Genomic DNA, 82,185 nt, shown 5'->3' with positions numbered 1-82,185 from the left:
AAAGCGAGCTATTCCCCGCAGCCCCACCCACCCAATAAAAGTCTCGAAACTGAGTCTTCAAGTATCCTGCCATATTGTTTAAGAGATAAAACCCGGCGTCCATATATAGGTGGACGCCGGGTTTTTGTTATTGTTCTTTTTGGTATCTTAAGACAGGTTTACGTGCTGCCTGCGTTTCATCCATACGGCTCACAATCGTTGTATGAGGAGCCTCCTGGACTTTTTCAGGATCGTTCTTCGCTTCGTGTGCGATTTGGATCATACGATCAATGAAATCGTCCAGCGTTTCTTTTGATTCCGTTTCTGTCGGTTCGATCATCAGTGCTTCTTCCACATTAATCGGGAAATAGATCGTTGGCGGGTGATAGCCGAAATCAAGGAGACGTTTCGCCATATCCAATGTGCGCACCCCGAGTTTTTTCTGCCGCTTCCCTGACAAAATGAATTCGTGTTTGCAATGACGATCGAACGGAAGATCGAATTCCTCTTGAAGACGTCTCATCATGTAATTCGCATTAATGACGGCGTATTCACTCACTTTTTTCAACCCTTCTGGTCCCATCGTCCGGATGTACGTATAGGCACGGACATTGATTCCAAAGTTTCCGTAATACGGTTTCACCCTTCCGATAGATTGAGGACGATCATAATCAAACACATACAAATCATTTTCCTTCGTCAAAATCGGTGTTGGTAAGTATTCAGCGAATTCTGCGGTTACTCCCACTGGTCCTGACCCTGGGCCTCCTCCTCCGTGAGGACCTGTGAACGTCTTATGGAGGTTCAAGTGTACAACATCAAAGCCCATGTCGCCTGGGCGTGCATAGCCAAGAATGGCATTAAGGTTCGCTCCATCATAGTAAAGCTTACCACCAGCTTCATGTACAATGGCTGCCATTTCTTCAATATCCTCTTCAAACAAACCGAGAGTATTCGGGTTCGTGAGCATTAAAGCTGCCGTTTGCTCATCGACTACACGTTTCAAGTCTTCCAAATCCACAAGACCTCTCTCATCCGATTTAACCGTTACCGCTTCAAAACCTGCGACTGTTGCTGAAGCTGGGTTTGTACCGTGAGCCGAGTCTGGGACGATTACTTTCGTTCGGTTCGTTTCTCCTCTTGCTTCATGGTATGCACGGATCATCATCAATCCCGTCCATTCGCCGTGAGCACCTGCAGCTGGCTGTAGAGTTACGGTATCCATTCCAGTAATCGCTGCCAGGGATTCTTGCAAATCATACATCAAATGCAGAGCGCCCTGGACACTTTCCACCGGCTGGTAAGGGTGGATATGACTGAAACCAGTCAGCCGTGCTACATCCTCATTCATTTTCGGGTTGTATTTCATTGTACAAGATCCAAGAGGGTAAAATCCTGAGTCCACGCCATGATTTCTTTTAGAAAGAGCGGTGTAATGGCGCATAATTTGTAGTTCACTTACTTCCGGAAGATCCGGTTCACTTTTTCTGACATAGGCTTCTCCGATCACATCATCAACATCCGTTTCCGGCACATCGAACGCTGGTAAACTGTAACCCGTTCGGCTTTCCTGGCTCAATTCAAAAATTAAAGGAAAATCCTGATTAGACATGAAGATCCCCCACTTTCTCTACAAACGTATCGATTTCTTCTTTCGTCCTGATTTCTGTCACGGCTACTAACATACAGTTCTTCAGTCCTGCATCGACCTCGCCAAGGTCATATCCTCCAATGATCCCTTGATTAAGAAGCATGTGGTTGACCTCTTTTACTTCTTTGTTGAATTTGACAACAACTTCGTTGAAAAATGCCCCATCAAAAACGATCTCCATGCCTTTTTCCTCGAGTTGTTTCTTCATGTAAGCAGCTTTCTGAATGTTCATCCAGGACATCTTTTTCAGTCCTTGTTTACCAAGCGAAGACATCGCTACGGATGAAGCGAGAGCATTTAAAGCCTGATTGGAACATATGTTTGATGTAGCTTTATCACGACGGATGTGCTGCTCTCTTGCCTGCAGGGTCAACACGAAGCCACGACGTCCTTCCTCATCAACCGTCTGTCCAACGAGTCTCCCTGGTACTTTTCTCATCAATTTCTTTGTCGTTGCAAAATATCCACAATGCGGGCCACCATATTGTGCTGGTATTCCGAACACTTGCGCATCACCAACAACGATATCAGCTCCGAATTCACCCGGAGGCGTTAAGTATCCTAAGGCTAGGGGGTTGCTTGATGTAATCATCATCGCTTTTTTCTGTGTATCCACAATGGCTCTCACCTGGTCCAGGGGTTCGATTTGACCGAAAAAGTTCGGGTACTGGACAACAACACTCGCTGTGTCCTCATCGATTTCTCTTTCTAATTGCTCAAGGTCTGTTCTACCATTCTTGTGGTCAATCTCTATTACTTCAACACCTGGACCTTTGACATAAGAATGGATAACAGCTAATGATTCAGGGTGAATGGCTTTCGATACGAGCACTTTCTTTTTCTTTGTTTGGCCGGCAGACAAGTTGACCGCTTCAGCTAAAGCCGTTCCGCCATCATACATAGAGGAGTTCGCCACATCCATCCCAGTTAATTCACAAATCATCGTTTGGAATTCAAAGATTGCCTGAAGTTCCCCTTGAGAAATTTCAGGCTGATAAGGAGTATAAGCCGTGTAGAATTCTGACCTTGAAATCACATGATCTACAATAGAAGGAATGTAATGGTCATAAACACCCGCTCCAAGAAAAGAGGTATGAGATTTCAAATTGACGTTTCTCTCAGCGATTTCCGTCAATTCTTTCATCAATTGAAATTCATTTTTTGGTTCTTTAATATCCAAATCGCCTTTAAAACGGATCGTTTCCGGTATATCAGAAAAAAGTTCATCGGAGTGCTGAACACCGATCACATCCAGCATTTCTTTTTTATCTGTTTCTGTCATGGGCAAATAACGAAACTCCATGCTTCCATCCCCCTCAAATTATCTTTTATAAAAAGGTGTTTTGACGACTTTCGCCTTTAGCTTCCTCTTGCGCACTTGAACCGTCACTTCTGTACCCTCGTCCGTATATTCACTATTAATTAGTGCCAGGCCAACGTTTTTCCCAAGGGTCGGTGACTGTGTCCCTGTAGTAACGAATCCGATGACTTCTTCTCCGTTCAGTACATCGTAATGTGTACGAGGAATCCCTTTATCAATCATCTCAATACCGACGAGCTTTCGGCCGGGGCCCTCTTCTTTTTGTCTTTTCAAAACTTCTTTACCAATAAAGTCTGATTCTTTATTCACTTTCACGGCAAAATTCAATCCTGCTTCAATCGGAGTAATTTCTTTGCTAAGCTCCTGGCCATACAGGGCAAGGTTCGCTTCAAATCGCAGCGTGTCACGAGCTCCGAGTCCAACTGGTTTCAAGCCAAACGGTTCACCAGCCTCAAGGATGGCTTGCCAAAGCTGGGCGCCGGATTCTGCATGCAAATAAATTTCAAAGCCGTCTTCCCCTGTATATCCTGTGCGGGATACAAGAGCCTCTCCATCGACGCCCTTCAATGTTACGCCTTGTTCAAACCGAAAAAATTTAATAGCCGAAAGGTCCGTTTCCGTGATGGTTTGAAGCGCTTCTTCCGCTTTCGGTCCCTGGACTGCCAGCTGTACATATTCATCAGAGACATCTTCCACCGTTACATCGCCTTCTTGATGCTCTTTCAACCATTCATAGTCCTTATGTCGGTTCGCTGCATTAACGACAAGGAGGTATTGATCTTGAGCAAGGTGGTAGACAATTAAATCATCAACCGTTCCTCCATCTTCATAGCACATGATCGTGTATTGAGCTTTCCCTGGTTCCAGCTTTGACACGTCATTTGTCAGCATTTTTTGCAGGAATGGAAGACTATCCGGTCCTTCCACCATCACTTCTGCCATGTGAGAGACATCAAACAACCCTGCGGCTGTTCGTGTAGCCTGGTGTTCCTCTTTGATACTGGAGAACTGTACAGGTAAATCCCATCCACCAAAATCAATGGTTTTCGCGCCGAGTTTCTTGTATTCAGAGTATAGCGGTGTTCGTTTCAAATCTGCCATTAGAACCACTCCTTGTTCCTGATTTCGCCCATAAAAAAAGAGACTCCGCCGCTTGCACGGGAGTCTCTGTCCGTTTCACCAGAAAGTTTCACAACAGGAAGACCTGATGCTTGCTTCTTGGGTGGTTTGCACACAAAATGCAAACACTCTCCAGAGTTGCGTCCTATAGAGGTCTTTTTGCCTGAGAGATTCACAAATGAATGCTTGCTCCTTCGGCGCCACGTGGTGGTCTCTCCCTCTACAGTCATTCGCTTTCGTATTTTTCTAGATTTTACCGGGCATACTATTGTGTAACGTTCACACAATGTTTTGTGTATTTTCAGCATCATTATATCACGCGTCTTTCACAAAAGACATGATAATTCTACAATAATTCGCAATCTTTTATCATTCCTATTGATGGAGGGCTACTACTATGATCGAAATTCACTCAGACCAGTCATTTATTGGATTATTGAGCGAGAACCTGGAGCATCCCGAAAAACTCACAACTTGGGATGGTTTTAAGCTTGCATATCAAGCAGCTCAATTTCAAACTGTACCTAAATTCGATGGCCTTCTTGCTCTCGAACACCTTCCTCATGTAGATTTTATGGAACACCAGATTGAAGCCGCAGAAACCGCGGTCCATCAGATGAATGGACGTGCCATACTAGCTGATGAAGTGGGACTAGGAAAGACCTTGGAAGCAGGGCTGATATTAAAAGAATATATGATAAGGGGAAGAGCAAAAAAAGTCCTTATCTTGACCCCGGCCTCACTGGTAAACCAATGGATCCAGGAGTTAAATGAAAAATTTTATATCCAGGCTGCCTCCCCAAGAAAGAAAAACGCCTCCTGGAATGAATGGGATGTGACCGTTACTTCCATAGACATGGCTAAACGAGATAACCATAGAGAAATCATTTTGGATATCGACTATGATCTTATTATTATTGATGAAGCACATAAACTAAAGAACCATCAAACGAAAAATTATCAATTCGTACAATCCTTGAAGAAAACTTATTGCCTTTTATTAACAGCCACGCCCATCCAAAATAAATTGAGTGATTTATTTAATTTAGTATCCATTCTTAAACCCGGTTACCTCGGGAACTTGACTGATTTTAAGAAAAAGTATAAAGAGAATGCTGATGATAAGGATAATATCCAACACATCCATTCCCTCGTCGGACATTTAATGATCCGGAACCGGAGAAAAGACACCGGCCTTGACTCTTCCAAGCGCAAAGTCGTTAATGAGCGACTCTCGTTTTCGGATGAAGAAATGGAGATGTACAAAAAACTAGAACAATTAAAAGCAAATCACCCATCTTTTACTTGGCTGACGCTTGCAAAAGAATTATGTTCATCGAGAGAAGCTTGTTATATGTCCCTGAACCAGTTGAAGAAGAATGCCTCTGAGGAAAAAGCTTCCATCTATGATGAATATATAGAAGCCATCGGACAGGTTCCTCATCATGTGAAGGCAAAACGGATGACGGAACTCATAGAGAAAACGGGCGAAAAATTCATTGTATTTACAGAATACCGAGCGACCCAATTTTATTTACAGTGGTATCTTCAGCAGAACGGAATCACCTCTGTACCATTCAGCGGAAAATTTAATAAAAGTAAACGGGACTGGATGAAACAATTGTTTAAGAACAAAGCCCAAGTGATGGTGGCGACAGAAGCAGGGGGAGAAGGAATCAACCTTCAATTCTGCCATCACATGATCAACTACGATCTTCCATGGAACCCGATGCGTCTTGAACAAAGAATCGGACGCATTCACCGCTTCGGACAGGAGCACGATGTTAAGATTTTTAACTTTGCAATCAAAGATACGATTGAAGATCATATCATGAAGATGCTGTACGAGAAAATCGAAATGTTTAAAAATGCGGTCGGTGACCTCGATCATATCCTTGAGCAAATCCCAGGTGGTTCATTCGAGCATCAAATCCAGTCCATTCTCAAACAATCGGAAAGTCAAGGAGAGATCGACATTAAGCTCGACAATTTGGTCAGTTATGTCGAACATACGGTGAATGAAAGGAGAGAATCGAGTTGAACGCTCCAAACCCATACAAATCATTCGTCAAGCAGTTCTTTATATCCCATGGTTGTTCGATCATAAACGATGCTCCTTCCCATTTCACTGTACAACTTACAAACGAGATGGATGAGGAAATCATGAACCGGCCTTTCTACTGGCATTACATGAAGAAAATGAATCGAGAAGGCACCCCTATGAAGCTGACCTTCAGCGATACGGATGAGAAACAGGCAGGCGGCATTTACCTTCATGCAGGAACACCTAAACTTCACCGTTTATACAATACAGCGATTTCAAAAGCACGGACAGCTAGACTTTATGAAGTGGTCCATCAAACAACTGGGCAAAACCGAGCCATGAGCCCCTGGCTGGTCGTAAATGGTCTTCTGCATTACCGTGGGAAACATACCAAGGACGAACCCGTTTCTATAGGGATCAACCTCATCCACGGGACCATGATGCTTGGAATGATGGACAAAATGATGGACATGAATTTTGAAACAACCGTTTCAGACTACACATTTCCTATGAGGCCTCTCATTTCTTTATCTCATGCTTATAAACGCATGGAACGCCATATTGAAACCTATGTAGGTTCGCTCGACCATCAATGGGCAAAGGACTCTCTCCATCATCTTGAAAAAGAAACCCACTTGTTGGAATCTTTTTATGAGTCTGAAGACATCGGTTTGGATTCGTTCACGAAAGAAAGAGAACAGCTCGACAATCGGTACAAGCCCTATATAGAAATGGAAGTTATTAATGGGGGATTATTTTACATTTCCCAGGAAACCAGCAAATCTTGGTTGAACAATGAAGGCGCAAACATTTAAACTGACTGCTTTCTGAAAAGACGAAAAAAAGCCGCTAACACTTTCAGCGGCTTTTCTTATACTTTCAATGATTGTTAATTCGTTTCCTTTTGAACATTTTCAAAGCGAAAGGAAGCAATCCGAACCAGTAAAAGGAAGATTTCTTTGAGGGCTTGGATTCTTTTCGTTGCTGTTTCTCATCCTTAGACATGTGCATATACTTGACAACTTCTTCTGTCAAAAACTTTACATAATCATTCTGATTCATGAGAACCCCTCTTTTTCCATTGTTGCCTTTAGTATGCTCAAAACCCTTCTATTTTAGACATTCGATCACTTCTTCACTGATCTCCTCAGGAGTTTTCCCATCCACATTAATGACTACATCTGCCGCTTCTTCATATAGACGCAGACGTTCATCAAACCGTTTTTTCTTCTCCGTGTTATCGCCTTTCCACAACGGTCTGTCGGTGTCACCAGTCAGCCTTTCCACAATCGTCGCCCATTCTGCTTTTAAATATACTACGGTACCCTCTTCCATCAGCACTCGATTCTCTTCCCGGAGGATGACTCCTCCCCCCGTAGACAGGACGACATCATGCTTTAAGTTCCTCAAGAATTCTGTTTCTTTATCACGGAAGTACTCTTCTCCTTTTAAAGCAAACATATCTCTGATCTTCATACCTTCATCTTCTTCTATGGCCTGGTCCATTTCTATGTATGGATCATTCGTTTTTTCACTGACCATTTTGGCTATTGTAGACTTGCCACTTCCCATAAATCCTATTAAGAAAATCACTATAATTCTCCCCCTTAAAAATTCAATGCAGGAATTAAGCCCTTTATGTCGAATACTATAAAAGACCAAATATTAACGAAAGAGGTGGTAAATGATTGAAATCCATCGCTCACTATGCCCATGACCTTCTCGTTTCCGCTATCCAGCAAACCGCTACGGACATCCACTTTTCCCCCTATGAAGAAACAGCGTCCATCCACTTTCGCATTCACGGCAACCGGATTTTCCACTCGACCACTCCAATTCCCCTATACAAGAAGCTTCTTTCCTACTTCAAGTTCACTTCAGGAATGGATATAGGAGAACACAAACGGCCTCAGAATGGAACCCTTCAGCACCGCTCGAACCAGAGCACGTTTGACCTACGCCTATCCACGCTCCCCATAACCGGCACGGAAAGTTTGGCTATACGAATTCTAAGACCGATGGATCACACCCCGCTTGAACAACTTTTCCTTTTTCCTTACCAATTGAGTAAAATCCGGCGTTGGTTGCATCACCGAAGTGGCATGATCCTCTTCACCGGACCGACGGGAAGTGGAAAAACCACCACCCTTTATGCCCTGCTCCAATCTCTAAACTCCACCAGTTCTTTTCAAGCCATTACTCTCGAAGACCCCATCGAGAAGAGTTTAAACAACATCATTCAAGTACAAGTAAATGAGCGTGCAGGTGTGACTTATGATACCGGATTAAAGGCAGCCTTAAGACATGACCCGGATCTCTTAATGGTCGGGGAAATTCGGGACAAATCAACGGCACAATTCGCATTTCGTGCTGCACTAAGCGGCCACCTCGTCATCAGTACCATCCACGCCCGTGATTCCCATGGGACCATTCACCGTCTTAAAGAAATGAGTATCAAACAAACCGATATCGATCAAACCATGATCGCTATCGCCTCCCAACAGCTTGTTTCTCTCGAGGGAGCCAAGCATTTACCAAAGAGAGCAGCTATTCTCGAACTATTGGAAGGAAACCAATTAAAAAGAGCCATTGATGGGCAGACCAACCACCCGCAGAATTTCCAATCGTTCAGTCAATTGAGGAGGAAAGCCTATGCACTTGGCTTCGTTGCCAAAGATGAAATGGACTCGTTTTCGTGAACCGCCTCTACCTATCACTCAGCAAATTTTGTTTTTCAAAAGATGCAGTCATATTTTGAACAAGGGCTATCCGCTTCTTGATGCTCTTCAAATGACAGGGTGGGATACAAAACTGAAATTCACATGTGACGTATTGACACAGCACCTCAGCGCCGGACATCCCATCCATGAAGCTTTCATTAAAGCCCGCTTCTCCCTTTCCGTTACCAACTTCCTCTACTTCAGTCAGGTACATCATAACTTGTCCAGAAGTTTTCAACAGTGTAGAGATATGTTGCAGTTAAAGAAAGATTACAAAGAGAAATTTTTAAAGATTATACGCTACCCCGTTTTTTTATTTGTCTTCCTCATCATTGCCTTCACAATCCTACAAAGGACCGTGATTCCAAGTTTCTTACATCTGTTTGAAGGTGAGAAAGGCGGAACATTCCGCCTGATGATCATCATTATGCACGCCATGAATGGGATAGCCATCCTCGTCCTTCTGACCGGACTCCTGCTTATAGGTATTGTGATTATCTTACCGCGTATGACATTAAAAAAAAAGCTGTCCTTATATGAAAGAGTCTCTCTCCTAAAGTTGTACCACTCCTATTCCGTCTCTTTGCTTTTTACCACTCACCTCCACTCTTTACTTCAGGCAGGCCTTCCACTTAAGAATGCGATTGAGATGATCCAAAGCCACAAAAAGTACGAATTGCTCTCTCATTACTGTAAGGAATTACTACATGAACTCTCCAACGGCAAAACTTTTGCTCAGGCCGTCTACAGCTGCCCGTTATTTAGACCGGAACTCACCAATATATTCCACCATACCAACGACATAGAAGCATTGAAGGATGAACTTGAACTTCTTACCGAATTCTTCATGGAATACCTCAATCAAAAAATAACCACATGGCTCCATGTCATTCAACCTGCTTTCTTCATCATCATCGCCACGGTTATCATTTTGATTTACGCATCCATCATGCTGCCTCTATATCAATGGATGAACCAAATTTAAACGAGGAGGAACCGTCGTGATAAAAAACGAAAAAGGGTTTACGTTAATTGAGATGCTTATCGTTTTGCTTGTCATCTCTGTGCTACTGATCATCACAATCCCCAACTTGTCTAAGAACAGTGATTCTGTGAAATCAAAAGGGTGTGAAGCACTACAAAAAACTGTAGAGGCTCAAGCTCAGGCGTACTTTATTGAAACAGGGGGATTCCCGGCCTCTATGCAAACATTGGTGGATGAAGGTTATGTATCTCAGGACACATGTCCAGACGGTACGAAGTTGGTCATAAGTGCAGAAGGAAAAGTAAGTGAACAAGTCCAAGCAGAAGGAACATAACGGGTACACGTTTACAGAAATAGTTATCGTTTTATTATGCTGGTCCATTCTCCTTTCCTGTTTTATTCCACTGCAGTACCGTACCTACCAGGAACTTGAAGCCAACATGACCCTTCAACAATTAAAGGAAGACCTTCTCCTTACACAACACCTTTCCATGAATGAACATGTTTACTATTCATTAAATTTCGACCAAGAATCAGGAGGATATATTCTATATGACGCTAAAGAAAGAAAACCAATTTTCACCAGGGATTTCCCTGATCATTGGGTGGTCCGTTTGACTACTCTACACCCAACGGTGCGATTCAATCAAAAGGGAATGATCCAAAGAGCAGGAACGATGTACCTGTACACTCCAAATAAAACGTATAAAATCATTCTCCCTTTCGGATCAAGCAGGTTACGTATTGAAGAAATCTGAGGGTTTCACGATGCTTGAGACCCTAAGTGCTTTTATCCTTCTGATGGTCATCACATTATTTACGCTTCCTTTGCTCACTGAATTAAGGATCGCGCAGAAAGACCTTCAAATAGAAAGAGAAGCCACTAAATTGATTCAAAATGAATTCTTCGAACACAGGATGAGAAATGGTCCACTTCCTTATACATCCAAACATCAATGGACACATGAAATTACTCTAGTCATCACACAAGAAGAAGAATGGATAAGAGGCTGTGTGTCGTGGAAAAACCAGAGAAAAGAAAACAAGGAGTTCTGTTTGCATGATAAACGGGAATAGGTCAAGTGAAAGAGCATTCACTTTAGCGGAAGTATTGATCACCCTCATGACGACTTTGATCCTATTTACGATCTCCGTCCCCTTATTCACTTTAATGAAAGGAAATGACTATTACTCCGAGTTATCCATTGATCAGTTGAGCGCGGTCATCCAATGGGAAATAAACCAGGGCCGTTCCTATACCGTCTTAGATCATTCCCTCTCCATCATTGATAAACAAGATCGACATATCGTCATGGAGAAATATGAGGGTACATTCAGGCGAACCGTTGACGGATCGGGGCATGAAACACTTATTCAAAATATAGAAGCCATTTCGTTTGAATATAAATCTCCTTCAATTCTTATGGAGGTAGAAATTCATGACCAACACTACACGAGAAAAATCCATCTTCCATAATGCCCACGGGGTGATCTTCCCCTGGGTGCTTATCATTTGCTTTTTACTACTCATTGTCACATTTACAACCATCAATCAGTATAAAAACCACCTTCTTCTAGTCAGTAGTCATCAATCTTCTGTTGTAAAACAACACATCCTAGACTTTTCACGAATGAGATTGGATACAGCATTAGAGACCGTTTCAATAAATCAAATACAATACTCTACTGCCTATTCTACACCTGATGGTGAAAGCACAACAGAATGCACACGGGAAGAAACTCAGTGGGTATGCCTCTCGGATATAGTAGTAGGCGATCATCGTTCTCAAGTTAGAACTTTCCACACCCCTTAAAAAAATCGCCCCTCTTAAGAGGGACGATTCTTCAAGAAATGTTTTGTTTATATTCCATCCGTTTATCAGTGATCCCGCGAAGTCCATCCAAATCATAACCGATAACTAATTTGTCTCCATTTGTCAGAATCGGACGTCTTAACAGCTTAGGCTTCTCGATAACCAACTCTAGAAATTCATTCAATGTCAAGTCTTCTACATCAAGGTCAAGCGTTTTAAATTCTTTACTTCTTTTCGCTAATATTTCATCTATTCCGTGGGTGGTCAGTGATAGGATCCTTCTTAATTCATCAGCGGTAGGAGTCTCACGAAACAGGTGCTGTTCGTTAAAATCCACCCCTTGACTCTTTAACCATGATTTCGTACGCCGACAGGATGTACAACTTGGGTATGTGTAGAATTTTAACTTTTCCATGTTTAACGCTCCTCGCTTTTTTTGTATAACTTTATTGTATATTGATTGTATAACCTTTGTACAATATTTTAAACTCCTTTTTATCATTAGACAAATAATTTTCACAACTTGAAAGGTTAAGGAATAAGGACATGTGGGAATACAAATACTGAGGAATGAAAGATGAATACGTTTTATTTACAATTGTATCCGGGTCGTTTATAATATGAATGATAGTTTAACGATAGAAAAGGAGGGGGAAAAAGCATGGATCGAATGTTTCGAGTACTGGCCTTTTGGACAGGTATCTTCGCTGTCATGTTCTATACAGGCGATATGATGGAAGCTTCCTTATTATCACTAGTTCAAACGGCTTTTTTCCTTACTATTGGTTACCTTAAGCTGTCAGAACGTATGTATGTGTACATATTCTTCTCATACTTGACAGTCTTCATGATTGGATTCACGTATTATTGTTCCTTTATCTTAGTACCAGGATTTGGCGGACACTAAAAAAGAACCTGTCACCCTTCATAAGGGTGACAGGTTCTTTTTTTAGCGTTTTTCATTTGTAAGAGCCCCATTAATTAAGGAAAGGGTTCTCTTCCCGCTCTTCGCCTATTGTGGTCGGCTGACCATGCCCCGGAAAGATACGCATATCATTACGTAATGAGAAGAGCTGTTCCCTAATGCTTTTCTCAAGCTCTTCGCGGCTGCCACCAGGCAGGTCAGTACGTCCGATACCTCTTTGAAACAAAGTGTCTCCAGCGATCGTCAGACGCTGGTTCCTAAAGACAAAGGAAACACTTCCCGGAGAATGTCCCGGAGTATGACGAACTTCAAATGGGAAGTCTCCAATTTGCATTTGACCTGTTTCAAAGTAGTGATCGGCTGGCCTGGCAATAATTTCACCTAAACCGAATAATGCAGAGCCGTTCTTTTCGGGGTCCCCCAACCATTCCGCTTCTTTTTCATGTATGTACACTGGAGCGTCATAGGCATCTCTTACTGCGTCAACAGCTCCAATGTGATCGAAGTGTGCATGGGTTAGCAGCACAGCAATGACCTCAAGTTTTCTTTCCTTTAAGTAGTTCTGTAACTTTTCAAAATCCCCACCCGGATCGATGACCAGCGCTTTGTGATCTTCATGGATGACATAAGCATTCGTCGCTATCGGACCGAGCGGTAACCTGGTTATTTTCTTCATTCTTTACACCTCATTTATTTATTTCCTTATCAAATTACAAACTTAATCGTGCAATAGGTAAAAAAGATGTAGATAACTCGACAATTTTTTGTTTATACTATAGAATAGATAAGTACCAATAATAACTACATATAGTATAACATCTATCCTTTATGGATGATAATAATGAAAAGAGACTTAGGGGGTGCTGAATTTGGTAACAGCTATTCTTCTTTTACTCGTAACAATCCTATGTGTTTGGGCAATTTTCCGTGAACTTAAAACAAAAAACTTCTTTGCTGTTCTTTTTGCAGGTGCATCAGCATTGATTTTCGGATGGTTCTCAGTCATGACCATCTGGTACAACTTATTCGGTTAAACAGTGAAAGCAAGCAGACCTATTAGGTCTGCTTGCTTTTTTTACTCGGCTCCTATTATGAACGAGAACTTCTAATCTCTTCGTCCGTTTGCAACAACTGCTTGTTTTTGTTGAAAAAGTACCTGTACATACATAATGTGATGAACATAGCACTTAATGAAACGGAAGAAAAAATACTGAGAGAGATGACTAACTGATACTTGATCGCCATAACTGGGGAGACACCGCCAAGTATCAAACCAGTCATCATTCCCGGAAGCTGAACAAGGCCGATGGTTTTCAGCCTGTCGACGTTTGGTATCAAAGAAGCATGCAACGTATTTTGAACGATCAGGTGAGAGGCCTGTTTCGGTTCTGCCCCTAAGGATAAGGAAGCGAGCAACCGTCCGTTGTTTTCTTTGAACTCAGTCTTCATCCGTTCAAGAGCCAGCCCCATAGCAGTCATACTATTACCAATGACCATGCCACTCATGGGGATGACCTCAGAAGGTCTAAACTGAATCATGTCAAACAAGAGCCACAAACTTAGTACCCCAACCTCTATAGCTAAAAGTCCTCCAAAAAGTATAAACCCAACATAAGGCAAGTCCTTCCCTTTTTGCCTGGCATGAAAAGTCGCAATGATAATCATGACTGTCAACATAAAAGGAATCCCATAACGGGCGGGTAGATCAAAAAGGAATGTTAATATGTACCCGATGGCAAACAATTGGACCGTTCCTCTTACCGTGGACCAAATAACATTTTTGCTTACACCAAGCTGATAATAATAAGACAAAGCTAAAGGAACAATGACGAATATAATTAAAAAGAATAACGACTGATTCGATATTTCTGGTTCCAAACCTTCTTCCTCCCTACTGCTCTAAAAACTTCGCAAGTTCTTCTGTCTTCGGCTGATCAAACATATCTGGTATCTTTCCGTCTTCTACAATTTTCCCATCACTAATAAACAACCCACGGGTACCAAGTCTACGTGCTTGATTCAAGTTATGAGTAACCATGAGCATAGTGAGCTGATGTTCTTCCATCAAGCACTCCAGTACCTCTTCAATTTCTTCTGCCGTACGATAATCCAAAGCACTGGTCGGCTCATCGAGTAATAAAACTTCAGGTGAATTGGCCAATGTCCTCGCTAAGGATACCCGTTGTCTCTCTCCCCCCGAGAGCTGATCTACGTCTCTTTCTAAATAGTCGGAAGGAAGTTGAACGTAATCCAATAATTTTTTCCCTTGATGGTCTTCCCATTCACCAAACAAGGATGGGCCGTATTTAATGTTATCCAACACGGTTCCCGGAAATAAATTAGGTGCCTGGAGGACGAGACCCACTTGTTTTCTCAGAGCAGTGATTGAATGCTCCTCAATCGGTTTCCCGTTAAAAAAAATGTCCCCCTTCTCCGGGTCATTCAGCCGATTCAATAAGAATAATAATGTACTCTTGCCGGCGCCTGAAGGGCCGAAGAGAATGACTTTATCCTGCTTTTCAATTGTAAAATTAATATCTTGTAGAACCCCTTGGTACACATGCTCAAAACGAAACATACTTTTCCCACTCTCCATAAAACGTTGTTTGTAAATATCATTACCCTTATATGTATGAATTTATGTGAATAGCGCAGTAAAAGCTGGTAAGGGATTTTAATATTTTCCCCTGTAAAGCTTACCAGTTTTTTCAGATTTCTAAGTACGAGATGATTTGAACTTCTAATGCCGCTTGCCAAACCATTCACTTTTCAATCTCACACCAAAAAAGCCGCTAAGATGGTCTCCTAGCGGCCTTTCTTTATTTTCCTGTTTGGTTAAAATCGTAGAACCTGAACAAGTCACCATAAATGATATTATCTGAGTAATTCATTTCTTTACTCACTTCTTCTTTAATGGGCTGGCAGGCTTCTGCATTCTCTTCAGGAAGTGGTTCTCCTGTAGAGCGATCATAACATGTTTCATTTGAATACAAATAATCTTCAGTAATGAAGCTGCCGTCTCTTAGAGCAACGAAGTCTTTATTCTTTTCAGCAAACATATTATCGCCGAAGGTTAAATCTCCATTCTCTTCAATGCCAAGGAGATGGAGCAATGTCGGTTTGACATCGATTTGACCGACAACTTTATCCTGTACTCCGCCATTTTCGTATCCTGGTATGTGGATCATAAAAGGAACTCTCTGCAGTTGTGTTTGTACGTAAGGATCCACATCTTTTCCTAAGAATTGTCCCATAGCTTTATTGTGGAAATCACTAATTCCATAATGGTCACCCATTAGAACGATAATGGAATCTTCATATATACCGGCATCTTTCAACTGCTGAAAGAACTGCTCCAATGCTTCATCCGTATAACGAGCGGTTTGGAAATAAGAATTCAATGTTTTAGAATTAGAGTCGTATTTATCAATATTTGCTTTTTCTTCAGGGAGTTCAAACGGGAAATGGTGAGTCAAAGTTATGAATTTACTGTAGAACGGTTTTTCCTGTGATTGCAAATATTTAACGGATTGCTCAAAAAATGCTTTGTCTTCCAGACCCCAACCAAAAGAGTTTTCAGGGGTAACTTCGTATGATTTCTCATCATAGAACTGGTCGTACCCTACATTGTCGTACATGACGTCCCTATTCCAAAAGCTTGCATTGTTGGCATGAAAAACGGATGTTTCGTAACCTTCTTCATTCAATATTTCAGGCAAAGCATTGTATTCGTTCCCTGCATGTGTGAAATACACAGAACCTCTTCCCAACGGATAAAGGGAATTCTCAACAATGAACTCCGAATCCGATGTTTTTCCTTGTGCTGTTTGATGGTAGAAGTTTTCAAAAGTAATGGTATCTTTACTTTGTTTCAAATCATTAAGGAATGGTGTCGTTCCTATCCCATTGATCTCTGAATCGAACAGAAAGTTCTGGAAAGATTCGACACTTACAAAAATGACGTTTTTATCCTCTGCAATTCCATATAACTCCGAATCTTTATTTGTTTGATCAGGAGAGTTTTCTTTTAAATAGGTTTCTATTTCACTGATTTCACTGCCATCTGCAAATACACGCTGAGCTTTCGTTTTTGTCTGCATCGTTGCATCATATAGATGGTAGTTGTAGATCCCAATATTCTTCACCAGATATTCGCGGTCAAAGGCCCGTACAAAAAGCATTGGGCGTTCAATCTCTGCAAGCACAACATTCCCGGCCAGAAGCAAAAATGTAACTGCTGTAGCCGCAATTTTCCCTCGTTTTGGCAGCTTGACAGTAAGGTCAAACTTTTTGCGGCTCAAGTACCACACAAGCGCTACATCGGCAAAGATGAAAATATCTTCCATATGAAGCAATGTCAAAAAACTTCCTGTAAGGTCTGCGGCATTGTTTCCTTGAAACAGCACGGGGATGGTAATAAAGTCTGTAAAATTCCTATAAAAAATCAGGTTTAAGAATAAGACCAATGAACCGATCAATGTCGTCCAGCGTAAATATTTCATTTGATTTTTAGGTTTCATCCATACACTGATAGCAAAAATCAGATAGGCACTGGCAATCGGATTAAATAAAAGTATGAATTCTTGCATTGGATTCTCAATCGATAAGTCGAACATGAATCTATAAACGACATACGTTTTCAGACCAAATAACAATGTCGCAATGATAAATAATGGCATGTTCTTCATTCTCCATTGCATCATGGTTCCTCCTCTAGTACGATACTGGTCCATTTTAACAAAAATTAACCAGGTTCCTAATCTTCTTTAACAATTTCCACTTATAATCCATATTAAACTCTTTCTTCATATATGACGTAAATGGTCCCATAAAAGTTTCATAAAATTTATATTTTCCATCATTTTCTAAATGACAGGGTGGAGCTTTTCTTATCATAAGACAAAAACATGATAAAAAGAAGTCCTAGCGATTAAAATATTTTTACAAATTTTATACATGTGCCCACAAAAAAATTGGAGCCTCGAGGCTCCAATTTTTATTTATTCTTTTTAACTAAGAATGCTCCACCAATCACACCGGCATCATTACCTAATTCAGCTATGCCAAAGCTCGATGCTTCAGCTGTTCTCGGTAAAGCATATTTCCGGTAAGCTTTTTCCAGGGGATCAAGCAGCAAATCTCCCGCTTTGGATACTCCGCCACCGACCACGATTTTTTCTGGATTGATCGCAATGGCCATGTTTGCTATTGCCATTCCGAGTACATCTGTAATCTCTGAAATCACAGCACTTGCTGCCTCATCGCCAGCCTTTGATGCTTCGAATACATCTTTGGATGTCAACGTTCCCTCATTTATATACCTATTCAGTTTAGATTCACTGTGTTGTTCCGCTGCTTCTTTTGCTTTTCTAACAATACCTGTCGCTGAAGAAACGGTCTCAAGACACCCGGTCTTTCCACAGTTACAAGGAGCTCCTCCATTAGGTACTACGGTGACATGTCCGAGTTCGGCTGCTGTCCCATTAGCTCCATTAAGGATCTGGCCATTTGCAATAATGCCACCACCTACACCAGTACCAAGGGTAACCGCAATCAGTTCCGTACACCCTGCTCCGGCACCCAGCCAATTTTCACCTAAAGCAGCCAAATTAGCATCGTTATCTACCCATACATCCATTCCTGTCAAGTCTGCAAGAAGGTTTCCGAAGTCAAAATCTTTCCAACCGATATTCACGGCTTCATGAATATAACCTGTCGTGGTATCGACGAACCCTGGAGCTCCTGCGCCAATCCCTACCACCATACTTGGATCAATGTTCTCTTCTTTAAGAGTGTTTGAAATGGACGCTGCGATATCAGAAGGAATGGCTTCTCCCTTATTGTCTGTATTGGTTGGAATTTCCCATTTTTTCGTAATTGTACCGTTTTCCTTAATAATAGCCAATTTCACTGTTGTTCCACCGATGTCTGCGCCGACATAATATTGACTCATCGCTTTTCCTCCCCTGTTTGACGATCCTTTTGTTTCGCGATTTCACTTCTTAAAAGCAGGATAGCCATTTGATAGTCTTCTGAAGGCATACATTGGGCTTGGTACAACTCCCTAACTTCCTCCTCCATCATCTCTAGATCGGCCAGCCTGTCACCTATGTAAATGATCGTTCCGAATTTTTTTAAGTATTGCTGAATGTCATAAATCGTTTTCATTCTTCATCACCACCATTCATTATACCAATACCTTTAAGACTTGAAAACGTAAAAACCCTGATCACTTAACGATCAGGGTCATCTGGGTGCAAAAATGCCGGTCTCCTGTTTTTTAAAGGAATCGGAGAACGAAGCAGCACATCTCTTAACGGTTTCCATGAAAAAGGTAGAAATGGCCACAGGTACGGCGTTTTGAAAGACTTCATGCTGGAAATGTAGAGGAGCCACAGTGTTACTCCCAACACATACCCTTTTAATCCGAATAAACCCGTAACCAGAAGCAGCACAAGTCTTGTTATTCGATCAGCAAGTCCAAATTCGTAACTAGGAGTAGCAAACGTACCAATAGCAGCAAGAGCCAAATATAAAACGACTTCGCTTGAAAACAGACCAACCTCTACTGCTACTTGACCAATTAATATTGCAGCCACTAAACCGAGAGCGGTGCCCAGCGTAGAGGGGGTATGGATGGCTGCCATACGCAGCATATCTATGCCTATTTCCGCGATTAAAAACTGGACGATGAGCGGAAGCGTTCCCGTGTCGGTAGGTCCAATAAATGCAAGAGCTTCAGGAAGCAAATCCGGCCTTTTAGAAAAAAGAAAATACAGAGGCAAAATGAAAATGGAGGCAAAGAAAGCAAAAAAGCGAACGGCACGCAAATACGCACCTACCAACGGCTTTTGCCTATATTCCTCTGCATGTTGAAGATGATGCCAAAAGGTTGATGGAGTAATCATGACACTTGGGGATCCGTCAATAATGACAAGAATATGCCCCTCATAAAGGTGGGCAGCTGCTGTATCAGGACGTTCCGTGTACCGAATAACTGGATAAGGGTTCCAATAACGACCGCTGATATATTCATCAATAGTCTTTTCTGCCATAGGGAGCGCATCCGTATCAATATCCTGCAATACTTTCTTCAATTCTTCGACACGATCGGAATCAGCAATATCCTTGACATAACAAATACACACATCCGTCAATGACCGGCGTCCGACTTGTAAATATTCCATTCTCAACGAACGGTCTCTGATCCTTCTTCTCGTTAAAGCCGTATTAAAGATAATCGTCTCTACAAATCCATCTCTCGATCCTCTAACTACCCTTTCAAGATCAGGCTCCTGAAGCCCACGGACAGGATAAGTACGAGCATCAATCATAATAATTTCATCGACGCCTTCGACGACCAGTGCTGTAGGACCTGCCAACACCCAATCCGCAGCTGCATTCAAATCTTTTTTCTTCTCTAACTCCACATAAGGAAGATGGGTTTTTAATAACTTTTCAAGAGGGTCCGGGTCTAGTTGATCAGGGTCTAATCTTGAGAGGAGCTTCATTAAATAGTGAAGAATATCATCTTTTACAAAGCCGTCTACAAGGAATAAGGACATACCTCTACCGGCGTAGACAAGATCGAGATGAACCATATCAAAGCTTTCTTCCACTCCAAGCCGATCTTTGAGATACGATACATTTTTTTCATAACTATCAAATAAGCGTTGTTCTTCCAAAACGCACCCTCCTCTTAACCTTCTTCGCATAGTTTCTTCCAAATCCAATTATTCATACACAAGGAAGAGGCAGGATAATACGCATGTCCTTCGAAAACGGAACATATCCTGAACTATAGATCACCTATGCAGAGAGGATGTATGAGGAGATGATGGTTTGAGAAAAGTGTGGGTACATTGGGTACTTGGTCCATTGGCCTTAGCCATATTCATCGCAATTTATACTCAATACTTCAATGAAGAAGCGGTCATCAAATATTTTCCTTTGGACGAGGGTAGTGATTTTCGATCGTACGGAACTTCCTTGAATTTTGCTGCTGAAGAAGACGAGGACGAGTATGAAATCCTATGGAACATGTTTTCTGAGAGTGATAAAGCCATGTACTTGAGACAGGATGTCTCCCTTTTATATGTAAATGGACGACTAAAAGGTGTAGTGAGCAAGTGGGAGGAAAATACATCAAAGATCAATAAGGAAACGTCTCTTCACGGGGAAGATAGTCAGAAATATCAGGCCATCTCTTTTCATCATGGGGAAATACATGAAGATAGTGGACCGATAAAAAGCATACAGGCAAGTTCGAAGGACGAGCTTTACGTCATTGATTCCCCTCATTCTAAGCGGACCGCATTCAAAGAACCAGCAAATCAGGAGGAGGAAGAATGGAAAAAGAGACTCAACCATTCCATCCAGCAACAACTGGAAGTGCAATGGGAGGAACTGCTGACGTATTATGGCATCAACAAAGAAGATTACACTCTCGTCCCTTTGACTGATCTAGCTGATTATAAAGACAAGCCGCTACCTGGAACGAATGAGGATGACTCAGAGAGAATAAAAGGACAACTATGGGAAGGTTTGTATAAAAACTATGTGCTGGGCATAAGTGATACAAAATCTTCCCACCCGATTCAAAGTTATATTCCTCTTATTCTCTTTGATAAAAAAGGTAAACATTTAATTGTCCTGTATGAGGATGATACTGGAAAAAAACATCGCCTCATTCAGTCATATTAACGGAGGTTTTCATATAGCTCTTTAAAGTCTTTTTGATCAGGGTTAATGTCAGCGGCTCGTTCCGCATGGTCAGCCGCTTTCTCTTCTTCTCCCACTTGTTGATAGAGGAGGGCTAAATTGTAATGAGCTTCTGCCATATTAGGTGAGAGTTCTATAACTCGGAGTAAATCTTTTCTGGCTGCAGTCGTCTCACCTTTTTGTAAATACGCAAACGACCTGTTGAAACGCAGAGCAGCTTCATATTGACCGGGATTATCCAAGGCTTCACTCGTGATTGCAATCACTTCATCATAGGCCCCCGATTGATTTAGCTCCTGTGTCTTTTGTACCTCGCTAAACCCTTTCGCATCATTGAATAGCCCCACATAGCCTGTATACGCCATGCTTGAGATAAGTAATAAAAAGACAACAAGAGCAGCCAGCTGTTTGAACCTGTTCATCTGTTTAGGCATACGTACAGCCGCAGTTGCAATAAAACCTCCGACCATTCCTCCGATATGTGCTCCATTATCAATTTGTGGAACGAGCAGTCCGAATGAAATATTGAGGATGACGATAAATATGAGGTTCCAACCCATGGTTCGGAAAAACAACTGTTTATGCTGGACACCAAAAAACAAGAGCGCCCCAAACAACCCGAAAATGGCCCCTGATGCTCCAGCTGCCACATGAGGATTCAGCATAAAACTCGCCACACCACCAAATAAACCCGAAAGTAAATAAATCCATGTAAAACGCCATGTTCCATACAATTTTTCAACGGCTGTGCCTAAGTAATAGAGGGCAAACATATTCATAAAAAGATGGAGAATTCCTATATGCAGAAACATGGATGTAGCAATTCGCCACCATTCCCCTTCCATTATTGCTGGATTGAATTTCGCACCGTACTGGATGAGGGTTTCAACAGATGTACTATCACCTACCCATTCAATATAGAGAAAAATCAATACGTTGACAGCGAGTAAAAAGTAGGTCATTCGAGGTTTGCCATAATCAAAGATCGACATGATTTGTTTTCTTTGATCTTGCTGTTTCTTTACAAGCTGATGCTTCAAATAGGGAAGCATAGCCTCCATTTCTGCTTCACTAACCTGTTGATCAATGAGAGGCTCATCTAATTCAAAGGTATCATAAAACTTTTTCTTTTCTATTGCTTTGTTTTCGTCATCCATATAGTAAAGAAAAATTGGATTTTTTTGTGAAGAGATGTCGTTTTCTACATTTTCCCACTCTTCCACAGGAGGGTATTCCGAAATATACACAACGTGGAATTGGACTTTGCCGCCACGAAATAATTTTTTATTTTGAGACAACTGCCGATAGGATTTTTCCAGATCTCTCCGCAGCTCATTTTTCCAATTGACTTGTTTATGAGTTAAACGGACGACATGAGTTTGCCAATCCTGTTCTTTCTCAAGCCAAACTTCTCCGCGCTCTGCACTTATATTAAGCACTTGAAAATCTTGTGATACAACCAAGTCATAGGTAAGTTTCCATAAATAATACTCTTGTTCAATAAACACGTTGCAACCCCCTCAATAACACCTACATCATATCATGCCCCTTTGTTACGGAGCTAATTGAAAGCATTAAAAAAGCTGCCAGGAATCATACCCTGACAGCTCATTATATTCATAGCCCACGAAACATTTGAGAAAGAAATTTCTGCCGAATCCAAGGAATGTTCATGGACAACCGGACAAGGAGCTTACGAAGGAAAGGGACCTTCGTAACGAAGTCCAACGCTTTGTAACGGTATTTATAAACCGTTGCTATAACCGAGCCGATGATCATGACCCACCTGAAAAATTGACGCATCTCATCCACCTCTTCTATGGTTAGGTGAACTTATTTTTCGCCTGAGTCGTCATCCTTATACACGTTGTTATGAATAACAGGTTCCATCGCCTCTTTTAATAAGGAAGCACTCGCGTGAAATTTGTCCCGTTCGTCCTGATCGAGGTTCAATTCAATGATTTCTTGGATTCCTTTGCGATTTACAATGGCAGGCACACCTATATATAGGTCAGCCATGCCATACTGTCCCTGTAAATAACCGGATACAGTTAAAACGGCGTTCTCATTGTGAAGAATTGCTTTCGTTAACCGAACAAGCCCCATTGCAATTCCATAATGGGTAGCTCCTTTACGTTCGATAATGTGATAGGCTGCATCCCTGACCTGTTCAAAAATACCTTCAAGGTCTTTTACATCATACAAATGAGGGTGGTCTTTAATACGATCAAACACAGAGCGGCCCGCTACATTTGCGTGACTCCAAACCGGGAGCTCAGAGTCTCCGTGCTCACCCATAATGTACGCATGGACATTACGGGTATCGATATTAAAATACTCACTTAGTTTGAAACGTAATCGAGCTGTATCCAGGATTGTACCTGACCCGATGACACGTTCAGTGGGAAGACCGGAAAACTTCCACGTCATGTAAGTCAAAATATCAACAGGGTTTGTGGCTACAAGGAAAATCCCATCAAAACCACTTTTCATAACAGAATCAACAATGGACTTAAAGATGGCTGTATTCTTCTCAAGCAAGTCCAGCCTTGTTTCGCCTGGTTTCTGATTCGCTCCTGCTGTAATAACGACAAGATCAGCGCTCTCACAATCGGCATAATCCCCAAACCATATCTTCTTGTTTGCAGGCGCAAAGGCAAGACCATGATTTAAGTCCATGGCATCGCCTTCTGATTTCTCCTTGTTCAAATCAATCATGACCAATTCATCTGCCACTCCCTGATTCAATAAAGCGAACGCATAGCTCGAACCCACGGCACCTGTACCGATTAATGCCACTCGATTTACATGTTCCAACCCAATCCCTCCTCAATAGAATCTAACCTCATTATAACTCATAAGATTGCTCAACACTTCACAATGATTGAATGTTTTGTGACATCATCTCAGTTAGAGATTGTATGTAGATCGGATGCCGGTTTCTGTAAGGATAAATTCCACTCTCTGATCATATTCTTCCAAAGGAAGTGGTGAGTATTTTTGTCGCTCGGAAGCAATCATCAAAGTCTTCCCCCGAAAACCTTCAATAAATCGATCAAAATACCCTCCACCATACCCTATTCTGTATCCTTTTTCATCAAACAATAACCCTGGTACAAGTAGTAAATCAATATCGTTTTTGCTCACAACTGCTGATTGCTCGGGCTTAGGTTCTCTTAAACCGAAATAAACTCTTTCCAACTGATCATACTTCTCCAAATGGTAAAACTTCATCTCTCTACTCTCTGGAATACATTTAGGTACGACAATCTTCTTCCCGGACCGCCACCCTTCTTCGATGATCGGTTCTGTAGACCATTCATGCGTTTGAGATAACGTAACACCCACCACATCGGCTAACTTCCATATTTCACTCTTGAACAAACTCTCATGCATTTTTCCCTCAATATGGAGTTTCTCCTTCACACTTATATCCTGGAGGATCTTTTTTCCTTTGAACCGTAGTTCGTTCTTTTCCATTTCCCGCTCCTCCTTTTCAAATCTCTGTTCAACAATTCATAGACGACCAGGACACGGCAGAGCTTTAGATATAAAAAAAACAGTAGGAAATAATCCTACTGCTTACTTTGTTTCACGGTGAAGCGTGTGCTTCCCTACGCGTGGGCTATATTTCATAAGCTCTAGACGCTCTGGGTTTTTACGCTTGTTTTTTGTGCTAATATAATTGCGGTCACCAGTTTCGGTGCATGCAAGTGTAATGTTTACGCGCATTATTATTCCTCCTAATCATAAAAGCTATTCACTGTCTCATTCACATTATCAGACTAATACATAATACCAAAAACGCGTAAACCTTTCAAGTAGTTATTGACCTAAAAACGGTGAAATATCCCATAGTCACGCATCTAATTCTATGATATAAATAAATGTGGACAACCAAAGGAGTGATACAGATTGATTTATGTGATTGGTACATTGGCTGCAGTTGGCATTGGCCTTTTCGTTCTTTCATATTTCATGAATGATCGAATGAAAGAACTTGAAAACCAAGTCGAACAGATTAACATGACAATGATGCAAAGCAACTACCAGCTCAAAAAGAAAATGAAGGTCTTAGAAGAAGAGCTTCTGGCTGAAGATTTAACTCAGGAAATTATGAAACAGCCCCCGCGGAAAGTGGAACCCCCTCAAAGCCGGCAAAGCCTTCCCTTAATCGATACTGTTATATCCATGTATCAAAAAGGCTATAAAACCCATTACATAGCAAAACAAACGAACTTGAGTGAGCATGATGTCCATTCGATGATCCAACAGCAAAAAAGCGGTGGTGTTCAAACATGACACAATGGATACGATCCTATGCCCTAGGATTACTTACAGCTACTCTTGTGTTTGCTATATCCTATTGGAATATAGATGCTACACCCAAAACAGCCTCGAAAGAAGAATATAAAACGGATGAATTGATTGAACAGCTCGAAAGTGAAGGGTATCGAACGGTAACAATAGATGAGTGGAAGTCTATGCAGGAAAAGAATAATAAAAAGGCGTCGCCTCCTCCCCCTATTAAGGAGCCTGTAACCACTTTTTCTATTGACATTGTCTCGGGTACTACTACAGATGAAATCAGCAGAAAATTAATACAGGCTAATATCATTGAGGATGCTTACGAGTTTGAAACTTTCATGAAAGAAAATGATTACAGCCGCTATATACAGATTGGTCAGGCTACACTAAATTCAGGAATGTCTCTACAAGAAATTGCTGAAGCTATTACATCTAAGTAAAAAAACCGCTCTCATGCGGTTTTTTTATTTTCTCCTTTTATCATTGGCATGATTCATGATCCATATTGCACCATTATGTCTTTACCACATGATATCTAATCTTCTTTATTGATAATAAAACCGGAAACAAAAAAGACATGAATCGAAAAATCGATTCATGTCTTTCCTTCTTTTACTTATTTAGATCATAAGTTCTTCCCTTCACCAGATAAAAGATACTCTCACCGATGTTTGTAATATGATCAGCGAACCTCTCAATATACCTGGCTACATAAGCCATCTGCATAATGTGCTGGATTTGTTCTGGGTTAATCGCCGTCAATTCCAGCATTTCTTTTACAATTGAACCATATTTTTTATCTACAACGTCATCCATTTCAGCAAGTTTTTTTGCTAGCGATATATCTTCATACTCAAAGGATTTAATCGCCAAATCCACCATATCCATGGCTAGGACAGCCATTTCACGCAATTCAGGATCAATATCAATCCCATGATCTTCACCTAAATGAATCGTCGCCTTTGCAATATTGGTCGAGTGATCGGCCATACGCTCCAAATCGCTGGATATTTTAATCGCAATAATGATTCTTCTCAGATCCCTTGCTACCGGCTGTTGCTTCGCCAGCATTAAAATAGCATCATCGTTTATCTTTTCTTCCTTACGATCGATAACTGCATCATCTTCGAGAATTTTTTTTGCAGCCTCAACGTCCCTTTGATACAGGACATAAATCGCTTGGTCAAGTGAATCTTTCGTATCATGAGCTAACTCTTTAATTTGTTGCTTTAAGTCTTCGAGTTCTTCTTCGAAGTGAACACGGATTGACATAGAAATCCCCCCTGTAAATATTAACCGAAGCGTCCAGTGATATAGTCCTCTGTTCGCTTATCGTGAGGGTTTTGGAACAAGTCATCTGTGTCAGCGAACTCAATTAATTCTCCATTTAAGAAGAAAGCCGTTTTATCTGAAATACGCGCGGCCTGCTGCATGTTGTGTGTAACAATGATAATGCTGTATTTTTCTTTTAACTCTTGAACAAGCTCTTCTACTTTCGCTGTAGAGATCGGGTCTAATGCTGAAGTCGGTTCATCCATTAAGATCACATCCGGTTCAACCGCTAAAGCACGAGCGATACATACACGCTGTTGCTGTCCTCCAGAAAGACCGTATGCATTCTCGTGGAGGCGATCTTTCAGCTCATCCCAGATAGCAGCACCCTTTAAGCTTTTCTCAACGATTTGATCTAATACTTCTTTCTTTTTAATGCCATGGATTCTTGGTCCATAAGCAACGTTATCATAAACACTTTTAGGGAATGGGTTTGGTTTTTGGAAAACCATTCCTACCTTCGTACGAAGGTATTCCTCTTTATATTTACTGCTGAAGATTTCCTGATCACGATACTTAATTGATCCAGAAGTTTTAACGATTGGTATCATTTCTACCATGCGGTTTAGTGTTTTTAAGAAAGTAGACTTTCCACAACCAGAAGGTCCGATAATTGCCGTTACCTGTTTTTCTGGTACATCCATGCTTACTTCATATAACGCTTGGTCTGAACCATACCATAAGTTCAAATCATTGACTTCGATAATACTATTGGCGTTCTCTTTTTTGATTCCCTCTTTTTTTACCTCAGGCTTCTTTGTCCCTTGATTTACATTTTTATTTGTTTTCTCTTCCATTACTTTATTCATGTTGAAACCCTCCTCATCCTAATTAAAGACGACGTTGATATTTGTTTCTGATTAAGACAGCAATTGAATTCATGAGTAGTAAAACAGCTAATAGTACTATAATTCCTGCTCCTGCAACGTACTGCCATTCTTCTTGAGGTCTACCTGTCCAGTTATAGATCTGGATCGGCATAACCGTGTATTTAGCTAATAATGAATCTGGTAACGTGTAGATCGCAGTAGCGGCACCTACGATGATTAGTGGAGCCGTCTCACCAATGGCACGAGACAAAGCGATAATTGCACCAGTAAGAATACCCGGAATAGCAGCTGGCATTATCACACGTGCGATCGTTTGCCACTTAGAAGCTCCCATACCATAGGATGCTTCCTTGATTTCGGCTGGAACGGAACGCACAGCTTCTTGAGCAGCTACTACAATAACTGGAAGAATCAACAAAGCCATTGTCAATCCACCCGCAATGAGTGTATACCCGAAATTAAACATATAAACGAAGAATGTCAAACCAAGTAGACCGAATACAATGGAAGGTACACCTGCTAAGTTTTGGATATTCACTCTGATAAAGTCCGTAAACTTATTTTTTGGTGCATATTCTTCTAAATAGATCGCAGTTGCTACACCTATGATAACTGAGAAAATCGCAACGATAATCATTAAGAATACTGAACCGATTAACCCAGCGTAAATACCGGCTTTTTCTGGATATGGGGCTGGAAAGCTCATAATATAATCAAGACTTAAATAACCAATTCCTTGAGTCAATACACGATAAAAAAGTAAGACTAGAAAGACTAACCCCACTGCAGTAGCCAGACCAAACAACACCATTAGGATTTTGTTGATGGCTACTCTCCCTTCCATACGTTTCTTGATATTTTGTTCATTTTGACCAAGCATCAATATTCCTCCCTGAACTTACCAGAAATGTACTGAGCAATAAGGTTCATGACAAGCGTGAAAACAAACAATGTCATTCCTACTGCATACAAACTGTAGTAAATGGTAGATCCGAAAGTGGTATCCCCTGTGGCTGCCTGTACAATGAAAGCAGTCATGGTTTGGATGGATTCTGTCGGATTGAACGTCAGATTAGGTGTTGCTCCTGCAGCAATCGTTACAATCATTGTTTCTCCGATCGCTCTTGAAATCGCCAGAACGATGGATGCAACGATTCCAGAAAGTGCGGCAGGTAGGACAACCTTGAATACTACTTCTAATTTTGTAGCACCTAATCCGTAAGCTCCTTCTCGTAAAGCGTTAGGAACAGAGTTCATTGCATCTTCAGAAAGGGATGCAACCATTGGAATAATCATAATACCGACTACAAAACCACCACTCAGCGCGTTGAAAATTCCTAAATCAGGAATGAAAGCTTGAAACATTGGTGTAATGAACGTTAAAGCGAAATAACCATAAACGACCGTCGGGATTCCTGCTAATACTTCAAGAACAGGTTTAATGACGCGTCTTACTTTATCATTTGCATATTCACTCAAAAATATGGCAGACATAAGTCCCAAAGGTACAGCTACAAGAGTGGCGATCAAAGTAATGAGTAACGTACCACCAATCAATGGAGCAACTCCATACTCACCAGACCATGGTGACCAACTTGTTCCTGTATAAAAATCAATTAAGGACACATTGGAAAAGAAGCCAATAGACTCTCTCAACAAGGTAAACAATATCCCTACAGTTGTTAAGACACTAACTGCAGCACAAAGAAGCAAGAAAAAAGGAATGATTTTCTCTATTCTTTCCCCGAAACTTTTCTTGTTCTTATTCCTTTCAATCATTTGTTGGACGTCAATCATTTTTCCCTCTGATTGTAACCCCTTGTCCATGTTAAAAACTCCTCTCATCCATAAGGCAAGGTGAGACTCCAAATTAAGTCTCACCTTCCTTGTTAGGTTTTCAAATCAATTACTCTGCCCAGCTTTTAGCTGTTTCAAGTTGCTCTTGATACTTGTCTTCAGGAAGTGCTACATACCCTACTTCTTCAGCAGCTTTTCCAGCATTGTTCAAAGTGTACTCAACGAAATCACGAACTTGTGCTTTTTCTTTATAAGCATTTACGTTTACGTAAGTGAATAGCGGACGGGAAAGTGGTGTGTAAGAACCATCTTGAATTGTTTCAGGGTTTGGTTTTACAGCTTCGTTTCCACCTTCAGAAATTCCAAGAACTTTCAATACATCTTCGTTTTCAGCATAGTAAGCATATCCGAAGAATCCGATCGCATTTGGATCATTTTCAATACCGCGAACAAGTACGTTGTCATCTTCAGAAAGTGTAGTGTTAGAACCTTCTTTCATTGGTTCTTCTTCAAGGATTACTTCGTTGAAGTAGTCGAATGTACCGGAATCATGCCCAGGGCTGAAGATTTTGATTTCCTCTTCCGGCCACTCTGGATTGATATCAGACCACATAGTAGCGTCTGAAGACTCAAGGAAGATTTGTTTCAGTTGCTCAATTGTCAATTCTTCAACAAAATCGTTTTGTTGACTAACAACAACAGAAAGACCATCATATGCAAGCTCTAGTTCTTCTAATTGAATGTCGTTTTCTTCAGCAGTTGCCATTTCTTCTTCTTTAATAGGACGAGAAGCGTTACTTAGATCAATTTCACCTGCTGTAGATTTTTTGAATCCACCGCCGGAACCTGAAGAGTTCACTGTTACATTCACATCAGGGTTTTCCTGATTGTAAGTGTAAGTCAAGTTTTCCATGATTGGGAATACAGTAGAAGATCCATCAATAGCAATTGGTCCGGAAACTTCCTCAGATCCTTCACCGTTTGTGTCTTCTTCAGCTGCCGGCTCCTCTTCGGATCCTCCACAAGCTGCTAGTACTCCCAGCACTAGGATGAACATAAGCATTAGTGCTAAACTTTTAAAGTTTTTCATTTCTTTCTCCCCCTATTTATGTGTTTAGGTTTTGTGTTTGACGGCTTGGCCAACTCACATTTTATATATTAACGAGAGAGTTTTAATGACATATGAACCAAACGTAAAGGTTTTGTAAATTGGCGTTTTTTGTTGAATAGCCCCCCTTTATGGTTAGATCATACACTCGATTCTTCTGTTAATATAAAAAATGGAGTGATACAAGTCGTATCACTCCTCAGTTTCTGCTTCTTCAGTTGAATTATTCGTGGTAATTCCGTTCTCTTTCCGTTCCTCTTTCAATTCAAAATATGCTTGTCCAATGCGAGCACCAATATTATTACTTATATTAAATGTGCTTGATGCCTCTTCTCCTAAATAAGGAGAGACAATGGAAAAAGCAATTTCCGGATCATCCGAAGGTGCGTATCCAACCAGAGTTTTATTTAATAGATTTTTATAAGTTGTTCTTTCACCATTTTCATCAAAGACTGCTTTAACTGATTGTGCTGTTCCTGTTTTTACAGCCATTTTATATTTAGCATAAGGTTCTTTAGAGAACACATGGCTGGCCGTTCCCTGATCCGTTTGAGCGACTTGCCTGAACCCTTCCTGGACTCTTTCAATATAAGAGTGGTCCATCTCAATCTGGTTCAATACCTGCGGACTGTAATCCTTATATATAGGACCTAACCCAGTTTCAAGCGACGGCTCGTGAATACTTTTAACCAATCTAGGCTGCATTCGGTCACCACCGTTTGCTATGGTGGAGACATATTGATTTAACTGCATTGGTGTGTAGGTGCTGAATTGGCCGATAGAGAAGTCCAAGATGTGTCCAGGGTTCTGAGGTTCGCCTGTAAACCCTAAGCCTTCATACGGAAAATCTATCCCCGTTTTAGCACCAAGTCCGAGCTGGTTAAAATTATAAATGAAATTGTCAAACGTGCCTGCTCTTAATGAAAGTGAGTTCATATCATAATTGTTACTATACTCCCCTCCCAAATACATCGCAAGGAAGTACATATACACGTTCGATGATTGTTGAAGAGCTGCAATATCATTGACTGTACCTATATTATTCGTGTAGGAACCTTTTTGCCCTTGAGCAATTGTAATAGGTCTATCATTGATCCAAGTATTAGGTGTCACAGCCCCTTCGTGTAATCCAGTCAGAACAGTAGCTCCTTTTACTATGGATCCAGGCATATAGGAATTATAAAGCGCCTGGTGAGAGGTGTCTGAGAATCTGGATTCTCCTTCTTCAGGAGTTCTATTATAGGTTTGACCTGTAATAGCTAGTATTTCACCTGTATTTGGGTCAGAAACGACCGCCACGGCATTTTCCAGGTGTCTATTTGGACCAGGAGCCTCGCGAATCGCTGCTTCCAGCTCCTCCTGAACAATCTTATTCACTCTTTCCTGCAACTCCATATCAATCGTGAGAACGAGGTCTTTTCCTTTCTGCCCTTCACGAATAACTCTTGAATTAATTACCTGGTTATTCTTATCGGTTTCGTATTGTACTTTTTCTTTCTTGCCTCTCAGAACATCCTCATACTCTTGCTCTAGCCCACTTGTTCCCACACGGTCGTTACGGCTGTAATCCAGCGACATGAAATAATCAAGTTGATCTCTCGGTACACCTTGTTCTTTCGATGTGATACTGCCAATATAGCTGCGGAAAGTAGATTCGTACGGATATGTACGCTCCCAATCTGATGTCACATTGATCCCAGGTAACTCAGCTAGGTGTTCGGCTACGACAGAATATTCCCTTTCAGATATATCTGTGTTCTTCAGAACGTGAGGTGCAAGAGCATATGCTTTATCTAATTCCTTCTTGATGGCTATGATTTCTTTCGTTTGGTTATCATAGCCGGCAATTTCACCTTGTTTAATGCTATCTAATTGAAGTTGATAGACTTCACCATTATCTAATTCTGACGTGTCTTCATTTTCAATACGGGCCGTTACTTCTTCCTGGTTTTGAAGAAAGAAGTACTCCTTAAGGTCTCTATCCGTTAACTTCCCTTCATACTCCATATCTATATACTTAGATATTTCTTCAGCTAATTGGAGCTTGTCTTTCGGCTGAACACCTTTTGGTGGTGTGTAGGTAATCGAGTACAAAGGTTGGTTATCAACCACTACACGGCCATACCGATCATACATTTCTCCCCTCGGTACTGGTATGCTGGTCGTTGTGTTTTCTGTACGGTCAATTTCTTCCTGGGCCTCTTCCCCATTTAGAATTTGAACGACCCCGAGCTGGAGTATAATTCCAGCGAATATTAGGAATACAACAAAAAACACCACGTTCAATCGGAAAGAAAGGTGTGACTTATGCTTGGATTTATTTTTGTGCTTCTTTCCCATGAACTCCTCTCCTTCTTATCATGCTTCATTCATTATAGCATTTTTTATACACCTAAGAATAGAAGAAGCTCATGGGTTATTGGTTTCAATTATGTGACGATTCTGTGCACTGTGTGTCTATTCCCTTCACAAAGAAGTAGATAAAGAAATGACCGCCTCCGACAATCAACAGGATATATGGGATTCCAGTTTCCGGAGAAATAAGGGTAATTGCAAAGAGGAAGATCACAATCGATAACACCCTTCCGAAATTAAGAAAAATCTCCCTGACTACAATATACTCGATACGCATTTCGGCAGCATTCCATGATTTCCCTATCACATCATAAGTCAAAGAAATATACGGCACATAGAGCATAGGGAAAAACACTCCTGCAATTCCTGCATAAATAAGCAGGAGAGCCATCGTATCACTGAATAGTAAAATTAATACACTCAAATATAAAGCCAATCCTGATATGAAAATGGCCTTCTTCCTTCGCCTGGGTTTAACCCAACGACTGACAAGAAAGTAAAAGAGAAAAGAAAAACCTGAATACACCAAGTTGAAAACACCTAAAGATAACTCATCTTCAGTCATCAAGAAAATCCAGATGGAGACAGCAAATAAGAAGGTCCCCTCTCTAAAGCCCTGCGACACATGAGCGTTCAATATGCGTCTCCAGTTTGAGTTGTTTTTTCTCTCTGATACAATTCTGCGGAAGGAGAAATTCCCTTTAGCTTTCCTTCTTGATAAACCAAAACTCACAAGAACAGCAATAATGAACAATCCGAAGGAAATTGTGAAAATCACGGTGTATCCAGTAAAATTATTTAATCTGGAAATGATATAGCCGGCAAGTAATGGACCGGTCATTCCACCAAGAGATTGCAGCACACCAAGAAATCCATTGAAAAAATCACGAGTATCTGGTTCGGTAATTTCAAAGGTCAAAACATTGTAAGCAAGCCAATAAAAGCCATAACCTACACCCAATAGTGATCCGAGCATAATATTGAACGTAGCTGCCCGTTCACCAACAAGTAGCACAGTTAAAAAAAACAAAGAGAGAACAGTCACACCAGTTCTCAATACGATTACACGATCTATTCGCTTCGCGCATTTGCCCGCTAAAATGAAAGTCAATGGTTGTAATACATAGATGGCTAAATTATATAGAGCTATGTCAATGTAGCTATTGGATTGTTTCCATAAGTATATGTTCACAAATGTACTGGATAGGAATATACCGAGAGAGTATAAGCCTCCAATGAGAAGTAACAGCAATAAATCTTTTGATACATTTTCGTGGCTGAGCCACACACGCAGCTTACTCACCATATCCATGTCTCCTTTGTGTTCACCTTTAGTGTTTTCAGAACAAAAGGAGATATACAAAAAGAGAGGCATGGATTCATATCCATGCCTCTCCGTAATTTTTCAATTATTTAGCTGCGTCGAAGCGCTTAGCCACTTCATCCCAATTTACAACGTTCCAGAATGCAGAAACGTAATCAGGACGACGGTTTTGATAATTTAGGTAGTACGCATGCTCCCAAACATCAAGACCTAAGATTGGAGTTTTGCCTTCCATAATCGGAGAATCTTGGTTAAGAGTATCGATTACTTCAAGGTCACCATTATTGACTACTAACCAAGCCCAACCAGATCCGAAGCGGCCTTTTGCCGTTTCTTCAAATTTTTCTTTGAATTGATCGAGACCACCGAATGTATCATTGATTTTCGTAGCAAGGTCACCTGTTGGTTCACCGCCACCATTCGGAGACATGATTGTCCAGAAAAGGCTGTGGTTTGCGTGGCCGCCACCGTTTCGGCGCACCGCTGTGCGGATATCTTCCGGTACAACAGAAAGATTATTGGAAAGAAGCTCTTCCAAGGACTTGTCTTGAAGATCTGCATGTCCTTCAAGTGCATTGTTAAGCTTTGTCACATATCCGTTGTGGTGCTTCGTATGGTGGATGTTCATTGTTTCCTTATCAATAGTAGGTTCTAGTGCATCATAAGCATAAGGTAGTTCTGGTAGTTCAAATTTAGCCATAATGTAACTCCTCCTTTAAATTAATATGTAAAACCGAAGCATTACGCTTCACATTTTACATTATCAAACGGAATTTTGATTAGCAAATGTTTTGCATCACGATATTAAGAATTCCCTGAAAGAAAATTTTAAAACATAAAAAAACAACCAAGCATCACTTGATTGTTTAAAAAGAGTGGCTCGGGACGGAATCGAACCGCCGACACACGGATTTTCAGTCCGTTGCTCTACCGACTGAGCTACCGAGCCATGTGAAATAAAAAATTTTTCTACTTTTGCTACATCTTATTTTGAAAATGGTCTGTGCTATCATGTTATTTCGTTGAGTATGTATGATGGCGGAGGAGGAGGGATTCGAACCCCCGCGGGCCGTAAAGCCCCTGGCGGTTTTCAAGACCGCTCCCTTCAGCCAAACTTGGGTACTCCTCCGTAACATGATGTGGTGGACCCTGCAGGACTCGAACCTGCGACCGATCGGTTATGAGCCGATAGCTCTAACCAGCTGAGCTAAGGGTCCACATGGGGCGGTTGATGGGAATCGAACCCACGAATGCCGGAATCACAATCCGGTGCGTTAACCACTTCGCCACAACCGCCACGTTTTTCAATTATGTATGTTTGGTGGCGGTGGAGGGAATCGAACCCACGACCTCACGGGTATGAACCGTACGCTCTAGCCAGCTGAGCTACACCGCCAATTAATATCGCTTGTGAGCGACTTTAATAATATAACATTTTCTATTCAAGGCGTCAACTGTTTTTTTCTCTTTCAAATCAGCGACAAAAATAATATATCACGCCCTCCTTTTCCTTTCAAGGGTTTTTTGAATAAAAAATAATGTATGGAACATTCTTTCACATCGCCTCCCTTATGTGGAAGTAGCCGTTCCGAGAAAAGCGAGCGTGTAAGACTATAAAAAGTGACTGATTTAAAGCTCTCATCTCGATACCAAGCTTTCTATAATAACTCTCCATTTCTTTCCTGACATTTCAAGTTGCTTATCCAAAAAAAAGACGGCTTTGGCAGCCGCCTTTTTCACATTATAAACTTTCTTTTTCACCCAAAACTTCCTCAGCAATGTTTACGGCATGGTCACCGATACGTTCTAAGTTGCTGATCATGTCTACGAATACAATTCCTGCTTGCCCTGTGCATACACCTTCGTTTAAACGGATGATGTGTTTCTTACGATAACTACGTTCCATGCGATCCAATTCATTCTCTTTTTGAACAACGGCCAATGCTTCTTCGCGGCTCATTGTTTCAAGAGATCTTGTCGCCTGCTTAACGGTCATTAGCGTAAGGTCAAACATTGTATTCAAGTCCTCGATAGCCTGAGGAGTAAGGTTCACTTTATTTGAGTTTTTATAATCGATCAGCTCAATGATATTCTCAAAGTGGTCACCAATACGCTCTAAATCTCTAACAGAATCCATGAGCGCAGAGTGCTTATGACTTTCCTCATCAGAAAGAGAAGCTTGAGAAAGATCAACGAGATAATCCGTAATTTTACGATCAAGGTTGTTCAAAGCGTCTTCAATCTGCATTGCAAGTTCAGAGTGTTTTTGCTGTTTATTGTTCAAATAAAGGCTTGTTTCTTCAAGACCTTTATAAGCATATTCACCCATACGAACAACTTCTTCTTTTGCTTGGTCTAAAGCAAGGGATGGAGATTGTTCAATAAAGATCGGATCCAAATGCTGCGGTTTGTGATCAATTTCTGAATCCTTCCCTGGTACCAACTTAATGACAATCCATGCGAGTACTGCAATAAACGGAAATTGAACAATTGTATTAGCAATGTTAAATGAACCATGCGCAAATGCAATGGTCATTTCAGGCTCAAGATCCATTGAGGTTTGTAACCAGTTCACATACCTCTCGAATGGAACGAGTAAAATCAGGAATACTGTAGCACCTAGCACGTTAAATATAACGTGAGCAAAAGCAGCACGCTTCGCCCCTACACTTGCACCGATGGATGCAAGAACAGCCGTAATCGTTGTACCAATGTTATCACCAAACAATACAGGAATGGCTGCTTGTAGATCGACAAGTCCTTCTCCCAACAACGTCTGCAAGATTCCAATTGTTGCACTGGAGCTTTGGACGATAACTGTAAATAAGGTACCTACAATAACACCCAGAATCGGGTTATCACTCATACTCACCGTCAAATCTTGAAAAGCCTGTAATGATCGAAGTGGCTTTACTCCTCCACTCATTACTTCAAGTCCAAAGAACAGAGAGCCTAAACCGAAAACAGTCTGACCAAGGCTCGCCACTTTCTTACTTTTGAAAAAGAATAGTAAAAATGCACCTACAGCAAGGATAGGCAATCCATATTCCTTAATATCTATACCAATAATAAATGCTGTCATGGTTGTCCCAATGTTGGCCCCCATGATAACACCAATCGCTTGTCTAAAGGTCATGAAACCCGCATTAACTAGTCCTACCGTCAATACGGTTGTCGTACTACTACTTTGCACCAAAATTGTAACGACTGTACCTGCAATAACACCCATAAATGGATTGCTTGTAAATCGGTCTAGAAGTTCCCTCAAACGATCCCCGGCAGAACGTTGCAACCCGTCCGCCATATACTTCAATCCAAATAGAAAGATACCGAGTCCACCGATGAATTCAAATATCATCTGTTGCACATCGATTTCCATGTTCTCCACCCTTTCTTCATCCAAGTTTCATCATTTTTCTCTTTTTTAAAACAACCTCACTCATATTAACCATGGAAAAAACTTTTGTAAAGACAATTCATGAATCTTAACATTAAATTTACATTCGCATAATATTAACATAACTGTGGTGTGTTATTGGAATTTTCCGATAAAAAAAGGCCCTTTTGGAGGACCTTTTATGAAGCCTTATCTTTTATTGTAGAAACATCCTCTTTTACCTCACTTTCAACCTCTCGGGATTGTTCCTCTGCGACTTCTTCATTTTCAAATTGATTCGCTGAGATAATAAGAGAAAGCTCTTGAGTAAGTCCAATCAAGTCAGCAGTAAATGCATCAAAGGTTTGCATCGTCATTTGTTGCCGGTTAGAAGTTTCCACTAACTCCCCTGTAGAAAGAGACTGGTTTGAGGTAACCTTTTTCATACCTTCGATTACACTTTCCATACGGGGCATAACCTCTTTGCCTTCTTTCAACTGATGTTTCGTGGACTCTAATTGTATATTAAACGAGCTCATTCCTTCAGATAAATTTCTGAAAGCATCCTTTGATATATCCATTTGAAGTTGTCTTTCCTGTATTTCCGTTTCCATTTGGTCAAACTGTGTGGAAAGATCTCCTCCAAGCGACATGACCTGCTGCATCCGTTGTTCAATATCCACAGCAGCTGTTCTGGATCGGTCAGCAAGTTTTCTGACCTCCTGTGCAACGACGGCAAATCCTTTTCCATGCTCTCCAGCACGGGCAGCTTCAATGGAGGCATTCAATGCAAGCATTCTCGTCTGCTCTGCAATATCTTGTATTTTGGTGCCCGAATCCTGGATGTTCAACATGTAATTTTGAAAAGACTCGATTTTTGATGTCATCCCCTGAATTTCTTTTCTAAGGCTGTGAAAAGATTGTTCGACCTGTTCCACACCGCCATTTCCTGAATGAACCGCTTCATTCATTCTCTCCTGCTCACCAAAAAGAGCTTCCAATGTTTCATGCAATTGACCGAACACCTTGTTTATTTCATCGAAAACTTCTTTTTGATTATCCATGTATTCTGAAGTTCGATCACTTTCCTCCTGGACATGATCCACACTTCTGCTAAGATCCTGATGAACAAGCTTCAACTCCCTGGAGGAATCATCCATCTGTTTTCCACCCTTTTCAAGTTGATCGACAGCGCCTTGAAGGGAAAACAGGATATCCGCAATTTTATGTATAAGTTCTTCATAGCTTTTTCTCAACGACTGAATCTCAGGGAGACTCGTTTTAATGGAACTCGCATCACACAAGATCCCATCTCTTGCTTGTTTCATGACACGCTGCATCTGTTTCACTGGATGAACAATCTTCCCGACAATAAAATAAACAACTACACCAATGACCAGGACGGTAATGATTCCTAATAACACGGTGTACATAGCCATTTCGCGCACGCCACTCATAAAATCTTTCTCCGGTACTCCAAGGACATAAATTCCTTGCAGCTCTTGGACCGGCGCATAGGATAATACGTAGCTTTCACCATCCAATTGTATGGTTTCTGTGCTGTTCTCTGTATTCAGGAATTGCTGCACAAGTGACTCAGGAAGAGGAGCTTGGTCCATTGCCGGGTAAGTATAGGCACCTTTTTTGTTTATAAGATAAGCTTCAGATGATAAACCATCTTGTTGGATTTGCGCTTGTTGTGCGTTCGAATACCCTTCCATGCGCTTTGAGAATTCTTCCTGATCTCCGACAAAAGCATACATTAATTGCTCAGCCACATCTTGAGCCATTAATAACTCACGCTCAAGACGGTCTTGAACAAGATTCATTTGATTTTCCTCAGCCTTCGTATAAGAAAAGAAACCAATCATAGAAACTGAAATTAGCACAAGGGCACAAACGATAGCTGTCAACCTTATCTGCAAGTTGATTTGCGGCCATCGCATTTTCGATGCCCTCGGTTTGAGGCGTATCCTTCTTTTCATAAAATAAACACTCCATCTCTTTGATTGATTGCACAAACAAAGTATGACGACAGAGTGTTAAGGGATTGTTAATAATGTATTAAGGTTTGGTAATTTCACAACTTCTTGACTAGGATTTTTGTACCATCTACTTTCACAACCTTAATTTTATCGCCGCAGGTGATCCACTGACCATTTGAAACAGCGCTGTATTCTTCTTCCTCTATTTTTATCGTCCCTACAGGTCTCATGTCTGTAAGAGCTTCTCCTTGTTGGTCAAGTAAGTACTGGTACTTTTCATTCATGGAATTGTACCCCATTTCTGAGGTCAGTTGGTCATTAAGAGCCATTTTCGACCACATCTTTCTTTGTTTGAAAACTTTCAGGAACAACAAAGATGCAGCTCCGCCTAAAATAACCCCAATAACACTGTACAAACCTGCTACCCAATTAGGTGCGCTGAAGCCGACGGCAATAATCATCGTCACAGCCCCAATGATCGCAAGAGTCCCATCATTTAACAGTTTTCCGTCAATGATCATAAGAATAATTCCCAGAAAATATACGAGCATCATGACGATAAACATTTCAGTCTCTAAATAACCAGAGAAATAGACAGTTATAAAGCCGAAGCCGATGATAGCGAACACTCCACGCATGTTAACGAGTAGTTCACCAATTAGAAACATAGTCCCGAGAAAAGTAATAAATAAAGCGATCCAATCATAAGTAAACATGATGGTTCACATCCTCTCCTTAATTACTATATGTACGTTTTAAGATGTACTTTTGTTTCAGAAGTCCAATTATTTTTTCTCCAATCATCCCATGATATAATGATGGCAACATTTATGAGTTTACACAAATTTAACTTACAAATGTGCATATTTAAGGTTCCTGACTTCTCATTTATAAAAATAGCCCTTATAATGAAGATTGGAATTCATCTTGCATACCTTTTTGTGAATATACAAAGGAGCGATATTAATGGCAATTACGCACAGAAAAGATACTCGTCCCGTAAGAGTCGGTGACGTTACGATAGGTGGATCTGATGAGGTTGTTATTCAATCTATGACCACTACCAAAACACACGATGTAGAAGCAACAGTCGCCGAAATCAAGCGACTGGAGGAAGCAGGCTGTCAAATCGTCCGAGTGGCTTGCCCGGATGATCGAGCTGCTGACGCCATTCCTGAAATTAAAAAACGCATCAACATTCCTTTGGTCGTTGATATCCACTTCGATTATAAAAAAGCTTTGAAAGCCATTGAAGGTGGAGCAGACAAAATTCGTATTAACCCTGGGAACATCGGGAAACGCGAAAAAGTCGAAGAAGTCGTGAAAGCGGCAAAGGCAAAGGGCATCCCAATCCGAATCGGAGTCAATGCTGGTTCACTTGAGCGCCATATCCTTGAAAAATACGGTTATCCAACCGCAGATGGAATGGTTGAGAGTGCCTTGCATCATATTAAAATCCTTGAGGATCTTGATTTCCACGATATCATCGTATCCCTTAAAGCTTCTGATGTGAAATTGGCTATCGAAGCTTATGAAAAAGCTGCGGCAGCCTTCAACTATCCGATTCATTTGGGGATCACTGAATCAGGGACCCTTTTCGCAGGTACAGTAAAAAGTGCTGCAGGATTAGGAGCCATCTTAAGTAAAGGAATTGGTAGTACTGTACGAATCAGCTTGAGTGCTGACCCTGTAGAAGAGGTGAAAGTAGCGAAAGAACTTCTTAAATCATTCGGTCTTGCATCGAACGCCGCGACTCTAATTTCCTGTCCGACTTGTGGGCGGATTGAGATTGACTTGATCTCTATCGCTAATGAGGTTGAAGAATATATCCAAACCATTAAAGCACCCATTAAAGTAGCTGTGCTCGGCTGCGCTGTAAATGGTCCAGGTGAAGCTAGAGAAGCAGACATCGGTATTGCCGGCGCACGCGGAGAAGGTCTACTATTCCGTCATGGGGAAATTATACGTAAAGTACCTGAAGAAATCATGGTCGATGAACTGAAGAAAGAAGTCGACAAGTTAGCTGAAGAACATTACGAAAAAGAACGTAAAGAAAAAGAGAAACTGAAACAAGAGCAAGAACAATCATAAAAAAAGGTGACCCCGGCCGATCCGGGGTCACCTTTTTTTATATCAAGTTATAGATCGGAGCAAAGAATAATGAAAATGCGATGGAAACGATACTTACAATAATCGCCATGTTGCCTAATGTATCGGCTCCACGTCGCTTCCCAATGATCCCAAGAACAATCCCGGCTGCGCCGAGAATTAACGGAGCAAAAAAGAAAGAAAGGATTGCGGCGGATAATCCCAACCAGCCCATCCCCACTTTTACATCTTCCTCTTCTTTCATTGTTGTTTCTTTTTCCTCGTTATTCATCGGCTCATCAATCGGCCCTACAGCCGCTTCCTGAGCAAACTCCTCTTCATAACTATCGCCATATACAGGCTGATCCGACCCACGACCATGGTCATCTACGGCAACGTCATCAAAGTCAGACGCTCTAGTTTCTTTATATCCGGGTTCCTGCCTTAAATCATGGTCTTGGATTTCTTCAAAAGCTTCATTCAGCACTTGTTCCGTCGATGGTTCATCATGCTCGTCCACGGCTTCTTCATGAACTTGCTCTAATTCATCCCCATGTTCAGGGGCTTTTTGTGTTTTGTGACGATTCCCAACAGTTTCTTTCGGATCATGCATAAGAATACCCTCACTTTCTGTTTGAAGAATCATGATTATTATATGGAGAGTATAAGAAATTACATGAGGGATTTGATGGTAAAAAGCGCCTGACTCTAAGTCAGACGCTTGCAATTAATTCGCTAATACTACGGTCGTGTGATTTTCTGCTTTCTCCTGAATTTCTTCTGCATACCAGCTTTCGGCGTGCCCGTTTTCTTTTTTATATTCCTTTAAACCGCCCATACCCCGGTGATAAGCCGTGAGTGCTTCATCCCAATTTTCATACTTGCTTTGTAAAAAATCTAAATAAACTAAAGATAATTGCATGGAATAATAAGGATCGAAAAGCAACTCTTCTTCATAAGGTAACCCAGCCATATCAGCGATCCATGGGGCTGTGTTTTTCATAAACTGTGACATCCCATAAGCATGTCCATATTTTGTTTCCGGACCCACGAGATTAGGATCAAAGGTTCCTCCTGTTTCCACTTTCAGTAGTTCATAAACAATATATGGATTAATTTCATAGCGCAGTGCTTCCTTAACCAGATACATGGCCCAGGATTTTTTGAAATTCCCATCACTTTCTTTTACGAGACGATCGGCCTTTTTTTCAATTTCCGGCCAAGTATGATACCCATTTTTTTCTTCCTTTTTTAACGGCTGTTCCTTTAAATAATCGTTCGTAGACTGTAAGCGCTCAATTTCAAGAGAGAGCTGTTCATTTTTATTTTTTAATTCCTGCTTTTGATCAGCCAGCGCTTTTTCCTGCTTCTGGTTCCATTGGTTTATAGTAAAGAATATCGCCACAACGATCAGCATCAATATACTCGTTGTCCAAAGAGTTTTTTGTTCCTTCATATAATGTTTCACTCCTTCACTTTATGCACACTGGTACTTTTGCCCAGTCACCACTAAACCCATTGGCTTATACTAACCGATTGGTATATGTATTTCAATTGAAACTCCTATAGACATAATTTTTTAAAAACACAAATCCTTTTCAACATTCATATGGTGTATTAAATAAGGAGAGAGGGAGTATAAGCCTATGAAGAATGTGGCACAACAGTTAATTACCCAGAAATTGAAGCAGTTAACCGTAAAAGAACTACTTTTTTATAGTCAGAAATATCAAATCCCTATAACAAAGGATGAAGCTGCTGCCATAGTCAAAGCTTTGAAAAAAAACAAGGATAACCCCTTCGACCCAGATGGACGGAAGAGAATGTTCAGCAAACTCGCCAAAATCACTTCAAAAGATACGGCAAAATCTGTGTATAAACTGCTCATGAAAATGGCAAAAGAATATGGAGTAGAGCATTGGCTAAAATAAAAAAACTAACAAACCTCTATTCTTAATTCAACAAACGCTCCCGATTGTGAAAGACTCAGTATCAAGATGGTTCGGGGTTCGTTGCCCAGGTTGAGCGTAAGTGGTGGCTGGGAAGCTACTCGCTTTCCTGCGGGGGAGCGCCGAGCTTTTTCGGACTGCTTCCTGCGGATCTCGCCTATCTCCTTCTCCCACGGGAGTCATGCAGCTTCCCAACCACCCCTTTCGAAGTAGAATTGTCTTCCGCTATGCCGATTGTTAAAAGCATAAAACGCTCTGGATCAAGCTTTCAGTATTTACTTTAGTAATTAAAAAAAGAAGGAGCACAAGGGCTCCTTCTTTATTGTTGCATGATTTTTTCTTTTAAACCTTCATCAAATAGGCCTTCTTTGACCATATCAATTTCATAACGATACGGCGGCTTTTTATTCTTCTTATCTTCCCCTACATACGGGGTTTCAAGAATTTTAGGAAGCTCTTTGAGTGTCGGGTGGTGGATCACCTTATGAAGAGCATCGAAACCGATATGACCGAACCCAATATTTTCGTGGCGGTCCTTGGCAGCTCCTTGGATATTTTTACTATCATTCACATGGATGACTTTCAAACGATCGATACCCACGATTTTATCAAATTCGCCCAATACACCGTCAAAGTCCTCCACGACATTGTAACCCGCGTCATGAATGTGACACGTATCCATACAGACAGATAATTTCTCATTGTGGGTCACGCCATCAATGATTTGTGCTAACTCATCAAAGCTTCTGCCGATTTCAGAACCTTTCCCTGCCATCGTTTCAAGAGCGATTTGAACCTTTTGATCTTTATGAAGGACCTCGTTCAACCCTTCAATGATCTTTGGCAACCCTTTTTCCACCCCTTGTCCAACATGAGACCCTGGGTGAAGTACGATTTGCCTTGCACCGAGCGCTTCCGTTCGTTCGATTTCATTTCTTAGAAAATCAACACCTAACTGGAATGTTTCCGGTTTGGTTGTGTTTCCGATATTGATGATATAAGGAGCATGGACCACGATGTCGCCGATGCCATTCGCTCTCATGTGTTCCGTCCCAGCTTCAATGTTCAATTCTTCAATAGGGCGGCGTCTTGTGTTCTGCGGGGCTCCTGTATAGATCATAAATGTGCTTGCACCATAGGATGTGGCTTCTTCACTGGCGCCCAGCAGCATTTTTTTCCCTTTCATAGATACGTGTGATCCAATCTTCAACATACGATCTACCCTTTCTTATTTCTTCTTGAAACGACTCTGTTTCAGCTTCCTCATGTTCTTATCCGTTTGCTGCTTCATTTTCTTCTTATAACCAGGCTTCACTTTTTTCGGTTTCCGTACCATCTTCTTCGCTTTTTTCTCAAGATCCGAGGCATGCCGTTCACGGTTCTGTCTTTCGTTATAAGCATTTGTTTCTTTCCATTCTCCATTTTTCACTTCATAAAATTCAAACGTAAGTCCTTTTTTCTCAAGCTTCTGAATGAGAGGAAGATCGGATTCTTTATACAAATTAATAGCCGTCCCTTGCATTCCAGCTCGAGCTGTTCGTCCGACTCTGTGAATGTAGAATTCTTCCTCTTTCGGCATCTGTGCGTTGATCACATGACTGACACCTTGAATATCAATTCCTCGTGAAGCAAGGTCTGTCGCTACAATATATTGATAGCGTAAGTTTTGCAACTCTTTAAGCATTCTTTTTCTTTCTCTTGGTGAGAGGCCGCCGTGAAGGATTCCTGTTTCAAGACCTCGCTTCATTAACTCACCAGCGAGCTCATCGGCATGATTTTTTCCATTTGTAAAGATGATGGCCAAATAAGGTTGGATGGCTTTCGATATATCCACAATGACATCGGCTGGATCCTTATGTCTCAGCGGGACTAGTCGATGCTCCATCGTTTCCGGAGATGGCTTGTCATCTTCAATTTGGATGTGTGTAGGGTTCGTCAAATATTTCTTTAAGAATGGTTGTAGACGTTCAGGAATGGTCGCTGAAAAGACGAGCATCTGTACATCCTGGTCCATTCGTACAAGAATTTGGTCGACCTCTTCAATGAAGCCTAAATCCAGCATCAGGTCTGCTTCATCCAGAACAAATGCTTTGGCTTGGTAAAGGTCGATCGCCTCTTCTTTGACCATGTCTAAAATACGGCCCGGTGTGCCGACCACAATATGAGGAGGTCTCGAAGATAGTTTCCCGACCATTTTCTGCTTATCCGTACCACCTATGAGGAGCTTCGAACGCCAAATCTCTTCTTTTCCAGCCATCTGAATCGCTTTTTTTACTTCATCTTGAATTTGGATAGCTAATTCTCTGGTAGGTGCTGTAATTACAAACTGCACATGTTCTGCCTCATCATCCATCTGATTGAACAGTGGAAGTAAGTACGCATGTGTCTTACCTGATCCTGTATGGGATTGTCCAATGAGACTCTCCCCTCTCAAAGCTGCTGGCAGGACCTGCTTTTGAATGGGGGTGGGTTTCTTAAAGCCTAATTCCTCTACAATTCGACTGACTGTAGAAGTAATGGCATATTGATCAAATGTATGCTTACTCATAACCGTTCTCCTTTAATGTAAAATGTTCCTTCCTTATTATAATAGAGCAGAAGACAAATTGCACGATAACCTTGTCTTAGAACGTCTTTCTTTGTCATCTTTCCCTTTACCCTTTATAATGATAATGGTATCTTTAAAGTTATTGGATTGGATTTATAGAGGAGGACGTTAATCAATGGAAGTCATTAAAATCGCCCCTCGCGGTTATTGTTATGGTGTAGTAGATGCAATGGTCATAGCTCGAAATGCAGCGAAAGACCCGAATCTGCCACGTCCTATATATATATTAGGCATGATTGTCCACAACTCACATGTAACGGAGGCCTTTAAGGAAGAAGGAATCATTACTGTAGATGGAAAAAATCGTAGTGACATGTTAGAAGGCATTCATGACGGTACGGTCATCTTTACAGCTCACGGTGTTTCCCCTCTAATCAAGGAACGCGCAAAAGAGAAAGGTCTCACCGTCTTAGACGCCACTTGCCCTGATGTGACGAATACCCACAATTTGATCAGGAAGAAGGTTGCCGAGGGCTTTGAGGTCATTTATGTAGGTAAAAAAGGACACCCTGAACCAGAAGGCGCAATGGGGGTAGCACCAGGAAAAGTCCATCTCGTCCAAACGGAAGAAGATGTCGAAGAACTCGACCTCGACCATGACAAATTGATGATCACCAACCAAACAACGATGAGTCAGTGGGACGTCTATGACGTTATGGAAAAAGCGAAAGAAAAGTTTCCACAACTCGAAAAACAGCAGGAAATTTGTATGGCAACTCAGGTTCGTCAGGAAGCTGTTTCCGAACAGGCGGGCGAAGCTGATTTGACGCTGGTTGTCGGTGACCCGATGAGTAACAACTCGAATCGACTTGCCCAAGTCTCTATGGAAAAAGCAGGTACAACAGCTTATCGCATTGCTGACGTGACAGAAATCCAATTAGAATGGTTGGAAGGTGTCGAGAAAGTGGCCGTTACTGCGGGTGCTTCAACCCCAACTCCTATAACAAAAGAAGTCATCAAATTCATCGAGCAGTTCGATCACAACGATGAAAGCACGTGGGTCCGCGAGTCCAAAGTTGAACAGAAAAAGATTTTGCCGCCCGTCCGTGCCAGAAAAAAAGTGAAGAGATAAAAAAGGATGAAAGCTTAAGCTTTCATCCTTTTTTTTATACAACTGTGAAAGGCTCCGTATCTGCTTCAGAAACGAAGATGTTCAAATCCCCTTGTTTATTACACTTCTCTTCAAGATATTCTTTTACTTTAGGACAAACGACTTTTTCCACGTGATGACCCGGATCAATGACGGAAAGGCCCATTTCCTTGGCATCTTGTGTCATATGAAAAGTCATGTCTCCCGTAATATAAACGTCCGCACCGCTTTTTTTTGCATGATGAATGTACTTTTCTCCACTGCCTCCAAGAAGGGCCACTTTTTTTATAATTTTATCCATTTTTCCAGAAACACGCACATGAGGGACATCGTATTCTTTCTTAATCAGCTCGACAAGCTCCCGCAGAGGCATGGGTGTTTCAAGTTCTCCAACACGCCCTGCTCCCAATGATTCCCCTTCATTCAATAATGGGTAAACATCATATGCGACTTCCTCATAAGGATGAACCTCTTCCATTGCTTTCAAAACCCCTGAAAGGCGTGACTTTGGTACGATCGTCTCTATTCTTTTTTCATCCACGATTTCAAGTTTTCCTTGTTCACCCAAATACGGATTAGTACCCTCTTCCGGTTTGAAAGTTCCTTGGCCGGATAGTTGATACGTGCAATGACTATAATGACCAATATGCCCTGCTCCTGCCTCACTAATTGCATCCCGTAGTGAATCAGCTTGATCTTCAGGAACAAAGACGGTAAGTTTCACAAGAGAGTCGCTTCCTGTTTCGATCAAAGGGCGGGAGTTCGTTACTCCGATCAATTGAGCCATGACATCATTGACACCCCCTTCGGCAATATCAAGGTTCGTGTGGGCAGCATATACCGCAATGTCATGCTTGATCAATTTTTGGATGATTCTCCCTTTCGGTGTATCCAAATTGATTTGATTCAATTTGACAAAAAGCAGAGGGTGATGGGCAATGATTAAATCCACTTCTTTATCAATGGCTTCGTCTACAACATTCTCCAACACATCCAGGGTAACCATGATATTTTTCACCGGTTTATTGAGTGTGCCGACTTGAAGCCCCACATTATCCCAATCAAAGGCAAGGCGCTTCGGTGACCACTTTTCAAATTCACGGATGATGTCCTGGGCTGTGGACGTTTGGTTCATGATTGCAATACCTCCTCTAACCATTTCAATTCTTTTTGTTGTTGTTTCAATTTCTCTTCATCGGGAGAGGTCGCTTGTTTCATCTGTTTAATAATATATTGTTTCTTGTTCCATTCCTCTTTACATTTCTTAATAAACGGCTCTGGTCGTTTCTCTAATAAATACGGTCCAAGCCACATTTCTCTCTCTATCATTTGCTGCTGGTAAGGAGAGGATGGATCTCCCTTTTCTGCAACAAGAATTTCATAAATGTGGCCACTTTCCTCTACAATAGTTTCATCAACAAGCTTATAGTCATGCTGGAAGAACCATCTTCTAAGAGACCTTGAATCGATATTGGGCTGAACGACAATTCGATTGACATCTGAAAGCTTTTCTTTTCCTCCCTCAAGGATATCACGGATTAAAGGTCCGCCCATTCCTGCAATGACCACCTGTTTTATTTCTCCAGGAGCAACAACAGCGAGCCCGTCCCCGAGACGGACATCAATGCGATCCTCAAGCTTATGTTTTTCCACTTCACTTTTGGCACTATCATATGGTCCTTGATTCACTTCACCCGCTACTGCTCTTGCTTCTGGATCTTTCATACATACAAAGCATGGAAGATAGGCATGATCTGAACCGATGTCCGCAAAATGAGCTCCCTTAGGTAAATAATCCGCAACCAGTGCTAAGCGTTTTGATAATTGATTTACATTCATAGACTCTTCCCTCTCATAAAAGAAAAGCTTTCTGATTGGCCAGAAAGCTTTTCGTTCTTCTTCTTATTGTTATTTCTTTTCAGCTAGCCATTCAGCCAATTTAGTTGCTTGCTCTCCAGTATAAAGACCAGCAGGCATGGCAGAACCTTTACCATTTACGATGATGTCATTGATTTCTTCAGCTGAATAACGGCTTCCTACTTCCTGAAGGTTAGGGCCAGCTCCACCGCCAAGGTCTCCGCCATGGCAGCTTGCACATTGGTTCTGATACAACTCTTCAGGACTTGCGCTTGCGGTTTCCTCTTGCTTCTCACCGCCGCCTTCTTCTTCATTCTGAATAGCTTCGCGTTGATTAATCCCCGCTGCAGAAACGACAATCATGACGACGATCCCCAGCACAGCGATAATTGCGAATGGAATCACAGGGTTCTTTCTCATTTGTTGCAACCTCCTTATGTATTCCCTCATATAGAATTTTCGTGTCTATTCGACTATATTTATTTTACTTGAAAACCGTTACTTATTAAAGAGATATCATGTGAAAACTTGTGAAACAATGTAAATTATTAAAAAAATAAAGCCAATCGCACCTGAGTAGAAAAGCGTTTTCACCTTCCATAACCAGCCAAGAAAAATCCAGAAGACCAAATTTAAGGTGAGCGTTATGTAAAAGGAGTACTCGCGACCTATCATATTTTGATTTAAGTGGACAGTCATAAGCAGAAAAATCAAAGCACCGTTAAGTAGCGGAACAAAAAGCCAATCCGACTTCTTATATTGTAACCAACGAATATGAAACCATACCCCGATTACAAAACTCGACAAAACCACTGTTTGCATTATGATTCCCATTTCAGTAAAATAAATGACAAGAAATGAAAGGGGTAACAAAATAGTATGGATGGCCATGAAAATATAAAAGGTAAGGGTTTGTGAACTTTCAGCACTCTCTTTGTGCTCCAGGTTTTCACCCTGTGTATAAAGCGCTAACAGGAAATTACAATATTCCTCTGGCAGCAAATGATTTTGTTTCCAGTACTTGATCTCATCAACGATGGTTTTTGTCCTTTCATGTTTCATAGCAGCCTCCAACAGAAAAGATAACTCAGGAGCCCTCCCGCATCCATTTGCGAAAAGGTCCCTGAGTCGGTAAAATCCTTATTCCATGAAGTCCTTCAAACGTTTGCTCCGACTTGGGTGGCGGAGTTTACGCAAAGCCTTCGCTTCGATTTGTCGGATTCTCTCACGAGTTACCCCAAACACTTTTCCTACTTCCTCAAGTGTTCTTGTACGTCCATCGTCCAAACCGAATCGAAGTCTGAGTACATTTTCTTCTCGATCTGTCAATGTATCAAGGACATCCTCAAGCTGTTCTTTCAACAGTTCATAGGCCGCATGATCTGAAGGAGATGTCGCTTCCTGATCTTCAATAAAGTCGCCTAAGTGAGAATCATCTTCCTCACCGATCGGTGTTTCTAGAGATACCGGCTCCTGGGCTATCTTCAGAATTTCACGGACTTTATCTGGAGTAAGGTCCATATCCTGTGCAATCTCTTCCGGCGTCGGTTCACGACCAAGATCCTGAAGAAGTTGACGCTGGACACGAATCAGTTTGTTAATCGTCTCCACCATGTGGACAGGGATACGAATTGTACGTGCTTGGTCAGCGATCGCTCTTGTAATTGCCTGGCGGATCCACCATGTAGCATAGGTACTGAATTTATAACCTTTACGATAATCGAATTTTTCTACCGCTTTGATCAGACCCATGTTCCCTTCTTGGATCAAGTCAAGGAAAAGCATACCTCGGCCTACATATCTTTTAGCAATACTTACGACGAGACGCAGGTTGGCTTCCGCTAGGTCACGTTTCGCTTCTTCGTCGCCATTCTCAATACGTTGAGCAAGGCTTATTTCATCTTTCGCAGATAGCAGGTTCACACGGCCGATTTCTTTAAGGTACATACGCACAGGGTCATTGATTTTGACCCCAGGTGGTACACTCAAGTCATTAAGGTCGAACTCTTCCTCTTTATTCAATTGCTTCATACTTGGATCTGATTCAGAATCCCCTATTACTTCTACACCCTGCTCATTCAGGTGTTCATAGAATTCATCCATTTGATCAGAGTCCAGTTCAAAGCTCGATAGTTTTTCCGCTACCTCTTCATATGCGAGGATCCCTCGTTTTTTCCCTAACTCTACCACTTGCTCTTTCGCTTGCTCAAGTGTCAATTCTGTTTGGTTCTCATTTTCTTTAGAACGTGATGGCTGCTGTTGCTTATCTGCCATAAGTCCCCCTCCTTCCAACAATCTATACAAACTCTACCTAGTGATGTTTTAACTCTTTCTTGCGCTTGATGATTTCCATCGCAATTTCTGCTGCTCTGATCGGCTCATTTTGTTGTTCAGCCTTTTTCAACTCAGACTCAAGGTTTCTAATATCCGTTCGATCCCACTGTTCTGATCGAATCCTTGTGATGTAATCATGGATTTCCTGATCAGAAACTTCTTCGCTGACAGGGGCCATTGCTAGCTCGATCGCCAGATTTTTGATGGAAGCATCTTCGATCATCTCAACGAACTGACTGATATCCGATTCATTGCCGTCTTCATAATATGCATAAAGATGGGTGACAATGACCTGATGGTCTTCAATATTGAAAGCTCCTCCGATTTCCTCTTGAACTTTATCAGCGATATACGGATCTCTCAACATATACGCAATCAATTTTCTTTCTGCATTATGAAAAGCGGGTAAAAGTTTTTTTTGAACCGTTGGCTGCCTTGTATCATTAGTATATCGGTTCTTAGTTTCCTTATCCTTTACACCGCTTTGTGATCGAATCCGCTGAACTTCTTCTTTCAGAGTTTCTACGGAGAGCTGAAATTCTGTAGCGATCTCATTTAGATAATGTTCACGTTCGACCGCACGGTCAAGCCCTGCGATCTCTTGTAATACCTTTTCGATATAAGTGATGCGATCTCCTTCTACTTGCAGATTATAATCTCTGCGCAAGTAATTCATCATAAAGGAAATGTACGTATCACTAGTATCGATGATTTCACGTTTGAACCTGTCCCCGCCATACTTTTGGATGAATTCATCCGGGTCAAGTTCATCAGGGACACGAGCAACGTAGGTTTGACATCCTACACTCTTCAAAAGTTTCGCTGCCTTAACAGCTGCTTCGATCCCGGCGCGGTCACCATCGTAACAAATGATGATCTGCTCGGCGTATTTCTTCAAAAGGTTCGCCTGCATACTTGATAATGATGTACCCATCGTACCTACGGTATGGTGAATGTCTGCCTGGTCTGCAGATATGACATCTCCAAAACCTTCGAACAGGATAACTGTTTTTTCTTTTCGAATAGCGGAGCGGGCAAGGTCGAAGTTATAAAGCAAACGACCCTTATGGAAAAGTTCTGTCTCTGGGCTATTTAAGTATTTCGGCTCCTGCTGCCCAAGAGATCGCCCTGCAAAAGCCACCGTCTTCCCTAGATGATTTCTGAGTGGGAAAATTACTCTGCCACGGAACCTGTCCGCATATTCTCCATAATCATTGGTACTGAGCAACCCGGCTTTGACCATCGTCTGTGGATGATACCCTTTCTTTTCAAGAAACGTAACAACAAAGTCCTTGGAATCCGGTGAATATCCAATTTGATATTTTTGGATCGTTTCATCCGTAAAGCCACGGTCGATTAAATATTGGTAAGCTTCCCGACCATCTTTGGAATTCTTTAACAAATGATGGTATAATTTAGTCAACCATTGATGGGCTTCAAGCATCGCCTGCGATTCCTGACTCTTTTCTGACGGAGCTTCTTCAGATAATTGATCAGGAAGATCGATACCTGTCTGCTCAGCCAGTTGTTTGAGTGCCTGAATAAAACTAAACCCTTCAATCTCCATCAGGAAGGTATAGACATTCCCTCCCTTTCCACAACCAAAGCAATGAAAGATCTGCTTATCTTGAGAAACGGAAAAGGAAGGAGTGTTTTCCCCATGGAAAGGACAAAGGCCGAAATGGTTCCTGCCTTGTTTCTTCAAATCGACGTAATTGCCGATTACTTCCACAATATCCGTTGACCTTCTGATTTCATCGACTTTTTCTTCTGGAATATGTCCAGCCATAAGATCACCATACTACTCAATTATTCTCGTTCAATGCTTAAAATCCTTCATGTTCTGACAACAATTTTTGGAAAACAGATCGGAACTTTTCGCGATCCTGCGCTGTGAATGCCGATGGACCCTTCCATTTCTTCCTCTGCTTCATTGTCTGCTGTCTTATGAACTTTTGGTTCATGATGTTGTCTGCATCATTTTCTCTAACCAGTTTACCTCTTGGAGTAAGGACATAAACCCCTTTGGAAGTCAATAATACAGCGAGGGATAGATCCTGGGTAATAACGACATCGCCTTCCCCCACTTGGTTGAGGATATACATATCGACTGATTGTGATCCGTCATCGACAAACATCCATCCAGCTTCTGCTTTCTCCCGACTATAATGATTGACGGTGGCTATGAAATAAGGGTGGAGATTATATTGGGCACAAACATCGATGATTTCCTCTTGGACGGGACAACTATCTGCATCGACATAAATATGGACATTTAAATTTGGCATAGTATCAATATTTCTACAATAAGCGGTAGAATCCTCCTTAAAAGTGAATGTTTTATTTTTCTGAAAAGTATGCGCTTTTGAGAACTCCTTATCAGAAAAACTTCGTAGGGATGGACATCCCTTCATTATAAGGATTTTTACCACAAATAGATATTATAATACATTCCTGTTAATTACGCTATGTCTAATTGTACCTAATTTCATTCTTCCCAACAAAAGTCGCGCTTAATCAAAGCGCGACTTCCGCTATTTGTACTATTCTTGGGCATTCTGACGTAATTTGTTCATAATGACATTGGCTGTCTCTTCTACGGCTTTGTTCGAAACATCAATCACCGGACAACCGATCCGATCCACAATCCGATTGAAGTGGTCGATTTCCTGCTGAATGCGATTCATATTCGCATAACTGGCTTGATCTCCAAGCCCTAATGACTTTAATCTTTCTTTTCTAATATCATTTAGTTTTTCTGCACTGATACTCAAGCCTATGCATTTATCGGGATCGACACGGAACAATTCCGATGGCGGCTGCACTTCCGGTACAATCGGGACATTCGCTACCTTCAGGCGTTTGTGAGCCAAATACTGAGACAGTGGAGTCTTCGATGTTCTTGAAACGCCAATCAGAACGATATCGGCTTTGGAAATGCCACGTGGATCTCGACCGTCATCGTACCGGACAGCGAATTCGATAGCCTCTACTCTCTTAAAGTAATCTTCATCTAACTTATGAACAAGTCCCGGTTCAAGGCGAGGTTTGATTTGCAGATGATCTTCCATGACCTCCATCATCGGACCCATAATATCGACGCACTGAATGCCGTGCTTTTCAGCTTCCTGCTTCAGATGTTGTCTGAACTCTGGAATCACTAGTGTAAAACCGATCATCGCATTATGTTCTTTCGCCTGCTGCACCGCCTCATTGATCGTCCCTTTGTCTTCCACATAAGGGATTCGCTGCAAGTCAAAAGGCCCGTCATCAAACTGGCTGAGACACGCTTTCACGACCAGTTCCGCCGTCTCACCTACTGAATCAGATAAAACATAAATTAAGGGCTTTTCCATACTATCCCTCTTCCCCTATAAAATTACAAGTGTTGGTCCCTGGCCAATTCCACAAGTGCTTTCGTGATATTTGTTTTTGTCAGTCGCCCGACCACTTTCAACCCTTCTTCAGTAGGTTGAACGACAGGCAGACCATCAATCTGTTTTTCAATTAATTTCTGGGCGGCATCCAATAATAAATCTTCAGGTTCACAAACCGTGATGTTCGGCATCCTTGTCATAATAATATGGACCGGAACAGACGTTAGATCCTGATTGCCGATACTCGCTCTAAGTAGATCCTTCCTTGATAAGACCCCTGTTAAAATGGAATGTTGATCCGTTACGAACAACGTCCCCACATCCTCTAAAAACATGGCACAGATGGCATCGTAAACCGATACATCCTCCTCCACAACAATCGGTCGGGATTGATATTCATCCACTTTGAACTTCTTCAACTTCTCCGTAAAAAGCTCAGACCCTGTTTTCCCCGTAAAGAAATAACCGACCCGTGGGCGGGCATCCAGGAAACCAGCCATTGTCAAAATGGCTAAGTCTGGACGCAACGTGGCCCGTGTCAAGTTCAACTGATCTGCGATATTCTCACCTGTAATAGGTCCGTTATCTTTCACGATTTGAATGATTTGTTCTTGCCGGTTTGATAGTTCCAATCTTTCTTCACCCCGATCACTAACTGTGACATACTATTTCTTAATTATACCTCATTTTAATTATCGGTAAAAGAAAGCTGATTAGAACTGTTGTTTCCATTCAATCGCATTCAAGTCGGCGAACGCATAAACGTCCTCGGAAATCTGTTTCAATAGACCTAAGCGGTTACTGCGGATGCTCACGTCTTCTGCCATTACCATCGTTGCGTCAAAGAAGGAATGGATGGGGTCTGCAAGCTTGGATAACTGATCAAGAGCAAGATCAAGTTGAGTTTCACTCAATGCGTGTCGATAATCTTCCTGTACTTGCTGATAAACATCATACAACTTTCGCTCTTGGGCATTTTCAAACAATGCAGGATCGACATTTGCAGCATCTGCCTTCTTCGCCAAATTCAACACACGACCTAGCGCTTCATGCACAGTTTTGAAAGAAGGGTCCTGGCGTTTTTCTACTAGGAGAACCGCTTTTTCCTTCGTAGTTGGATAGACGCCGATACCTTTTGCCAACACAGCTTCCACCACATCTGGTGCGACTCCTTCCTCTCTCATTAAGTAAGCCGCACGCACGCGGAAGAATTCATGTAAGTCGTTATGGACTTCTTTTTCATTACGAGTCGGGAGCTCCAGTTCATAATAAAATTGATGTACGAGATCAATCAATTGTTCAACTGGAATGGACCATCCATGGGCCGTTAAGGTTTGAAGAATCCCTAAAGCCTGGCGTCTCAATCCATAAGGGTCCTGTGAACCAGTTGGAATAATACCGATGGAAATACTACCTACGATTGTATCCAGCTTATCTGCAATGCTGACAAGAGAACCGATGGTTGACGAAGGTAAGGCTCCGTTTGCTTGACGAGGCATGTAGTGTTCATTGATCGCTACGGCTACCTCTTCATCCTCACCGAAAATACGTGCGTACTTTTCACCCATCGTTCCTTGCAGTTCTGTAAATTCATCAACCATCTGGGTTACAAGGTCAAACTTACAAATTTCTGCTGCCCTCTTAGCCTTTTTTAGCTGAGCTTCTTCTAGGCCGATCCATTCTCCGAGTTTACCAGTAATGGCTACAATCCGCTGGACTTTATCAGCTAACGTGCCAAGCTCTTCTTGATAGACCATGCGGGAAAGTTTCTGCATCTTTTCATCAATGCTTCCTTTCTGATCTTCTTCATAAAAGAACTGTGCATCTTTGAGACGTGCTTTCAAAACCTTTTCATTTCCTTTTGCAACTGTCTCAAGATGTTGGGCATCCCCGTTACGAACGCCTACGAAATGAGGTTTCAATTCACCATCGAGAGAACGGACCGGAAAATACCGCTGATGCTCCTTCATTGAAGTAACCAGTGCTTCTTCCGGAACATCAAGGAATTCGTCAGAGAAAGAGCCACTGAAGACGGTTGGATATTCAACTAAGTGGGTCACTTCATTCAATAAATCTTCATCGATGATCAACTTCCACTCATTTTCACTTTCAAGCACTTTCAGCTGATTGACAATCTCCGCTTTTCTCTCCTCTACAGATGCCATGACGTACTGTTCTTTCAACGTCTGTTCATAAGCATCCGCTTCAGAAACTATCGTTTTAGATCCCAAGAAGCGATGCCCAAAGGTCGTATTTCCTGTTTCTACTCCTTCAATTGTAAAAGGAATGACCTCTTCACCGAAGAGAGCAATCATCCAACGGATCGGACGTGCATAACGCAAGTCACGATTTCCCCATCTCATATTTTTAGGGAAAGTAAGCGATAAGAAAACATCTCGGAAGTTTTGAAGAAGTTTTGCAGTCGGTTCTCCTTCAATGAATTTATTGACGTGGACATATTCCGTGCCCTTGATTTCTTTGAAGTAGATATCATCGACATCTTTCCCTTGCCCTTTAGAAAAACCGATGGCCGCTTTCGTCCAGTTTCCTTCTTCGTCCAGGGCGATTTTCTTGGCAGGACCTTTCGCTTCCTCTTCAATATCCGGCTGCTTTTCTTCAACATTCGTAATTTTAACGGCCAACCTTCGAGGGGTCGCATAGCCTGTGATGTCTCCATAGGGAATCCGGTTATCCTTGAACCATTGAGCTGTTTTTTCTTGCAGTTGATCTAAAGCATCATTAATAAAACGAGCGGGGAGCTCTTCCACACCTAGTTCAAATAATACGGTACTACTCATGATAACCCTCCTCCTTTTTCAACATCGGGAAGCCAAGACGTTCCCTTTCTTCTACATAGGTTTTAGCTATTTTCCGAGCCAGGTTCCTTACACGGGAGATATAACCAGTTCTCTCCGTTACACTAATGACTCCTTTTGCATCAAGCAAATTAAATGTGTGCGAACATTTCAACACGTAATCATAAGCTGGGAAAACAAGCCCTTGCTCCATAATTCGCTGTGCTTCTTTTTCATAAGTTGAGAAAAGTTCAAACAACATATCCTCATCAGAAGCTTCGAACGTATAAACCGAATGTTCATATTCCGGCTGTGTGAAAATATCTCCTACCGTTACTCCGTTGGTCCATTCTAAATCAAAAACATTTTCTTTATCCTGTATATAAGAGGCTAGTCGTTCCAGCCCGTACGTAATTTCAGCAGAAACAGGCTTAGCTTCAAGACCACCGATTTGCTGGAAGTACGTAAATTGAGTGATTTCCATGCCATCAAGCCACACTTCCCAACCAAGACCTGCAGCACCAAGGGTTGGGTTTTCCCAGTTATCTTCTACAAATCGGATGTCGTGTTTCTTCGGATCAATTCCAAGAGCTTCTAATGATTCTAAGTACAATTCCTGAATATTATCCGGAGAAGGCTTCATGATGACCTGAAACTGATGGTGCTGATATAAACGGTTCGGGTTTTGGCCATAGCGGCCATCTGCAGGACGACGTGACGGCTCTACATATGCCACGTTCCACGGCTCAGGGCCCAGACTCCGTAAAAGCGTCATCGGTGACATCGTCCCTGCCCCTTTTTCAGTATCGTAGGCTTGCATAAGCAAACAGCCTTGTTTTGACCAATGATTCTGTAAAGTTAAAATCATGTCTTGAATATTCATACGTTCCCTCCTAGATAATGACTGGCTCAAAATAAAAAGACCCCGTTCCTACGTCTGCATCCAGACATAGGGACGGGGTCTCCGCGGTTCCACCCTAATTGCTCCCCTCAAAAAGGAAGCCACTTTGAACATTGCTCCAGAACGCCTTCACCAGCTGGTTTCCGCTTGTCTCTCACCATCACAAGCTCGCTTTTGGAAACAAAAAGACCGGTTACTACTCTCCTTCACAGCAACACGTTATTTAGTAATAGAATCATACTCTAATTTCAGCAAAATTGTCAAACCTCAGTCTGAAAACAAATCCAGCTGCTTTAAGAATTTCTTCGATTTGAGAAAGTATCCACCATATCGATCATAATATTCATCCATAATCTGACGCAACAATTTTTTATTTTCTTCCTTCATCGTAATTTGGCCAAGCCGCTTCACATCCATATGTAAGAAGACTCTTAGCAGTTTTGGTAAAGGATCTGGCAAACCATAAGCTTGTGGATCCCGCTGCTTACAACGAAAGCATAATAGACCGCCCTCTATCATAGAAAATGCAAAAGGTCCTTCCTGACTGCCGCATTGGATGCAGTGATCGACGACAGGAGCGAATCCCGCTTTTTTGTACATTTTCAATTCATACATCAATGTCAGAATGTTTGGATCCTTCCCTTCATTCATCCATTGGAACGTTTGTAGCAATTGTTCATATAGAAAAGGATCCGGCTGCTTCTCTTCAATGAGTTTATCTGTCAATTCTGCGATGTAAGACGCATAAGCCGTTTTTACAATATCCTCACGAATTGACCTGAGGGAAGATAACATTTCCCCCTGGCTCATTGATCCTAAGCCGGACCCTGTTTGAATTAAAAATGTGCCGTGGATGAATGGTTGGGTGATTGAGGACATCCGGCTCTTTGGCTTTTTAGCCCCACGAGCCATAACACCAATTTTCCCTTTTTCTCGTGTCATCATCGTGACGATTTTATGTGTTTCCCCGTAATTATTCGTCCGGATGACGACTCCTTCCACCTTGTCCATCAAATGGCTCACCTGCTCCGTTTACGAATGAAAATCATCCGTAGATATTGGTTCAGTAGGGGAAGCGAGCTGTTCTTGAGACTGCTGATCTTGAGACTCCAATTCTTTCATCAATAAATAGGTTTCCACACTGCCTGTTTGACTGAAAACGTTCCATGAAAGCTTGTCGCGCACAAGAAACACCGCCTTTCTTATCATCACTAAACGAGTGTACATTACTAGAATGCTTCCCCTGACTGAAAACATAAGGCTTAATATTTTCCAACCATCAATATTCGTCTTCGCGATAGCCGAAATCACTGAGTTGGATTTGTTTGTTTCTCCAGTCTTTTTGTACTTTTACCCATAGTTCCAAATACACTTTGCTTCCTAACAAGGACTCAATGTCCCTTCTGGCCCTCTTACCGATTTCTTTTAACATACTGCCTTGCTTACCGATAATAATGCCTTTTTGAGACTTCCGTTCAACGATAATGGCCGCTTGAATCTCCACTTTGTCATGTTCATTTCGAGGCTCGATCCCTTCAATGACCACAGCAATGGAATGTGGAATTTCCTCACGAGTTAAGTGCAAAACTTTTTCCCTAATAAATTCGCTAATGACAAAGCGTTCTGGATGGTCCGTTATTTGGTCTTCTGGGTAAAACTGAGGACCTTCCGGCAAATGTTTTTTTAGAACTTCCAGCAGATGATTGACGTTATTGCCTTCTAGCGCAGAGATTGGAATGATTTCTTCAAAATCAAGCTTCTCCTTGTACTGGTCGATCAATGGCAATAAGTCATCCGGGTGTACTTTGTCAATTTTATTGATGATTAAAAATACAGGCTGGTCTACACGTTGCAGACGGTCCAAAATAAATTGGTCCCCTCTCCCATATCCTTCTTCAGCATTGATCATAAAAAGAACGGCATCCACTTCGTTCAATGTGTTCTCTGCAACATTCACCATATAATCTCCGAGCTTGTGCTTCGGTTTATGAATTCCAGGTGTGTCGATAAAGATGATTTGCGACTCTTTATCTGTCATAACTCCCTGAATCTTATTTCTTGTTGTTTGAGGCTTATCACTCATGATGGCAATTTTTTCACCAATTACACGATTCATGAACGTCGATTTGCCCACATTTGGACGACCAACGATTGTAACAAAACCTGATTTAAAATTCTCTGTCATAAATGTTCCTCCAATAAATGTTCACGCAGTCGTAACTGCTCCACTTTACTATATCATCTTCTCAGGCTCATTCCTATTCTCATATCATGAAAAGCTTAGGGAGGAAAATGATCATTCCTATGATGACCGATCCAATACTCGCTACAAGGACCGCCCCAGCTGTAATATCTTTAATAGAGCCAATGACGGGGTTTTGTTCAGGATGATAAAAATCAAGTAGCCTTTCCATAGCTGTATTAACCATTTCCAGGCTGAAGACGATAACCATGATGAGGAGGATCGCCATCCATTCCCCTTTAGACAAACCGAATAAAAAGGCTGCCAGGATAACTAATAAAGCTACCGAGAGATGAATCCGAAAATTCCGCTCTGACTGATACACTTCTTTTATTCCATTCCAAGCGAAACAGAAACCTATCCCTGTCTTCCTTCTACGATCTTTGAAGTCCGAACTCATGTAAAATTTCCTCTTGTCTCCCGAACATCTTCTTTTCATCTTCATCATTCATATGATCATAACCAAGCAAATGTAAGAAGCCATGCAAAGCCAAGAATCCAAATTCTCGTTCCAGAGAATGATTATAATCCTCCGCTTGTTCTTTTGCCTTATCGACAGAAATGATAATATCCCCCAGCATAAGTGGCATGTTCTCATCCAACACATTCATTTCATCTTCGCCGAGTTCCTGCATGGCAAAAGATATAACGTCTGTCGGTTCATCTTTTTGACGGTAATTGCGATTGATCTCCTGTATTTCTTTATTATCCACGAAGCTGACAGAGACTTCTGCATCCCCTGTCACTCCCTCTTTTTCTCCTGCAAAACGGATGATACGCTGAATCATATCTACAAATGCTTCATCTACTGAATTGGTTTCGTCTTGAAAATCAATGGTAATCATATTATTTTGCCTCCTTGACTAATGGTTTTGTTTCCGGATATTGAATTCTCGTGTGAAAAATGCCATGCAGCGTTTCACATATGGCTGTTTCCATTGTCTTTAACTCATTAAACGTCAAATTGCTGTCATCCAGCTGACCATCGAGCATACGGTCCTCCAAAATGGATTTCACGATTTTTTTGATCTTTTCCTCTGTGGGATGATCCAATGACCTCACAGCCGCTTCCACAGAATCACAGATACAAACAATCGCTGCTTCCTTACTTTGTGGTTTCGGACCTGGGTACCGATAATCATCTTCTTTCGTATCTTCATTCATTTCCTTTGCCTGATAATAAAAGTACTTTAAAAGCGACGTCCCATGGTGTTGTTTAGCAATCTCAACAATCTCCTCTGGAAGCTTATTCTTCTTCAGCATTCTCGCCCCTTCATATGGGTGGCCAATAATGATCTCCGCACTTTGCTCAGGCTCCAGAAAATCATGTGGATTCTTCAACCCCATTTGATTCTCAATAAAATAATGAGGCTGAACGGTTTTTCCGAGATCATGATAATAGGATGCCACACGTGCCAGAAGACCATGAGCCCCAATTGATTCACACGCCGCTTCGCTTAAATTGGCTACCATGACACTGTGATGATACGTACCAGGAGCTTCCATAAGTATTTTACGTAAAAGAGGGTGGTTAGGACTGGCAAGTGTCAGCAACTTTTGATCAGACAAGACCCCGAAACCTGTCTCTATGAAAGGTAGAAAACCGAGCGTCAGAACTGCGGAAAGAAAAGCACCACTAACTCCATATCCACTGTATAAAAATACTTCCGACCATGAGTATTTTTCAAAAGAAATGAATACAAAGAACAGAATTGCACATATATTGGTAAAAGCTACACCCGCACTTGCACGAACAATGGACAGCCTGTCTTTACTTTTAGTAAGGAAAAAGATTCCAGACAGTTGAGAGAGCAATAAATACATTCCTGCAGTTGCATGAAGAGCGCCAGCTAAATGGCCGTTGAACAACAAACAAGCCACAAAGAATAGACCACTGCCAGCACAATCGCATAACGTTCAGAACAGAGAATTTTGACAATCATGACCCCTGTAACAGCCGGGACGAGATAGTACACAGGTTGTTCCATCGCTCCGAACAAACTGAAGACTTTCATGAACGTAATCATCAATAAGGATACAGCCGTGGAAATGAAGATATGGCGTATCGTCCAGTTGTCCTTGTTAAAGGCTCTTCTGCACTCTGCGTACAAAAAAGCGCCTAAGAGAAGCGCAAACATGGCCAAACCAATGGATGGGAGTAAATTACGCTGTTGATCGAGCAATCCTGTCAACTGTAGATCATCATAGATGTCACCCGTAATCGTAGATCCCTCTGAAACAATGACTTCTCCCGCCCTGATCATGACGGGTTCAACAGTAGCTGCTGCGCTCTTAATGGCTTTATCTGTTTTTTCAGGATCGAACAAGGAGTTTTCGACAAGGGCAAAAGCACCTATATCCGAAATCACTGATTTCAAAGATGATGGTGTTTCTGAATATTGAACTTCCAGATCAATCCTTCGTTCTAAATCTTCAACTTCGGAGCTCTGCACCCCTACCTTATAATATTTATGTAGAAGGGTTTCAAGCATCCGCTGGCTCTCATTCAGCGATTGTTGATCCGCCCTCAGCAACGGAAGAAATACTTTTGCGGGCAGACCTTCAGAGAGTTCGTCCGTCAAAAGCGATTCAATCAACGGGAGCTGTTCCTCTCTCGTCACATTCTCTCCCTGACTTTTCGCTTCTTCTACAACGTCATAAATTTCGCTCACCATATTCAAACGTTCTTCTGCAATATCTTCTGAAATGGTGTATTGATCCTCTACAGCCTGAGTAACGGCTCTCAGTTGCTGCTCTGTCTTTTGTTTATTCTCTATAGTGATGGGGGATCGGATCGTTTCGGGTGCCGTGCTGTATTTCTCAAGCTCATACGTTTGTGTGTAAACATTTGGAATGGCAAGCGCAAAAAAGAATACAGCAACTACGAATGCAGGTAATGCCAGCAACAACTTAGACTGATTCATGTTAAATACCTGAAGTTGTCGAAGGAATCGCTCCTTCAAACCACCCCACCCCTTCCTATATTATTCCAAATAAAAACAATAAATAAGACCCAAGCCGGGTCTTATTTATTGTCCTCTTCATATGCATCAATAATCCGCTGCACAAGTGGGTGCCTGACTACGTCGGATTGATCCAAATGAATAAAGGCAGACCCTTTCACTTTAGCTAACCGCTCCTCGGCGACTCGCAAACCGGACTTCACACCTTTAGGAAGATCCACTTGCGTGATATCTCCAGTTATAATCATTTTTGAACCGAATCCTAAACGAGTCAGAAACATCTTCATTTGTTCAGGTGTCGTGTTTTGAGCTTCATCCAAAATAGCGAATGCATCATCCAACGTACGGCCTCTCATATAAGCAAGCGGAGCAATCTCAATCGTTCCTCTATCGATCAAACGTGCTGTATGCTCTGCTCCAAATACATCGTGTAAGGAGTCATAAAGCGGCCTTAAATAAGGATCGACTTTTTCCTTTAGATCTCCTGGAAGAAAACCTAAACTTTCACCCGCTTCCACTGCGGGACGAGTCAGGATAATTCTCTTCACATCTCCATTTTTCAAAGCATTGACGGCCATAATCACAGCAAGGTAAGTCTTTCCTGTACCAGCAGGGCCAATACCGAAGACAAGATCATTCTTCTTGATCGCTGCGATATAATTTCTTTGACCAAGGGTTTTAACCCTGATTGATTTTCCTTTTGAGTTTTTTGTGATTTCATCTTCGAATAAAGCTTCGAATTGATTAATTTTCCCTTTTTTAGCAAGCTCGACTGCGTAAACGACATCTCGTTCAGTAACAGTCAAACCTTTACGAATAATCGCAAGAACGCTGTTTAATATCTCTTCAACAAGCTGCACATGCTCTGCTTGACCGGATACTCTGACTTGTTCTCCACGTGAAATGATTGTGACTTTCAATTGTTCCTCAATTTGCTTGAGGTTGCGGTCTTCTGTACCAAAAAGGGCTAATGCTTCTGTTGTATTATCTAATTGAATGTCCATTGTTTTTAAATCTTCTGGCATACTCAATCTCCTTGACTTACATACTTGGTCACTGCAATATTTTCATAAACTTTGTACATTAGGATTAATTTTACTTTACCATTCTCCTCACTGAGGTGCAAAACTTTTTCATCCTTTATTTCCGCATCTGGTTCGAGTTCCTGGTGAAGGTTGCTCCGTGCTGATGAAATCCCGATTTTTTCAAGGTTTTTTCGAGATGATTCATAAGATTTCCTGTCAATGGAATAATAATCGACCGTCTTCAAATTCACAGGAAATTGGAACCCAAAAACCCTCCAGTCCGATGTATGAGACTCTTCCCTGAAGTCCCCTTCTTCTCCACGCCAGAATCCCCAAACAGGAATCGTGAACTTTCCGAGTTTTAATTGATATTCACTTTCCACAGAACCATCGGTTAAGGAAAGCACTTGCTTCATAGGGAGGTTTTGAGCGACACGGTACCATGTTTCTGCGATGACTTCTCCTTCAGAATGTATAAATAGGTCCTCATCTTCTACCAGCTGCCCTGTGGCAAGAATTTGTCCTTTTTGAACGACATCGTAGACGGATACCATCGGACGACCCTTTTTAATAAAAGTTTCAATAATCATCCCTTTTTTGGCTGCTACAAGGTTTGAAGGTCGAGTGTCCATCTCTGTATCGTATCTCGTTTTCTCCACCCCATACAATTGATAGCTCGTCCCTTGTTTTTTCACACCAATCCATAGGAGGTCAGGAATATCTTCTAATAACTGCTGTTGTATTTCAATGGGATCCTTCATCCCTATCGTTAGTTTTCCAGGAGAAACACCATAACTATTCAATTTACTTTCAACATCTGCTTCAAGTTCCGGTGATAGGCCGTCCACCTTAATGGACCACAACGTATTCGCGAGAACAAAAATGATCACAACCGCTGCGATGAAGGCGAGAAGAACCGACAGCCTCCCAATCATATGCTGAACAAGAAACGGAAGCCCTTTCCCGCCTTTGATGGATATTTTACAACGGTATTTCTTCCTCAATTGCCTTAGTATTTTCCAATCCTTTAACCGGATCGTTAAAATGACAAGAGAATCATCCAACCTTCTCATATTGGTGATTTGACAGCCATGTTTCGTACATGCTTGTAAAAAAGGCTCAATCAACGGTCCCTCTACCTGTACCGTCATGATTCCCTGAAAGAAATCATGCTGGTTCTTCATCGTCTCACCCCCCTTTGGAATCCGGCAAAAATTCTACGGATTTGAGTTCACCTTCCAGTAATAATTCTTCCTTCAACATCATTTTCACTCCAAGGTCTTTTCCCAGTATGCGAACCTGACCTTTTTTGTATTGAATTCGAACTTCTTCATCAGAAAAATGAAGGAGGCCTGTATGATTTTCTATGTACACATGGATGGACCCGATCGTTGTTATTCTAGGAAGATCCAACATGACATCAGATGGTAAATCAAAGTAACGACTGATCCAAGTCCGTATTTGCTGCTGCCATTTTGACATGCGACGCCCTCCCCTCTTTTCATTTATACGAAAAACGCACGAATTGTATCACTACAATTCGTGCGTTCTGCTTATCTTTTTCGCGGGTGGGAGCTGTGAGGCTTACGGGCACGGGGTGGACCGAGAACTTCAGCCATTAAAATCCCTTCAGCTAACCGCTTTTTATCCCATTTCCTCGTTTTTTCTATGAGAGGACCATTTTGATTCAACTGTTCAGAAACGGTCTGTTTGCTTTTTCTTGACTCCATGCTGTGGGAGTAGATTGCCTCCCCCTCTTCTTGATGATCTTCATTTCGAGCCGTGTTCGCTTCAGCAAGCTTCTTCTGTTTGGTCTCGTAGTAATCCTTCAACCTTTCTTCCCCAGACTTCTCCTTTGCTTCTGTTTCCTTTAGATCTGGAGAAGGACCACCAGGGTAGGCGGGAGGAATTGGAGAGGTTTTCCTTTCCGGATTTTGTTTCTTCTCATTTTCTTTCGTCATACCACTGAACCAACTGATAATCCCACCAATAATAGCAGCGAGAATGAGGAAGTTACTGAAAATGAGTTCAATTATATCTCCCATACAAAATTCTCCTTTTTACTGATCAAGGATTATTTTTCTTCTTCCTCTTCATCGGACATTTTACCAAGCGTGTTCCTCATATCCGTATCCGCATTGATGTTCTGATAGTTCATATAATCCATGACACCCATCTTACCGGAGCGCAAAGCTTCGGCTAGTGCTTGAGGCACTTGGGCTTCTGCTTCGACCACTTTGGCCTGCATTTCCTGTACGCGCGCACGCATCTCCTGCTCTTGAGCAATCGCCATGGCACGACGCTCTTCTGCTTTCGCCTGGGCAATATTCTTATCTGCTTCCGCTTGGTCTGTTTGCAGGATAGCACCGATGTTCTTGCCGATATCAATGTCTGCAATATCAATGGACAGAATTTCGAAGGCCGTTCCAGCATCTAGGCCTTTTCCTAATACATTTTGTGAAATCCTATCTGGATTTTCCAATACTTTGTTATGATTTTCACTAGACCCGATCGTAGATACAATCCCTTCACCAACACGAGCAATGACTGTATCTTCACCGGCACCACCGACAAGTCGGTCAATATTGGCTCTTACGGTAATACGCGCTTTTGCTTTCACTTCGATACCGTCCATCGCCACACCAGCGATGAATGGAGTTTCAATAACTTTTGGATTAACACTCATTTGAACAGCTTCGAGAACATCCCGGCCAGCGAGATCAATGGCTGCACAACGCTCGAAACTTAGTTCAATATTTGCTCTTTGTGCTGCGATGAGGGCGTTGACGACGCGGTCAACATTACCCCCTGCCAGGTAGTGACTCTCTAATTGGTTTGTATTTACATTCACACCGGCTTTATGTGCCTTAATCAATGGGTTAATTACACGTGAAGGAATAACCCTTCTCAATCGCATACCTACTAACGTGAAAATACTTATTTTTACGCCTGCAGCTAAAGCACTGATCCATAGCATGACAGGAATAAATGTAAACAACACCGCTACTACGATAATAATGATACCAATAATGATGATTGGCATTAATTGTTCAAGTGTCAATTTGTTTCCTCCTCTTGATCTGCTTTTTTAACTTCGCGCACGACAATACGCGAGCCTTCTGTTTTCATAATTTTCACTGTTTGATGAACAGGAATGAAACCACCTTCAGATACGACATCCAACCGTTCACCATTAAAATCAGCTGTACCGGACGGGCGGAGTGGAGTGATCGCCTCCCCTTCCATACCAATTAAATCCAAACGGTTTTGTGAGGATACATACCCTTTTTCCGATGATGTGGAATCATTCAAAATGATATGTCGAAAGAATCCTCTTTCCAAACCAACAAATTTAAATAGTACAATCGATACAACAATCGTCACCAATAGTGCAATTCCTATACTCATAGCCATATGTCCCATATCCGCTGAAGAAAGCATCAATGAGGATACAATGGCAACGATCCCCGCTATTCCTGCAATGCCTCCTGGTAAAAAGAATTCAGCTATCACTAACCCAATTCCGAGAACGAGCAGAATAATCGCTTCATAACCAGCCAGGCCAGCAACAATATGACCATAAAAAAACAGGACAAGTGAGAGCGCACCCATTGTTCCTGGTATGCCAAAGCCCGGTGAATACAATTCCACAACGAGACCAATACTTGCGATGGATAATAAGATCGGAATAACAACAGGATCTGTCAAAAATCTGGCAATATTCTCAGAAAGGGTAGGGTTCTCCTCTATAACGGTTGCATCAGACAAACCAAGGACACTGAGAAGTTCATTACGGTCGTCTACAATTCCTTCAGCATAGCCTACTTCTTCCGCATCCGTTGCACCTAATGTTAAAAATTCTCCCTCAGGGGCTCCATAATCCTTCAAATCGACGGATGCATCGGCCATCGCACGTGCATATAATGGGTCACGTCCTGTAGACTCAGCCGCGGCTACCATAGCTGATATCCAGGCAGACTGTGCCTTCTTATCAGCAGCTGTTCCATCAGAATTAATAACCCCGGAAGCACCCATGGTCGCCGTTTGCTTCATGTAGATCGAATCTGCGTTTAAAGCAATGTATGAGCCTGCCGAATATGCCCTGTTCGTAACAAATGCACTATTCGGAACATCTAAATCTTGAAAGATCTCTCCGATATCACCCGCCGCATCTACGCGCCCTCCGGGTGTATCGATTTCAAATATGATATGATCTACACCATTCTCGCGAGCTTCTTCTGTCGTCCGGTTAAGAAACGCAGCCATCCCTCGTTCCACCGTATCTTTTACTGGGATGACATATACCGTCTGACCTTCTCCGTCTGCTTGAACCGATGCTTGTAGATGGAAGAAGGATAAAACGCTTCCCAAGACAAGGAGCATTGACCAGACACCTATACGTAAAGACCGCTTCATTCATTTTCACCTCCTTTACAGGTAGCCTTCCCACCATATAATACGTTTACGAATCAAAAGCATGGTAGGTTTCAAAAAGTTTAATACTTTCATAAACGCGCCCAAGAGATGTTTAGCCTATGTAAAAAGGCCTCTCTTAACGAAGAGAGGCCTTTATATTTACGATAGTTGCTGAAGAACGAGCTTATTGACCTTGGTTCCGTCGGCCTTGCCCTTGACTTTAGGCATGACGGCACTCATGACTTTACCCATGTCACTCTTAGAAGTAGCGCCTACTTCTTGAATCGTCTCATCAACGACTTGCTTGAGTTCTTCATCTGTCAGCTGTTTCGGCATATATACTTGTAAAATCTCAATTTCACGTTCGAGTCCTTCTACAAGATCTTCACGTCCAGCTTCTTTGAATTCATGGAGGGAATCATTTCTCTGCTTTACCTCACGAGATAAAACAGTCAATTCTTCTTCTTCAGATAATGAGTCTTTTCCCAGTTTTATGGCTTCATTCTGCATAGAAGCTTTCACCATGCGGATCGTCGATAGTCTTTCCTTATCGCGGGCTTTCATGGCTGTTTTCATGTCCTGGGTGAGACGGTCTGTAATTGTCATCTCTTCAACACCCTCTTTAATTACTTACGCTTTCTAGCCGCCTCAGACTTTTTCTTACGGCGTACGCTAGGCTTATCGTAATATTCACGCTTACGATATTCCGCTAATGTACCACTTTTTGATACATCACGCTTAAAGCGACGAAGAGCATCTTCAAGAGACTCGTTTTTACGAACGCGAGTTGTTTTTGACATGCTAATTTCCCTCCCTCCGAAGCAAACAAAACTGTTTCTCTTGTATGGGAACCCCCCATACCTTTGACAATTATATTATATGCATGTCATATGGTCAACTTTTTTTAAAAGATAAAGGGTCTTTAACTTCACTGATCTGTACCTCTTCATTCAGCCTCATGTAACTTGAACGCCCGAGGTAGAGCGGAATGTTCAAGTTTTCAAAATTCGGCAAACCATTCTCAAGAAAATTTTCTTCCTTGTAGTGGCACCCAACAATATCTCCGATTACCCACTCATGATCCCCTGTATTTACGATTTGGTGGACTCTACACTCGTACGCTAGATAGGCATCCTCAATCAGAGGAAACCCCTCTAGTTCCATTGTCCAAGACTGATTGTAAGTATGATTCTTATCAACATCAACCCCTGAAACAGTCCCACTATACTGGATGAAACCGGCTTCTTCAAAAGGGAGGAAGTTGATCGTAAACCGGTTTGATTGTTTAACCATGTTATATGTATGCCTTTCTCTTCCTATTGCTACACCATACATGGGTGGTGTCATGGATAAGTAAGCATGCCAACCGGCAGCCATAAAGTTAACCTTTCCTTCGTTAAAAACTCCCACTACCGCTACCATACCAGGATAACTATGCATCTTGACGTGATCCTTCCTGTTCATCTCATCCCTCTCCCTTCCTTTACCACCTTTTCCTATCACCATTAAAGTCAAATCCCTATTCGTTCTCCCATTGTAGCGCTCAATTGTGAAAGAGTCGATCTCTTCTTAAAAGGAGATATTTGTAAAAGAAGCCATCTCCTAATGGAGATGGCTTCTTTCGTATTATTAATAATCAGAAGTTCCTTGTTCGCCGTTGACGATAGCAATCCCAGAACTTGCACCGATACGAGTGGCACCAGCTTCAATCATCGCTTTTGCACCTTCGTAGTCGCGCACTCCGCCAGAAGCTTTCACACCCATGTCCGGGCCGACAGTTTTACGCATGAGGCTGATGTCCTCAACCGTTGCTCCTCCACCAGAGAAACCTGTGGATGTTTTAACAAAATCTGCTCCAGCAGCCTTCGCGAGTTCACATGCTACTACTTTTTCATCCTCTGTAAGAAGGGAAGTTTCAATGATTACTTTGACAATTGCTTTTCCTTCCGCTTCACGAACAACGGCTTCGATATCTTGTTGAACAAGTTCTTTATTTCCCGATTTCAACTCACCGATGTTGATCACCATATCGACTTCCGTTGCGCCTTTTTCAATCGCTTGCTTTGTTTCGAAAGCCTTTGTCTCTTTGGTGGTTGCCCCTAATGGGAAGCCAATGACTGTACAAACTTTCACATCTGTACCATCTAGTAGTTCTGCACAGTAAGAAACCCAGTGAGGGTTAACACAAACAGAAGCAAAGTTGTTTTCTTTTGCTTCCTCACAAATTTGTGTGATTTTATCTTTAGCTGTATCAGGTTTAAGCTGTGTATGATCAATCATTTTAGCTAAATTTTGTTCCATTCTTGAATCGCCCTTTCAAAATTAAGTTGTTCGTACATCTCTTATATTCTAGCATGAAAGCGATTAAAATGCGAGCTTGCCTATGCGGATTCAAAATTCTTCCAACATATAAGAAAGACTCGAAAGAAAATAGAGAGGCGCGGTTTCCATACGTAGTATTCTTGGTCCTAGTCGAATGGACTTGAATCCTTCGTTTGATAGCTTTTCCACTTCACCTTCAGAAAATCCACCTTCTGGTCCAAAAGCCACTAAAACCGTTTGTCCTCGTTTCAATGGTTGGAACGATTCACTTAACGACTCGGACTTTTGCTGTCTCGCCTCATCAGCATAGCCGAAAAAGCAGTGGTCATAATGGGTTTTCATTTCTAAAAGCTGGTGAAGACTATGGACACTTTGAACTTCAGGCACGACGGTTCGCTCGGATTGTTCACTCGCTTCTTTGGATATTTTCTGCAATCTTTCAATTTTCTTGACTGCTTTTTTATTATCCCATTTGGCAACGGAGCGATCGGCTTGATAAGGAATGAAAACAGACGCCCCAAGTTCTGTTCCTTTTTGGACAATTTGCTCCAGCTTATCTCCTTTTCCAAGACTCGCTACGATCGTCACACGGACGGGAAGTTCCCGGTCTTCCTCCATCCATTTAACCACACAACAATGAACATCGTCCTGAGCCACTTTTGTGATTTTGCATAAAGCGGGACCTTTTTCTGGATGGATCGCGACTAGGTTGTCCCCTTCCCTCATCCGCATTACTCTTACAATATGATGGGTGTCTTCCCCATTCACATAAAGGGTATTATCGTTCCAACATTCTTGATCAACAAAATATCGTTGCATGCAATCACTCCGGTTTTTTAGCGATGATGCTGACCCAGTCTTCCATCATGTTTGTCTCTACAATTTCAAAACCTGATTGAACCAACTGCTCTCGAACCATTTCCTTACGTCCAGAAATAATTCCACAAGTGATGAAATATCCTCCAGGCTTGACAACACGATAGGCATCATCTGTAAACTTGACGATAATCTCTGCGAGAATGTTCGAGACAATTAAGTCCGCTTCCCAGTCTACCCCCTCAAGAAGGTCATTGAGTTTAGATGTGACTTTATCTTCTACACCATTTAATGCAGCATTATTTCTTGTACTTGAAACGGCTACATCATCTAAATCATAAGCATACGCATGTTCGGCGCCTAAAAGGACCGATGCTACACTTAAAATTCCGGATCCAGCTCCGACATCAATTACCTTATCTCCTTTTTCTAAGTACTGCTCCAAGGCTTGTATGCTAAGAACTGTAGTCGGGTGCGTACCTGTTCCAAAAGCCATGCCAGGATCCATTTCAATAATGATTTCATCACTGGATACCGGTGTGTAGTCTTCCCAAGTCGGGATGATTGTGATCTTTTCTGAAATTTTGACTGGTTTATAATACTTTTTCCACGCGGTTGCCCAGTCTTCTTCATGAATTTCACTGATTGTCACATGATTATGCCCGATATCAATGCCAAATTCTGTCAGGTTTGATACCGTTTGTTTAATTCCATCAACGGTTTCACCAAGAAAACTGTTCATAGGTAGGTAGGCTTTTACATACACCCCTTCTGCCGGATAATCGTCTGGATTCAATTCATAAATTTCTCCCAGCTTTGTTTTCTTTCTTTTCATATCTGCCGGGTCTTCGATGACGACGCCACTCGCTCCTGACTCATGGAGAATGTTCGATACAGGTTCAACTGCTTCTGTTGTCGTATGGATACATACTTCAGACCATTTCATTGATGATCCACCCTCTTCATTATTTTTTTCTAAGTACTTATGGATAGTTAACCAGACTCTCAAGATAAAAAGTGCCTGCACGAGAGAACGGGAAATTCCATGAACTACCCATCAACCAATCGTACAGACACCTTCCTTTTAACCTTTAGCTGTCTCCTTTAAACGCACGTTTCATACGTTCGAAAAAGTTCCCGTGCTGCTCATCTGTTGCCTCATTACCACTAATATCATTAAATTCACGGAGCAATTCTTTCTGTCTTTCCGTCAAATTCTTAGGAGTGATGACTTTCATCTTCACATGCTGGTCACCTTGACCACGGCCGTGGACGTTCGGTGCACCTTTTTCTTTCAGACGGAATGTCTTTCCAGTTTGCGTTCCTGCAGGCACTTTCAACTTCACATTCCCGTGTACGGTAGGAACTTCAATTTCATCGCCAAGTGCTGCTTGCGCAAAGGTAAGAGGAATCTCACAGAAAATGTGATCGCCTTCGCGTTGGAAGAATTCATGAGGCTGGACGCGGATGACTACGAACAAGTCACCAGCAGGACCTCCATTAGCTCCTTCTTCTCCTTTACCCTGCACACGAATTTGTTGACCGTCATCAATACCTGCTGGGATATCGAGGTGAATTTTCTTGCGCTTTTTCACACGGCCATCGCCGCCACAGGTGTTACATTTGTCTTTAATGAATTTCCCTGTTCCTTGACAGTGATGACAAACGCGACGATTGACCACCCGGCCAAATGGTGTGTTCTGCTCCTGATTGACCTGCCCGGAACCTTGGCAGTGAGAGCAAGTTTCAGGTGATGTTCCTGGCTTAGCACCGGAACCATCACAAGTGTCACACTCTTCCTCCATCGGGATTTCGATATCGGTAGACTTACCGAAAATAGACTCTTCGAACTGGAGAGTCATCGTATATTGCAGGTCTGCACCTTTACGTGGGGCGTTCGGGTCACGGCGTCGGCCACCGCCACCAAAGAACATGTCGAAAATATCGCCGAAGCCGCCGAAATCTTCTGCGCCTCCACCGAAACCGCCAAAGCCGCCCTGGTTCGGACCGGCATGACCGAATTGGTCATATTGGGCACGTTTTTGCTGGTCGCTTAATGTTTCATAAGCTTCTTTCGCTTCTTTGAACTTTTCAGAAGCATTTTCTTCCTCACTGACGTCTGGGTGGTACTTACGCGCCAGCTTACGGTAGGCTTTCTTTATTTCATCTTTGGAAGCATCCTTGGACACGCCAAGGACTTCATAATAATCACGTTTACTCACTTGTCGATCACTCTCCCGGACGCTATTACATAAGGTTTATATTAACATTGAAAATCTAGGCAGGCAAACATCACCTGTTTGCCTACTCATGAAAAAAGTCAAAGTCAAGAAGAACCTGACTTTGACTTTTTTTCTACCTTTTCTTACTTCTTGTTCTCATCGTCGTTAACTTCTTCATAATCCGCATCAACGACATCATCGTCAGCTCCGCCACCTTCTTGGCCTTGAGCAGCTTCCGCTTGTGCTTGGGCTTGCTCATAAAGCTTCACAGAAAGAGCTTGCACTTGTTCTTGAAGTGCTTCTTTCTTCTCTTTGATCGCTTCTAGATCTTCCCCTTCAAGGGCAGTCTGAAGTTCTTCTTTCGCAGATTCAGCTTTTTGTTTTTCTTCTTCACTTACTTGTTCACCAAGATCCTTGATGGTCTTGTCTGTAGTGAAGATCAGCTGGTCCGCTTCGTTGCGAAGTTCAATCGCTTCACGTTTCTTCTTGTCTTCTTCAGCGTTTTCTTCCGCCTGACGAACCATTTCTTCTACTTCCTCGTCAGAAAGGCCGGAAGAAGACTTGATCGTGATGGATTGTTCTTTGTTTGTACCCATGTCTTTCGCACGTACGTTAACGATTCCGTTGGCATCAATGTCGAAGCTTACTTCGATTTGAGGCACACCGCGTGGTGCTGGTGGAATATCTGTCAACTGGAAACGACCAAGTGTCTTGTTATCTTGAGCCATTTCACGCTCACCCTGCAAGACGTGGATATCAACAGCTGTCTGGTTGTCAGCAGCAGTTGAGAACACTTGAGAGTGGCTTGTTGGAATTGTCGTGTTACGTTCGATCAATTTCGTTGTTACGCCACCCATTGTTTCGATTCCAAGGGAAAGTGGAGTGACGTCAAGAAGTACTACGTCCTTCACATCTCCTTGAAGTACACCACCTTGGATGGAGGCACCAAGGGCTACAACCTCATCAGGGTTTACACCTTTAGAAGGTTCTTTGCCGATTTCTTTCTTAATAGCTTCTTGTACAGCTGGAATACGAGTAGATCCCCCAACAAGGATAACTTTGTGGATGTCGCTTGCACTCATGCTAGCATCTTTAAGCGCTTGACGTGTCGGTTTCATAGAACGCTCAACAAGGTCAGATGCAAGCTCTTCGAATTTAGCACGAGTCAAGTTCATCTCAAGGTGAAGCGGCCCCGCTTCTCCTGCAGTGATGAATGGAAGAGAAATTTGTGTTTGGGCAACGCCGGAAAGGTCTTTCTTCGCTTTTTCAGCCGCGTCTTTCAGGCGCTGTTTTGCCATTTTATCCTGGGACAAATCAATGCCGTTTTCTTTTTTGAATTCAGCTACCATGTGATCGATAATGACTTGGTCGAAATCATCTCCACCAAGACGGTTGTCACCGGCTGTAGAAATAACTTCAAATGTTCCATCGCCAATTTCAAGAATGGATACGTCAAATGTACCGCCACCAAGGTCATAAACAAGAATCGTTTGATCCTGGTCTTCTTTATCAATGCCGTAAGCAAGTGCAGCTGCTGTCGGCTCATTGATGATACGCTCGACTTCAAGGCCGGCAATTTTACCAGCATCTTTTGTAGCCTGACGCTCAGCATCGTTGAAGTAAGCTGGAACTGTGATGATTGCCTTATCTACTGTTTCTCCAAGATAGTCTTCTGCATAGTTCTTGATGTACTGAAGAATGATAGCAGAAACTTCTTGAGGCGTGTATTCTTTACCTTCAACTTCTACCTTGTAGTCTGTTCCCATATGACGTTTGATAGAAAGAATCGTGTTCGGGTTTGTAATCGCCTGACGTTTAGCGACCTCCCCTACTTGACGTTCACCATTCTTGAATGCAACAGCAGATGGAGTTGTACGGTTTCCTTCAGGGTTAGGAATTACTTTCGCTTCTCCACCCTCCATTACTGCTACACAAGAGTTTGTTGTACCTAAGTCAATACCAATGATTTTACCCATGGTTAAATGTCCTCCTTTACGTACTCGTTCATAAGATTAATTTTTTACTGGTTTACTTTTACCATTGATGGTCGGATGACCCGATCTTTCAGGCGATATCCTTTTTGCAACTCTTCGACGACGATATTACTTTCATAATTTTCGTCTTCGACTTGCATGATTGCCTGATGCATATGAGGGTCGAACTCTTCCCCTTCAGCAGGAATTTCTTCGACACCTTCTTTTTCTAGAGCTGCTTTAAACTGGTCATAAACCATTTTCATACCATTTGCAAAGTTTTTGGCGGCATCGCCATCCACTTCTACTTGGAGAGCTCTTTCAAAGTTATCCAAAGCCGGTATCAATTCCTCTACCAGGCTCTGGGATCTATATTTCCTATCCGCCTCTTTCTCTTTTTGAGTACGGCGGCGGAAATTATCATAATCCGCTTGCAAACGAAGCAGTCGATTATTGATTTCTTCTTTTTCCTGACGAAGCTTTTCCAGCTCATCTGTCTCTTCTACTACTGTTTGTTCAGATTCCTCATTTTGAGTTTCATCTTTCTCATCAATGATCTCTTGTTTGTTCTCTTCCACGACTTCCACCTCCTACTTTCCATTACACCGTTACTGACTATAACATGAATCCTTATCCTGAAAAAGCATGAGACATAAGATACGCTCGAGCACTTGGCCCTTTGTACCGCCCTAATACCAGCCGCGGAAAGTATCTGTCATGTGCTTGGATAAGACGTTCATCAATGAAAACATTCGGTTATACTCCATCCGAGTCGGACCTAAGAGGGCAATCGTACCCACTTGATCATTCCCGAGCTGATAACTTGCTGTAATCAGACTGCAGTTTTGCATAGCATCAAAAGGGTTTTCTTGTCCAATTCGGACTTGAATCCCTTCTTTACCAGTCCTTAGCAAGTCAGCCATCTCACTTTCCCGTTCGATGGTAGCATATAAAGACCTGACTTTATCAAGGTCCCTGAATTCAGGTTGCATGAGAATGTTTGTCTTTCCACCAATGTACAGTTTCGTCGGATGCTCATCCACAAGAGCTGCACGCAAATACTGAAAAGCTTCTTCGTGATGATCTGTATGTGTTTTTAGTAGATCATTGATCTCAGAATAGAGTTTTTCATGCAATTTTACCAACGGGACTCCTTGGAGTCGGCTGTTTAGAATGTTAACCATCTTTTCCAGATCTGCACCCTTGATTTCAACAGGAACGTTGAAAGCGCGATGCTCCACATGACCGGTATCCGTAACTAAAATCGCAATAGCAGACTGATCAGATAATGGGACGATCTGCAATTGCTTTAGTTTTGTTTCAAATACTTCAGGTCCGAGAACGATGGATGTGTAGTTCGTCAAATCGGAGAGAATACCTGCTGACTTTTGAACCACACGTTCAAACTCCATCATTTTATCATCGAATGCTTCCCTAATGGTCACAATCTCTTGACTAGAAAGGCGCAATGGAGAAAGAAGATGGTCGACATAGAAACGATACCCTTTTTCAGAAGGCACCCTTCCTGAAGAAGAATGAGTTTTTTCAATAAAACCCAATTCCTCTAAATCAGCCATTTCATTCCTTATCGTTGCTGAACTGAATGTTACAGCATCTTTTTTGGCTATTGACCGTGAACCTACAGGTTGTGCGGTCAGAATGAAATCATCAATAATGACTTGCAAAATGAGCAATTGTCTATCTGTTAACATCGATGATCACCCCTGTTAGCACTCGTTTGAAGTGAGTGCTAAATCTAATAATAAATTATCAAAAGGGTTGAGGGATGTCAACGGATAAACCTCTTTTTTTTAATCGTTCCTCAAGGTCCTTCTTCTCTCTTAAAAAATGCCCCTTTTAAACTCCAATTTGCGGTTCCCTATAGCATCCGTATGGAAGATAAGAAATTTAGTTCGTTACTTAGAGAAGCAGGGATGAAGGAGGGATGTCTCTCAAGGTCCTCTTGCCTCCTCCCCCCTCTTTCCCCTGCCATGTTAAAGCAAACAATTTTAATAAAGAGAAATGTTCGTTTGATTATTCATCCAATAAAAACTCTTGGAAAACTTCATTACCAAGAATGCGTCCCTTGGATGTAAGACGGATATGGTCTGTTTCTTCTGCTATTAACGAACGCTCTTTCAGCTCTGTCAGCTTATTGCCAAACACATCGACAAGTGTTTTCCCATACTTTTGATGGAAGAGTTCTTTTGAAACCCCTCTAGTTTTTCGCAAGCCCAGAAACATTTCTTCCTCCAACTGCTCTTTGAGGCCAATAGGTTCCTCATGAAGGACAGGCTTCCCATCTTCCGTAGCTTTCTTAACATAGGCAGGCAAAGGGCGGATATTAATTGTCCGCTTTCCCGGAAGGTACCCGTGGGCACCCGCTCCGATGCCATAATAATATTCATTATTCCAGTATGTCAGGTTGTGTTTACTTTCAAACCCGGGCTTTGCGAAGTTACTGATCTCATATTGCACAGCACCAGCTTCTGCTAATTTACGCTGTAACAACTCATACATTTCTGCCTCATCATCTTCCTTAGCCTTGGTGAGCTTACCCTTTTTATACCGTTGATAAAACACAGTTTTCGGTTCAATTTGCAGAGAATAGGAAGAGTAATGCGGCAAACCGAATTGCACCGCTTCATCAATGGTCTTTTCAAAGTCTTCCACCGTCTGTCCAGGGAGAGCGTACATAAGATCTATGCTCACATTCGTCAACCCCGCTTGAACGAGACGATCGATATTCGTATAAACATCTTTCACCTTGTGGACACGGCCAATCTTTTCAAGCATCTCATCATCGAAAACTTGAACGCCGAGTGATATGCGATCGACACCATACGCCTTCAACAAACGTACTTTTTCGACATCTAAGTCTCCCGGGTTTGCTTCAAAGGTGTACTCTTCACAGCCAGAAATATCAAAATGATCATCAATCATTTTCAAAAGCTTTTCTAACTGCTTGTGGTTCACGGCTGTCGGAGTTCCACCACCGACAAAAATGGTTCGCACGTCCGCTTTTTCTCCCGGGATATAGGTGTGAATTTCTTTTTCAAGGGCCTCCAAATAGTCGTCTGCCAGACGCTCATTATAGAAAAACTTCGTAAAATCACAATAGTGACAAATCTGCTGACAGAAAGGGATGTGTATATATGCGGATGGGATTTTCATGGTTGTTACCACCTTTCATAAGGAAAACCGCAAGAGAAGAATCTCCTGCGGTTTCAACTGTCTTCCTTTAGCTTTAATCTTCGTTCAAATCAAGGACGGACATGAAGGCTTCTTGTGGGACCTCAACAGATCCAACCATCTTCATGCGCTTCTTCCCTTCTTTTTGCTTTTCAAGCAATTTACGCTTTCGGGAAATGTCTCCACCGTAACATTTGGAAAGAACGTTTTTACGCATCGCTTTGATCGTCGTTCGAGCAACGATTTTATTTCCGATGGCGGCTTGGACAGGAACTTCAAATTGCTGTCTTGGAATTAATTCCTTAAGCTTTTCAGCAATGAGCTTCCCACGTTCGTACGCAAAGTCACGGTGTACGATGAAGGACAATGCATCAATGGTATCCCCATTCAACAAGATATCCATTTTCACCAGATTCGACACGCGATACCCAATCAACTCATAATCAAAGGATGCATACCCTTTTGTTTGGGATTTCAAGGAATCAAAGAAATCATAAACAATTTCAGACAATGGAATCTCATAAACGATATTGACCCTGTTGTCATCCAGATACTGCATATCCATGAAATTGCCGCGCTTCCGTTGACAGATTTCCATAACTGGACCGACATAATCGTTCGGTACCATGACCGTTGCCTTAACAAAAGGTTCCTGAACTTCTTCAAGTTTCTGGTTATCCGGCATCATGGAAGGGTTATCGACATTTATGACAGATCCATCCGTAAGGGTCACCTGATAAATAACACTTGGAGCTGTCGTAATAAGGTCGATCTTATATTCCCGTTCGATACGTTCTTGGATGATTTCCATATGAAGCATTCCTAAGAAACCACAACGGAACCCAAAACCAAGTGCCTGGGAAGTTTCAGGCTCGAATTGAAGGGAGGAATCATTAAGTTCCAAGCGTTCAAGAGCATCTCTAAGGTCATTGTATTTGCTCGCATCAACTGGATACATTCCACAGAATACCATCGGATTCATCTTTTTATATCCAGGCAGCGGTTCGGTAGCAGGATTTTTAGCAAGCGTAATGGTATCCCCCACACGGCTGTCGCCAATATTCTTGATTGATGCCGTTAAATAACCGACATCCCCAACATTTAACTCTTTCAATGGGGTAGGAGTCGGACGGAAAACGCCTAGTTCATTCACTTCGAACTCTTTGCCGGTGGCCATCATTTTAATTTTATCCCCAAGTTTGATAGAGCCTTCACGAACACACGTATAGGCTACGACACCTCTATAGGAATCGTACAAGGAGTCGAAAATCAGAGCCTTCGTCGGGTCTTTTGCATCGCCCTGTGGAGCCGGAATATCACTTACGATCCGTTCTAAAATCTCATCGATCCCTACTCCTTCTTTAGCAGAAGCAAGAATGGCATCAGAAGCATCGATCCCGATGACATCTTCAATTTCTTGTTTGATACGTTCAGGATCAGCGCCTGGAAGGTCAATTTTATTAATGACCGGGATAATTTCTAAGTCGTTTTCCAATGCCAGGTAAACATTGGCTAATGTTTGTGCTTCTATTCCCTGTGCAGCATCTACAACCAGGATCGCACCTTCACAGGCCGCTAAACTACGAGAGACCTCATATGTAAAGTCGACGTGGCCTGGGGTATCGATTAAGTGGAACGTATAATCCTGTCCATCGTTCGCTTCATAAGACAATTGAACGGCATTTAATTTAATCGTGATTCCACGTTCACGTTCAAGATCCATCGCGTCAAGGAATTGTTCCTTCATTTCTCTTTGGGTTAGTGCTTTCGTTTTTTCCAGAATACGGTCTGCAAGTGTCGATTTCCCGTGGTCGATATGGGCAATAATCGAAAAATTGCGGACCCTTTCTTGTTTAGATTGTGCTGTCAACTTAAATCACTCCTACTGAATTCGACACAAATATCTAGGTTGATTATAGCAATACGGCAAGCATTATTCAATGTAAACCCCAACAACATCTGAATCTTATTCCCCTGCCTGAATAATTTCAGACAAAACAACGATGACTCCATTGAAGCTTGAAGCTACCCCTTGCCCCATTTCTCCTGCAAGTTGTGAGATCCAGGGCGGCCCAGTATCTATCTTAGGAGGAGCGCAAAAATCATCGGTACCCGGTGGTGGGGATGGTTGCTCTTCTACCCTGTGGTCAATTTCTTGCTCTGATTTTTCAGTCGTCACCACAGCGGGGCGGTCATCCAGCTTTTCGTTTGTTTTATCAATGCCATAAAAAGCTCCCGTAATAAAAACAACGACAACGATGAGTCCCCCCGCCAACCATTTCATTGTGCCCCTCCTCCATTACTCTGTGGATACCTTTTCA

The 82,185-nt window shown here is 42.0% G+C and carries 88 protein-coding genes, 5 tRNA genes and 2 riboswitches (1 of these 95 cut by a window edge); of the genes, 17 read left to right on the top strand and 76 right to left on the bottom strand.

Translation table 11 applies throughout. The annotated features are described in order from the left end of the window. Positions 1 to 127: 127 nt before the first annotated feature. Genes gcvPB through gcvT form a run of 3 tightly spaced genes read right to left on the bottom strand, consistent with a single transcriptional unit; the run spans position 128 to position 4,052 of the window. Positions 128 to 1,591: an aminomethyl-transferring glycine dehydrogenase subunit GcvPB gene (gene gcvPB / locus HFA01_RS01795; RefSeq protein ID WP_146812868.1), complete on the bottom strand. Its 1,464-nt coding sequence runs from the start codon at positions 1,589 to 1,591 to the stop codon at positions 128 to 130. Next, positions 1,584 to 2,933, bottom strand: a complete 1,350-nt coding sequence (gene gcvPA / locus HFA01_RS01790; RefSeq protein WP_146812867.1) for an aminomethyl-transferring glycine dehydrogenase subunit GcvPA — start codon at positions 2,931 to 2,933, stop codon at positions 1,584 to 1,586. The genes gcvPB and gcvPA overlap by 8 nt, the downstream gene beginning before the upstream one ends. A gap of 18 nt (positions 2,934 to 2,951) precedes the next feature. Continuing rightward, the gene (gene gcvT / locus HFA01_RS01785; RefSeq protein ID WP_146812866.1) at positions 2,952 to 4,052 is read right to left on the bottom strand and encodes a glycine cleavage system aminomethyltransferase GcvT; all 1,101 of its coding nucleotides are present in this window, start codon (positions 4,050 to 4,052) and stop codon (positions 2,952 to 2,954) included. Between the two features lie 64 nt (positions 4,053 to 4,116). Next, positions 4,117 to 4,208, bottom strand: a riboswitch (glycine riboswitch). Between the two features lie 3 nt (positions 4,209 to 4,211). Continuing rightward, positions 4,212 to 4,300, bottom strand: a riboswitch (glycine riboswitch). A gap of 167 nt (positions 4,301 to 4,467) precedes the next feature. Here gcvT and HFA01_RS01780 point away from each other — a divergent pair. Continuing rightward, positions 4,468 to 6,111 carry an SNF2-related protein gene (locus HFA01_RS01780; RefSeq protein WP_146812865.1) on the top strand — a complete coding sequence of 548 codons (1,644 nt, stop codon included), beginning with the start codon at positions 4,468 to 4,470 and terminating at the stop codon, positions 6,109 to 6,111. After that, positions 6,108 to 6,929, top strand: a complete 822-nt coding sequence (locus HFA01_RS01775; protein ID WP_146812864.1) for a YqhG family protein — start codon at positions 6,108 to 6,110, stop codon at positions 6,927 to 6,929. The genes HFA01_RS01780 and HFA01_RS01775 overlap by 4 nt, the downstream gene beginning before the upstream one ends. A gap of 64 nt (positions 6,930 to 6,993) precedes the next feature. On the opposite strand, the gene HFA01_RS01770 is transcribed toward HFA01_RS01775, so the two are convergent. Together HFA01_RS01770 and HFA01_RS01765 are read right to left on the bottom strand one after the other, a co-directional pair. Next, entirely contained in the window at positions 6,994 to 7,176 is a 183-nt protein-coding gene (locus HFA01_RS01770; protein WP_089651741.1) for a YqzE family protein, read from the bottom strand. 48 nt (positions 7,177 to 7,224) lie between these two features. Beyond that, positions 7,225 to 7,707, bottom strand: a complete 483-nt coding sequence (locus HFA01_RS01765) for a shikimate kinase (protein WP_146812863.1) — start codon at positions 7,705 to 7,707, stop codon at positions 7,225 to 7,227. 95 nt (positions 7,708 to 7,802) lie between these two features. On the opposite strand from HFA01_RS01765, the gene comGA reads away from it, so the two are divergent. The 7 genes from comGA to HFA01_RS01730 are packed head-to-tail and all read left to right on the top strand — an operon-like array spanning position 7,803 to position 11,633. Continuing rightward, on the top strand, positions 7,803 to 8,813 hold the full coding sequence (comGA, locus tag HFA01_RS01760; protein WP_146812862.1) for a competence type IV pilus ATPase ComGA: 1,011 nt from the start codon (positions 7,803 to 7,805) through the stop codon (positions 8,811 to 8,813). Next, entirely contained in the window at positions 8,767 to 9,819 is a 1,053-nt protein-coding gene (locus HFA01_RS01755; protein ID WP_246139239.1) for a type II secretion system F family protein, read from the top strand. Before comGA ends, HFA01_RS01755 begins: the two co-directional genes overlap by 47 nt. A gap of 19 nt (positions 9,820 to 9,838) precedes the next feature. Then, on the top strand, positions 9,839 to 10,153 hold the full coding sequence (comGC, locus tag HFA01_RS01750) for a competence type IV pilus major pilin ComGC (protein ID WP_146812874.1): 315 nt from the start codon (positions 9,839 to 9,841) through the stop codon (positions 10,151 to 10,153). Beyond that, the gene (comGD, locus tag HFA01_RS01745; RefSeq protein ID WP_146812861.1) at positions 10,125 to 10,577 is read left to right on the top strand and encodes a competence type IV pilus minor pilin ComGD; all 453 of its coding nucleotides are present in this window, start codon (positions 10,125 to 10,127) and stop codon (positions 10,575 to 10,577) included. The genes comGC and comGD overlap by 29 nt, the downstream gene beginning before the upstream one ends. Then, positions 10,564 to 10,896, top strand: a complete 333-nt coding sequence (locus HFA01_RS01740; protein ID WP_146812860.1) for a type II secretion system protein — start codon at positions 10,564 to 10,566, stop codon at positions 10,894 to 10,896. Before comGD ends, HFA01_RS01740 begins: the two co-directional genes overlap by 14 nt. Beyond that, a complete protein-coding gene (locus HFA01_RS01735; protein WP_146812859.1) occupies positions 10,880 to 11,296 on the top strand; it encodes a ComGF family competence protein in 417 nt (138 codons plus the stop codon). The genes HFA01_RS01740 and HFA01_RS01735 overlap by 17 nt, the downstream gene beginning before the upstream one ends. Next, positions 11,259 to 11,633, top strand: a complete 375-nt coding sequence (locus HFA01_RS01730) for a hypothetical protein (protein WP_146812858.1) — start codon at positions 11,259 to 11,261, stop codon at positions 11,631 to 11,633. Before HFA01_RS01735 ends, HFA01_RS01730 begins: the two co-directional genes overlap by 38 nt. A gap of 31 nt (positions 11,634 to 11,664) precedes the next feature. On the opposite strand, the gene HFA01_RS01725 is transcribed toward HFA01_RS01730, so the two are convergent. Then, positions 11,665 to 12,048, bottom strand: a complete 384-nt coding sequence (locus HFA01_RS01725) for a Spx/MgsR family RNA polymerase-binding regulatory protein (protein WP_146812857.1) — start codon at positions 12,046 to 12,048, stop codon at positions 11,665 to 11,667. 246 nt (positions 12,049 to 12,294) lie between these two features. On the opposite strand from HFA01_RS01725, the gene HFA01_RS01720 reads away from it, so the two are divergent. Further along, positions 12,295 to 12,540, top strand: coding sequence for a DUF2626 domain-containing protein (locus HFA01_RS01720; protein WP_146812856.1), 246 nt, complete (start codon positions 12,295 to 12,297; stop codon positions 12,538 to 12,540). A 70-nt stretch (positions 12,541 to 12,610) separates the two neighbouring features. Here the strand turns inward: HFA01_RS01720 and HFA01_RS01715 are convergent, their stop codons facing one another. Beyond that, on the bottom strand, positions 12,611 to 13,234 hold the full coding sequence (locus HFA01_RS01715) for an MBL fold metallo-hydrolase (RefSeq protein WP_146812855.1): 624 nt from the start codon (positions 13,232 to 13,234) through the stop codon (positions 12,611 to 12,613). Positions 13,235 to 13,427: 193 nt separating this feature from the next. On the opposite strand from HFA01_RS01715, the gene HFA01_RS01710 reads away from it, so the two are divergent. Then, positions 13,428 to 13,592, top strand: a complete 165-nt coding sequence (locus HFA01_RS01710) for a DUF2759 domain-containing protein (protein WP_089651730.1) — start codon at positions 13,428 to 13,430, stop codon at positions 13,590 to 13,592. Positions 13,593 to 13,647: 55 nt separating this feature from the next. On the opposite strand, the gene HFA01_RS01705 is transcribed toward HFA01_RS01710, so the two are convergent. The 6 genes from HFA01_RS01705 to HFA01_RS01680 form a co-directional block, all read right to left on the bottom strand. Continuing rightward, the gene (locus HFA01_RS01705) at positions 13,648 to 14,436 is read right to left on the bottom strand and encodes an ABC transporter permease (RefSeq protein ID WP_146812854.1); all 789 of its coding nucleotides are present in this window, start codon (positions 14,434 to 14,436) and stop codon (positions 13,648 to 13,650) included. A 13-nt stretch (positions 14,437 to 14,449) separates the two neighbouring features. After that, complete coding sequence (locus tag HFA01_RS01700; protein WP_146812853.1) at positions 14,450 to 15,136, bottom strand: ABC transporter ATP-binding protein; 687 nt, start codon at positions 15,134 to 15,136, stop codon at positions 14,450 to 14,452. Positions 15,137 to 15,377: 241 nt separating this feature from the next. Continuing rightward, entirely contained in the window at positions 15,378 to 17,258 is a 1,881-nt protein-coding gene (locus HFA01_RS01695; protein ID WP_146812852.1) for an LTA synthase family protein, read from the bottom strand. A 296-nt stretch (positions 17,259 to 17,554) separates the two neighbouring features. After that, positions 17,555 to 18,511: an ROK family glucokinase gene (locus HFA01_RS01690; RefSeq protein ID WP_146812851.1), complete on the bottom strand. Its 957-nt coding sequence runs from the start codon at positions 18,509 to 18,511 to the stop codon at positions 17,555 to 17,557. Beyond that, positions 18,508 to 18,726, bottom strand: coding sequence for a YqgQ family protein (locus HFA01_RS01685; RefSeq protein ID WP_146812850.1), 219 nt, complete (start codon positions 18,724 to 18,726; stop codon positions 18,508 to 18,510). Before HFA01_RS01685 ends, HFA01_RS01690 begins: the two co-directional genes overlap by 4 nt. 65 nt (positions 18,727 to 18,791) lie before the next feature. Further along, entirely contained in the window at positions 18,792 to 20,273 is a 1,482-nt protein-coding gene (locus HFA01_RS01680; RefSeq protein ID WP_146812849.1) for a spore germination protein, read from the bottom strand. A 136-nt stretch (positions 20,274 to 20,409) separates the two neighbouring features. Between HFA01_RS01680 and HFA01_RS01675 the strand changes: the two genes are divergently transcribed. Continuing rightward, positions 20,410 to 21,261 (top strand): hypothetical protein, encoded by an 852-nt coding sequence (locus HFA01_RS01675; RefSeq protein ID WP_246139242.1) that lies wholly within the window; start codon positions 20,410 to 20,412, stop codon positions 21,259 to 21,261. Here HFA01_RS01675 and HFA01_RS01670 read toward each other — a convergent pair. From HFA01_RS01670 to rpmG, 5 genes are all read right to left on the bottom strand, one after another. Beyond that, the gene (locus HFA01_RS01670) at positions 21,258 to 22,787 is read right to left on the bottom strand and encodes a rhomboid family intramembrane serine protease (protein WP_146812847.1); all 1,530 of its coding nucleotides are present in this window, start codon (positions 22,785 to 22,787) and stop codon (positions 21,258 to 21,260) included. The genes HFA01_RS01675 and HFA01_RS01670 overlap by 4 nt on opposite strands. 109 nt (positions 22,788 to 22,896) lie before the next feature. Then, a complete protein-coding gene (gene yqgO / locus HFA01_RS01665) occupies positions 22,897 to 23,082 on the bottom strand; it encodes a protein YqgO (RefSeq protein ID WP_146812846.1) in 186 nt (61 codons plus the stop codon). Positions 23,083 to 23,112: 30 nt separating this feature from the next. Further along, the gene (locus HFA01_RS01660) at positions 23,113 to 24,096 is read right to left on the bottom strand and encodes an L-lactate dehydrogenase (protein ID WP_146812845.1); all 984 of its coding nucleotides are present in this window, start codon (positions 24,094 to 24,096) and stop codon (positions 23,113 to 23,115) included. 93 nt (positions 24,097 to 24,189) lie between these two features. After that, on the bottom strand, positions 24,190 to 24,759 hold the full coding sequence (locus HFA01_RS01655; protein ID WP_146812844.1) for a 5-formyltetrahydrofolate cyclo-ligase: 570 nt from the start codon (positions 24,757 to 24,759) through the stop codon (positions 24,190 to 24,192). Between the two features lie 102 nt (positions 24,760 to 24,861). Next, the gene (rpmG, locus tag HFA01_RS01650) at positions 24,862 to 25,011 is read right to left on the bottom strand and encodes a 50S ribosomal protein L33 (RefSeq protein ID WP_035509116.1); all 150 of its coding nucleotides are present in this window, start codon (positions 25,009 to 25,011) and stop codon (positions 24,862 to 24,864) included. Between the two features lie 183 nt (positions 25,012 to 25,194). Here rpmG and HFA01_RS19045 point away from each other — a divergent pair, with 183 nt between their 5' ends. Both HFA01_RS19045 and HFA01_RS01640 read left to right on the top strand, forming a co-directional pair. Then, a complete protein-coding gene (locus tag HFA01_RS19045; RefSeq protein ID WP_246139238.1) occupies positions 25,195 to 25,581 on the top strand; it encodes a hypothetical protein in 387 nt (128 codons plus the stop codon). Further along, positions 25,578 to 26,027 (top strand): endolytic transglycosylase MltG, encoded by a 450-nt coding sequence (locus HFA01_RS01640; protein WP_146812843.1) that lies wholly within the window; start codon positions 25,578 to 25,580, stop codon positions 26,025 to 26,027. The genes HFA01_RS19045 and HFA01_RS01640 overlap by 4 nt, the downstream gene beginning before the upstream one ends. 172 nt (positions 26,028 to 26,199) lie before the next feature. Here the strand turns inward: HFA01_RS01640 and phoU are convergent, their stop codons facing one another. The 16 genes from phoU to HFA01_RS01560 form a co-directional block, all read right to left on the bottom strand. Then, positions 26,200 to 26,859 (bottom strand): phosphate signaling complex protein PhoU, encoded by a 660-nt coding sequence (gene phoU, locus HFA01_RS01635; protein ID WP_146812842.1) that lies wholly within the window; start codon positions 26,857 to 26,859, stop codon positions 26,200 to 26,202. A gap of 20 nt (positions 26,860 to 26,879) precedes the next feature. Continuing rightward, positions 26,880 to 27,728 (bottom strand): phosphate ABC transporter ATP-binding protein PstB, encoded by an 849-nt coding sequence (gene pstB, locus HFA01_RS01630; protein WP_146812841.1) that lies wholly within the window; start codon positions 27,726 to 27,728, stop codon positions 26,880 to 26,882. A gap of 22 nt (positions 27,729 to 27,750) precedes the next feature. Continuing rightward, positions 27,751 to 28,629 carry a phosphate ABC transporter permease PstA gene (gene pstA, locus HFA01_RS01625; protein WP_146812840.1) on the bottom strand — a complete coding sequence of 293 codons (879 nt, stop codon included), beginning with the start codon at positions 28,627 to 28,629 and terminating at the stop codon, positions 27,751 to 27,753. Further along, positions 28,629 to 29,576, bottom strand: coding sequence for a phosphate ABC transporter permease subunit PstC (gene pstC / locus HFA01_RS01620; protein ID WP_146812839.1), 948 nt, complete (start codon positions 29,574 to 29,576; stop codon positions 28,629 to 28,631). Before pstC ends, pstA begins: the two co-directional genes overlap by 1 nt. 79 nt (positions 29,577 to 29,655) lie before the next feature. Then, entirely contained in the window at positions 29,656 to 30,636 is a 981-nt protein-coding gene (locus HFA01_RS01615) for a PstS family phosphate ABC transporter substrate-binding protein (protein ID WP_146812838.1), read from the bottom strand. A 210-nt stretch (positions 30,637 to 30,846) separates the two neighbouring features. Further along, positions 30,847 to 32,994, bottom strand: a complete 2,148-nt coding sequence (locus HFA01_RS01610; RefSeq protein WP_146812837.1) for a peptidoglycan D,D-transpeptidase FtsI family protein — start codon at positions 32,992 to 32,994, stop codon at positions 30,847 to 30,849. A gap of 85 nt (positions 32,995 to 33,079) precedes the next feature. Further along, the gene (locus HFA01_RS01605; RefSeq protein ID WP_146812836.1) at positions 33,080 to 34,315 is read right to left on the bottom strand and encodes an MFS transporter; all 1,236 of its coding nucleotides are present in this window, start codon (positions 34,313 to 34,315) and stop codon (positions 33,080 to 33,082) included. Between the two features lie 103 nt (positions 34,316 to 34,418). Next, positions 34,419 to 35,033 carry a superoxide dismutase gene (locus HFA01_RS01600; RefSeq protein ID WP_146812835.1) on the bottom strand — a complete coding sequence of 205 codons (615 nt, stop codon included), beginning with the start codon at positions 35,031 to 35,033 and terminating at the stop codon, positions 34,419 to 34,421. Between the two features lie 176 nt (positions 35,034 to 35,209). Further along, positions 35,210 to 35,282 (bottom strand) — tRNA-Phe (locus tag HFA01_RS01595). 87 nt (positions 35,283 to 35,369) lie between these two features. After that, positions 35,370 to 35,462, bottom strand: a tRNA-Ser gene (locus tag HFA01_RS01590). Positions 35,463 to 35,473: 11 nt separating this feature from the next. Next, positions 35,474 to 35,550, bottom strand: a tRNA-Ile gene (locus HFA01_RS01585). Positions 35,551 to 35,553: 3 nt separating this feature from the next. Next, positions 35,554 to 35,629 (bottom strand) — tRNA-His (locus tag HFA01_RS01580). Between the two features lie 23 nt (positions 35,630 to 35,652). Then, positions 35,653 to 35,729, bottom strand: a tRNA-Met gene (locus HFA01_RS01575). Positions 35,730 to 36,074: 345 nt separating this feature from the next. Continuing rightward, positions 36,075 to 37,712, bottom strand: coding sequence for a Na/Pi cotransporter family protein (locus HFA01_RS01570; RefSeq protein ID WP_146812834.1), 1,638 nt, complete (start codon positions 37,710 to 37,712; stop codon positions 36,075 to 36,077). Between the two features lie 197 nt (positions 37,713 to 37,909). Next, positions 37,910 to 39,694 (bottom strand): methyl-accepting chemotaxis protein, encoded by a 1,785-nt coding sequence (locus HFA01_RS01565; protein ID WP_146812833.1) that lies wholly within the window; start codon positions 39,692 to 39,694, stop codon positions 37,910 to 37,912. A gap of 95 nt (positions 39,695 to 39,789) precedes the next feature. Further along, positions 39,790 to 40,410, bottom strand: coding sequence for an NfeD family protein (locus tag HFA01_RS01560; RefSeq protein ID WP_146812832.1), 621 nt, complete (start codon positions 40,408 to 40,410; stop codon positions 39,790 to 39,792). 250 nt (positions 40,411 to 40,660) lie between these two features. Here HFA01_RS01560 and ispG point away from each other — a divergent pair, with 250 nt between their 5' ends. Then, complete coding sequence (gene ispG / locus HFA01_RS01555) at positions 40,661 to 41,785, top strand: flavodoxin-dependent (E)-4-hydroxy-3-methylbut-2-enyl-diphosphate synthase (protein ID WP_146812831.1); 1,125 nt, start codon at positions 40,661 to 40,663, stop codon at positions 41,783 to 41,785. A gap of 37 nt (positions 41,786 to 41,822) precedes the next feature. Here ispG and HFA01_RS01550 read toward each other — a convergent pair whose 3' ends face one another. Beyond that, entirely contained in the window at positions 41,823 to 42,395 is a 573-nt protein-coding gene (locus HFA01_RS01550; protein ID WP_146812830.1) for a DUF4190 domain-containing protein, read from the bottom strand. A gap of 114 nt (positions 42,396 to 42,509) precedes the next feature. Then, positions 42,510 to 43,238, bottom strand: coding sequence for a transglycosylase SLT domain-containing protein (locus HFA01_RS01545; RefSeq protein ID WP_146812829.1), 729 nt, complete (start codon positions 43,236 to 43,238; stop codon positions 42,510 to 42,512). A gap of 190 nt (positions 43,239 to 43,428) precedes the next feature. On the opposite strand from HFA01_RS01545, the gene HFA01_RS01540 reads away from it, so the two are divergent. Further along, entirely contained in the window at positions 43,429 to 43,713 is a 285-nt protein-coding gene (locus HFA01_RS01540; protein ID WP_146812828.1) for a DUF2624 domain-containing protein, read from the top strand. A gap of 337 nt (positions 43,714 to 44,050) precedes the next feature. Here the strand turns inward: HFA01_RS01540 and HFA01_RS01535 are convergent, their stop codons facing one another. Beyond that, positions 44,051 to 44,944, bottom strand: coding sequence for a deoxyribonuclease IV (locus tag HFA01_RS01535; RefSeq protein WP_146812827.1), 894 nt, complete (start codon positions 44,942 to 44,944; stop codon positions 44,051 to 44,053). Between the two features lie 15 nt (positions 44,945 to 44,959). Further along, entirely contained in the window at positions 44,960 to 46,279 is a 1,320-nt protein-coding gene (locus tag HFA01_RS01530; protein WP_146812826.1) for a DEAD/DEAH box helicase, read from the bottom strand. Positions 46,280 to 46,454: 175 nt separating this feature from the next. On the opposite strand from HFA01_RS01530, the gene HFA01_RS01525 reads away from it, so the two are divergent. Next, positions 46,455 to 47,411: a 4-hydroxy-3-methylbut-2-enyl diphosphate reductase gene (locus HFA01_RS01525; RefSeq protein ID WP_146812825.1), complete on the top strand. Its 957-nt coding sequence runs from the start codon at positions 46,455 to 46,457 to the stop codon at positions 47,409 to 47,411. A 34-nt stretch (positions 47,412 to 47,445) separates the two neighbouring features. Here HFA01_RS01525 and HFA01_RS01520 read toward each other — a convergent pair whose 3' ends face one another. The 38 genes from HFA01_RS01520 to spoIIP form a co-directional block, all read right to left on the bottom strand. Then, on the bottom strand, positions 47,446 to 48,564 hold the full coding sequence (locus HFA01_RS01520; protein WP_146812824.1) for a Nif3-like dinuclear metal center hexameric protein: 1,119 nt from the start codon (positions 48,562 to 48,564) through the stop codon (positions 47,446 to 47,448). Continuing rightward, complete coding sequence (locus HFA01_RS01515; RefSeq protein ID WP_146812823.1) at positions 48,561 to 49,268, bottom strand: tRNA (adenine(22)-N(1))-methyltransferase; 708 nt, start codon at positions 49,266 to 49,268, stop codon at positions 48,561 to 48,563. Before HFA01_RS01515 ends, HFA01_RS01520 begins: the two co-directional genes overlap by 4 nt. A gap of 69 nt (positions 49,269 to 49,337) precedes the next feature. Then, entirely contained in the window at positions 49,338 to 49,706 is a 369-nt protein-coding gene (gene cccA, locus HFA01_RS01510; RefSeq protein ID WP_146812822.1) for a cytochrome c550, read from the bottom strand. Between the two features lie 96 nt (positions 49,707 to 49,802). Further along, the gene (locus HFA01_RS01505; protein ID WP_146812821.1) at positions 49,803 to 50,348 is read right to left on the bottom strand and encodes a hypothetical protein; all 546 of its coding nucleotides are present in this window, start codon (positions 50,346 to 50,348) and stop codon (positions 49,803 to 49,805) included. Between the two features lie 78 nt (positions 50,349 to 50,426). Beyond that, complete coding sequence (rpoD, locus tag HFA01_RS01500; RefSeq protein WP_089654288.1) at positions 50,427 to 51,560, bottom strand: RNA polymerase sigma factor RpoD; 1,134 nt, start codon at positions 51,558 to 51,560, stop codon at positions 50,427 to 50,429. A 37-nt stretch (positions 51,561 to 51,597) separates the two neighbouring features. Then, positions 51,598 to 53,409, bottom strand: a complete 1,812-nt coding sequence (gene dnaG / locus HFA01_RS01495) for a DNA primase (protein ID WP_146812820.1) — start codon at positions 53,407 to 53,409, stop codon at positions 51,598 to 51,600. Positions 53,410 to 53,446: 37 nt separating this feature from the next. Beyond that, complete coding sequence (locus HFA01_RS01490) at positions 53,447 to 53,908, bottom strand: YaiI/YqxD family protein (protein ID WP_146812819.1); 462 nt, start codon at positions 53,906 to 53,908, stop codon at positions 53,447 to 53,449. A 255-nt stretch (positions 53,909 to 54,163) separates the two neighbouring features. Continuing rightward, positions 54,164 to 54,976: a pyruvate, water dikinase regulatory protein gene (locus HFA01_RS01485; protein WP_146812818.1), complete on the bottom strand. Its 813-nt coding sequence runs from the start codon at positions 54,974 to 54,976 to the stop codon at positions 54,164 to 54,166. A gap of 23 nt (positions 54,977 to 54,999) precedes the next feature. Beyond that, positions 55,000 to 55,629, bottom strand: a complete 630-nt coding sequence (gene ccpN, locus HFA01_RS01480; RefSeq protein WP_146812817.1) for a transcriptional regulator CcpN — start codon at positions 55,627 to 55,629, stop codon at positions 55,000 to 55,002. 81 nt (positions 55,630 to 55,710) lie between these two features. Next, positions 55,711 to 57,795: a glycine--tRNA ligase subunit beta gene (gene glyS / locus HFA01_RS01475; protein ID WP_146812816.1), complete on the bottom strand. Its 2,085-nt coding sequence runs from the start codon at positions 57,793 to 57,795 to the stop codon at positions 55,711 to 55,713. Continuing rightward, positions 57,788 to 58,675, bottom strand: a complete 888-nt coding sequence (gene glyQ, locus HFA01_RS01470) for a glycine--tRNA ligase subunit alpha (RefSeq protein WP_146812815.1) — start codon at positions 58,673 to 58,675, stop codon at positions 57,788 to 57,790. Before glyQ ends, glyS begins: the two co-directional genes overlap by 8 nt. Before the next feature lie 285 nt (positions 58,676 to 58,960). Beyond that, positions 58,961 to 59,707 (bottom strand): DNA repair protein RecO, encoded by a 747-nt coding sequence (gene recO, locus HFA01_RS01465; protein WP_146812814.1) that lies wholly within the window; start codon positions 59,705 to 59,707, stop codon positions 58,961 to 58,963. A gap of 18 nt (positions 59,708 to 59,725) precedes the next feature. After that, positions 59,726 to 59,878, bottom strand: a complete 153-nt coding sequence (locus tag HFA01_RS01460) for a YqzL family protein (protein WP_246139237.1) — start codon at positions 59,876 to 59,878, stop codon at positions 59,726 to 59,728. 94 nt (positions 59,879 to 59,972) lie between these two features. Next, positions 59,973 to 60,878, bottom strand: a complete 906-nt coding sequence (era, locus tag HFA01_RS01455; RefSeq protein WP_146812813.1) for a GTPase Era — start codon at positions 60,876 to 60,878, stop codon at positions 59,973 to 59,975. 79 nt (positions 60,879 to 60,957) lie between these two features. Beyond that, positions 60,958 to 61,335 carry a diacylglycerol kinase family protein gene (locus HFA01_RS01450; RefSeq protein WP_146812812.1) on the bottom strand — a complete coding sequence of 126 codons (378 nt, stop codon included), beginning with the start codon at positions 61,333 to 61,335 and terminating at the stop codon, positions 60,958 to 60,960. Continuing rightward, the gene (gene ybeY / locus HFA01_RS01445) at positions 61,310 to 61,780 is read right to left on the bottom strand and encodes an rRNA maturation RNase YbeY (protein WP_167506126.1); all 471 of its coding nucleotides are present in this window, start codon (positions 61,778 to 61,780) and stop codon (positions 61,310 to 61,312) included. Before ybeY ends, HFA01_RS01450 begins: the two co-directional genes overlap by 26 nt. Position 61,781: 1 nt before the next feature. After that, positions 61,782 to 62,816, bottom strand: a complete 1,035-nt coding sequence (locus HFA01_RS19120; RefSeq protein ID WP_281290428.1) for an HD family phosphohydrolase — start codon at positions 62,814 to 62,816, stop codon at positions 61,782 to 61,784. Next, positions 62,786 to 63,898: a hypothetical protein gene (locus HFA01_RS19035; RefSeq protein WP_281290427.1), complete on the bottom strand. Its 1,113-nt coding sequence runs from the start codon at positions 63,896 to 63,898 to the stop codon at positions 62,786 to 62,788. Before HFA01_RS19035 ends, HFA01_RS19120 begins: the two co-directional genes overlap by 31 nt. Before the next feature lie 62 nt (positions 63,899 to 63,960). Continuing rightward, the gene (locus tag HFA01_RS01435) at positions 63,961 to 64,923 is read right to left on the bottom strand and encodes a PhoH family protein (protein ID WP_146812811.1); all 963 of its coding nucleotides are present in this window, start codon (positions 64,921 to 64,923) and stop codon (positions 63,961 to 63,963) included. 2 nt (positions 64,924 to 64,925) lie between these two features. Further along, the gene (yqfD, locus tag HFA01_RS01430) at positions 64,926 to 66,107 is read right to left on the bottom strand and encodes a sporulation protein YqfD (protein WP_146812810.1); all 1,182 of its coding nucleotides are present in this window, start codon (positions 66,105 to 66,107) and stop codon (positions 64,926 to 64,928) included. Positions 66,108 to 66,111: 4 nt separating this feature from the next. Continuing rightward, positions 66,112 to 66,405, bottom strand: coding sequence for a sporulation protein YqfC (gene yqfC, locus HFA01_RS01425; protein ID WP_146812809.1), 294 nt, complete (start codon positions 66,403 to 66,405; stop codon positions 66,112 to 66,114). A 71-nt stretch (positions 66,406 to 66,476) separates the two neighbouring features. After that, positions 66,477 to 66,968: a YqfB family membrane protein gene (locus tag HFA01_RS01420; RefSeq protein ID WP_146812808.1), complete on the bottom strand. Its 492-nt coding sequence runs from the start codon at positions 66,966 to 66,968 to the stop codon at positions 66,477 to 66,479. A 29-nt stretch (positions 66,969 to 66,997) separates the two neighbouring features. Then, entirely contained in the window at positions 66,998 to 67,984 is a 987-nt protein-coding gene (gene floA / locus HFA01_RS01415; protein WP_089654302.1) for a flotillin-like protein FloA, read from the bottom strand. Beyond that, the gene (locus tag HFA01_RS01410) at positions 67,981 to 69,339 is read right to left on the bottom strand and encodes an NfeD family protein (RefSeq protein ID WP_146812807.1); all 1,359 of its coding nucleotides are present in this window, start codon (positions 69,337 to 69,339) and stop codon (positions 67,981 to 67,983) included. The genes floA and HFA01_RS01410 overlap by 4 nt, the downstream gene beginning before the upstream one ends. Positions 69,340 to 69,498: 159 nt before the next feature. After that, the gene (locus HFA01_RS01405; protein WP_146812806.1) at positions 69,499 to 69,945 is read right to left on the bottom strand and encodes a GatB/YqeY domain-containing protein; all 447 of its coding nucleotides are present in this window, start codon (positions 69,943 to 69,945) and stop codon (positions 69,499 to 69,501) included. A 20-nt stretch (positions 69,946 to 69,965) separates the two neighbouring features. Beyond that, positions 69,966 to 70,139 (bottom strand): 30S ribosomal protein S21, encoded by a 174-nt coding sequence (gene rpsU, locus HFA01_RS01400; RefSeq protein WP_008638284.1) that lies wholly within the window; start codon positions 70,137 to 70,139, stop codon positions 69,966 to 69,968. A gap of 94 nt (positions 70,140 to 70,233) precedes the next feature. Further along, the gene (locus HFA01_RS01395; protein ID WP_146812805.1) at positions 70,234 to 70,803 is read right to left on the bottom strand and encodes a flavin reductase family protein; all 570 of its coding nucleotides are present in this window, start codon (positions 70,801 to 70,803) and stop codon (positions 70,234 to 70,236) included. Between the two features lie 165 nt (positions 70,804 to 70,968). Next, positions 70,969 to 71,640 (bottom strand): deoxyribose-phosphate aldolase, encoded by a 672-nt coding sequence (gene deoC / locus HFA01_RS01390; protein WP_146812804.1) that lies wholly within the window; start codon positions 71,638 to 71,640, stop codon positions 70,969 to 70,971. Positions 71,641 to 71,730: 90 nt separating this feature from the next. After that, positions 71,731 to 72,480, bottom strand: coding sequence for a 16S rRNA (uracil(1498)-N(3))-methyltransferase (locus tag HFA01_RS01385; RefSeq protein WP_146812803.1), 750 nt, complete (start codon positions 72,478 to 72,480; stop codon positions 71,731 to 71,733). A 4-nt stretch (positions 72,481 to 72,484) separates the two neighbouring features. Then, a complete protein-coding gene (prmA, locus tag HFA01_RS01380; RefSeq protein WP_146812802.1) occupies positions 72,485 to 73,423 on the bottom strand; it encodes a 50S ribosomal protein L11 methyltransferase in 939 nt (312 codons plus the stop codon). 145 nt (positions 73,424 to 73,568) lie between these two features. Further along, positions 73,569 to 74,699 carry a molecular chaperone DnaJ gene (gene dnaJ / locus HFA01_RS01375; protein ID WP_146812801.1) on the bottom strand — a complete coding sequence of 377 codons (1,131 nt, stop codon included), beginning with the start codon at positions 74,697 to 74,699 and terminating at the stop codon, positions 73,569 to 73,571. A gap of 143 nt (positions 74,700 to 74,842) precedes the next feature. After that, a complete protein-coding gene (gene dnaK / locus HFA01_RS01370; RefSeq protein ID WP_146812800.1) occupies positions 74,843 to 76,675 on the bottom strand; it encodes a molecular chaperone DnaK in 1,833 nt (610 codons plus the stop codon). Positions 76,676 to 76,719: 44 nt separating this feature from the next. Next, positions 76,720 to 77,250 (bottom strand): nucleotide exchange factor GrpE, encoded by a 531-nt coding sequence (gene grpE / locus HFA01_RS01365; protein WP_146812799.1) that lies wholly within the window; start codon positions 77,248 to 77,250, stop codon positions 76,720 to 76,722. A gap of 111 nt (positions 77,251 to 77,361) precedes the next feature. Then, positions 77,362 to 78,384 (bottom strand): heat-inducible transcriptional repressor HrcA, encoded by a 1,023-nt coding sequence (gene hrcA, locus HFA01_RS01360; RefSeq protein WP_146812798.1) that lies wholly within the window; start codon positions 78,382 to 78,384, stop codon positions 77,362 to 77,364. Between the two features lie 322 nt (positions 78,385 to 78,706). Next, positions 78,707 to 79,846, bottom strand: coding sequence for a radical SAM family heme chaperone HemW (gene hemW / locus HFA01_RS01355; RefSeq protein ID WP_146812797.1), 1,140 nt, complete (start codon positions 79,844 to 79,846; stop codon positions 78,707 to 78,709). Between the two features lie 73 nt (positions 79,847 to 79,919). Continuing rightward, positions 79,920 to 81,734: a translation elongation factor 4 gene (gene lepA / locus HFA01_RS01350; RefSeq protein ID WP_146812796.1), complete on the bottom strand. Its 1,815-nt coding sequence runs from the start codon at positions 81,732 to 81,734 to the stop codon at positions 79,920 to 79,922. A gap of 96 nt (positions 81,735 to 81,830) precedes the next feature. Next, positions 81,831 to 82,148, bottom strand: coding sequence for a hypothetical protein (locus tag HFA01_RS01345; RefSeq protein ID WP_146812795.1), 318 nt, complete (start codon positions 82,146 to 82,148; stop codon positions 81,831 to 81,833). Between the two features lie 15 nt (positions 82,149 to 82,163). Continuing rightward, a protein-coding gene (gene spoIIP, locus HFA01_RS01340; protein ID WP_146812794.1) for a stage II sporulation protein P crosses the window boundary here: on the bottom strand, positions 82,164 to 82,185 show its 3' end. 1,127 nt of this gene lie beyond the right edge of the window; only the last 22 of its 1,149 coding nucleotides appear in the window; its start codon lies off the right edge, out of view; it ends in the stop codon at positions 82,164 to 82,166.

This window comes from Halobacillus faecis, from assembly GCF_007991335.1.
Taxonomy (GTDB): Bacteria; Bacillota; Bacilli; order Bacillales; family Halobacillaceae; genus Halobacillus; species Halobacillus faecis.
The sequence above is the reverse complement of the archived record's forward strand: the minus strand, read 5'-3'. Positions and strand labels throughout refer to the sequence as shown.

Coding starts and splice junctions, on each gene's coding strand:
- gcvPB (WP_146812868.1), bottom strand. CDS start 1,591: ATGTCTAATCAGGATTTTCCTTTAATTTTTGAATTGAGCCAGGAAAGC.
- gcvPA (WP_146812867.1), bottom strand. CDS start 2,933: ATGGAGTTTCGTTATTTGCCCATGACAGAAACAGATAAAAAAGAAATG.
- gcvT (WP_146812866.1), bottom strand. CDS start 4,052: ATGGCAGATTTGAAACGAACACCGCTATACTCTGAATACAAGAAACTC.
- HFA01_RS01780 (WP_146812865.1), top strand. CDS start 4,468: ATGATCGAAATTCACTCAGACCAGTCATTTATTGGATTATTGAGCGAG.
- HFA01_RS01770 (WP_089651741.1), bottom strand. CDS start 7,176: ATGAATCAGAATGATTATGTAAAGTTTTTGACAGAAGAAGTTGTCAAG.
- HFA01_RS01755 (WP_246139239.1), top strand. CDS start 8,767: ATGCACTTGGCTTCGTTGCCAAAGATGAAATGGACTCGTTTTCGTGAA.
- HFA01_RS01735 (WP_146812859.1), top strand. CDS start 10,880: ATGATAAACGGGAATAGGTCAAGTGAAAGAGCATTCACTTTAGCGGAA.
- HFA01_RS01730 (WP_146812858.1), top strand. CDS start 11,259: ATGACCAACACTACACGAGAAAAATCCATCTTCCATAATGCCCACGGG.
- HFA01_RS01725 (WP_146812857.1), bottom strand. CDS start 12,048: ATGGAAAAGTTAAAATTCTACACATACCCAAGTTGTACATCCTGTCGG.
- HFA01_RS01720 (WP_146812856.1), top strand. CDS start 12,295: ATGGATCGAATGTTTCGAGTACTGGCCTTTTGGACAGGTATCTTCGCT.
- HFA01_RS01715 (WP_146812855.1), bottom strand. CDS start 13,234: ATGAAGAAAATAACCAGGTTACCGCTCGGTCCGATAGCGACGAATGCT.
- HFA01_RS01700 (WP_146812853.1), bottom strand. CDS start 15,136: ATGTTTCGTTTTGAGCATGTGTACCAAGGGGTTCTACAAGATATTAAT.
- HFA01_RS01695 (WP_146812852.1), bottom strand. CDS start 17,258: ATGCAATGGAGAATGAAGAACATGCCATTATTTATCATTGCGACATTG.
- HFA01_RS01690 (WP_146812851.1), bottom strand. CDS start 18,511: ATGAGTCAATATTATGTCGGCGCAGACATCGGTGGAACAACAGTGAAA.
- HFA01_RS01685 (WP_146812850.1), bottom strand. CDS start 18,726: ATGAAAACGATTTATGACATTCAGCAATACTTAAAAAAATTCGGAACG.
- HFA01_RS01680 (WP_146812849.1), bottom strand. CDS start 20,273: ATGCGAAGAAGGTTAAGAGGAGGGTGCGTTTTGGAAGAACAACGCTTA.
- yqgO (WP_146812846.1), bottom strand. CDS start 23,082: ATGCGTCAATTTTTCAGGTGGGTCATGATCATCGGCTCGGTTATAGCA.
- HFA01_RS01655 (WP_146812844.1), bottom strand. CDS start 24,759: ATGGAAAAGAACGAACTACGGTTCAAAGGAAAAAAGATCCTCCAGGAT.
- rpmG (WP_035509116.1), bottom strand. CDS start 25,011: ATGCGCGTAAACATTACACTTGCATGCACCGAAACTGGTGACCGCAAT.
- HFA01_RS01640 (WP_146812843.1), top strand. CDS start 25,578: ATGACACAATGGATACGATCCTATGCCCTAGGATTACTTACAGCTACT.
- phoU (WP_146812842.1), bottom strand. CDS start 26,859: ATGTCAATCCGTGTTCACTTCGAAGAAGAACTCGAAGACTTAAAGCAA.
- pstB (WP_146812841.1), bottom strand. CDS start 27,728: ATGAATAAAGTAATGGAAGAGAAAACAAATAAAAATGTAAATCAAGGG.
- pstA (WP_146812840.1), bottom strand. CDS start 28,629: ATGCTTGGTCAAAATGAACAAAATATCAAGAAACGTATGGAAGGGAGA.
- pstC (WP_146812839.1), bottom strand. CDS start 29,576: ATGGACAAGGGGTTACAATCAGAGGGAAAAATGATTGACGTCCAACAA.
- HFA01_RS01615 (WP_146812838.1), bottom strand. CDS start 30,636: ATGAAAAACTTTAAAAGTTTAGCACTAATGCTTATGTTCATCCTAGTG.
- HFA01_RS01610 (WP_146812837.1), bottom strand. CDS start 32,994: ATGGGAAAGAAGCACAAAAATAAATCCAAGCATAAGTCACACCTTTCT.
- HFA01_RS01605 (WP_146812836.1), bottom strand. CDS start 34,315: ATGGTGAGTAAGCTGCGTGTGTGGCTCAGCCACGAAAATGTATCAAAA.
- HFA01_RS01600 (WP_146812835.1), bottom strand. CDS start 35,033: ATGGCTAAATTTGAACTACCAGAACTACCTTATGCTTATGATGCACTA.
- HFA01_RS01570 (WP_146812834.1), bottom strand. CDS start 37,712: ATGGAAATCGATGTGCAACAGATGATATTTGAATTCATCGGTGGACTC.
- HFA01_RS01565 (WP_146812833.1), bottom strand. CDS start 39,694: ATGAAAAGAAGGATACGCCTCAAACCGAGGGCATCGAAAATGCGATGG.
- HFA01_RS01560 (WP_146812832.1), bottom strand. CDS start 40,410: ATGTTTACTTATGATTGGATCGCTTTATTTATTACTTTTCTCGGGACT.
- ispG (WP_146812831.1), top strand. CDS start 40,661: ATGGCAATTACGCACAGAAAAGATACTCGTCCCGTAAGAGTCGGTGAC.
- HFA01_RS01550 (WP_146812830.1), bottom strand. CDS start 42,395: ATGCATGATCCGAAAGAAACTGTTGGGAATCGTCACAAAACACAAAAA.
- HFA01_RS01545 (WP_146812829.1), bottom strand. CDS start 43,238: ATGAAGGAACAAAAAACTCTTTGGACAACGAGTATATTGATGCTGATC.
- HFA01_RS01540 (WP_146812828.1), top strand. CDS start 43,429: ATGAAGAATGTGGCACAACAGTTAATTACCCAGAAATTGAAGCAGTTA.
- HFA01_RS01535 (WP_146812827.1), bottom strand. CDS start 44,944: ATGTTGAAGATTGGATCACACGTATCTATGAAAGGGAAAAAAATGCTG.
- HFA01_RS01530 (WP_146812826.1), bottom strand. CDS start 46,279: ATGAGTAAGCATACATTTGATCAATATGCCATTACTTCTACAGTCAGT.
- HFA01_RS01525 (WP_146812825.1), top strand. CDS start 46,455: ATGGAAGTCATTAAAATCGCCCCTCGCGGTTATTGTTATGGTGTAGTA.
- HFA01_RS01520 (WP_146812824.1), bottom strand. CDS start 48,564: ATGAACCAAACGTCCACAGCCCAGGACATCATCCGTGAATTTGAAAAG.
- HFA01_RS01515 (WP_146812823.1), bottom strand. CDS start 49,268: ATGAATGTAAATCAATTATCAAAACGCTTAGCACTGGTTGCGGATTAT.
- cccA (WP_146812822.1), bottom strand. CDS start 49,706: ATGAGAAAGAACCCTGTGATTCCATTCGCAATTATCGCTGTGCTGGGG.
- HFA01_RS01505 (WP_146812821.1), bottom strand. CDS start 50,348: ATGAAACATGAAAGGACAAAAACCATCGTTGATGAGATCAAGTACTGG.
- rpoD (WP_089654288.1), bottom strand. CDS start 51,560: ATGGCAGATAAGCAACAGCAGCCATCACGTTCTAAAGAAAATGAGAAC.
- dnaG (WP_146812820.1), bottom strand. CDS start 53,409: ATGGCTGGACATATTCCAGAAGAAAAAGTCGATGAAATCAGAAGGTCA.
- HFA01_RS01490 (WP_146812819.1), bottom strand. CDS start 53,908: ATGCCAAATTTAAATGTCCATATTTATGTCGATGCAGATAGTTGTCCC.
- HFA01_RS01485 (WP_146812818.1), bottom strand. CDS start 54,976: ATGGAAAAGCCCTTAATTTATGTTTTATCTGATTCAGTAGGTGAGACG.
- glyS (WP_146812816.1), bottom strand. CDS start 57,795: ATGAGTAGTACCGTATTATTTGAACTAGGTGTGGAAGAGCTCCCCGCT.
- glyQ (WP_146812815.1), bottom strand. CDS start 58,675: ATGAATATTCAAGACATGATTTTAACTTTACAGAATCATTGGTCAAAA.
- era (WP_146812813.1), bottom strand. CDS start 60,878: ATGACAGAGAATTTTAAATCAGGTTTTGTTACAATCGTTGGTCGTCCA.
- HFA01_RS01450 (WP_146812812.1), bottom strand. CDS start 61,335: ATGAGTTCGGACTTCAAAGATCGTAGAAGGAAGACAGGGATAGGTTTC.
- ybeY (WP_167506126.1), bottom strand. CDS start 61,780: ATGATTACCATTGATTTTCAAGACGAAACCAATTCAGTAGATGAAGCA.
- HFA01_RS01435 (WP_146812811.1), bottom strand. CDS start 64,923: ATGCCAGAAGATTTAAAAACAATGGACATTCAATTAGATAATACAACA.
- yqfD (WP_146812810.1), bottom strand. CDS start 66,107: ATGAAGAACCAGCATGATTTCTTTCAGGGAATCATGACGGTACAGGTA.
- yqfC (WP_146812809.1), bottom strand. CDS start 66,405: ATGTCAAAATGGCAGCAGCAAATACGGACTTGGATCAGTCGTTACTTT.
- HFA01_RS01420 (WP_146812808.1), bottom strand. CDS start 66,968: ATGGGAGATATAATTGAACTCATTTTCAGTAACTTCCTCATTCTCGCT.
- HFA01_RS01410 (WP_146812807.1), bottom strand. CDS start 69,339: ATGAAGCGGTCTTTACGTATAGGTGTCTGGTCAATGCTCCTTGTCTTG.
- HFA01_RS01405 (WP_146812806.1), bottom strand. CDS start 69,945: ATGACAATTACAGACCGTCTCACCCAGGACATGAAAACAGCCATGAAA.
- rpsU (WP_008638284.1), bottom strand. CDS start 70,139: ATGTCAAAAACAACTCGCGTTCGTAAAAACGAGTCTCTTGAAGATGCT.
- HFA01_RS01395 (WP_146812805.1), bottom strand. CDS start 70,803: ATGAACAGGAAGGATCACGTCAAGATGCATAGTTATCCTGGTATGGTA.
- deoC (WP_146812804.1), bottom strand. CDS start 71,640: ATGGAACAAAATTTAGCTAAAATGATTGATCATACACAGCTTAAACCT.
- HFA01_RS01385 (WP_146812803.1), bottom strand. CDS start 72,480: ATGCAACGATATTTTGTTGATCAAGAATGTTGGAACGATAATACCCTT.
- prmA (WP_146812802.1), bottom strand. CDS start 73,423: ATGAAATGGTCTGAAGTATGTATCCATACGACAACAGAAGCAGTTGAA.
- dnaK (WP_146812800.1), bottom strand. CDS start 76,675: ATGGGTAAAATCATTGGTATTGACTTAGGTACAACAAACTCTTGTGTA.
- hrcA (WP_146812798.1), bottom strand. CDS start 78,384: ATGTTAACAGATAGACAATTGCTCATTTTGCAAGTCATTATTGATGAT.
- hemW (WP_146812797.1), bottom strand. CDS start 79,846: ATGAAAATCCCATCCGCATATATACACATCCCTTTCTGTCAGCAGATT.
- HFA01_RS01345 (WP_146812795.1), bottom strand. CDS start 82,148: ATGAAATGGTTGGCGGGGGGACTCATCGTTGTCGTTGTTTTTATTACG.